105 protein-coding genes (1 of these 105 cut by a window edge) are annotated in these 115,343 nt (G+C 40.2%); 58 read left to right on the plus strand and 47 right to left on the minus strand.

Annotation, left to right across the window (positions count from 1 at the left end):
- Window positions 1-593 carry the 3' portion of an ABC transporter ATP-binding protein gene (locus J2S05_RS12500; protein ID WP_306983272.1) on the plus strand. The gene continues 175 nt to the left of window position 1, outside the view, so 593 of the gene's 768 nt are visible here — the last part of the coding sequence; the start codon falls outside the window, past its left edge; it ends in the stop codon at window positions 591-593.
- Between the two features lie 12 nt (window positions 594-605).
- A complete protein-coding gene (gene srtB / locus J2S05_RS12505; RefSeq protein WP_306983273.1) occupies window positions 606-1,355 on the plus strand; it encodes a class B sortase in 750 nt (249 codons plus the stop codon).
- 476 nt (window positions 1,356-1,831) lie between these two features.
- Here srtB and J2S05_RS12510 read toward each other — a convergent pair whose 3' ends face one another.
- The gene (locus J2S05_RS12510) at window positions 1,832-2,578 is read right to left on the minus strand and encodes an SDR family oxidoreductase (protein ID WP_306983476.1); all 747 of its coding nucleotides are present in this window, start codon (window positions 2,576-2,578) and stop codon (window positions 1,832-1,834) included.
- Window positions 2,579-2,728: 150 nt separating this feature from the next.
- Between J2S05_RS12510 and ltaE the strand changes: the two genes are divergently transcribed.
- Window positions 2,729-3,766, plus strand: a complete 1,038-nt coding sequence (gene ltaE, locus J2S05_RS12515; protein WP_306983275.1) for a low-specificity L-threonine aldolase — start codon at window positions 2,729-2,731, stop codon at window positions 3,764-3,766.
- Window positions 3,767-3,822: 56 nt separating this feature from the next.
- Here the strand turns inward: ltaE and J2S05_RS12520 are convergent, their stop codons facing one another.
- The 3 genes from J2S05_RS12520 to J2S05_RS12530 form a co-directional block, all read right to left on the minus strand.
- A complete protein-coding gene (locus tag J2S05_RS12520; RefSeq protein WP_306983277.1) occupies window positions 3,823-4,536 on the minus strand; it encodes a hypothetical protein in 714 nt (237 codons plus the stop codon).
- Window positions 4,533-5,066 carry a signal peptidase I gene (locus J2S05_RS12525; RefSeq protein ID WP_306983279.1) on the minus strand — a complete coding sequence of 178 codons (534 nt, stop codon included), beginning with the start codon at window positions 5,064-5,066 and terminating at the stop codon, window positions 4,533-4,535. Before J2S05_RS12525 ends, J2S05_RS12520 begins: the two co-directional genes overlap by 4 nt.
- 110 nt (window positions 5,067-5,176) lie before the next feature.
- Complete coding sequence (locus tag J2S05_RS12530; RefSeq protein ID WP_306983281.1) at window positions 5,177-7,492, minus strand: S8 family serine peptidase; 2,316 nt, start codon at window positions 7,490-7,492, stop codon at window positions 5,177-5,179.
- A gap of 387 nt (window positions 7,493-7,879) precedes the next feature.
- Here J2S05_RS12530 and J2S05_RS12535 point away from each other — a divergent pair, with 387 nt between their 5' ends.
- Both J2S05_RS12535 and J2S05_RS12540 read left to right on the plus strand, forming a co-directional pair.
- Complete coding sequence (locus tag J2S05_RS12535; RefSeq protein WP_306983283.1) at window positions 7,880-9,118, plus strand: helix-turn-helix domain-containing protein; 1,239 nt, start codon at window positions 7,880-7,882, stop codon at window positions 9,116-9,118.
- A gap of 277 nt (window positions 9,119-9,395) precedes the next feature.
- A complete protein-coding gene (locus J2S05_RS12540) occupies window positions 9,396-10,385 on the plus strand; it encodes a PTS transporter subunit IIC (protein WP_306983477.1) in 990 nt (329 codons plus the stop codon).
- 41 nt (window positions 10,386-10,426) lie between these two features.
- Here J2S05_RS12540 and J2S05_RS12545 read toward each other — a convergent pair whose 3' ends face one another.
- The 3 genes from J2S05_RS12545 to J2S05_RS12555 are packed head-to-tail and all read right to left on the minus strand — an operon-like array spanning window position 10,427 to window position 14,131.
- Window positions 10,427-11,539: a Ger(x)C family spore germination protein gene (locus J2S05_RS12545; RefSeq protein WP_306983285.1), complete on the minus strand. Its 1,113-nt coding sequence runs from the start codon at window positions 11,537-11,539 to the stop codon at window positions 10,427-10,429.
- Window positions 11,536-12,621, minus strand: coding sequence for a GerAB/ArcD/ProY family transporter (locus J2S05_RS12550; protein ID WP_306983287.1), 1,086 nt, complete (start codon window positions 12,619-12,621; stop codon window positions 11,536-11,538). The genes J2S05_RS12545 and J2S05_RS12550 overlap by 4 nt, the downstream gene beginning before the upstream one ends.
- Window positions 12,605-14,131 (minus strand): spore germination protein, encoded by a 1,527-nt coding sequence (locus J2S05_RS12555; RefSeq protein ID WP_306983289.1) that lies wholly within the window; start codon window positions 14,129-14,131, stop codon window positions 12,605-12,607. Before J2S05_RS12555 ends, J2S05_RS12550 begins: the two co-directional genes overlap by 17 nt.
- 125 nt (window positions 14,132-14,256) lie before the next feature.
- Here J2S05_RS12555 and J2S05_RS12560 point away from each other — a divergent pair, with 125 nt between their 5' ends.
- Complete coding sequence (locus J2S05_RS12560) at window positions 14,257-15,018, plus strand: class I SAM-dependent methyltransferase (RefSeq protein ID WP_306983290.1); 762 nt, start codon at window positions 14,257-14,259, stop codon at window positions 15,016-15,018.
- A 35-nt stretch (window positions 15,019-15,053) separates the two neighbouring features.
- Here J2S05_RS12560 and J2S05_RS12565 read toward each other — a convergent pair whose 3' ends face one another.
- Window positions 15,054-15,857, minus strand: a complete 804-nt coding sequence (locus tag J2S05_RS12565; RefSeq protein WP_306983291.1) for a TerC family protein — start codon at window positions 15,855-15,857, stop codon at window positions 15,054-15,056.
- 361 nt (window positions 15,858-16,218) lie between these two features.
- Here J2S05_RS12565 and J2S05_RS12570 point away from each other — a divergent pair, with 361 nt between their 5' ends.
- The 3 genes from J2S05_RS12570 to J2S05_RS12580 all read left to right on the plus strand — a co-directional run bounded on the left by J2S05_RS12570 (window position 16,219) and on the right by J2S05_RS12580 (window position 18,689).
- Window positions 16,219-16,890 (plus strand): futalosine hydrolase, encoded by a 672-nt coding sequence (locus J2S05_RS12570; RefSeq protein WP_306983292.1) that lies wholly within the window; start codon window positions 16,219-16,221, stop codon window positions 16,888-16,890.
- On the plus strand, window positions 16,887-17,732 hold the full coding sequence (locus J2S05_RS12575) for a 1,4-dihydroxy-6-naphthoate synthase (RefSeq protein ID WP_306983294.1): 846 nt from the start codon (window positions 16,887-16,889) through the stop codon (window positions 17,730-17,732). Before J2S05_RS12570 ends, J2S05_RS12575 begins: the two co-directional genes overlap by 4 nt.
- A gap of 75 nt (window positions 17,733-17,807) precedes the next feature.
- Window positions 17,808-18,689 (plus strand): alpha/beta fold hydrolase, encoded by an 882-nt coding sequence (locus J2S05_RS12580; RefSeq protein ID WP_306983296.1) that lies wholly within the window; start codon window positions 17,808-17,810, stop codon window positions 18,687-18,689.
- Between the two features lie 15 nt (window positions 18,690-18,704).
- On the opposite strand, the gene J2S05_RS12585 is transcribed toward J2S05_RS12580, so the two are convergent.
- The 6 genes from J2S05_RS12585 to J2S05_RS12610 all read right to left on the minus strand — a co-directional run bounded on the left by J2S05_RS12585 (window position 18,705) and on the right by J2S05_RS12610 (window position 26,266).
- Window positions 18,705-19,454, minus strand: a complete 750-nt coding sequence (locus J2S05_RS12585) for a DUF3891 family protein (protein ID WP_306983298.1) — start codon at window positions 19,452-19,454, stop codon at window positions 18,705-18,707.
- A gap of 22 nt (window positions 19,455-19,476) precedes the next feature.
- Window positions 19,477-20,328, minus strand: a complete 852-nt coding sequence (locus tag J2S05_RS12590) for a transglutaminase family protein (RefSeq protein ID WP_306983299.1) — start codon at window positions 20,326-20,328, stop codon at window positions 19,477-19,479.
- A 63-nt stretch (window positions 20,329-20,391) separates the two neighbouring features.
- Window positions 20,392-21,303, minus strand: a complete 912-nt coding sequence (locus J2S05_RS12595) for an alpha-E domain-containing protein (RefSeq protein WP_306983301.1) — start codon at window positions 21,301-21,303, stop codon at window positions 20,392-20,394.
- 14 nt (window positions 21,304-21,317) lie between these two features.
- Entirely contained in the window at window positions 21,318-22,715 is a 1,398-nt protein-coding gene (locus tag J2S05_RS12600) for a circularly permuted type 2 ATP-grasp protein (RefSeq protein WP_306983478.1), read from the minus strand.
- Between the two features lie 593 nt (window positions 22,716-23,308).
- Entirely contained in the window at window positions 23,309-24,649 is a 1,341-nt protein-coding gene (gene aroA, locus J2S05_RS12605) for a 3-phosphoshikimate 1-carboxyvinyltransferase (RefSeq protein WP_306983303.1), read from the minus strand.
- Between the two features lie 105 nt (window positions 24,650-24,754).
- Window positions 24,755-26,266, minus strand: coding sequence for an MDR family MFS transporter (locus tag J2S05_RS12610; RefSeq protein WP_306983305.1), 1,512 nt, complete (start codon window positions 26,264-26,266; stop codon window positions 24,755-24,757).
- Window positions 26,267-26,617: 351 nt separating this feature from the next.
- Between J2S05_RS12610 and J2S05_RS12615 the strand changes: the two genes are divergently transcribed.
- Window positions 26,618-27,733 (plus strand): S8 family peptidase, encoded by a 1,116-nt coding sequence (locus J2S05_RS12615; RefSeq protein WP_306983307.1) that lies wholly within the window; start codon window positions 26,618-26,620, stop codon window positions 27,731-27,733.
- 43 nt (window positions 27,734-27,776) lie between these two features.
- Here the strand turns inward: J2S05_RS12615 and J2S05_RS12620 are convergent, their stop codons facing one another.
- Both J2S05_RS12620 and J2S05_RS12625 read right to left on the minus strand, forming a co-directional pair.
- Complete coding sequence (locus J2S05_RS12620) at window positions 27,777-27,920, minus strand: hypothetical protein (protein ID WP_306983309.1); 144 nt, start codon at window positions 27,918-27,920, stop codon at window positions 27,777-27,779.
- A gap of 19 nt (window positions 27,921-27,939) precedes the next feature.
- Window positions 27,940-29,181 (minus strand): helix-turn-helix domain-containing protein, encoded by a 1,242-nt coding sequence (locus J2S05_RS12625; RefSeq protein WP_306983311.1) that lies wholly within the window; start codon window positions 29,179-29,181, stop codon window positions 27,940-27,942.
- A gap of 427 nt (window positions 29,182-29,608) precedes the next feature.
- On the opposite strand from J2S05_RS12625, the gene J2S05_RS12630 reads away from it, so the two are divergent.
- Complete coding sequence (locus J2S05_RS12630; RefSeq protein WP_306983313.1) at window positions 29,609-30,349, plus strand: NAD-dependent protein deacylase; 741 nt, start codon at window positions 29,609-29,611, stop codon at window positions 30,347-30,349.
- Between the two features lie 12 nt (window positions 30,350-30,361).
- Here J2S05_RS12630 and J2S05_RS12635 read toward each other — a convergent pair whose 3' ends face one another.
- Both J2S05_RS12635 and J2S05_RS12640 read right to left on the minus strand, forming a co-directional pair.
- On the minus strand, window positions 30,362-30,937 hold the full coding sequence (locus tag J2S05_RS12635) for a M15 family metallopeptidase (protein ID WP_306983315.1): 576 nt from the start codon (window positions 30,935-30,937) through the stop codon (window positions 30,362-30,364).
- Window positions 30,938-31,083: 146 nt separating this feature from the next.
- Window positions 31,084-32,415, minus strand: coding sequence for an APC family permease (locus tag J2S05_RS12640; RefSeq protein ID WP_306983318.1), 1,332 nt, complete (start codon window positions 32,413-32,415; stop codon window positions 31,084-31,086).
- 226 nt (window positions 32,416-32,641) lie between these two features.
- On the opposite strand from J2S05_RS12640, the gene J2S05_RS12645 reads away from it, so the two are divergent.
- Both J2S05_RS12645 and J2S05_RS12650 read left to right on the plus strand, forming a co-directional pair.
- Window positions 32,642-34,867, plus strand: a complete 2,226-nt coding sequence (locus J2S05_RS12645) for a glycosyltransferase (protein ID WP_306983320.1) — start codon at window positions 32,642-32,644, stop codon at window positions 34,865-34,867.
- 118 nt (window positions 34,868-34,985) lie between these two features.
- Window positions 34,986-35,831 (plus strand): sulfurtransferase, encoded by an 846-nt coding sequence (locus tag J2S05_RS12650; RefSeq protein WP_306983322.1) that lies wholly within the window; start codon window positions 34,986-34,988, stop codon window positions 35,829-35,831.
- 37 nt (window positions 35,832-35,868) lie between these two features.
- Here the strand turns inward: J2S05_RS12650 and J2S05_RS12655 are convergent, their stop codons facing one another.
- Window positions 35,869-36,504: a protein kinase family protein gene (locus J2S05_RS12655; protein ID WP_306983324.1), complete on the minus strand. Its 636-nt coding sequence runs from the start codon at window positions 36,502-36,504 to the stop codon at window positions 35,869-35,871.
- A 6-nt stretch (window positions 36,505-36,510) separates the two neighbouring features.
- Window positions 36,511-36,636, minus strand: coding sequence for a hypothetical protein (locus J2S05_RS12660; RefSeq protein ID WP_306983325.1), 126 nt, complete (start codon window positions 36,634-36,636; stop codon window positions 36,511-36,513).
- A gap of 603 nt (window positions 36,637-37,239) precedes the next feature.
- Between J2S05_RS12660 and J2S05_RS12665 the strand changes: the two genes are divergently transcribed.
- The 6 genes from J2S05_RS12665 to J2S05_RS12685 all read left to right on the plus strand — a co-directional run bounded on the left by J2S05_RS12665 (window position 37,240) and on the right by J2S05_RS12685 (window position 43,772).
- Window positions 37,240-38,454 (plus strand): threonine synthase, encoded by a 1,215-nt coding sequence (locus J2S05_RS12665; RefSeq protein ID WP_306983327.1) that lies wholly within the window; start codon window positions 37,240-37,242, stop codon window positions 38,452-38,454.
- Between the two features lie 340 nt (window positions 38,455-38,794).
- Window positions 38,795-40,222 carry a cryptochrome/photolyase family protein gene (locus J2S05_RS12670; RefSeq protein ID WP_306983329.1) on the plus strand — a complete coding sequence of 476 codons (1,428 nt, stop codon included), beginning with the start codon at window positions 38,795-38,797 and terminating at the stop codon, window positions 40,220-40,222.
- A gap of 75 nt (window positions 40,223-40,297) precedes the next feature.
- Entirely contained in the window at window positions 40,298-41,494 is a 1,197-nt protein-coding gene (locus tag J2S05_RS12675; RefSeq protein WP_306983331.1) for a PucR family transcriptional regulator, read from the plus strand.
- Window positions 41,495-41,617: 123 nt separating this feature from the next.
- On the plus strand, window positions 41,618-42,733 hold the full coding sequence (gene ald, locus J2S05_RS12680; RefSeq protein ID WP_306983333.1) for an alanine dehydrogenase: 1,116 nt from the start codon (window positions 41,618-41,620) through the stop codon (window positions 42,731-42,733).
- Between the two features lie 196 nt (window positions 42,734-42,929).
- Window positions 42,930-43,193: a PadR family transcriptional regulator gene (locus tag J2S05_RS20485; protein ID WP_370873646.1), complete on the plus strand. Its 264-nt coding sequence runs from the start codon at window positions 42,930-42,932 to the stop codon at window positions 43,191-43,193.
- 9 nt (window positions 43,194-43,202) lie between these two features.
- Window positions 43,203-43,772, plus strand: a complete 570-nt coding sequence (locus J2S05_RS12685) for a DUF2812 domain-containing protein (protein WP_306983335.1) — start codon at window positions 43,203-43,205, stop codon at window positions 43,770-43,772.
- Between the two features lie 83 nt (window positions 43,773-43,855).
- Here J2S05_RS12685 and J2S05_RS12690 read toward each other — a convergent pair whose 3' ends face one another.
- From J2S05_RS12690 to rarD, 3 genes are all read right to left on the minus strand, one after another.
- Entirely contained in the window at window positions 43,856-45,070 is a 1,215-nt protein-coding gene (locus J2S05_RS12690) for a CynX/NimT family MFS transporter (RefSeq protein WP_306983336.1), read from the minus strand.
- 84 nt (window positions 45,071-45,154) lie between these two features.
- A complete protein-coding gene (locus J2S05_RS12695) occupies window positions 45,155-46,192 on the minus strand; it encodes a lactonase family protein (RefSeq protein WP_306983340.1) in 1,038 nt (345 codons plus the stop codon).
- A 25-nt stretch (window positions 46,193-46,217) separates the two neighbouring features.
- Complete coding sequence (gene rarD / locus J2S05_RS12700) at window positions 46,218-47,138, minus strand: EamA family transporter RarD (RefSeq protein ID WP_306983341.1); 921 nt, start codon at window positions 47,136-47,138, stop codon at window positions 46,218-46,220.
- 507 nt (window positions 47,139-47,645) lie between these two features.
- Between rarD and solA the strand changes: the two genes are divergently transcribed.
- The 9 genes from solA (at window position 47,646) to J2S05_RS12745 (ending at window position 57,325) form a co-directional block, all read left to right on the plus strand.
- Window positions 47,646-48,779 (plus strand): N-methyl-L-tryptophan oxidase, encoded by a 1,134-nt coding sequence (solA, locus tag J2S05_RS12705; RefSeq protein ID WP_306983343.1) that lies wholly within the window; start codon window positions 47,646-47,648, stop codon window positions 48,777-48,779.
- 179 nt (window positions 48,780-48,958) lie between these two features.
- Window positions 48,959-49,783, plus strand: coding sequence for a M55 family metallopeptidase (locus tag J2S05_RS12710; protein WP_306983344.1), 825 nt, complete (start codon window positions 48,959-48,961; stop codon window positions 49,781-49,783).
- Window positions 49,784-49,798: 15 nt separating this feature from the next.
- Window positions 49,799-50,728, plus strand: coding sequence for an ABC transporter permease (locus tag J2S05_RS12715; RefSeq protein ID WP_306983345.1), 930 nt, complete (start codon window positions 49,799-49,801; stop codon window positions 50,726-50,728).
- A 4-nt stretch (window positions 50,729-50,732) separates the two neighbouring features.
- A complete protein-coding gene (locus J2S05_RS12720) occupies window positions 50,733-51,665 on the plus strand; it encodes an ABC transporter permease (RefSeq protein ID WP_306983346.1) in 933 nt (310 codons plus the stop codon).
- A 6-nt stretch (window positions 51,666-51,671) separates the two neighbouring features.
- Window positions 51,672-52,703 (plus strand): ABC transporter ATP-binding protein, encoded by a 1,032-nt coding sequence (locus J2S05_RS12725; protein WP_306983348.1) that lies wholly within the window; start codon window positions 51,672-51,674, stop codon window positions 52,701-52,703.
- Window positions 52,704-52,732: 29 nt separating this feature from the next.
- A complete protein-coding gene (locus J2S05_RS12730; RefSeq protein ID WP_306983350.1) occupies window positions 52,733-54,388 on the plus strand; it encodes a peptide ABC transporter substrate-binding protein in 1,656 nt (551 codons plus the stop codon).
- A gap of 63 nt (window positions 54,389-54,451) precedes the next feature.
- Window positions 54,452-55,378, plus strand: a complete 927-nt coding sequence (locus J2S05_RS12735; protein ID WP_306983352.1) for a S66 peptidase family protein — start codon at window positions 54,452-54,454, stop codon at window positions 55,376-55,378.
- 4 nt (window positions 55,379-55,382) lie between these two features.
- Window positions 55,383-56,285, plus strand: a complete 903-nt coding sequence (locus J2S05_RS12740; RefSeq protein ID WP_306983354.1) for a C40 family peptidase — start codon at window positions 55,383-55,385, stop codon at window positions 56,283-56,285.
- Between the two features lie 35 nt (window positions 56,286-56,320).
- The gene (locus tag J2S05_RS12745; protein ID WP_306983356.1) at window positions 56,321-57,325 is read left to right on the plus strand and encodes an ABC transporter ATP-binding protein; all 1,005 of its coding nucleotides are present in this window, start codon (window positions 56,321-56,323) and stop codon (window positions 57,323-57,325) included.
- Here the strand turns inward: J2S05_RS12745 and J2S05_RS12750 are convergent.
- Window positions 57,316-57,954, minus strand: coding sequence for an NUDIX hydrolase (locus tag J2S05_RS12750; protein ID WP_306983358.1), 639 nt, complete (start codon window positions 57,952-57,954; stop codon window positions 57,316-57,318). The two genes, J2S05_RS12745 and J2S05_RS12750, sit on opposite strands and share 10 nt — an antisense overlap.
- A 305-nt stretch (window positions 57,955-58,259) precedes the next feature.
- Between J2S05_RS12750 and rsgA the strand changes: the two genes are divergently transcribed.
- Genes rsgA through J2S05_RS12765 form a run of 3 tightly spaced genes read left to right on the plus strand, consistent with a single transcriptional unit; the run spans window position 58,260 to window position 61,219 of the window.
- Window positions 58,260-59,309, plus strand: a complete 1,050-nt coding sequence (gene rsgA / locus J2S05_RS12755) for a ribosome small subunit-dependent GTPase A (RefSeq protein WP_306983360.1) — start codon at window positions 58,260-58,262, stop codon at window positions 59,307-59,309.
- Window positions 59,310-59,349: 40 nt separating this feature from the next.
- Window positions 59,350-60,822, plus strand: a complete 1,473-nt coding sequence (locus J2S05_RS12760; protein WP_306983363.1) for an MDR family MFS transporter — start codon at window positions 59,350-59,352, stop codon at window positions 60,820-60,822.
- 22 nt (window positions 60,823-60,844) lie between these two features.
- Window positions 60,845-61,219 (plus strand): DoxX family protein, encoded by a 375-nt coding sequence (locus J2S05_RS12765; protein ID WP_306983364.1) that lies wholly within the window; start codon window positions 60,845-60,847, stop codon window positions 61,217-61,219.
- 65 nt (window positions 61,220-61,284) lie between these two features.
- Here J2S05_RS12765 and J2S05_RS12770 read toward each other — a convergent pair whose 3' ends face one another.
- A complete protein-coding gene (locus J2S05_RS12770; protein ID WP_306983366.1) occupies window positions 61,285-62,289 on the minus strand; it encodes a Gfo/Idh/MocA family protein in 1,005 nt (334 codons plus the stop codon).
- Between the two features lie 147 nt (window positions 62,290-62,436).
- Window positions 62,437-62,748, minus strand: coding sequence for a winged helix-turn-helix transcriptional regulator (locus J2S05_RS12775; RefSeq protein WP_306983480.1), 312 nt, complete (start codon window positions 62,746-62,748; stop codon window positions 62,437-62,439).
- Between the two features lie 161 nt (window positions 62,749-62,909).
- Between J2S05_RS12775 and J2S05_RS12780 the strand changes: the two genes are divergently transcribed.
- Both J2S05_RS12780 and J2S05_RS12785 read left to right on the plus strand, forming a co-directional pair.
- Window positions 62,910-63,764, plus strand: a complete 855-nt coding sequence (locus J2S05_RS12780; protein WP_306983368.1) for a VOC family protein — start codon at window positions 62,910-62,912, stop codon at window positions 63,762-63,764.
- 138 nt (window positions 63,765-63,902) lie between these two features.
- A complete protein-coding gene (locus tag J2S05_RS12785) occupies window positions 63,903-64,502 on the plus strand; it encodes a nitroreductase family protein (RefSeq protein WP_306983370.1) in 600 nt (199 codons plus the stop codon).
- Between the two features lie 58 nt (window positions 64,503-64,560).
- On the opposite strand, the gene J2S05_RS12790 is transcribed toward J2S05_RS12785, so the two are convergent.
- Window positions 64,561-65,259, minus strand: a complete 699-nt coding sequence (locus J2S05_RS12790; RefSeq protein ID WP_306983372.1) for a universal stress protein — start codon at window positions 65,257-65,259, stop codon at window positions 64,561-64,563.
- A gap of 652 nt (window positions 65,260-65,911) precedes the next feature.
- Between J2S05_RS12790 and J2S05_RS12795 the strand changes: the two genes are divergently transcribed.
- The 7 genes from J2S05_RS12795 to J2S05_RS12825 are packed head-to-tail and all read left to right on the plus strand — an operon-like array spanning window position 65,912 to window position 71,696.
- Window positions 65,912-68,323: a Na+/H+ antiporter subunit A gene (locus J2S05_RS12795; RefSeq protein WP_306983374.1), complete on the plus strand. Its 2,412-nt coding sequence runs from the start codon at window positions 65,912-65,914 to the stop codon at window positions 68,321-68,323.
- On the plus strand, window positions 68,310-68,735 hold the full coding sequence (locus J2S05_RS12800; protein ID WP_306983376.1) for a Na(+)/H(+) antiporter subunit B: 426 nt from the start codon (window positions 68,310-68,312) through the stop codon (window positions 68,733-68,735). The genes J2S05_RS12795 and J2S05_RS12800 overlap by 14 nt, the downstream gene beginning before the upstream one ends.
- Window positions 68,735-69,073: a Na(+)/H(+) antiporter subunit C gene (locus J2S05_RS12805; RefSeq protein ID WP_306983378.1), complete on the plus strand. Its 339-nt coding sequence runs from the start codon at window positions 68,735-68,737 to the stop codon at window positions 69,071-69,073. The genes J2S05_RS12800 and J2S05_RS12805 overlap by 1 nt, the downstream gene beginning before the upstream one ends.
- Complete coding sequence (locus J2S05_RS12810) at window positions 69,066-70,547, plus strand: Na+/H+ antiporter subunit D (RefSeq protein ID WP_306983380.1); 1,482 nt, start codon at window positions 69,066-69,068, stop codon at window positions 70,545-70,547. Before J2S05_RS12805 ends, J2S05_RS12810 begins: the two co-directional genes overlap by 8 nt.
- Window positions 70,548-70,577: 30 nt before the next feature.
- On the plus strand, window positions 70,578-71,054 hold the full coding sequence (locus J2S05_RS12815; RefSeq protein WP_306983382.1) for a Na+/H+ antiporter subunit E: 477 nt from the start codon (window positions 70,578-70,580) through the stop codon (window positions 71,052-71,054).
- Window positions 71,054-71,338 (plus strand): Na(+)/H(+) antiporter subunit F1, encoded by a 285-nt coding sequence (locus tag J2S05_RS12820; protein ID WP_306983385.1) that lies wholly within the window; start codon window positions 71,054-71,056, stop codon window positions 71,336-71,338. The genes J2S05_RS12815 and J2S05_RS12820 overlap by 1 nt, the downstream gene beginning before the upstream one ends.
- Window positions 71,316-71,696 (plus strand): Na+/H+ antiporter subunit G, encoded by a 381-nt coding sequence (locus J2S05_RS12825; RefSeq protein WP_306983387.1) that lies wholly within the window; start codon window positions 71,316-71,318, stop codon window positions 71,694-71,696. Before J2S05_RS12820 ends, J2S05_RS12825 begins: the two co-directional genes overlap by 23 nt.
- A gap of 45 nt (window positions 71,697-71,741) precedes the next feature.
- On the opposite strand, the gene J2S05_RS12830 is transcribed toward J2S05_RS12825, so the two are convergent.
- Window positions 71,742-72,551 carry a PRC-barrel domain-containing protein gene (locus J2S05_RS12830; protein ID WP_306983388.1) on the minus strand — a complete coding sequence of 270 codons (810 nt, stop codon included), beginning with the start codon at window positions 72,549-72,551 and terminating at the stop codon, window positions 71,742-71,744.
- Between the two features lie 188 nt (window positions 72,552-72,739).
- On the opposite strand from J2S05_RS12830, the gene J2S05_RS12835 reads away from it, so the two are divergent.
- Window positions 72,740-75,538 (plus strand): rhamnogalacturonan lyase family protein, encoded by a 2,799-nt coding sequence (locus tag J2S05_RS12835; RefSeq protein WP_306983390.1) that lies wholly within the window; start codon window positions 72,740-72,742, stop codon window positions 75,536-75,538.
- 344 nt (window positions 75,539-75,882) lie between these two features.
- On the opposite strand, the gene J2S05_RS12840 is transcribed toward J2S05_RS12835, so the two are convergent.
- Genes J2S05_RS12840 through J2S05_RS12860 form a run of 5 tightly spaced genes read right to left on the minus strand, consistent with a single transcriptional unit; the run spans window position 75,883 to window position 81,337 of the window.
- Entirely contained in the window at window positions 75,883-77,631 is a 1,749-nt protein-coding gene (locus J2S05_RS12840) for a glycoside hydrolase family 2 protein (protein ID WP_306983391.1), read from the minus strand.
- A gap of 13 nt (window positions 77,632-77,644) precedes the next feature.
- Window positions 77,645-78,295, minus strand: coding sequence for a YesL family protein (locus J2S05_RS12845; protein WP_306983393.1), 651 nt, complete (start codon window positions 78,293-78,295; stop codon window positions 77,645-77,647).
- Between the two features lie 28 nt (window positions 78,296-78,323).
- Window positions 78,324-79,172, minus strand: coding sequence for a carbohydrate ABC transporter permease (locus tag J2S05_RS12850; RefSeq protein ID WP_306983395.1), 849 nt, complete (start codon window positions 79,170-79,172; stop codon window positions 78,324-78,326).
- A complete protein-coding gene (locus tag J2S05_RS12855) occupies window positions 79,169-80,050 on the minus strand; it encodes a carbohydrate ABC transporter permease (protein ID WP_306983397.1) in 882 nt (293 codons plus the stop codon). The genes J2S05_RS12850 and J2S05_RS12855 overlap by 4 nt, the downstream gene beginning before the upstream one ends.
- Before the next feature lie 27 nt (window positions 80,051-80,077).
- Window positions 80,078-81,337 (minus strand): extracellular solute-binding protein, encoded by a 1,260-nt coding sequence (locus J2S05_RS12860; protein ID WP_306983399.1) that lies wholly within the window; start codon window positions 81,335-81,337, stop codon window positions 80,078-80,080.
- A 265-nt stretch (window positions 81,338-81,602) separates the two neighbouring features.
- Here J2S05_RS12860 and J2S05_RS12865 point away from each other — a divergent pair, with 265 nt between their 5' ends.
- From J2S05_RS12865 to J2S05_RS12895, 7 genes are all read left to right on the plus strand, one after another.
- The gene (locus tag J2S05_RS12865; protein WP_306983401.1) at window positions 81,603-82,445 is read left to right on the plus strand and encodes an SDR family oxidoreductase; all 843 of its coding nucleotides are present in this window, start codon (window positions 81,603-81,605) and stop codon (window positions 82,443-82,445) included.
- Between the two features lie 581 nt (window positions 82,446-83,026).
- A complete protein-coding gene (locus tag J2S05_RS12870) occupies window positions 83,027-83,560 on the plus strand; it encodes a P-loop NTPase family protein (protein ID WP_306983404.1) in 534 nt (177 codons plus the stop codon).
- Complete coding sequence (locus tag J2S05_RS12875) at window positions 83,560-84,309, plus strand: class I SAM-dependent methyltransferase (protein WP_306983406.1); 750 nt, start codon at window positions 83,560-83,562, stop codon at window positions 84,307-84,309. The genes J2S05_RS12870 and J2S05_RS12875 overlap by 1 nt, the downstream gene beginning before the upstream one ends.
- A gap of 625 nt (window positions 84,310-84,934) precedes the next feature.
- The gene (locus J2S05_RS12880) at window positions 84,935-86,008 is read left to right on the plus strand and encodes a Gfo/Idh/MocA family protein (protein ID WP_306983408.1); all 1,074 of its coding nucleotides are present in this window, start codon (window positions 84,935-84,937) and stop codon (window positions 86,006-86,008) included.
- Between the two features lie 27 nt (window positions 86,009-86,035).
- Entirely contained in the window at window positions 86,036-87,004 is a 969-nt protein-coding gene (locus tag J2S05_RS12885) for a sugar phosphate isomerase/epimerase family protein (protein ID WP_306983409.1), read from the plus strand.
- 33 nt (window positions 87,005-87,037) lie between these two features.
- Window positions 87,038-88,063: a Gfo/Idh/MocA family protein gene (locus J2S05_RS12890; RefSeq protein ID WP_306983411.1), complete on the plus strand. Its 1,026-nt coding sequence runs from the start codon at window positions 87,038-87,040 to the stop codon at window positions 88,061-88,063.
- Between the two features lie 21 nt (window positions 88,064-88,084).
- On the plus strand, window positions 88,085-88,843 hold the full coding sequence (locus tag J2S05_RS12895) for a sugar phosphate isomerase/epimerase family protein (RefSeq protein ID WP_306983413.1): 759 nt from the start codon (window positions 88,085-88,087) through the stop codon (window positions 88,841-88,843).
- A 599-nt stretch (window positions 88,844-89,442) separates the two neighbouring features.
- Here the strand turns inward: J2S05_RS12895 and J2S05_RS12900 are convergent.
- Window positions 89,443-90,651 (minus strand): MFS transporter, encoded by a 1,209-nt coding sequence (locus J2S05_RS12900; RefSeq protein ID WP_306983416.1) that lies wholly within the window; start codon window positions 90,649-90,651, stop codon window positions 89,443-89,445.
- A 16-nt stretch (window positions 90,652-90,667) separates the two neighbouring features.
- Window positions 90,668-91,714, minus strand: coding sequence for an ArsR/SmtB family transcription factor (locus tag J2S05_RS12905; protein WP_306983417.1), 1,047 nt, complete (start codon window positions 91,712-91,714; stop codon window positions 90,668-90,670).
- A 223-nt stretch (window positions 91,715-91,937) separates the two neighbouring features.
- Here J2S05_RS12905 and J2S05_RS12910 point away from each other — a divergent pair, with 223 nt between their 5' ends.
- Both J2S05_RS12910 and J2S05_RS12915 read left to right on the plus strand, forming a co-directional pair.
- The gene (locus J2S05_RS12910) at window positions 91,938-92,654 is read left to right on the plus strand and encodes a MerR family transcriptional regulator (RefSeq protein WP_306983419.1); all 717 of its coding nucleotides are present in this window, start codon (window positions 91,938-91,940) and stop codon (window positions 92,652-92,654) included.
- Complete coding sequence (locus J2S05_RS12915; RefSeq protein ID WP_306983420.1) at window positions 92,651-94,417, plus strand: ABC transporter ATP-binding protein; 1,767 nt, start codon at window positions 92,651-92,653, stop codon at window positions 94,415-94,417. Before J2S05_RS12910 ends, J2S05_RS12915 begins: the two co-directional genes overlap by 4 nt.
- 81 nt (window positions 94,418-94,498) lie before the next feature.
- Here the strand turns inward: J2S05_RS12915 and J2S05_RS12920 are convergent, their stop codons facing one another.
- Window positions 94,499-95,671, minus strand: a complete 1,173-nt coding sequence (locus J2S05_RS12920) for a DNA glycosylase AlkZ-like family protein (protein WP_306983422.1) — start codon at window positions 95,669-95,671, stop codon at window positions 94,499-94,501.
- A gap of 235 nt (window positions 95,672-95,906) precedes the next feature.
- On the opposite strand from J2S05_RS12920, the gene J2S05_RS12925 reads away from it, so the two are divergent.
- On the plus strand, window positions 95,907-96,833 hold the full coding sequence (locus J2S05_RS12925) for an LPXTG cell wall anchor domain-containing protein (RefSeq protein WP_306983424.1): 927 nt from the start codon (window positions 95,907-95,909) through the stop codon (window positions 96,831-96,833).
- Window positions 96,834-96,894: 61 nt separating this feature from the next.
- Here J2S05_RS12925 and J2S05_RS12930 read toward each other — a convergent pair whose 3' ends face one another.
- Complete coding sequence (locus J2S05_RS12930; protein WP_306983426.1) at window positions 96,895-98,151, minus strand: YeeE/YedE family protein; 1,257 nt, start codon at window positions 98,149-98,151, stop codon at window positions 96,895-96,897.
- Window positions 98,152-98,562: 411 nt separating this feature from the next.
- Window positions 98,563-99,231: a YesL family protein gene (locus tag J2S05_RS12935; RefSeq protein WP_306983428.1), complete on the minus strand. Its 669-nt coding sequence runs from the start codon at window positions 99,229-99,231 to the stop codon at window positions 98,563-98,565.
- 163 nt (window positions 99,232-99,394) lie between these two features.
- Between J2S05_RS12935 and J2S05_RS12940 the strand changes: the two genes are divergently transcribed.
- Entirely contained in the window at window positions 99,395-100,312 is a 918-nt protein-coding gene (locus J2S05_RS12940; RefSeq protein WP_306983430.1) for an ROK family protein, read from the plus strand.
- A 46-nt stretch (window positions 100,313-100,358) separates the two neighbouring features.
- Here J2S05_RS12940 and J2S05_RS12945 read toward each other — a convergent pair whose 3' ends face one another.
- Window positions 100,359-100,679, minus strand: coding sequence for a hypothetical protein (locus J2S05_RS12945; RefSeq protein WP_306983432.1), 321 nt, complete (start codon window positions 100,677-100,679; stop codon window positions 100,359-100,361).
- A 65-nt stretch (window positions 100,680-100,744) separates the two neighbouring features.
- On the minus strand, window positions 100,745-101,734 hold the full coding sequence (locus tag J2S05_RS12950) for a Gfo/Idh/MocA family protein (RefSeq protein WP_306983434.1): 990 nt from the start codon (window positions 101,732-101,734) through the stop codon (window positions 100,745-100,747).
- A 202-nt stretch (window positions 101,735-101,936) separates the two neighbouring features.
- Between J2S05_RS12950 and J2S05_RS12955 the strand changes: the two genes are divergently transcribed.
- Together J2S05_RS12955 and J2S05_RS12960 are read left to right on the plus strand one after the other, a co-directional pair.
- On the plus strand, window positions 101,937-102,809 hold the full coding sequence (locus tag J2S05_RS12955) for an STAS domain-containing protein (RefSeq protein ID WP_306983436.1): 873 nt from the start codon (window positions 101,937-101,939) through the stop codon (window positions 102,807-102,809).
- A 342-nt stretch (window positions 102,810-103,151) separates the two neighbouring features.
- Complete coding sequence (locus J2S05_RS12960) at window positions 103,152-105,026, plus strand: LTA synthase family protein (protein WP_306983438.1); 1,875 nt, start codon at window positions 103,152-103,154, stop codon at window positions 105,024-105,026.
- A gap of 133 nt (window positions 105,027-105,159) precedes the next feature.
- Here J2S05_RS12960 and J2S05_RS12965 read toward each other — a convergent pair whose 3' ends face one another.
- The 4 genes from J2S05_RS12965 to J2S05_RS12980 all read right to left on the minus strand — a co-directional run bounded on the left by J2S05_RS12965 (window position 105,160) and on the right by J2S05_RS12980 (window position 109,226).
- A complete protein-coding gene (locus J2S05_RS12965) occupies window positions 105,160-106,446 on the minus strand; it encodes a mechanosensitive ion channel (RefSeq protein WP_306983440.1) in 1,287 nt (428 codons plus the stop codon).
- A 343-nt stretch (window positions 106,447-106,789) separates the two neighbouring features.
- Window positions 106,790-107,677: an SDR family oxidoreductase gene (locus J2S05_RS12970; RefSeq protein WP_306983442.1), complete on the minus strand. Its 888-nt coding sequence runs from the start codon at window positions 107,675-107,677 to the stop codon at window positions 106,790-106,792.
- A 171-nt stretch (window positions 107,678-107,848) separates the two neighbouring features.
- A complete protein-coding gene (locus J2S05_RS12975; protein ID WP_306983444.1) occupies window positions 107,849-108,670 on the minus strand; it encodes an anti-sigma factor in 822 nt (273 codons plus the stop codon).
- Window positions 108,663-109,226: an RNA polymerase sigma factor gene (locus J2S05_RS12980; RefSeq protein WP_306983445.1), complete on the minus strand. Its 564-nt coding sequence runs from the start codon at window positions 109,224-109,226 to the stop codon at window positions 108,663-108,665. Before J2S05_RS12980 ends, J2S05_RS12975 begins: the two co-directional genes overlap by 8 nt.
- Before the next feature lie 295 nt (window positions 109,227-109,521).
- Here J2S05_RS12980 and wrbA point away from each other — a divergent pair, with 295 nt between their 5' ends.
- On the plus strand, window positions 109,522-110,151 hold the full coding sequence (wrbA, locus tag J2S05_RS12985; protein ID WP_306983447.1) for an NAD(P)H:quinone oxidoreductase: 630 nt from the start codon (window positions 109,522-109,524) through the stop codon (window positions 110,149-110,151).
- Between the two features lie 251 nt (window positions 110,152-110,402).
- On the opposite strand, the gene J2S05_RS12990 is transcribed toward wrbA, so the two are convergent.
- Window positions 110,403-111,023: a YitT family protein gene (locus tag J2S05_RS12990; protein ID WP_306983449.1), complete on the minus strand. Its 621-nt coding sequence runs from the start codon at window positions 111,021-111,023 to the stop codon at window positions 110,403-110,405.
- Between the two features lie 141 nt (window positions 111,024-111,164).
- Window positions 111,165-112,523: a magnesium transporter gene (gene mgtE, locus J2S05_RS12995; RefSeq protein ID WP_306983451.1), complete on the minus strand. Its 1,359-nt coding sequence runs from the start codon at window positions 112,521-112,523 to the stop codon at window positions 111,165-111,167.
- Between the two features lie 211 nt (window positions 112,524-112,734).
- Between mgtE and J2S05_RS13000 the strand changes: the two genes are divergently transcribed.
- From J2S05_RS13000 to J2S05_RS13010, 3 genes are all read left to right on the plus strand, one after another.
- The gene (locus tag J2S05_RS13000; protein WP_306983453.1) at window positions 112,735-113,040 is read left to right on the plus strand and encodes a DUF2325 domain-containing protein; all 306 of its coding nucleotides are present in this window, start codon (window positions 112,735-112,737) and stop codon (window positions 113,038-113,040) included.
- 101 nt (window positions 113,041-113,141) lie between these two features.
- Complete coding sequence (locus J2S05_RS13005) at window positions 113,142-113,651, plus strand: hypothetical protein (protein ID WP_306983454.1); 510 nt, start codon at window positions 113,142-113,144, stop codon at window positions 113,649-113,651.
- A 25-nt stretch (window positions 113,652-113,676) separates the two neighbouring features.
- A complete protein-coding gene (locus J2S05_RS13010) occupies window positions 113,677-114,528 on the plus strand; it encodes a family 1 encapsulin nanocompartment shell protein (protein WP_306983456.1) in 852 nt (283 codons plus the stop codon).
- A gap of 23 nt (window positions 114,529-114,551) precedes the next feature.
- On the opposite strand, the gene J2S05_RS13015 is transcribed toward J2S05_RS13010, so the two are convergent.
- Complete coding sequence (locus tag J2S05_RS13015) at window positions 114,552-115,046, minus strand: hypothetical protein (protein WP_306983458.1); 495 nt, start codon at window positions 115,044-115,046, stop codon at window positions 114,552-114,554.
- Window positions 115,047-115,343: the final 297 nt, after the last annotated feature.

The raw sequence follows: 115,343 nt of genomic DNA on the forward strand, positions 1-115,343 counted from the left end.
TTGATGGCGAATTATTATCCTCCCTTCAGGCAAAGACATTGGCGAAAAAGCTTGCGGTGGTTTATCAACAAAATGATGCACCGATGGATTTAACGGTAAAAAAATTAACAGCTTATGGTCGTCAGCCGCACCGAAGACTTTTATCTGGATGGACTGATGCAGATGAACAAGCTGTTCAAGAAGCATTAGCGGTTACAAATCTTTTAACAAAAGCCGATGTTAGCCTTGCTGCTTTGTCAGGTGGAGAGAGACAAAGAGTATGGATTGCGATGGCATTAGCTCAACAATCTGAGATGCTGTTGCTTGATGAACCTACTACTTTTCTTGATTTGTATTATCAAGTTGAGACTCTAGAACTTATTCGGCAGCTTAATCACAAAAAGAAACTAACCGTTGTCATGGTTTTGCATGATTTAAATCAGGCTATTCGATACAGTGATACGCTGGTTGTGATGAACAAAGGAGCCATTGTTCAATATGGTTCACCCTTAGATATTATGACAAAACAGCTTGTGAAGGATGTATATGGAATTGATGTGGTCGTTCGTCACGATGAGGATGCTGGAATGGTTATGCTGCCAATGGGTCTTTGAAGGGAGTAGAAGATGAAAAAGCTATTTAATAAAGTGGTCACAACTTTTTTTCTTGCTGTGCTTATGTATTCCCTAGTGAGTCTTGGATCAATCGGATATGATTATGTGTCAAATAGACACGTATTAGCTGAAGCGAAGAATATCTATTACCAAGAAGAGGACGAACGAGAGATTGAGATTCCTGAAGAAGAAGGTGGGATGTTGCCTTCATTCGCAAGCTTACAATCAATTAATCAAGATATTATTGGATGGATTAAAGTAGGAGATACTGCGATTGATTATCCAGTTCTTCAATCTGAAGATAATCAATATTATTTGGATCGAAATTATAAAAAGGAAGAAACGCGAGCCGGAAGTATTTTTCTTGACCATCGAAATGATGTGACAGATCAACCGAAGCACACCATTCTCTATGGACATCGGATGAAAGATGCAAGTATGTTTACCGGATTAACAAATTTTATGGAAAAGGATTTTTTTGAAGATCCCCCTTCCATGTACTATGACACCTTATATGAGCAATACGATATAGAGGTTTTCTCAGCTTATCAGACGCATACAGATTTTTATTATATTGAAACAGAATTTCAAGATGATGATACATACCATCAATTTTTAGAGGAAATTAGATCGAAATCACTGTATGAGTCAGATGTTGAACTCTCATCGGAGGATCAGATTATAACGCTGTCGACCTGTGATTACTCCTTACATCCTACAGAAGGTAGATTGGTTGTTCACGGTAAGTTGGTTAAACGCTAGTGGGGTATTTCATGCAAGAACGCTTATCAAGAAGGACGAGTGTAAAATCAAGATAAACAGGAATTTATCAAGAGGCAAAGGGCGTGGTCAAGAGAGAGGCGTCTGAAATTAAGAAGGATAAGATTTTACCAAGTGGTAGAAGACGTTACCAAGATTGCTTTGGGTTTATCAAGAGGAGTTCGTATCTTATCAAGGTCAATGAGCCTTATCTTGGACATGTAAAGAACCCCAGGCATAAACATGACCTTTTTTATTGACCCTACTCAATTTTTAGGGTTAATCAAGAAGAACCAACTTATAACTAAGACAAATTACGTTTTACCAACTGCCTTAGAAAATGATCAAGAGCGACGTCGCATGCAACAAGAGGACCGCAGACTTTAGCAAGATGCGAAGTCACTCATGTTATGAATAGATTGCAGAACGAAAGGGACAACCATGTATATGTTGTCCCTTTTGTTTGTTACTCTGTCAATTTAAAATTCTTGAGCTGTCGGACGGATGATGATCTCATTTGTCGCTACGTCATCTGGTTCACCAATTGTATGGCGAATAGCACGGGCGATACTGTCAGGTGAGATGGCGACATTATATAGTGCGTCTGCGCCTTGTTTGGCATCTGAATCTGTAATATGATCGACCAATTCAGTTTCTACGGCTCCTGGTGAAATAATGGTTGTTCGAATATTATTTCCTTCGGCTGCTTCTTCTTTACGTAATCCTTCAGTAATTGCACGAACAGCAAATTTTGTTCCACAATAGACCGCTCCCCCTGGCATAACTTCGTGTCCTGCCACCGATGAGATATTTATAATGTGCCCTGATTTGCGCTCTCTCATATGTGGTAATACTGCGCCAATTCCATAGAGAACGCCTTTAATATTCACATCAATCATTGTATTCCACTCGTCCACTTTTTTCTTGCTTAGGTTTGCTAGTGGCATTAAACCAGCGTTGTTGATAATTACATCAATCTGACCGTATTTTTCAAGGGTGAATTGTGCCAATTGCTCCATTTCATCATTAGAGGTTACATCTACTGTTTTGTATGCAACTTCAATGCCTTCTTTTTGTAAATTCTCTTGTAAAGAGTGAAGTCTGTCTTCTCTTCTTGCTGCGAGAACGACCTTTGCTCCGTTTGCCCCAAGTTCTTTGGCAGTTGCCTCACCAATTCCACTTGAAGCACCAGTAATAATTACGACTTTTCCTTCGATACTCATGATTAACACCTCATATTTGTTATCGTAATATATGGTTTTCCCGGTGAACAAAATCTAAAACATTACCATGTCATTCAAGTTAACGAACGTACAGACTCTTTGTTTCAGATGATGGTATACTACAAGTAATTAACAGGTCAGGGGTGTTGTGTAATGATTGATCTTCGAAGTGATACAGTAACAAAGCTGACAGACAGGATGAGACAGAAAATGTTTGAGGCTGAGGTTGGAGATGATGTATATCGAGATGATCCAACCATGCGCAAATTGGAAGAGCTGGCAGCTGAGATGCTAGGAAAAGAAGAGGCCCTTTTTGTAACAAGTGGGACACAAGGGAATCAGATTGCTGTTTTGGTTCATTGTTCCTTAGGTCAGGAAATTATTCTGGAAGAAGGCTCGCATATTCTTCGCTATGAAGGAGGGGCAACCTCGGCTTTTGCAGGGATTCAGCCTTTTCCGATAAAGGGAGAACGTGGATCGATGAGTGCATTAGATATTGAGGCTGCTATTCGAGGATCTGATATCCATGAAGCTGAAACGGGACTAATTTGTTTGGAGAATACTCATAATCGCGCCGGAGGTACGGTCACGTCTCCTGAGAGAATGAAAGAAATATATGCTGTAGCAGAGCGCCACCATCTCCCTATACATTTAGATGGTGCTAGATTAATGAACGCTGCCGTTGCGTTAAAGCGACCGATGACTGATTTCACACAATATGTAACAACCGTGCAAATCTGTTTATCAAAAGGACTTGGGGCACCAGTTGGTTCGATTATTGCAGGGAGCTCTGAATTTATTACAAAAGCAAGAAAGTGGCGAAAACGCTTAGGAGGAGGTCTTCGTCAATCGGGTATACTTGCTGCACCTGGCATCATCGCTCTTACGGAGATGATGGATCGATTAGAGGAGGATCACGAGCATGCTTCGTGGTTAGCAGAGCAAGTAAATACAACTCCACTCTTACGTGTTGTTGGAGAGGTTGAAACAAATATCCTGATGATGGATGTGTCAGAAACGGGGTTAACTTCAAAACAGTTTGTTGATCTCTTAAAAGAAAATGGGATTCTCGCAAATGCATTTGCACCAACCATTGTCCGATTGGTTACTCATTATGATGTATCAAAAGAAGCGATTGAACAAACAGCGAATGTATTAAAGCAGATAACCTCAGAAAAACTAGTTAAATAAAGCGTGGTTCCTATAAAAAAGCAGAAAATCCATTGGATTTTCTGCTTTTGCTATTTTTACTTCTCCGCACCGTCATCTGTTTGTTTAGCAACTACGTCTAATGAAGCTGAGTAAGCTAATCCTTGATATTCATTTCCTGCGTTCTCATCGAGCTTCACGCCGAAATTCAAGTCAATGTATTGAGATTCATCTAGTTGCCAGAACTCATTAGTTGATCCAGACAAAGCGCCATCTCCAAGTACAAAACCACCTGTATTAACAGCTCCATCACTAAATGCTCTAAATGCAGGTGCTTCAACAAATCCACTCACAATTTCTGCATCATCCGTAATCTCGGCAATAGCAGCTTGTGTCTCCACTTCGTTTGTCACACCGTCAAATAATTCTTGGAGCTTTAATTGAGTGGCTTCAAGCACGTCTCTACTTGGTTGAATCGTGTATTTAATCGCTATATAGCCAACTTTGAAAGAAGAAATGTCTACATTTTGGTCAAGCTCATGTGAGAATTCAACTTCTAGGTTCGTGTCCATACTGCCTGTGTTTTCAATTGTTAACCAATCTCCGAACACAAGATTTGATGGAGCAAAGCCACTATAGTTTACAATGTTCTCTTCAATATTGTTTCCATTATTTATTTCAAGTGTTCCCGTTGTTAGTTGTCCAGTTGCTTGAATTTCAGAGGTGAACCAAGAGTATGATCCAAATCCTGCCCCCATAACTAATGCTCCTGCTAATGCTGTTCCAAGTAATGCTTTTTTTGTCTTTTTCATTTAAATGCCTCCTCTTTTTTGGTTGGTCTTGCTAGTCGTTCATAAACAGTAATGCCGACATAAGCTACTAGTGGTAAAACAATAAGGACCATAAATCCAATCGGTTCCGAAACAAAACGAGATACAAGTCCAAGCATCGGAATGGAGAATAGGACTTTGCCAATAACCTGTCCTTCAAAAACAGGTTCAGCATCAGCAACATTATTGTTGTCACCCTTAGTAGTGAAAAAGAAATTTCCATCCTGCTCCGTTGAATCTGTGATCCGGTGCGTGACGCGATGTCCTTCTTTGGTTCCAAACGTAATGATGTCATTAGCAACGAGTTCGTCTGCCTGTGATTGTTTGATCACAATGACATCTCCCTCGCTGAATTCCGGTTGCATACTATTTGATAAGATCGTTAAGGCTGAATAGCCAAATAAATTTGGCGTTTGCTCACTTTGTTGCTGATTCTGAATAAAAAGAAAGGCTACTCCTAAACATAGGAGCCCAATAAAAGACTTAATAACGAACGAAAGGGTTCGCTTCATAACAACCATTACCTCCTGTAGCTAAGGGCTCCATTCGCGTACCTTAGTGTAAAAGGAAGGGAAAGTGTTCGTTTCCAAAACACTTTCCAATCCGACTCTACATGTACTTTTTAATTCGTGAGTCCAGCAGCAAATGGAACACGATATTGCTCATTGCTGTCAGCTTGATTTGTAATATTGATATAGCCTTCATACGTTCCAGCTTCTGCTGTTTTAGGACTAATGAAGAAAATATTTTGGGTAATCGTTTCACCTGCAGGTACAACAACCGTTTGTGGCGCTTGGAAAGCAACGCCGTTTAGTACCGCATCTTTAGAGCCTTGAATACCTACATGATGATCAAATTCGATCGTAAATGTCTTACTTTCCGCACTTACGTTCTTAAAGGTTACGGATTGAAAATCTCTAACGTTTTTGCCGTTTTTAGCAAAAGTGCCATAGTTTAATGCACCTGTTAGATCTTTAATTGCTGTGACTCTGTTTAGAGGGTCAAGTGTAAGAGACTCTCCCTTAACTTGAACAAGCACGTCTGTCTCAATGGCAGCAACTGGATCAATTTGACCAGCGCCAATTTCAAACACACTATAATCTAATGTCATTGGATTAGCCGTGTTCATTAACGTTGTTTTAACATCTGCAGGAGCTAGTTCTGGCTTCACTTCAAGTAAAAGGGCAGCCGTTCCTGCAACGTGTGGTGCCGACATGGAAGTACCTGATTTACGTCCGTACGCATACTCAAAATCACCTATATATTCAGGACCATTCATATACGAAGGAACAGGAGAGAGAGTATTTACGCCTGGTGCACTTACCTCAGGCTTAATTGCGAATGACTCATTAACTGGTCCACGAGAACTGAAGTCTGCTAGTACACCACCTGGAGTCTGTGATTCGCTTCGATCACCAAACGAGAATGTGCTGTCTTCATTAATGGCATCTCGTAAAGCAGTACCATCTTCAAAGGTTAAAGAGAATCCAGCGACAAAGTTCACACCTTCTCCAAAGTAGTTAGGGATGTGTCCGGCACCAGCGATGTTATTATAGATAATAATCGCTTCAGCACCAGCTGCTTTGGCATTAGCAATTTTATCTACAAAAGCTAACTCTCCACGCGCTACAAGAGCGACTTTACCTTCTGCATCTACTTGGTCAAATTCTGAAACAGAACCAAGGCCGGCATAAACAATGCCATATTCACCCGCTTCTAACTCATCAAAGTCTGTATCAAATCCACTTGAGATATTTACTAGACCAGCTGAGAATGATTCATCAAGATAACCAGTAAAGTCAGTGAAAACTAATGGTACATCATTGGCACCCACTGTAATAGCAAGTGGCGAGGCACCAGGAGAACCAAGTGTATACATGCCATCTCTTCCATTGTTACCTGCTGAAACAACAGCAGTTACACCGGCTAAAACAGCGTTATTAACAGCTACACTAGTTGCTGATAATGCATCGTTGTTAGCAGAACCAAGGGAGAGGTTAATAATATCCATTCCATCTTCAACGGAAAGTTCGATTCCTCCAATTACATTAGCGGTACTCCCTGAACCATAAGGTCCTAATACTCGATAAGAATAAAGATCCGCATCTGGTGCGATCCCAGTTGTTGCGAAATCTGATTCGTTGTCACCCTGTCCAGCGATAGTCCCAGCCACATGGGTACCGTGAGAAGTATAATATGAATTTCCATTAACGTTGAATTCAGGCTCGCCTGATGCTAACCAATCGTCATAGGTTGTTTCCTGTGCATCATCATCACCATCAACAAAATCATAGCCACCTTTATATGCTGCAGCTAAGTCAGGATGCGTGTAGTCAATGCCGGTATCGAGAACGCCGACCTTCACGCCATCACCCGTAATTCCATCGATATGAAGTCGATCAACTCCAAGGTAAGGCACACTATCTGCCATATAAGGTTCAATCGCCTCTTCTAGCACACTTTCTTCTAAAACAGGATCAATGAGTTGAACCTCTTCATTTTCCCAAACCGTTTTCACCCCTTCTATTTCAGTAAGGGTTTCTAGTTGATTTGCAGGTAATTCGATGGTAAAACCATTAAACACGGATTGATACGTATGGGTAATTGTATAAGATGAATGAGTAGTCGATAAGTCTTCTTCAAATGAATCCTGAGACGTCTCTACCTTAGCCTTCGCTTGTGATTCTGATAGATTTTCTCCTTTTTCTAATGCTTCTGCAATGGCTAAATGCTCAGGAGCTTCTTCCAGTTCTACAATGACCGAAACGATCTCAGTACTATCTAACTTGATATCCTCGGATACATTAAGTGAACCCGTTTTTGTTTCGGCAGATACCGAAAGAGGGGAATATCCAATCCCTCCAAACACTAGACTTGTTGATAGAGCCGTTAATACCATTACATTCCACGGCTTGCGGTTTTTTTTATCGATTATCATCGCAGCGCTCCTCTCAAAACATTGTATTTTGTTTATTCCTGAGATGAAGTATAGCGAAAATTTAGAGAATATGAATCAATATAGTGCATTAACACAAATCTCATAGAATTAACTCTACTAAAATTATGTCTAAAGATAGAGTGAGTTAGGCATTACTCATGATAGAGCTGATATAGAAGTCTTTTATTAATAAGAACTTTCAGATAGTTGTGAGAATATCGCAAAAATAGTCTTAAATTTTGATATAATCTATAATAATAAGAGAAAAAATAATAAATAATGAAAAAGTCCTTATTTGGATTGAAACAAAAGTCATGTTCAACTGGTCAGTAACGAGGGGATATCCCGATTTTATTTTTGGGAAGTAGAAAGGTGGGTTTTTGACCGATGCATGAAGGGTTAATCATAAAATATTATCGTGAACAACAAAGCCTCACACAACATAAGCTTTGCCATGGCATTTGCTCCGTGGCTCATATGAGTAGAATTGAACGGGGCACAGCACATTACTCAAAAGAAATTACTCAATTATTAAGCAATCGTCTTGGCGTGAATATTGCGAGCGAAGTCAAAAAGTTTGAGAAATTAAAGGAAATGTTACGACTTTGGCATGATGCGATGATTATGCAAGATCTTGAAAAAACAGAGGTATATAAAGAGACCTTAGAAAAAAATGATTTACTTAGTAGGTCCGACTTGGGGCACCTCTATCAACTGTTGCAGGTTCGCTATTATTTAACAAACAGAGATCTAAAAGAAGCTGTGCGATTGTTAAAAAAGACGGAGATAAAAAGACATTTGCTTGGAGATAAAGAACTGCATATGTTTTACCATATGAGTGGCGCGTATTGTTTATATACGGGTGAGTATGCGAAGGCATTAGGATTCTTTAAGCAAATTGATTCAGAGCTCTATCAGAACAATGAATTCTACTATCACCTTGCTATCACCTGCCATCGTTTTGGTCATCATGTGAAGGCGTATGAATACGCAAGAACCAGTCTCCATTTCTTTAAACAAGCCAATCATTTCCGCAAGATTATTGATGCAGAGACATTAATTCTATTAACTCAAGGCGGATATATTATTCAAAATGACATAGAAGAAATAAAGAAAAAATACACAGATTTAATTAGAAGCTGTGATTTGTTTGGGGAGCATGTTAAAAAGGCTGTTCTTTTATGTAACCTAGGTCAAGAGTACTTCTTAATTTTCAATAATAGAGAGGCAAATTCATATTATAAGAGTGCACTGGATCTTTATAAGCAGTGCAACCATCAGAATTATATCTCTGCATTAGTTGGATACATTCACACTAGTTATTTGTTAAAGGATGTGGAGACTCAGCAGACTTTGATGAAACTTGTTCAAGAAGGTATGCAGGTGGCTAAACAAAGCGGAAATATTGGTGATACGAAAAAATTCAAATTATTATCTTATTTAATTAAAGGGCAAACAAAGCAGTATCATGCCTACCTCCATGAAAGCTTTATCCCATATCTTCGTAAAAGCGGAAACGTGACAACAGCCGGTTATTATGAAAAACAATTGTTTCAATATTATGTTGCAGAAAATGAGAATGAAAAAGCATCACAGGTTGCTTATTCTTACATTAAAGGAAGCTGAGGAGAGTCTATTTGCTCTTGTCTGTTTCTACCCTTCATTTATGCAATCGCTTTAATGAAAAATGGAAGCTAAAAAGGATTTACATGGGTAAAGTCTGGTGCTATGATAACTGAATAAACAGACAAAAGAGCCACTCTCCTTACGTTTGTTAGTAAGCGAGAGTGGCTTTTGTACAAGGATGCTTTATTGGTTTAAACCAATTTAGTAAAAAAGATAGAGAGAACGTCTGGTATACAGATATGGGGTGGAGTCGTTGAAGGAATACGTGATTGATCGGATGTACAAGGCTTCTGCGGGAGTAGCAAATGCAGTGTTAGTAACTCTTGCCATCGGCTTATTATTTGAAACCTTTGGAAACTTCCTAGGATGGGAAGCCTTCTTAACCATTGGAGGTATTGCTAAAGTATTGTTAGCGCCTGCTATTGGTGCGGGAGTGGCGTACCAGCTTGGTGGAAATACATTAGTCATTTATAGTGCAATGATATGTAGTACAGTAGGTGGGGGCGCGATGCAGCTTACTGAATCAGGAATGGTTATGGTTACTGGACAACCTGTAAGTGCATTAATTGCAGCTCTTGTGGCTACTTACGTCGGAAAAAGAGTCACAGGGAAAACAAAGTTAGATCTTATGGCCATTCCGTTAGCAGCTACGCTAACAGGAGGCATAGTAGGTGTTGGGGCAGCAGCAGTTGCAACGCCGCTTCTAACAGCAATGAGTGCTGAGATGACAAGCTCTGTACAGGGTTCACCGTTGGTAGCATCAATGGTCATTTCGCTAGCTTGGAGTGTCTTACTAATGACGCCGGCATCCTCGGCAGCTTTGGCTATTGCGTTACAAATGGATCCTGTCTCAAGTGCAGCTGCACTAATAGGATGTACAGCTCAATTCGCCGGATTTACTGCGATGTCACTTAGACAGAATGACTTTGGAGGATTTTTAGCTCAGTCCTTGGTTACACCAAAGGTTCAATTCCCGAATTTGGTCAAGAATCCTCGACTAGTTATTCCATCCTTTGTTGCGGCGATTGTCTGTGCACCTATCGCGACGATGATGTTTAATTTTGAGGCATCGTATGAATTAGCAGGACTCGGAATGAATTCTCTAATTGCGCCACTAAGCATCTTATCGACTCAAGGCTGGACAGGATTAATGATCTTTTTATTAATGGGTGTCATTGTTCCGATTATCATTTCTTTATCACTTTATTATGTCATCAAACGTCTTGGCTGGGTAAAACCGAATGCGTTGCACGTCGAAGTTCAATAAATAGAAAAATCCATTCCCACTCATTTGAGGGAATGGATTTTTTAATTGATAATCCCATGATAGACGATTTCTACTGTCACATTAGCATTCATCTCTATAGTAGGATAGGTGTCTTTCCAATTCATTGACTTCCAATCTTTAGGGTGAAAAGCTTGTATTCGTCTGCCAATAGAAAGATAGTCACAATTGGCTTCTTTTAATTTATTCAGAATCTCATTTGCTTCCTTCGTTAATTGGTTGGAGAGTGTTGTATTTAATTTTTTGACGACATCAGTTTTGTATAAATGATCAGCAGGATATTCATTGGCATCTACTTTTAAGACCAAATCTATATTCACTTCAAAATCACCCATGCTATTTTTTTGTACCTGTAAGTTTCTTTTCATTTGTTCCACATCAATCGTAATGTAATTATAGGTTTTGATTTTGTCATTAGAGTGAACTTGACGGGTCATGCGGTGCTCGCCTTTATGACTTCCAGCAAGAATGAGAAGTAGGTTGGTTTCATCTGTATTCAATTCCCCAGACATTTTGCGATCACTAAATAATGCAGTCCCTGTTAGTTCTACTCCCTTATTTTTATCTAGTACCTTTATAATAGGCAGCACAATATCCTGTCCATCATCATATAAGATAGCTAGAGTGTTCTGCATACTGGCTGTTGGAATAACACCAATGTCTTCTGCACTTATAAGTAGGTCTCGTATGTAATCACTAATAAGTGGTTTATTTTCTGTTTGTACATGAAGCGCAGGTTGGGCTTCACCATCTACAACGGCAAGCCTAGCAGTTAAGGCACTTAAAGGAGATCTGAAATTGCCATCGATTACGGAATAAATGTCTTGTTCGGCAAGTTTTTTACTGAATAACGTAACTTGGTTTTTAGATGCATAAATTTCACTTCCAAGTTTAGTATCAAGTTCTGTACGTGCATCTCGTGATGAAAGTCCTTCTGCTGAGATAATGGATGTTGTAGTTGGGATTTTTTCATTGGATGTGCCACTGACGATAGCGATGGTCATATCGATTTTATCTGATTCCGGATCAAGGTCAAATGCTTGGACGTAAATGAGAGCAACGTCCTTTAGAAGCTGTTCATCCCAACATCCTGATAAACTAAGCAAGAGGAGCACATAGATTATTGATCTTTTCACGAAGTATCACTCCTTTTAAACAAAAGAGAAAAAGTGAGAAGAAGGATAGGAATGATCACTATGAATGCGATTCCTATGTACTCGATATAGCCTAAAATTCGTCTGACGGTAAGAATGTTTTGTGGAATTAAAGCTAATACCGAAATAATCACTCCAGATAACAATGAAAACCATAGTCTTTTTGGTTGATTAAAGACAGTGGTCATTCCAATGGATGCCATATACAAATAACTAACAATCGTAGCTAAAACCACAACAGACCAAAATGCGAGAAAAACGAGATCAATTCGTTCAATTAAAACGAGAGAAATGGTTTTAATCATATAAAGCAGTGGCTCTGGAAGAATCCTAAATTGACCAGGGCTAAAATAGACAAATGAGGCAATCACAATAAAGGTGTAGATAGCTGTAACCATAATATTGGCATAGGTTGAGGCAAGAAATATCTCTTTTTTTGTTCCTTTAATAAATGGATATACAATAGAGATAATGAGAAACCCTTGCATAGACATCGAAGAGACCCATATTCCTTTACCAATTCCTAACCAATCCGAATCTAGGATGGGCAGGAGGTATAGGGGCTCTGAATCAAAGAATGCATAAGTTGCGCAGATTGGAGCCAATAAAATAATGGGTCCAGCAATGGCCATAAACCGACCAATGATCCGAAGGTCGCTGCATAATAAATATAGAGAGGCAATGACAAATAAAGGGATGGCCACAATATCGGGGGTTTTATTTAGAACCCACACATGAATAAGGAAATTAAAAACAAGTAAAACAATCGTTGCAATGAATAAAAAATAAACGATATAAAGTATGGACAAAATTTTACCGAATGTTTTTCCTAGAAGTGACTCAAGCATCCCAAAAAATGTTTGATTCGGAAAACGGCTAGATAGGTACCAAAAAATAACAATAAGAATCTGAACAACGACACCTGATAAGATAATCGAAATCCACCCATCTGTTTTCGCACTATGGTAAATGTTATACGGCAATGTCATAATACTAATGCCGATTTGAGTTTGGACAAAAAACCAAAAATATTGAACCAAGTTAATACTATTTGTCTTTTCCATTCTTTCTCCACCACCAGGAATAGCCTTGTTGTTTGAGTTTTTGTGGATGTATACTAGAAGGTCTTGTGTTAAGAAACCACACAGGCATTCGAATGATCGTGTCCTTTGTATCCTTTAAATCAAAAGGTGAAATGGGTGATAGATAAGGCTTGCCAAAGGATGTGAGCTTACACAAATGAATGAGTAGAAGCATAGAGGCAAGTGTTACTCCTAAAATGCCAAATATTGATGCTAAGAACATAAAAGGAAAACGTAAAACCCTTACAACAGAGTTCATCTCTGGTGAAGGAATAACAAACGAGGCAATGGCCGTTAAGGCGACAACAATAATCATCATATTAGACACAAGGCCTGCACTCACGACGGCTTCGCCAATAACCAACCCACCTACAATTCCGATTGTTTGACCAATAGGAGATGGAAGACGTACCCCGGCTTCTCTAATTAACTCAATGGTGAATTCCATAATGAGCGCTTCTATTAAAGGGGGATAGGGGATATTAGCTAAGGAATTTTTAATTGGCAATATCAAAGGATTGGGCAAAATTTCGTAATTAAACGCGACGATGGATATATATAAAGCTGGTAATGTCACGGCAAGCGTTAAACTTAGAAAACGGATTAATCGATAGAATGATCCCAGAATAAAATGAACATTATAATCATCTGGTGATTGAAAGAAAGCAAAGGCTGATACAGGGGCGATCAAAGCAGTGGGGCTTCCATCCATAATGATTACGACCCGACCTTCCAAAAGATGAGAGATAATCCGATCAGGTCTTTCTGTGTAGAGAATCTGTGGAAACGGAGTGTATGCATTGTCTTGAATATACTCGCCTACAAATCCAGGAGAAACCACAAGATCTGAATCAATCGCATCAATACGAGTCTTAATCGTGTTAACGATTTCAGGGTCAGCTATATCGTTCATATAGAGAATGGCCGTTTCTCTCTGTAATTTGCTCCCGACTTTTGTTTTTTTGACGGTGAGTTCTTTTGATTGAGCCCGCCTTCTCAATATATTTAGATTGACATACAAACTTTCAATAAGACCCTCGTGAGAACCTCGAACAATTTTCTCGTTAGAGGGTTCATCGATACTTCGATCAAAAAACAAACCAACACTCACATAAATGATGTTTGGCTCGCCTTCTAATAAGATGGCTGCAAAACCTCTGGTTAACATCGTCGATTCTTTCGTGAGATTACTGCCTTTTTTCCAATCAGTAGAAACAATCAGATCTTCAATAGAATAACGATCATCAAATTTCTCTTCTGAAAGTGGGATGAAAAACGTTTGTTCAAGTAAGTCTGTATCAATCATTGCTTCAAGATAAAGAACGGTTCCTTTTTTGTTGTGGAACCAGAATTCACGAGTAGCAAGGTCACCAGATTCATGATAAATATTTTTGAAAGCTGCAATGTCGTCTTCTACTATTCCAGTTGAGCGAACAATTTTTTGTTCATCAGACTCTAGCTTACTCTGCAACTTTCTCGGATGTTTTCTCATGATTCTTAGCCCCCTTTACTCAAACATTTTCTCGTTTTAACCTTCCCGACGATGCATTGAATCATACATAAATTATTAGATAAAAAAGACAAATTGATGTAGCCTGTAGAAAAGGAGGGTTTCAAATGTCTCAATCAAAAAAAGTAAAAGACTTCTTCGGTAAAAATGCAGCTGCGTATGTAACAAGCTCTCTTCATGCAAAGGGAGATGACTTAGCTTATTTAGTAGCTGAGCAGAAAAAAGTAGGCGCATTCATTGACATTGCGACAGGTGGAGGTCATGTTGCTAATGCATTCGCCACGATTGCAGACGAGGTCACTGTCTTTGATCTGACACCAGAAATCATTCAAACAGCAAAGAATTATTTGGAGCAGAATGGTCATTTTGAGATTCAATATGTTGAAGGTGATGCAACAAAGATGCCATTTAAACCAGAATCGTTTGATACGGCAGTCTGTAGAATTGCCGCTCATCATTTTCCTGAGGTAAGGGCATTTGTTGAGGAGACGTTTAACATATTAAAACAGGAAGGATCATTTTGGTTGCTGGATAATGTAGCACCCGAAGCAGAAGATCTAGATCTTTTTTATAATGAAGTGGAGAGGCAGAGAGATCCTAGTCATGTACGTGCCTACAAAAAAACAGAATGGATACGTTTCATTGAACAAGCTGGATTTAGAGTAGATAGCATAAAAGTTTTTAAGAAAACATTTATCTTTAATGACTGGTGCAACCGCGCAACAATTTCAGAAGCTGACAAACTGGATCTTGAGAAAAAGTTCCTGGAATCACCAGCACCTATAAAGGAAGCGTTAGATATAAGAGAGGAAAAAGGAAGACTTCTTTCCTTCCAAGGGCAGTCTATTGCGTTAAAGGCATTAAAATAAAAAAAGCTGTTCCCAATGAGGGAACAGCTTTTGTGTTATAAATTCTCTTTAATTTCCTTTTTCTTTTCGGCAAGTTCTTCTGGATCTTTTTCCTTAGAAAGGAACCAACCAGCAAGTACGATAAGAACTAATACGCTATAGAAGAAGACTTTCCAACCAGTCGAGTGAGGGAAGTGGGAATCAATAAGTGCTAGCTCTGGGTGAGCTAGAACAGTCACAACTAACTTAACTCCTACCCAACCGACAATAATAAAGGCTGCACTTTCAAGACCTGGACGTTTTTCAAGCAGTACAACAAATTTTGTTGCCGCAAAACGCATAATCAAAAGTCCAACTAAGCCACCAATAAAGACAACCGCAAATTGACCAACATCAAGACTTCCAACCATACCTAATCCAGTTGGTGTCAATGCCATTGCCAAAGCAACAGCTGCAAGAATTGAATCAACAGCAAAAGCGATATCAGCTAATTCTACTTTAATAACTGTAGGCCAAAATCCACTTTTTTTACGATCTTTTTTCTTATCCTTATCAGGCCCGCCATGCTTATTCACTACATGTTTTCGGAAGAGATGATTCAGGGCGATGAATAAGAGATAAAGGGCTCCGATGGCTTGAATCTGCCAAACGTCCACAAGAAACGAGATAAGAAATAATGAAGCAAAACGGAAAACAAAGGCACCAGCTAATCCGTAAAGTAAGGCTTTCTTGCGTTCTTCTTCAGGAAGATGTTTAACCATGATGGCAAGTACAAGTGCATTATCGGCTGAAAGAACACCCTCTAAAGCAATGAGTACTAATAACACCCAACTGTATTCTAAAATTAAAGCTACATCCATAATGTATTTCCCCTCTCTGATGTGCTTCTGCCGAGCCAATACATGAGAAGGAATCAATCAATAGAAAAAAGACCCCTGCCATGTAATTGGCAAAGGTCTTGCTGAGCACTATGTATATCATGCCAACAAAGCCGGCGGACGCAATGTCCACGAAATGACGACTTTGTTTCAAGTTTATCGTATAAACTTGACGCTACTCCCCTTTGGAAGAAACCGTATTAAGTTAATATGATCATATACTCGTTCAAGTTGGTTGTCAACTGTTTCTTGATGAATAAAAATCTAAATAGTAGCGAATCAGACCTGAATCAAGATACACTAAGAAAGAACATAGTAGGTATGAATAAAGGAGTTATAAAAAATGAAGCAAGAACAATTTGCATCAGCTTCTCCATCTATTCTAATAATGACTAGTGTTGCAGCTGAAAAAGAGGCTATTGAGCGTGGATTAAATGGTTCAAAGCAATTTCAAGTGGCTCTGACAGGTGTTGGACCAACAAAGGCAGCAGCAAGAACAGCTACAGAGCTTGCAACTCATTCGTATACGTTTGTCATCAATGCAGGAGTGGCCGGTGGATTCAAAGGCAAAGCAGATATTGCATCGACTGTAGTGGCAAGTAGCATCGTGGCTGCGGATTTGGGATCAGAATCTGAAGAAGGGTTCCTACCTGTTGATCAACTTGGTTTAGGGAGTCCAGAGGTTCTTCCTGATCTGAATAAAGCCCAAAAATTAACGAAGAAGCTCGAAGGATTGGGTGCTTCAGTTACATTAGCCCCTATTCTTACTTTAGCAACGGTAACAGGCACAAATGAAACGACAACACAATTAATGAATCGATTTCCAACTGCTGCTGCTGAAGCGATGGAGGGACATGGTGTGGCTGTAGCGGCCGAACTTGCTAACGTTCCAGTCCTAGAGGTTCGCACTATATCAAATCAAGTTGGACCGCGTGATCGAGATGCGTGGAGAATAAAAGATGCATTGCAGGAACTTGAACGCGTAGGATCTGCATTAACGGAGGTATGGTCATGAATATAGCATTTTCCCCTTGTCCAAATGATACATTTGTTTTTCATGCTTTAGCACACGGATTGATTCCTGGTGCACCGGAATTGAATGTAACATTTGCAGATATTAATATTACAAATACTCTAGCAGCGGATCAAACGGGTCCAGAGGTGTTAAAGATTTCATTTGCTGCGTTGCCGTGGGTTCTGGATCACTATGAACTAATTCCATGTGGAGGAGCTCTTGGTCGTGGATGTGGTCCGCTCGTTTTAACGAAAGAAGGTGGACAGAGCCCTAGCAATTTAAGCGGAAAGCGTATTGCTGTTCCAAGTGAACGTTCTACTGCTTATTTGTTATTTAGACTTTGGGCTGCACAAAAAGTGCCAGAAGGTGTTGGAGAGATTGTAGTCATGCCGTTTGATGAGATCATGCCAGCTGTTCAAGAAGGTACAATTGATGCTGGTTTGGTTATTCATGAAGCAAGATTCACATATCAAAATTATGGTCTAAGTGTCATTGCAGATATGGGTGAATGGTGGGAAGAAGACACCGGCTTGCCGATTCCTCTTGGCGCGATTATTGCTCGAAAAACAGAAAATACCTCGCAAATTACAGAGTGGATTCGTGAATCGGTTGAATACGCTTTTGCTCATCCAAACGAATCAAAACAATATGTTATGGACCACGCTCAGGAAATGTCAGAAGAGGTTGCTAACCAGCACATTGAACTTTATGTAAATGAATTTTCAAGAGATCTTGGAGATGAAGGGTATCACGCAATTGAGGCGTTGTTAACTAGGGCCGCTGATGAAGGTTTGGTTCCGAAAATTTCCAAGGATCAACTCTACTCTCTAAAAAAAGACTAACGTAACGTTTTGCTTGAGAAGTGTAAGGGAACGGCAAGAAGTAATTGGACAAGCCTAGAGAAGGAGAGGTTCAGGATGACTGAATTAGAATTTCAATTGGTTAGGACAAATGGGATTACGCTCCACGTCGTATCGGCAGGTCCAAGAGACGGGCCACTTGTTGTTTTGCTACACGGTTTCCCTGAATTTTGGTATGGATGGCGTCATCAAATTAAGCCCTTGGCAGAAGCCGGCTATCGTGTACTTGTTCCAGACCAACGAGGATTCAACAAAAGCCAAAAGCCTGAATCGATTGATCAGTACACACTCGATGTTCTTAGAGATGACATTGTTGGATTAATTAAAGTCTATAATCGAGAAAAGGCGCATGTGATTGGTCACGATTGGGGTGGAGCAGTTGCTTGGCATCTTGCTTCAACAAGACCTGAGTATGTAAAGTCTCTTATCCCAATTAATATTCCACATCCAGCGATTATGCCAAAAGCTATGCTGACCTTACCTCTTCAATGGCTTCGAAGCTCTTACATGGCTTTCTTTCAGTTGCCTGAATGGCCTGAAAAATTGCTCTCAGTTGATCATTATGATGGGATGGCAAGAGGAATTAAGTTTTCAGCAAGTAAAAGTGAGGCCTTTAAAGAAGAAGATTTGAAGAAATACAAAGAAGCGTGGGCGCAACCTGGTGCGATGACAGCAATGCTAAATTGGTATCGTGCCATTCGGTCGGGAATTCCTGAAGGGTTTGCAAGTCCGGAAAAAGTTCAAGTGCCAACCCAAATTATCTGGGGTGTAGACGATCCTTTTTTATCAAAAAAGCTAGCTAAAAAAAGCATCGAGCATTGTGAAAATGGTAGACTGACTTTTGTTGGAGAAGCCACGCACTGGGTAAACCATGAGCAGCCTCACATAGTGAACCAGATCATAGCTCAGACATTGAAAGAAGAAGAGGGCATCCGTTGATGTCCTCTTCTTTTCTTATGAGATAAAAGTAATGGTTTGAAGATGTGAAGACAGTTGATCTGTTGGGAATGTCTCCTGTATCTTATTCAGCTTTGTGTCAGGTAGCTCATATACAGGAAACGAAACAGATAACGGTTCCTTAAAAGGGAATGGATCTAATTTGATTTCATGAGCATTCATCCATTCTGCCTTTATCCCAGTGGGGGCAAAAGAGAAGGGCTGTGTAAATCCATCTTTAAACCATGATACTTCTTCTGATTTAGGTGTGCCTGGACTGTTCATGCAGATATATAATGATAAGTCATCACAAAATTGAAGCAGGTTAAAATGCTCAACAAGATCTGTGGAGGTTGGTTTTACCTCAAGCTGTTCAATCAATATCTTCTGTCTTTTTTGTTCTTCTTCTAGAAAGGACTGAATGGCAGGCTCTGATACGGTTCCCGAAAAAAAGGAGCAAAAGTGTTTGCTGCATAATACGGCAGCATATGCGGATTGTTCTTGAACTTCATCTACACCTTTTGTATAGGCTGAGAGCTTAGGTGGAAGGGGATAAGAGATAAAGTCTAACGGAAGTTTCTTATTTGTTTCCTTCTCAATAAAGGAGTCTAATGGAATCCACGCGCGATCATGTTCATAGATTGCATACTCGACATCCTCACGAAATGTAAGTTGTTCTCTCCAATGTTTAGATATTTCGCCTGAAATATATGCATGATCATGTTGCTTGATACACTCAATCTGGTGTGTAGTTTGTCTAATAATCATGATTAATCCCCCATTGCTACGCTTATGATTCTAATAAGGTCACACTGACAGAGACCGTTAGTTTTTGATTGCCTCCCTTATATACTCCTTGTACAGGACTAACATCAGCATAATCACGACCCGTACAGACACGAACATGATTCTCAAGGGCTTCCACATTATTGGTAGGGTCTAAGCCAATCCAACCTATTCCTGGTGCCATTATTTCTACCCACGCATGACTAGCTGCATCACCTATAAGCGCAGAGTCTTGCCCGACATATAAATAACCACTTATATACCTAGCAGGAATCTGATGGGCTCTTAAGATTCCAATCATGACATGAGTGATATCTTGGCATACACCATTCTTTTGGTTAAAGGCATCGGAAGCGGTTGTATTCACATCCGTTGAACCCGGTTGGTAGTGAAACGTTCGGAATAAATAATCCATTAAGTCTAAAGAAAATTGAATTGGATTATTCATCGGTCCGATATCTTGGGTTACTTGATTGATTTGGTCATAACTTAGAAAGGTATAATTGGTTTGAGTGAGGAAGGCTAAATACTGATCTTGAAAAATAGATGATATGAATATTTTTTGCATCTCTAATGAATAGTCTAGCTTATTAATAAACGGACTTCGTTGAATACTGACAATGGATGTCGTTTTGACTTCCAAAGATTGATGCTGTTCAGCTATAAAAAACGTCTCTACATGATTCCCCCATAAATCAATATGTGAAGAAGTAAGAGAAGATGGTGTAATATCGGCTCGGTAGGAAATTAAGCGCTGACACTCATCCATTCTTGGTTTTAATCTGATCGTATTAAGACTTTGCTCAACAGATGAATCATAGGTGAATAAATTTGTATGAACAATCTCAAACTTCAAATGTAGCACTCCTTAATCTCGTCTCTTTTTACGGAGGCAGGTTGTTATATTAGAATCACTTGGTTAAGGAACTTTTATTCCCGCATATTGATTTTCAAAAAACTCTACGATGTAATCGATATCGAAATTAGCCACAGGAAGTGATTGAATATCACCTGTCATTTGAAGTAACGTGTCTTTTAGCTGTTTAGCGTAACCCAATCCTTGGTCACCTTCTATTTGCTTAATCGCATACCACGCATGATCCATACAATATCGAAGCGATCGTGGAAAATCAGGGTTAAGCATTAAGAATGAAAAAACCTGCTCTGGTCTCATGTAGGGTAACTGTCCCTTAAGGTAGGCATCAGAACCTTTAGAAAGCTGTAGAGCTAAATTTAAGTAATACGTCGTGTGCTGGGGCTGCTCCTGCAATTTTGTACAGATAGAGCGAAGGATTCTTAGCATATGATCAGCACGTTCCACCCAAACCCCAATCTTAAGCAAACGATAGTCTACACCGCGACTAGCAGTGGTTTCAATAACACCTTGCACGGATAGTGATGTCATTTTAACACGCTGTAATGTTCCCTGTATATGATACTTAGACCAGTGCGCATCTTTCCATTTGGTTAAATATAGATAAAACTCATTCATTATCATCCATAGATCGTTGGATAAATGGTCGCGACTTTGCCTAGCATTTTCTCGTGCAATCTTCATACATTGATAAGTTGAACTGGGGTTGTTGGAAGAGAAGGTTAGAAAGTGAATGATTTTCTCAAGGTCAGGATGCCCACTTGTTAGAAAGGTTTCTCTCTTATCTTCTGCTCCGCATATATCTAAGATAAGATCCCACTCTTCGTTCATCAAGAGGTCTTCATCTGAAGCTTCGAGTGCTTGGATTAATTCAACCGATAAAACATGCGCATGATTTTCAGCTCGCTCAATATTTCGTGCCATCCAATAAAGTGAATCAGCTACCCGTAAAAGCATTCATCTACCTCCTTTTATTTTTTGAGTACCCACGTATCTTTCCCACCGCCACCTTGAGACGAGTTCACAACAAGTGATCCTTTTTTTAATGCAACGCGTGATAATCCACCTGGAATGACATGAGTGCTTTCTCCTGACATGACAAACACCCGAAGATCAATGTGACAAGGGTAAAACTGATCATTTTGATAAGAAGGTGCTCGAGATAGCTTAATAGTCGGTTGAGCAATATATTGGTGAGGCTTGGCCAGGATCTTTTCTCTAAATAATTGGATGTCTGACTTAGTGGCATGTGGTCCAATCAACATGTCATATCCGCCAGAGGCACCGACATTCTTTATGACTAACTGCTCAAGACGTTCAAGTACCCAATCTCTTTGCTTTTTATCACTAAGAAAATAAGTTGTGACATTTGGGATAATAGGGTCTTCATTTAAGTAGTAACGAATCATATCCGGTACATAGGCATACATGGCTTTGTCATCAGCCACGCCATTACCTATGGCATTGAGGATAGAGACATTTCCAGCTCGAAAAGCATCAAACAATCCTGAAACGCCTAGAAGGGAGTCCTTATTAAATGTAAGGGGGTCTAGGTAATCATCGTCAATTCTGCGATAAATGATATCAACTTTTTCTAGTCCGTAGATGGTTTCCATATAGACTAACTCATTTTTCACAAGTAGATCTGAACCCTCAACTAATTCTATGCCCATCTTTTGTGCCAAAAAGACATGATCATAATAGGCTGAATTGTAGATGCCAGGTGTAAGTAAAACTGAATTTGTCTTTGTCCCAGAGTGGTTACGAGGCTTATAGTCCATGATAGCTTCTCTAAGATAGAGCAGTTGATTCTCTAATGTATGCAAAGAATGAGATTGAAAAAACTCAGGATATACTTGGCGCATCACAAAGCGATTTTGGTACACATAAGACAGTCCAGATGGATTACGGAGATTATCCTCTAATACACAATACTGGCCGTTTTCATCACGGATTAAATCAATGCCAGCTAAAAAAATATGATTTTTGATTGGAAATGGTAGATCGCGTAAAAGGTCATAGTAATGAGGATTTTGATAGACAAGCTCTTTTGGAATAATGCCGTCATGTAAAATATTCTGTTGATGATAAATGTCTTCGAGGAATAGATTTAGCGCAGTGGTTCGTTGAATCATACCCTTTTCGATTCGGGACCATTCTTTAGGAGGAATAATGATTGGTATAAAGTCAAAGGGCATCGTTCGTTCTGTTCCTGTATCATCTTGATAAACGGTAAATGTAATGCCTTGTCGTAAAAAGGATTGTTGAGCCAGTTCATGTTTTTCCTTTAAATCATTTGTAGAGAAAACATTAAGCGTATTATGAAAGTGAACGTAGTGATTCATTAGTGATCCATCTGGCCGAAACATCTCATCATAGTAAGGGGCGATGGAATAAGGTTTTAATAAGGTCAATCAGCTCTCATCCTCTCATTTGGTTTGAAAATACTAAATGATCTGAAAATTATTATCACTTCTATTTTGTCAACTCTACTTCTTTATACACCGTGGATACCCTGATTTCCTCCACATAAACAAAATGTTGAGTCATTTTACATGATTTCTTTTCATTAGAAGTGTTGGAAAAAAGTATAAGAGGGAGGGGAGATAGGGGCTGGAACACATCGGATGTAGCAATGTAAAAACCCGAATCATTATGTGTAACTCACATAATGATTCGGGTTTGTGTCATTTAAAAATAAGAAAGAGGGGCTGCTACCGCTCCGGACATACACTCCGCTTTCCATGGGCGGCTGGTGAGCCTTCTTATGCTGACGCACTACGAAGTCTCACCCAGGCCTTTGCTCCCATGGGAGTCTCCGTGTATGTCCTACGCTGGATTTAGCTCATTTGTGAGAGATTAAGTTACTGACAAAATGAACGAGTTGCTTTAGCTGTGCAATATTCAGATTGTTCGTCGTTTTATATCATTAGTAAGGTTATGTCTCAGTCTGTTTAAAGAATCATTCCTTATTATACTGAACCGTAACACCCATACTTTCTAGTAGTTCAAAGTAGGTAGGGCAGGTCTTCGATACACAACCTGGATCATTCACTGTAATGCCAGGAACCTTTAGACCAATTAAAGCAAGGGACATGGCGACTCGATGGTCATCATACGAATCAAGGACAGCTGGACTTGGTGTACCAGGGTAGACGGTAAGACCATCAGCGAACTCCTCAACTTTAATGCCTAACTTAGTAAGCTCTTTACAGATAGCAGAAATTCGGTCTGATTCATGATGGCGGATATGCTCAACATCTCGAAGAGTAATCGGACCTGATGCGAATGGAGCTAACGCAGCAAGAGTAAGTGTCTGATCGGACATCTCTTTCATGCTAATATCAAACCCGCCTTTAAGCTGGTCTGTTCCAATTACTTCTATAAAGCTATCTCCACGAGTGACAGTACAACCCATTTTTTCATAAATATCAACCATATAGATATCAGGTTGGTTTGTGTTCATATTCAGATTGGTTACTTTGATGCGGCTATTCGTTAAAGCGGCTAATGCAAAAAAATAACTCGCTGTCGAAGCATCCGCTTCTAATTCAAGTTCCTGTCCTTTGTAGACAGAAGGTGGAATCACCATTGTAGTGAGTTCATCATTTGATTCGACTTTTACACCAAATCGTTCCATCAAATCGATGGTTATTTTTACATAAGCGTGCTGAACAATATAATCAGGAATGGTGACGGTCACTTCCTGTTCAGCATATGGACTAGCAATTAACAACCCACTTATAAATTGACTTGACTGCTTACCTGAGATTGTAACGGGACCACCCTTTAACCCATGGCCTTTGATCTTTAAGGGGTAATAGCCTGCTGACTCAATTGACGCTCCAAGAGTACGTAACCCTTCTAGTAGGAGTTCGACTGGACGCTGACTCATGCGTTCGCTTGCTTCTACAAGCCATTCGCCTTCATGAGATGCAGCAAGCGCTCCGGGTAAAAATCGTGCGGTTGTTCCAGCAGCTCCGATATACAAATCAGCTTCTTTTGTTGGCCAATTTCCATTACAGCCATTAATTTTGATTGTATCTCCGTCCACTTTGGTTTCAATACCAAGTTTGTTTAATGTATCAATACACCAAAAAGAATCATCACTTCTGAGGATACCTGAAAGAGTGGATGGCCCCTCAGCCATAGCAGCAATAATTAATGCTCTATTTGTGAAGCTTTTGCTACCAGGGATACGGACGTCTGTATGTATCGTTTTTTGTAAGGGGCTCAGAGTAACGGTTTTAACATCGTTTAATGATGACCAATCTGAACGTGCCCTCGAATCTGGAGTATGCACAACATCACCTCTATATAAGTTATTGTACTACTATATCACGAAATCCGTACTTGATTTAAGTACGGATCATAACCTTACGTATTTATATATAGAAGCTATGCAACATTAAGTAGCTCTTTTCTCCATCTCTTTTGTGGTTAAGACCCTTTCATTCCCCATAAAACAGACCGTGATGACTGCCATGAAAATAGGGATAAGAGCAAGAGTAAAGATAAATGTAATCGAGTCCGACATTGCTAACGTTAACTCCGACAAAAGCTCGGGTGGAATATTCACTCGTGATTCTGGCTGGAAAATTTGCTGAATGTCTCCCGTGTCACTAATGTTACCTGGCTGGCCAGTCGTAGCTTGACTGAGGCGAGAGGAAAAGATACTCGTTTGAATGGTACCAAATATCGTTACGCCTACGGTCATACCAAAAGAACGTAAGAAGGAATTGGTCGAGTTGGCTGATCCACGAAACCTTGGTGAGATACCGTTTATCGATGCAGCTGGTAGTAAAGAAAATGAGAACCCAACTCCAAATCCTGTTAATGCCATATATAGGCTTAACATGACTCTTGACGTTTCAGCAGAGATTCCTGATAACATGAACATTCCAACAAAAAAACACCCAACCGATATTGCCATTAACGATCGGAAAGAAACTTTAGTCTGCAAGAGTCCGCCCACCATACTACCCGCAACGGAACCAAGCATCATTGGCATGAGAATAAATCCTGCACTTGTGGCAGAGCCTCCATACACCGCTTGAACAAAGATAGGAATAAAAACAGCCAATAGGATAAATGTTCCTCCATATAAAAAGGCTAAAATTTGCGATGTGGCAAATAAGCGATTTTTGAACATCCAAAACGAGATAATGGGTTCAGAAGCTTTTCGCTCAACGATAAAGAATGCAGAAAATGCTATGCCAGAAATAGTGAATAGAAAAAGGATAAGCCCTGAATCCCAAGCATATGCCTTGCCGCCTAATTCAAGGGCGATCATCAAGCAAATAATTGCTGTGACTAACGTAGAGGCTCCAAGCCAGTCAATTTTCTGTTTAGCTGGATTTCTTTCCTCATGATAATGCCTAAGAATAAAGAAGAAGGCCACAGCTCCTATCGGGATATTAATATAAAACACCCAATTCCAGCTGAGCGTGTCAGTAATAAATGCACCAAGCAAAGGCCCAAGCACGCTAGATAGTCCAAATACAGCTCCAAAAAGGCCGGTCATTTTCCCTCTTTTTTCGGGTGGGAACAGATCAAATATAATTGTAAAAGCAATTGGCATCAAAGCCCCTCCGCCAATCCCTTGAATGACTCGATAGGTGATTAGCTGATTCATACTTTGTGCCGTACCACATAAAACAGAACCAATTAAAAAAGCAAGAAGACCAAAAAGAAAAAAAAGTTTGCGTCCATACATGTCAGATAACTTTCCATAGATCGGCATACCAGCCATGACGGCAACCATATAACCTGCCGTAACCCAAACAAACTTCTCATAACTTCCGAGGTCAGAGACGATGGTACCCATAGCCGTAGCAACAATCGTATTATCAATTGCAGCCATAAAAATGCCTAGTAACAAACCAGCAACAACAAACTTACTTCCGGATGACTCTGTCATAATCCATCTCCCAATGATCGCTATCTATATTGAACCAATCCTTCGTAGTTTATCACACAAAAGACACATTATGAATCATGTAAAGTGCGATAATGACGAGATTTTAAAAGGACAAAGACTACGTTTAGTAGAAGACCTGAAACGTTTTATATGGAGAAAAGTCTTAAGTAAGAAGAACCATAAGAATTGATTATCAAGAGTGGTTGATAGAAATAAATAAGCGAAGTGAGAGACCATTTGTTCTACTTTAGTAGAGGTTCATTTGAATTTTCCCAATACTCAGTGAAGAATATTTTTGCTAGGGTTGGTAACAAGCCAGAAAATGACTGGCAAACTACTAGGAGGGGTTTCATGAAATTTCAAGCAGGCAAATGGACAGTGGGCTTATCTGTACTGGTAACACTATCAGCAGTTCCGGCACTTGCTGGAGCCGAAGAAGATAAGGAAAGGTATCTGATAGGATTCAAAGAAGAAGCGGATGCCGCTACTTTTTCTACTCAGGCAGAAACACTTGAAAGCCAAGTAGATGCAGAAATATTACGAGAGTACGAGAATATACCAGTTATTAATGCTGAACTGTCTGAAGAAGAGGCAAAGGCATTAGAAGCTCAGGCTTCGGTTGAATATGTAGAAAAAGATGTGAAGATGAGTACATTACAAGAAGTTCCTTATGGAATCCCACAAGTGAATGCGCCTGCTGTACATGAAGCTGGTAATTTTGGTGGAGGCGTATCAGTAGCCGTTATTGACACAGGTATTGCTGAGCATGAGGATCTAAATATAGTAGGTGGGGAAAGCTTTGTAAGCTCGGAACCAACATATGAGGATTTAAATGGACATGGTACTCATGTAGCTGGTACGGTGGCCGCACTAGATAATTCAGTAGGAGTGATTGGTGTAGCACCGGATGCCGAGCTCTATGCAGTAAAAGTACTAGATAGCTTCGGTAGCGGTTATACAAGTGATATCGCAGCAGGAATTGAATGGGCAGCCGATCAAGGCATCGATATTGCGAATTTGAGTTTGGGAGGTCCAACTGGCTCGACTGTACTTGAACAAGCAGCTGATTACGCAGAAGAACAAGGAACGCTGCTCATAGCCGCAGCAGGTAACTCAGGTACAAGAGGTATTGGTTTCCCAGCAGCCTATGACAATGTCATTTCCGTTGCAGCGGTTGACTCTGCTAACAACAAAGCCAACTTCTCAAGCTTTGGACCTGAAAATGACATTGCTGCACCAGGAGTCGATACACTCAGCACATATCCTGGAGGTAGTTACACAGAACTAAGTGGAACATCCATGGCTTCTCCACACGTAGCTGGAGTTGCAGCACTAGTACAAGCGACAAACCCATCAGCATCCGCACAAGAAATTGGACAGATCCTGCAAGAAACAGCCACACCACTTGGCAATGAAGAATTCTTTGGTAGTGGATTGGTAAATGCAGAGGCGGCAGTTGGTAGGTAAGTAAGGAAATAAAAAAACTCTCCATAAAGGAGAGTTTTTTTATTTAGTTTGGAGGTAGCATTACAGATGGACTTCCACCTAGAATAGTAAATTCATATGCGATAGAAGAAAACGTTACATCATTAAAAGAGAAAGCAAGCACCCCAACAATTGTAAAAGTCAATCCCATTTTCACTAAGCTTTTCATAAAATTTTCCTCCTTTTTATTAGTAAAGACTATAAAGTTTATAATAACGGTGAGCCATAGTAATATCATTTTTTGAGTCATACCATTTTGCTAAGCTAAGTGTGTAATGACGGAAATATATTTCATCTTTTGATTTTTCTATGAAAGGAATAAGTTCTTTTTCATAGAAAGAATAAATTTTCTCTGAATCTTTCTCATAATTTAAAATTTGTTCTTTTATTAGAAGCTTAGTTCTTTTTGTGATATTTTCTGTTTCTTTATATTTCTTTAATTGTTCGATATAATTTTCTAATTCATTGTTTTTAATATCAGCCTTTATTAATACTTTCGCTAACTCAATTATTGCAATAATCTGACCTTCACTTTGATCCTTAAAATAGTTGATACACATCTTGAAATACTTAATGGCTTTAGTATGTTCGTTTGTTTCACTAAGTAATAGTGAATAATTGAAAAGGCATTTAAAATATAAATCTTCTAAGTTTAGAAGTTTTGTGTTTCTTAGAATAGCATTATAGTTGTTTTTAGCTTCTTCATAAAGTTTGATACTTTCATAATTAATCGCTTGAAGCATCTGAGTATGAATAATTCGTATGAAATTATCCTTTTCCTTATAAAAATAAAGAGCTTCTTGAGCATATGGTATTGAATTTTCACTTTGACCTAAAGCACTATAGCATAAGGCGATTTGGTAAGAGATTTCTTTCATACTTATAGAGGTATTACTAGAGATGTTATTAGTTTTTAATTTCAAGTAATAGTCTAAAGCTTCTCTATATTTTCCTTTTTGGTAAAAGGTGCTACCCGAGATGTATCCGAACAAAAGCTCTTCAATCGGAGATAAATTAGAACGATTTCTCTCAAGAATTTGTAAATGGATTTGAGCAGAGTTTATATCTAACTTAGTAAAGAAATATCTACCCATGTAAATATGATAGAGATTAACAAGGTTTGTTTTACTATAATATTCTTCATCAACTTCGAGTTCTAGTCTTAATTCATCTGCTTTATCTAACTCGAAATAGAATAAAGCATCAATAAATTCTTCAAGTCTTTCTTCTAAAACCCCATACCGCTCAACCTCATCATTAATATCCAAACCAAGTCTTTCCATCAGCAATGCTGCTGTTTCTTTGTTCACGCTGTATGCATTGTTCTCGATCTTTGATAGGTGAGGGATGGAGCAAATTCCGTCTGCTAATTCTGCTTGGGTGATCCCACTTTTTAGTCGATAGTATTTGATAATAGGTCCAAATTCCATGATTCACCAACCTGTGTCTATAGATTTCATTATAAAGCAAAATCAGTTAATTTGGTGAAGATTATGGCGTTTTTCTGTTGGGAAAAACACGGTCAACTACTAGGCCTAATCTCTTATGTAAGGCGATTGTAGCAAGCAATTACTCTATTATCAAGAAATATATTGGAATAATTAGGGGAATGAAGCCCATTGGTATAGAATAATGGAAATATACGATAAGGCAGATATCATATGGAGATTTGGTAGGTCATATATCCTTTTATGTTAGGCAATGTGTGTGATTGCATATGGATGGGTAGGGGTTGGGAAATATACGATTAGTTTAGCATAAAGCCTGCTGTATTAGGGTATACAAACGATTATTTAGTGAAACCTTTTGATTTGATATACTTAGGAAACGAATACTTTTGGCGAAGGAGAATACATGATGAAGTCGCTAATACAACTAACAGAAATGATTGAGTCAGCTTCGACGATAACGGTTCTAACGGGTGCGGGTGTTTCTACAGCTAGTGGTATCCCCGATTTTAGATCAGCAAATGGATTATGGTCGGAGGACCGTTCCAGAGAATATTATATGTCTAATCGGTATTTTTCAGAGGATCCGGTGGATTTTTGGAAAAAGTATAAAGAGATCTTTCGCATTAAGTTGTTGAAGGATTTTGAACCAAATCCTGTTCATTATTTTTTGAGAGACCTTGAAAAGTTGGAGAAGAGAATCTATGTTATTACACAAAATGTTGACGGGCTTCATAAAGCAGCGTTTAGCAGTGACATTATTGAGTATCATGGTTCTTTAGATACCGCGACATGTCCTAGTTGTGGTACAAGCATGACATTAGAGAGGATTTTGGCAGAAGAGACACCGCGCTGTTTCCGTGATGAGTGTAGAGTCATAGTGAGACCAGACGTCGTTCTTTTTGGTGATCCGATTACTAAGCATGGGCAGGCAGAAGTGTGTGTTCAATCAAGTGAGCTTTTACTTACGATGGGTACTTCGTTACAAGTGAGCCCTTTTAACCTTCTGCCTGAATATGCTGTATATGATGTACACATTCCTACAGCAATCATAAATCGTGAAGAAACGGTTATGGATTCTTTATTTGACTGTAAAGTGTTTGGTGACTTAAGTGAAACGGTGCAGTTGTTAAATCACAAGCTCTTCTAATAGAGGGTGAAGTTATTCATCATGATGAGGATAGGCACCTCGTTGCAAGTCATTAATGCTATATCCAAAGTCCATCTGTAGATGTGGATAGTCCTTGAACCGTGTCCAATCACCACCCCATGTGAAACCAAGGTCCTTTGCTATGGCGACGACTTCCATCCAGTCAGCTTCACCATTATTGTTTCCGTCATAGTCGAGATCCCAAATGACATCCCCATTATCCGTTTTGAGTGCAAAGTCTATAGCCAATCCATAATTGTGGTAAGACTCGCCACCTTTAGCATGAGTAACAACTCTTCCGCTTGACTCTCTTCCTTTATCATAAAGTGAATCCTGATCTTCTGATGTTCGAAAGTCGTCTGTAATGACAACTTGAATATTCTTTTTTTCAGCCTCTTCTATCAATTGATCTGATTTCTCAGCAACTACAGGATGAAGATCTGATGGGGGGGCCATGTCCTCATTTTCTTTCGCAAAGGCTTCATGTGGACCTTCCAGCTTTTTCTCCTGATAGAGAATCACTAGAAAGAGACATAAGGTAAGGAGAATGAATCCCCATGAAATAGCTATCCCTATTTTTGCTTTCATACTATGAAACTCCTTTTTCTGAGTTTTGTCGAAACTCCACCTATTGTAACGTAGATTAGCAGATTTTTGTACTGAACATTCTATGAAAATAATGTAAGGCAACACAAAAAAGCGACCCCTAAGGATCACTTTTTTACTGTATACTTCTATTTCTCTTGCAAGTTTAAGACAAAGTCAGGATTACGACGGATCTTTATAATGAAGTAAATCAATCCAAGTAATAACCAAGCTACGCCAATGATTAATGCGTTCGTACTAATACTTCCTAGCAGCCAAATACAGAACGCGGCACCTGCACCAGGGATTAATAGATATCTAAGGCTTTGGGTGAAGCTACGTTGTTTGCCTCTTATATAATAGTGGGCTATAACGGAAGCATTTACACTTGTAAATCCAATTAATGCACCGAAACTAATGAAGGAATAGATAATTTCTAATTCACCAAAAATCGCCGTTAATGAGATCGCACCAATAAAAAGTACATTAAATATTGGTGTTTTTAATGTTGGGTGAATGTAACCAAAGTATCGTTTGGGTAGTGAATCATCTCGTCCCATCGCAAACAGCAATCTTGATGCACTTGCATGTGAAGAGAGGGAGGAGGATATAACGGCTACCATAGTTCCTGCTAAGAATAAGGCATGCAAAAAGCTTCCACCTACATAAAATGCTATCTCAAGTGATATGGCTTCTGCATTTACGTAATTCTGAAAGTTTGGATAGACCTGATGTAAAAAATAAGATGTGACGGTGAAGAGAACCCCGCCGATCAACACCACTAGAAAGATGGCTCGCGGGATGTTTTTCTTCGGATTAATCGTTTCTTCTGACATGGTCGAAATAGCATCGAATCCAAGGAATGAAAAGCATAGAATCGAAGCGCCTGTGAAGATGAGCGACATATCAAGGGATGAATTATAAAAAGGGGCTGGTGAGAAAACGTCGCCAGTTCCTAGTCCTGTTGTTAAGCCTTTAATAATAAATCCTACAAACACTAAAGCGACAATGACTTGAAATGTAACCAAAATGGCAGATATATTAGCTGTTAATTTAATTCCAAAAACGTTAATGGTCGTGATAGCTAATGCTAGAACTACCACCCATAAGAAAGGAGGAATCGAAGGGAAAGCTGCTTCTAGATAAGCTGCACCAATAGCGAAATTGACCATCGGTAAAAATAAATAATCTAGTAATAACGTCCATCCTGCTAAAAAGCCAGCATGGGGGTGAATACTTTTTTGCGCATACGTATACGCTGAGCCCGCATTAGGATAGGCCTGCACCATTTTTCCGTAGCTAAAAGCTGTAAGTAAAAGAGCTACGATTGTAAAAATATAGGCAGCTGCCACGTGTCCCTGTGTTAATTGAGCAACGATCCCGTAGGAATCAAATACAACAAGCGGATCCATATAGGCTAGTCCGATAACGATTAGCGGAACCAGCGTAAGCGTACGCTTTAATTTCTGTTCTTTCTCCAAGTTAACCACATCCTTTAATTTGACTGAGATTTATTTTAGTCAAAAAGAGAGTACACCGCAACTGTTTTTTTGATGGTATTTCTAATGAAAACGGTAACAGGAGAAAAAAGGAGAATATCTGTAGTTATTGTCTAAAATTCTATTGCTTTTTAAGCGTTAGAATTATAGTATGAATCCATAAATCTAGTTATATAGACACATGTCTATTTGAGGAGGATTGCTAGATATGGAAAATGGTTTGTTTGAATGGTTAGTCCTTTCCAGTGTTGGTTTATTACTTTTTTATCTCTTATCTAAAAAATTCCATTGGTCTAAGCAAGTTTTAATTATTCTATTCTTATCTATTAATGCTATTTATCTTGGATGGCGTGCAGTGTATACACTACCTACAATGAACACAATTAGTATTATCGCGGGTGTTCTACTTCTATTAACGGAAGTCGCTGGTTTTCTGCAATCGATCGTTTTCAGTATTATTTCCTGGAGGCCTTTTAAGAGGAAGCACGTGCCTCTGTCGAAATTAGAAACGTTACCAACAGTAGATATTTTTATAGCAACGTATAATGAATCAGAGGATTTACTTAAACGAACCATTGCCGCGTGTACGTTAATTCGTTATCCGAAAAACTTGGTGACCATTTATGTATGTGATGATGGCAGACGTTCAAGTGTAAGAGAGCTTTGTGAAGAGTTCGGTATTTCCTATATAGATCGTAAAGATAATAGTCATGCTAAAGCTGGGAACTTAAACCATGCTTTAACGAAATCATCTGGGGAAATTGTTGTTACAATGGATGCCGATATGGTTCCGCAAGCCAATTTTCTTGAGAGAACAGTTGGTCATTTTTCAGATGAAGAGATGGTTTTTGTTCAAGCTCCACAGGTATTCTATAATGATGATCCATTCCAATATAACTTGTTCTTTGAAGATCGAATAACAAATGAACAGGATTTCTTTATGCGTCAGTTGGAACAAGGTAAGGACCGGTTTAATGCAACGATGTATGTTGGCAGTAACGCCTTATTTCGAAGAACCGCTTTAGATGAAGTTGGAGGATTTGCCACAGGTGTAATTACGGAAGATATGGCGACAGGAATGTTGCTTCAATCCGATAATCGAAAATCAGCCTTTGTCAATGAAACCTTAGCTGTAGGCTTATCTCCGGAGACGTATGCGGATCTGTTAAAGCAACGTGATCGCTGGTGTCGAGGGAATATTCAGGTTGTGCGTAAGTGGAATCCTCTAAAGATGAAGGGGCTAAGCTTCATGCAGAAGCTTCTTTATATGGATGGCATTCATTACTGGTTCTTCGGAATTTATAAAATGGTATTTCTTCTTGCACCATTGCTGTTTCTCGTCTTTAATATTTACAGCTTAGACGTAGCTTTTGATCAATTACTTTGGTTCTGGATTCCTGCGTTTATCTCTTCTCAGCTCATGTTTAAGGCTGTGGCAGATAAGAAACGAACGGTCATGTGGAGTCATGTTTATGAAGTGGCGATGGCTCCTTATATGGCAATGTCTGTTCTATCAGAGGTTTTCTTAAAGAAGAAATTCAAATTTAATGTGACACGTAAAGGTGTACAAAATGATAGACGGCGTTTCCTATGGGTAACAAGTTTACCTTATCTATTTTTGGCTGGATTAACAGCATTTGCTTTAGTGAAGGTGGGCCTCTATTATGTCTATCCTGAACGGTATAATGTGAATCTAGATGTCCTATATATTAATATCTTCTGGGTTTTGTATAATGCTATGGCCATTATTCTAGCTGTGTTTCTATCATTTGAGCGACCAAGACATCGCAATTCTGAGCGGTTTTCTGTTGACCTGCAGGGTGTCTTAAATGGTCCAGAAGCATCTGTATCCTTTGAGATAGTAAATATTAGTGAAAGCGGAGCAAGAATTGAACTAGATGCTCTTACGCTTCAAAGCTACTTGTCCAACGAAACAGAGTTTACAGTGTCGTTTGCAGGAGTGAAAGATTTAAAGGTAGAAAAGAAATGGATCAATCAGAGAGATGGAAAGCTTCAGATGGGTCTAACATTCACTCACCCAACTCAAGTACAATATGCAGAAATTATTCGTGTGTTGTTTAGTGAACCAGTTAATGCTGGGATTGAGAAGTACTATGAAAAAGCTTATTTAACTACAGCAATGTATCGATTCTTAAAACGCACTAAAAAGGCCGATCCAACCTTTAATCGTCAAGTAATCCGTGAGAATGTCACTCTATCTGGACAATTGCATGTAGATGGACAAACTGTTGATGCAACGGTATTGGATTATAGTGAAGCAGGCTGTAGTGTTCGATTGAATCGAACGCTACGAGTCGATCAGATTGTTAAAGTAACGACGGACGAAAGAGAATTGTCTGAACGAAGCGCTAAAATATGCTGGGTTCGTCGAAAGGGAAGAAGCCGGGTCATTGGGTTGAAGTTTGTCGCATAATAGCTGGAGCTCAGTGAGGAAATCTCACTGAGCCCTTTTTGTACTAAGCGTTTTTCTCCAGACTGTAATGGATGTATGCTACGATGAAGAAAATAAGGATTTAAGGGGTTGAGTATTCATGAATACGTTGATAAAGACGCATGAGCTTCAGCATTTACTTGAGACAGATCCGAATTCTGTTGTAGTGATTGATGTTCGATATGTACTTACGGAACCCGAAAAGGGAAGAGAACTCTATCACGCAGCCCACATACCGGGTGCCATTTATCTTAGTTTAGGAAAAGATTTATCATCTACAGGCGGAGAACATGGCGGACGACATCCTATTCCCGAGACAGAAACCATATCAAAGCTGCTTGGTGAGCTGGGGATTGATCAGGACACAACAGTGATTGCGTATGATCAAAAAAATGGCTCATTTGCAAGCCGACTTTGGTGGCAACTTGATTATTTAGGTCATAACAAAACTCATATCTTGGAAGGTGGGTTTGAAGCCTGGCAAGAGGCAGGTCTTCCAACGTCTACTGAAAATCCAACAACTGAGCCAAGCTCTTTTGTTCCCAATCTAAAACAAGGTCAGCGTCTCACACGTGATGAGGTTCTACAACGGATTGGCAGGGAGGATTCAGTCATTATTGATGCGCGTGCCCCAAAGAGATACTCAGGTGCAACAGAACCACTGGATGCAAAGGGTGGGCATATTCCCGGAGCTATTAATTATTTTTGGGAAGATCTTCTTGATGATTCTGGAAACTGGAAAAAGGGCGAGGCACTTGCTGAACATTTTCACGGGTTGCCTCGAGACAAAGAGCTAATTGTGTATTGTGGATCAGGTGTCACCGCTTGTCCGAATGTACTTGCACTAAAAGAAGCTGGATTTGAGGATGTGAAGCTATACTCTGGTAGCTGGAGTGATTGGGTGAGCTACGAGGATAGTCCAATTGAAGTAGGGGAACAAAAATAAGATGGCCACGGCCATCTTATTTTTGTTGAAAAGATATTTATTCGTGAGCATTTCTCGTTTTTTTATAACAGGTTGAAATACTATTCAAAACAAATGCAGGTAATCGTTTCGGGAAAAATCGTTTGGAATAATAACGTGTAAAAGCCTGCTTCAAATCAAACCATTGGGTACACTGCTTTGTTTGCTTAAACCTGGCTACATCTATGACTTTAACAGAACCATCATTTGTTAAAATCAAGTTATGCAGATGGATATCTGAGGGATTAAGACCTGCTGAATAGGCTTCCTCAATGGCTAAATCAACTTGTTCTATCTGTTTCGAATCAACCACTTTACCTTGAACTAAACATTGAAAAAAGGTACTGCCCTCAATGTAGTCAATTACTAGATAACCATCGCCTGACTCATGGAAAATGGGATAATGAGATGTACCAGATAACTGTTGATAGATATCTGCTTCCTGCACGGCAAGCTGTTCATAAGGCGGATAAAAAACCTTAAGTGCTTTATTTTCTCCCGGTAGCTTAAAAACATAGGCACTTCTGCCACTACCTACTAACGTAAGACTAGGGTCAAAGGCTATAACTCGAGTATGTTTGCCTTGTTTGGCAAAGCGAACACTCTGAACAAGGCGCTTAACAGGGATACTTCGACAGTGCGCCTTTTTTTGCATGTGTATCTACCCCTTTTTAGGCTGTTTTCGTTTAGCTAGTTCTTGTTTTATACGAGGTAATACATGCTTTTCAGCCTCACGTATCCCCTTTTTGACCATTGGATGTCGCAGCAGCTTGATTAATTTAGACATTCTTCCACTCTCCTCTCTTTAATCAAAAGAAGACCTTAGCCACTGAGGCTAAGGTCTTCTGAATATAAAAAGAGACCTTTGCCACACGCTAGTGACAAAGGTCTCGCAAACAACAAATTTCTGTTGCCAGCAGTGCCGAGGGTGATATCCCTGTAATGACGACAGATGCTGAACTGCTACTCCCCTTTGGGGTATTTGATTAGTATCGTTAGTATAGATCGATCCTAACGAGTCGTCAATCATTTCTAGTGTTTTACACGATATCTTACAATTCCATCATGAAATCATGCTCTCTAGTAGGACGATGAGGAATGGTGAGTCGGTGTATGAATATAAGCATGGAAGAAGTCAAATGAACTAGAAGACATAGGTCTGAAGATCCGAATTAAAGAGAAAGACATTAAAAAGGTTGAAGAAGATGATGATTTAGACGATGATGAGAAGAAGGATGAAATTGATAAAATAAATGATGATATGAATGATCTTAGAGATCAACAGGATTAATACGATCATTTTGATTTACCTGCTGTACCTAGTGTCCTTGTGACTGGTACAGCTTTTTTTGAAGGGGAAAAGTAGACGAGTATTAGGGGAGGATTGGGTATGAGATACAGCTATGTTTCGCATCTAGAATGTCCAAAGTGTGATTTGATTTATCGTAAAGATGAGGTGCATCACCTATGTGAGTGCGGATCCCCTTTATTAGTTCGGTATGATTTAGAGGCACTGGGACGCGATATTAAGCCAGATGCTCTAGTTGAACGCGAACAAAACCTATGGAGATACCACGAATGGCTACCTGTAGAGGATACGGCTAATGTAGTCAGTCTTGGAGAAGGTATGACTCCACTCGTGCCTATGGCGAAGCTTGGAAAAGAGATAGGTTTGTTTCATTTATATATGAAGGATGAGGGCATGGTGCCAAGCGGTTCATTTAAAGCTAGGGGAGCGGCCGTGGGTATCTCAAAAGCGAAGGAATTAGGCGTGGAAGAGATTGCGATGCCGACGAATGGTAATGCAGGTGCTGCCTGGTCTTTATATGCCGCACGTGCAGGAATTAAGGCAACGATTGTGATGCCTGTAGATGCACCAGAAATTACGCGTAGAGAGTGTGTAGTGGCTGGGGCTAACCTTCATTTAATTGATGGATTAATTAGTGATGCTGGAAAAACTGTAGCCCAAGCTGTAAAAGATTTTGGTCTATATGATGCGTCCACATTAAAAGAGCCATATCGTATAGAAGGAAAAAAAACAATGGGCCTTGAACTGGCTGAGCAAATGAATTGGGCGATGCCTAATGTCATTCTGTATCCTACTGGTGGTGGGGTTGGTTTAATTGGTATTTATAAAGCGTTATTAGAACTAAAAGAAATGGGCTGGATTGAAGGCAACCTGCCACGTTTAGTTGCTGTACAATCCACAGGATGTGCGCCTATTGTACAAGCTTGGCAGGATAAGAAATCTTCATCCGACTATTGGGAGAACTCAGAGACTCAAGCGTTTGGTATTAATGTACCAAAAGCTATTGGTGACTTTTTAGTCCTTGATGCAATTTATCAAACAAACGGCTGTGCGGTTGCGATTGACGATCAAACAATGCTCAAGGAGCTTCACACGATTGCGCAGATCGAAGGCGCTTTTATTTGCCCGGAGGGAGCAGCGGCGTTTGCTGCAGCTAGAGAGCTGAAGAATAAAGCGTGGATTGGCGAAGAAGAGACGGTGGTAGTCTTAAATACAGGTCAGGGGATTAAATATCCTGATACTGTTGAATCACATCCACCTGTTTTAAAAAAGGGAGAGCCTTTAACACGACCTTAATGGATGGACGAACCGGTACAAAATTAACCTGTACCGGTTTTTGATGTTTACACAAAAAAAAAGCTGCCCGCACTGGGTCAGCTTCTTAATATATGATTGCGATAAAACGTTTTAAAATACAAAGGATAGAACTGCACTAATTACTACAATAGCACCAATAATCATTAGAATTGTACGAAACATTTTTCATCATCCTTTCGCTTTTCTTACTCCTACAATTCCTTAATTCACAAAAATGAAACATGTAAATTAATCCCACTGATAAAATCAAGGCCATTCTGTTTATATTATGTAAAAGAAGGAAATAGAAAAGAACTGATAGATGAAGGCAGGCGAAAAGATGGGAACAACCGTTGTTTGGTTTAGAAGAGATTTGCGAATACATGATCACACTGCCCTTTCAAAGGCATTACAATCTTTGACGAAGGGTGATCGAATTGTAGGATTATTTTTTATTCAACCGAATTTAAATGAGTCATTTACAGCAAGACATGATTATTATTATGAGACATTAATGAAACATGTGGATCATTGTGAAGAGAACGGATTTCCGATCCATTTTGTAACGGGATCCCTTGAGGACGCATTTAGTCAGCTCAAAAATCAACTGACTGATCTAGATCAGCTCTATTTTAACGCGGACGAAACAGGCGGTGGGGCAGAAAGAGATCAGAAAGTAATCGATTTCTTTGATTCAACATCAGTTGCCGTTTACCCGTGTCTTGATCATACGATTCACGCAGCGGAAGAAGTAAAGAAGCAAGATGGAGATCTCTATAAAGTGTTTTCTTCTTACTATAAGCAGTGGCGTCAGTTAAATAAACCGTCGATCCAGCACGTTGATCTTGCGAAGTTGAAAGAGTACGCAACGGATCAAAGGGGAAAATTTAGCAGTGGTGCTGAAGCCTACAAGAACTTGATGGAAAGAAAAACGGGAAAATGGAAGTATGCCGGCGAGCAAGAAGGTCTTAAGCGGTTGGAGGACTTTACGCACTCGAAAATGTACGATTATCATAATAAGAGAGATTTTCCAGCCATATCAGGTACAAGTCTCCTATCCCCATACTTACGCACAGGAGCCGTTTCGACTCGTACTGTTTACCACACGATTGTGGATGAATTAGGTGAGCAAAACAATAGCGAAGGACCCGATACCTACATTCAAGAGCTAGCTTGGCGTGACTTTTATAATATGATTTATTTCCAATATCCTGAAAGTAAAGATATGGAGCTGATTGAGAAGTATCGAGGAATGGATTGGAATGTTGATGAAGAGCTGTTACAGGCATGGAAAGAAGGAGTAACCGGGTATCCGCTTATTGATGCGGCGATGAAGCAACTAAATCAGATCGGATGGATGCACAATCGCTTACGAATGGCTGTCGCTTCATTTTTAACGAAGGATCTATTAATTGATTGGAGAGAAGGAGAGCGATATTTTGAGGAGCAGCTGATTGATTATGAACCGGCTTCCAATATTGGAGGGTGGCAATGGGCGTCTTCTACTGGAACAGATGCAGCTCCATATTTTCGAATCTTTAACCCCACTCGTCAATCAGAACGATTTGATGCAGAGGGAAATTTTATTAGAAAATACCTACCGCAACTGAAGGATGTACCTAAAAAATATATCCATACGCCTTGGAAGATGCCAAGCGAGATGCAGGAAGAGGTGGGATGCAGGATCGGTGAGGATTATCCAAACCCAATTGTCGATCATGATACGATGCGCAAGCGTGCACTTGAGCTATATAAGGAGAAGGGCTAATGTCTATAGTCAAATCGTTCGCTCACTTGCTATAATTAGGTAAAAGTCTCAACACGTAAGATTGAGAGGAATGCTATGACACATACGACATCTCATGTTTTTCGCCAGCCTTTTCGTTCACTTGAGGAATTTGCAGAGATGATTAGTTACCACCTTCATTGTCCCGTGACGATTGAAGATGCGAATCATCAACTGCTTGCTTATAGCACGCATGGAGATGGCGCAGATGAAGCAAGAATCTCTACGATTATTTCTCGTCGTGTTCCAGAAAAGCTAATCAATCGATTTTGGAAAGACGGGATTATTCCAACGTTAAATCAAACCCGACAGCCAGTTCGTGTCCCCGAGATACCCGAATTTGGGTTGGGTAGTCGGGTAGCCGTTTCCATCTGGAAGCATGAAGAGGTGCTTGGCTATATCTGGGTGTCAGATGATCAGCAAAGGCTTTTGGATGCCGAACTCGAGCTGCTAAAAGATGCAGCGGCAACAGCAAAAAAAGAATTACTTAAACGGAGCAGACAGCGTAAGAAAACGCATCAAAGCCGTCAAGAATTGTTGTGGCAGCTATTACTTGGTGAGCATACAGAAAAGATTAAATCGGAACAGCACCTCGCCCAAGTTCAAGCAGATGAGACCGTATATATTAGTTTATTGGTCTTTGATGAACAGAACGAGGAATCGAAAAGACAGATTGACTATATGGTGCAAGCTTCTTATCCAGACACGATTCCATTGTTCTTGTGGGATGATCGACAGTTGGTATGTTTGGTAAAGGCTGAGAAGGATGTAGATCGTCATCAGTTTTTGAGAAAGCTAACAGGGAAACTACAAGAACGGTTTGTCATAAAGCAGAAGGAAAGTTGTTGTGGTTCTTATGTGCAGGGTTTTGATAGCATCTCTAAAAGCTATCAAGAAGCACTTCGTATCCTTGCCTTAAAGAAACGTTTTCCTGAAGAGTTGGATACGGCTCACGTGTATCAAGATCTAGGTGTATTTAAATATGTGGAGCAATTAGACCGTTCAAATCATGTACACCCCGGAATCGGATTGATTCAGCAATACGATGCTAAACAAGGAACTCAGCTGTATGAGACACTTGTTGTCTTCTTGAAAAGAGATGGGAATATGAATGAAGTGGCTAAACTACTTCATGTACATGCAAATACCTTAACCTATAGAGTCAAACGTCTTGAGAGTATAGGTTCTTTTTCGTTAAAGGATCCACTGCAGCGCATGGGTCTATATCTTGATATTATTATGATGGAACCGTAAGTCATTTTGTTCGTTAAAATAAACAACGTAATCCATGGATCTTTTGGAATTCTCACGATGCCAAATTGTCTTGCTTTTTCTATACTATAATTGGGAATAGTAGAGAGTGTAGGAGGAATGGACATGATTATTGCGATACCAAAAGAAATTAAAAACAATGAAAACCGTGTAGCCATTACACCTGCGGGAATTACAACCTTAGTAAATGGAGGACATCAGCTTTTTATTGAGGCTGGGGCTGGAGAGGGAAGTGGCTTCTCAGACGCCGAGTATGAATCGGCTGGTGCGACCGTTGCGGCAACTGCTAAGGAGACATGGCAGGTTGCTGAGATGATCATAAAGGTGAAAGAACCGCTAGAGTCGGAATATGAGTATTTCCGCACGGGGCTCATTCTGTTTACCTATTTGCATCTTGCAGCTGAACCAAAGCTTGCAAAAGCATTGGCAGATACAGGTGTCACAGCCATCGCGTATGAAACAGTGGAAGTGAATCGTACGCTTCCGTTGTTAACACCAATGAGCGAAGTCGCTGGACGTATGGCCACACAAATTGGTGCTCAATTTCTTGAGAAACCAAAAGGAGGCAAGGGCATCCTTTTAGGTGGTGTACCAGGAGTAAAACGGGGAAAAGTAGCCATTATCGGTGGCGGAGTTGTCGGGACAAATGCGGCTAAAATTGCTGTAGGGCTCGGAGCAGACGTTACAATGCTTGATCTGAGCGCGGAACGATTAAGACAAATTGACGATCAGTTTGGTAGAGATGTTCATACGATTATGTCGAATCCGTTAAATATTGCTGCTGCTGTCCAAGAGGCAGATCTTGTCATTGGTGCGGTACTGATCCCCGGAGCTAAGGCACCAAAGCTTGTCTCAGAAGAGATGATCAAATCAATGAAAACAGGCAGTGTTGTTGTGGATGTGGCGATAGATCAAGGCGGTATTATTGAGACGGCTGATACAATCACGACACATGATGACCCAACTTACACGAAACATGACATCATTCATTACGCCGTAGCCAACATGCCAGGTGCAGTGCCTCGTACATCTACGATTGCCTTAACTAATGTTACAATTCCATATGCAAAGTTGATTGCTGATAAAGGGCCAAAACAAGCTCTTTTAGACAATCCATCCTTAGCCCTTGGTTTGAATGTTGCGAATGGTAAAATCACGTACGAAGCAGTCGCGCGTGATCTTGGTTATACCTATGCTACGTTAGATGAAGCATTCAGGTAGGGGAGAAAGTAGACCACATCTTAGATGTGGTCTTTTTTTGTTGCAAGCATTAGGAGGTTAATTAAATAAAAAACAAATATTGACAAATGTAATTTATAATTGTATAGTTCGAGTATTGATATATCGACACTCGAACTATGGGGAGGAATCTTGAATTAATCCATTATCAGAGCAAACCTATTTAATATTACTGGCACTGTACAAGGAACCGCTTCATGGTTATGGGATTATAAAAGAAGTACTTTCACTAACCAATGAGATGGTTGAATTAGCTCCGGGAACCTTATATGGCGTATTAAAAAAACTAGAAAAACAGTCGTATATTGTTACCTTAAAAGAGGAAGCAATGCGAAATAAAAAGACATATGCAATCACTGAGAATGGCATAAAAATATTGGAGTTGGAGTATTTGCGCTATAAAAATTTAATAGAGTTTTCAAAAATGGTTATAAAAGATTAGGGGGCAATCATGAAGAATAAAAATAAGAAGACAGTGAGCAAACGATTCTCTTCATTCGAAAAAGAAGAAGAATGGTTACTGGAGATGTTCAAGAAGGGCTGGAAACTTAGTAAATATGACTCTGAAGAGTTTGATGAATCTACATATTCTTTTCAATTAACTAGCGAAACAGATGAAAGCATCATATATAGAATTGACTATAGGGAATTAAAAAATAAAGAAGAATATGATGAATATAAAGAGTTATTTAATGAGACAGGATGGACGATTCTTTCAAAAGGAAAAAACTATACTAAACATATATTCTATACTACATCTACTAATAAGAAAGATCATATTTTTTCTGATTCACTCTCCCTTGCAGGAAGGGAAAAGCGAAAGATGACTCACTCTCTCTTATATTTTATTATTACCTTATCATTGTGCTTCATCTTAATTCTTTTATACTTCATCTTTAGACAGTCTGTTTTTATGGGAGTAGGCTTTATGACGTTTTTTGGTAGCTTCAAGTACTTACTTGATTATTTAAAATGTAGAAAAACATTTAACGCCTATTCTAAAGCTGCAACGTTAGATTAATAGTCCCTTATCATTACCTTCTGATGGTATTTTGATTATAGAAAGAAAGAGACACAAATTCTTTGTGTCTCTTTTTCATATGCTTATTCAGTTGGTTCAAGGTCACGAGTGGCATATTGGTTTCGTCCTGCACCAAGTCCTGTAATGACCATAGCGATCAGAATAATGATAAATAGGAGGAGTGGCGCGGTCCAGGTATGAAAAAAGTCGAATAGGAGTCCAACCGCAATCGGTCCTGCTGCAGCCAATAAGTACCCGAGTGATTGCGCCATACCTGAAAGTTTTGAAGCTTGTTTTGCCGTGGCACTACGTAAACCAATCAGCGTAAGGGCTAAGCTAATACTCGAGCCCGAGGCTAAGCCCATAAGAATAATGGATACAATGAGAAAAGCAGTGCTTCCCCCGATGAGTAGTCCGGATATTCCAAGCGTATAGAGGATACTAATTCCTATGATGAGTGCTCGTTGATCTGTCATTCTCCCGGCAAGTATAGGAGCCAAGAAATTCCCTGGTAGTCCGGCAAATTGCATGAGTGAAAGCATCCAGCCCGCAGTGGCTACTTCCATACCGTGACTTTGCATGATTTCAGGGAGCCATGCTACAGATGAGTAAAAAAGGAATGACTGTAATCCCATAAAAAGAGTTACCTGCCAAGCGATAGCAGACCGCCATAGAGAACTGGATAATGGTTGTACCTGTGCTGCGCTTGGTTCGCTATTTTTACCGCGTAATTGTGGTACCCAAACGGCTAGTCCAACTAGAACAAGCGCGGCCCATAAGAGTAATGTCGTATTCCAGCCAAGACCAACTCCTTCTGCAAGAGGCACGGTAATTCCTGATGCTAATGCTGCAAAAACTGACATGAGCGTGGAATAGACGCTGGTAATTAATCCAACTTTTAACGGAAAATGAAGCTTTGCAAGCCCTGGTAAGAGTACATTACATATCGCAATTCCAATACCAATTAAGGCTGTACCGATAAATAAAAACGAAAGTAGACCGGTTGCCCGAAGAAGAATACCGATAAAAAGAACAAATAATCCTGCGACGATCGCCCCTTCAAACCCTAACTTCTGTCCAATTTTAGGTGCAAGGGGAGAAAGTAGTGCGAACGAAAGTAACGGAAGTGTTGTGATCAATCCCGCTGTCCCATTCGATAAGCCAAAATCAGTGCGGATAGAAGCAATGACTGGACCAACAGACGTAATTGCAGGTCGCAGATTAAACGCAATAACTGCGATGCCTAGGATAAGCAGCCATTGTTTTTTATTTGAAAAGAAAGATTGATGTTGAGACATGATGGTGTGACTCCTTTAGTTTGAACGAACCCAAAAAATGGGCCCCTGCACAGAAAAAGCTGTACAGAAGCCTTTTTTACTCGTTTACTTTAAAAATTTGATACATACTGGCTTAGAAACCTCAATTGAAGAGGAGAGCTGCTTTAAGGTTCCGTCTTCTTGATTGCGTTCAAATAGAACAAGGTTTCCAGTTTCTTCATTAGATACAACGACAAACGCCTCTGTTGGATCGAGCACAAAATCGCGTGGCCAGTTACCCGCTGAAGGAACTCGTTGGATCAACGTTAATTCACCTGAGTAAGGATTAACTTCGTAGACAACAATGCTGTCATGCCCTCTGTTGGCGGCATAGACAAAACGTCCATCTGAAGAAACATGAATGGCACTACCTTGGCTGTTCTCAAGAAAGTCATCAGGAAGTGTGGAAACAACTTGTACCTCAGTAAATGCATTAGGCACGTCGTCATAAGCCAGTGTGACAATCTCATTGCTCAGCTCAGTAAAGACATATACATATTTCTCTTTAGGATGGAAAGCTAAATGTCTCGGACCAGAACCAGGATTAAAAGAATAGCTGCCAGCCTCCGTCAGCTTTTCGTTATCATACGTATAGGTCACAAGTTGATCTGTTCCAAGATCAACAGCTACAACATATTGGTTATCCGGTGTAAATCCAGCAAAATGCGCATGTGGTTTTTCCTGGCGATCATGTGGCCCAGTACCTTCATGCTGTGCAAATGAGGCAGCTGGTGTGACGCCTCCATCCGCTTGCAGTGGAAAGAGTGTAATGCGTCCACTATGGTAGTTGGCTGTAACAGCTATTGAATCACTTACACTAACGTGACAAGGCGAACCATCGTCTGTTAATTCAGTAGTGAGATGAGTCAGTTTACCTGTGTCTGAGTCGATTTTATAAGAAGCTACACCGCCTTCTGATCCATCCTTTATAACAGAATAAAGGTGCGTCTGATCCTCATCTAAATTGACGTATGTAGGATTTCCTAGCTCCGCTGCAACCTCAGGCGAACTCAGTGTTTTACTTTCAGTATCAAGTGTAAATGTATAAATTCCTTTACTATCCTCTTTTGTATACGTTCCAATATAACCTCTAAATAAACTCATTGGTCTGTCTCCCTTCAGTTGGTCGTTATGCTGGCATTTGAGTCTTAGCTAACTTTTTTAAACGACGTCTTGTGTTTAGCTTTGAATACGTAAATAAACTTAATGCTGTCCAGATACAGATGAACGCTGCCAATTGAACATTTGAGAATGGCTCATGATAGATGAACACTCCGATAATTAGCATAAATGTTGGAGCAATATACTGCAAGAAACCAATCACGGTGAAGCTCAGTTTTTGGGCAGCCGCTGCAAAAAGAAGCAGTGGCACAGCTGTAATGATACCAGTTCCCGCAAGAACAAGCATGGTAGTCGTCGATTCAGAAAAATACGAAGCCTCAGGTAAAAAGTAAAGAAAAACTAAAGCAAAAGGTGCCATTAAGAGCGTTTCAACGGTTAATCCAGTCCACGGTCGAATAGGGACAGACCGTTTGATAAACCCATATGTGCAAAAAGTCGTAGCCAATAAAAGTGAAGCCCAAGGCACATGCCCATAATAAAGAGTCAAGATGACGACACCAACAAATGCTAAGGCGACAGCTGATTTTTCAAGCTTTGTTAACTGTTCTTTTAAAATAATCGTTGCTAAAAGCACATTCATTAGTGGATTTATATAATAACCAAGACTTGCATCAATAATGCGATCACTATTAACCGCAAAAATAAAGATAAACCAATTAGCAGTGATCAAGACAGACGCTGCAGTGATCGCAATCAGGCTTTTTTTATTTTGCCAGACAACTTTCATTTCACGTAGAACCTCTGTCAGCTTACCCATTAAGACAAGGGCCAGCACCATAAAAACAAACGCCCATATGATCCGATAAGCCAATACCTCAGCAGACGACACATCCCCTGCCATTTTCCAATAAAGAGGCATCACACCCCATAATACATACGCTCCGGCCCCCAATAAAACAGCCAAAACAGACTCATTTTGCTTTTGCATTCGTTCACCTGATTTACTCGAATTTTCAATACATTATGTACCCTCATCATACCTCAACTAATTGGAGAAAAGAAAGAATTGAAGCTTGGAGTGGGGGATATTGAATGAAAAGGAAAGGAATGTGGGGGAGTGAGCTGGGAAGTGCGTAAAAAAAGTGGAGGATGCGCGGAAAGCGTGCGCCGGTGCGCGGAAAAAATGGAGGATGCGCGGAAAGCGTGAGCCAGTGCGCGAAAAAATGTAGAATGCGCGAAAAGCGTGAGTCGGTGCGCGAAAAACGTAAGCTAGTGCTCAAAAAAGGTGAGAATGCGCGAAAAATGTGAGCAGGTGCTCAAAAAAATGTAGAATGCGCAAAAAACATAAGCTAGTGTTCAAAAAAGGTCAGAATGCGCAAAAAACGTAAGCAAGTGCTCAAAAATGCTTTAAGCACTCCCAATCCCCCCTCCAAAGCCCAGGTATTCATCTCCTCTCATTTCCGCTACACTATGCTAAAAGGATGTGGACGACGTTATGGAGAAAGTATTTGATGTCATTGTTGTAGGTGGAGGCTCGATGGGGGCTGCGGCAGCGTATTATTTAGCGAAGGCAAATCAAAGAGTAGCTGTCATTGATCGTGAAACGGTTCCGAACGATCAAGGTAGTCATCATGGTCAAACGCGTATGCTTCGGTTTGGGTACAGTGAGGGGGAAAGTTATGTTCCGCTTGTTCAGAGTGCCTATCGTTTATGGAGAGAATTGGAGCGAGAATCTGGTCAGACGCTTTACATTCATACGGGTGCTTTGTTGATGGGCGAAGAGGGGTCTGACTTTATTGATAAAGTGATGTTCAGTTCTACGACTCATGATTTACCTCATGAATGGATGTCAGCTAATGAGATCATGACTCGCTGGCCAGGGCTTAATCTTCCGGAGAATTATGTTGGGGTACTGGATACGATGGCAGGTTTTCTATTGAGTGAGGAGTGTGTTCGGGTTTATAAGGAATTAGCAGAGAATCATGGAGCGATTTTTTATGAACAAGAGCAAGTGATGGAAATAAATGCAGATGAGAACCAGGTACAGGTAACGACTGCTCATCACACGTTACAAGCAAGTAGGTTGGTTGTGACAGCTGGTGCGTGGACACATGAGTTACTTCCTACTGCTCAACTACCTATCAAGCCAGTGCGGAAAACATTTGGATGGTTTCAGCCAAAGCAAGAGGGGTTATACGAGAGCACTCATTTTCCTTGTGTGGTGTTTGATACGACGTTTGGGCTTTATTATGGATTTCCCGATTATCAAGGTAAAGGATTTAAACTTGGTCGGCATGATGGTGGTCAGAAAACGACTCCAGATCAGCTTAATCGAACATTCGGCGCACATATTGAAGATGAGAGGGAGTTAAGACAATTACTAAATGAGTTTGTGCCAGAAGCGGCAGGGTCACTTGTAAAAGGTGGTGTGTGTATTTACGATCAATCACCAGATGAAGACTTTATCCTAGATCGACATCCAACACATTCTCATATTATCTTTGCGGGCGGGTTTTCTGGACATGGATTTAAGTTTGCTAGTGTAGTTGGAAAAATTCTTAGTGAGATGGCCCTTGATCAGCCTCTTAGTCACTCAATTGATTCGTTTAAACTAAGCCGTTTTAAGTAACGGCTTAGAAATAGGTTGATAGACAAATAAAGGAAGGGTTATACTAATTAAAGAAAGCGCTTTCTTTTAAATGGTTACTTCTAGAATATGTAAAGTTTTCTCACGAAAGTCTTTTATATTTGTCTGATTTCTTTGATAATGGGGTCATGTACCGGAAGTAATTTAACAGGGAGGGTGTTATGAAGCTCTATCTATCAGTTGATATGGAAGGTATTTCTGGATTTGCTGATCATCAGTTTGTTGACTCATCTAAGCGGCATTATAGAAGAGGTCAATCATTAATGACGGCAGAAGTGAATCATGTTATAGAGGAGGCCCTGCAATGGGGCGGCAAAGAAATGATTGTGAATGATAGTCATTCAAAGATGAACAATATACTTATTGAAGAGTTACATACAGAAGCAAAGCTAATTTCAGGTGATGTGAAGCTTTATTCGATGGTACAGGGGTTAAACGAAGACTATAATGGAGCTTTTTTTCTTGGGTATCATGCAAGAGCTTCGCAAAAAGGAGTTATGAGCCATACGATGATTTTTGGTGTTCGCACCGTGTATATTAATGATCATGAGGTAGGTGAGATGGGTTTTAACGCCTATGTTGCGGGTTATTATGGAGTGCCCATTCTAATGGTGAGTGGGGATGATGAGACAGCAAAGGAAGCTGAAGCATTAATACCACATGTAACGACAGCTATAGTGAAGGAACAGCAGTCAAGATCATCTGCTTTGTGCTTAACTCCACAAAAGGCAGGAGAATTGCTTAAGCAAAAGACAAAAGAAGCGTTGAACAAACGAAATAAAGTAAAACCACTAACCCCACCTGATCGTCCGATACTTCGGATTGAATTTGCTAATTATGGTCAGGCAGAATGGGCGGCATTAATGCCAGGAGCAGAGATTGAGGAAGGGACCACAACGGTTCGTTTTCAAGCGAGTGATATCCTCGAAGCTTATCGGGCCATGTTAGTTATGACGGAGCTTGCGATGAGGACGGCCTTCTGCTAGAAAGGTGGATGATTCATGCTCAAATATATCGGAAAAAGAGTCATGGGTATGCTGGTAACCATGTGGGTGATTATTACTCTAACCTTTCTTCTAATGCACGCAGTACCGGGATCTCCTCTTAATACAGAACAGACAACAAATGACGCAGTCCGAGCCAATATGGAAGAACACTTCGGCTTAAACGACCCACTATACATAAGATATTTTGATTATTTGAAATCATTAGCACAATTCGATTTTGGACCATCAATTAAACAACACCCGACGTCGGTAAATGAGTTAATCTCACGTGGTTTTCCGGTATCGTTAGAACTCGGAATAACGGCACTAGTCGTGGCAATTATCTCGGGTATTACCTTAGGAATATTTGCGGCGCTGCGACGAAATGGTGTTATTGATTATGGCATGATGACTTTTGCGGTAATTGGAATCTCCGTTCCAAACTTTATTTTAGCCACTCTATTGATCTATCAAGTGGCTGGCCAGTGGAGATTACTTCCTGTCGGGACCTGGGCAAGCTGGAAGCATATGATTCTGCCAGCTTTGGCGTTAGGGACAACTCCTATGGCTATTATTGCTCGTCTGACTCGCTCCAGCATGGTTGAGGTACTGACTCAAGATTACATTCGGACAGCAAAGGCAAAGGGGCTTTCTCCTTTCAAAATTGTCATCAAACATGCCTTACGTAATTCGTTGCTTCCGGTCGTGACCATTTTGGGCACATTAGTCGCATCTATCTTAACAGGTAGCTTTGTCATTGAGAGGATTTTTGCCATTCCAGGTATGGGTAGATATTTTGTTGAGAGTATTAATAGCCGGGACTATCCCGTTATTATGGGTACGACTATTTTTTATAGTGGTATCTTGATGATTATGTTGTTAATTGTGGATGTTTTGTACGGTATTCTGGATCCGCGGATCAAGCTCCACAAGAAGGAGGAGTGAGCAGATGAGTCGTACCGAACCTACCATCTCTGATGAGTTATTTACGAGAAGAAAAGTCGACAAGAGCCAGGCAGAGAGAGTCGTTCGTCCATCCATTAGCTATTGGCAAGCTGCCTGGATGAGTCTAAGGAAGAACAAACTTGCGATGGCTGGATTGATTGTGATGGTTTTGCTCGTTGTCATGGCCATTATTGGCCCAATCATAACTCCTCACAGTGTCACAACACAATTACGCACAAATGCCAACCAACCTCCTTCTATGGATCATTGGTTTGGAACAGATAGTCTTGGCCGAGATATGTTTGCTAGAACGTGGTATGGGGCTAGGATTAGTTTGTTTGTTGGATTCATGGCTGCATTAATTGATTGTGTGATCGGTATTATCTATGGAGGGGTTTCAGCGTATAAGGGTGGTCGAACAGACAATGTGATGATGAGAATTGTCGAGGTACTCTATGGTCTCCCTTACTTATTAGTAGTGATTCTTCTTATGGTTGTGATGGGACCTGGGCTATTCACTATCATCGTCGCCTTAACCGTAACAGGATGGGTTGGGATGGCACGAATTGTTCGAGGCCAGGTCCTTCAATTAAAAACCAATGAATATGTCTTAGCTTCAAGAACATTAGGAGGAAAGGCCAGTCACATCATCCGAAAAGCTCTGCTACCTAATGCGGTAGGAGCTATTATTGTCCAAATGACCTTAACCGTTCCAACCGCTATTTTTGCTGAAGCCTTTCTTAGTTTTTTAGGGCTAGGTGTTCAAGCTCCATTTGCTAGCTGGGGTGTAATGGCAGAGGATGCTTTAGGAACACTCACTTCAGGTGCATGGTGGCGCTTGTTCTTCCCAGCATTCTTTATTTCCATCACAATGTTTGCATTTAATGTGCTTGGAGACGGACTTCAAGATGCTCTTGATCCTAAGTTAAGGAGGTAAAGACCAATGAGCGAAGACAAACTGCTTGATGTAGTTGATCTTCATGTTTCATTTGATACATATGGAGGTCGGGTTCATGCGGTAAGAGGGGTGAACGTAAGCGTTAAGAAAGGTGAAACGCTTGCCATCGTTGGAGAAAGTGGTTGTGGGAAAAGTGTAACCGCACAAAGTATTATGCGCCTGATTGCTGAACCACCCGGAAAAATCACAAACGGTGAGGTTTTATTTAAAGGCCAGGATATCTTATCGTTTTCGGAGAAGAAAATGAGGTCTATACGAGGCAGAGAGATCTCCATGATTTTTCAGGACCCGATGACGTCGCTGAACCCAACCTTAACGATTGGAGATCAGCTGACGGAAGGGTTGATAAAGCATCAAAAGCTTTCATTGAAAGAAGCAGGAAAGAGAGCACTATCTATGCTTAAGCTGGTTGGAATCTCTAATGCGAAAGAGCGGCTAAAACAGTTTCCCCATCAATTTAGCGGGGGAATGAGGCAGAGAATAATGATTGCAATGGCACTGATGTGTGATCCAGAGATCCTTATTGCGGATGAACCAACAACCGCACTTGATGTGACGATCCAAGCGCAAATCTTAGATTTATTCAAAGATATTCAGAAAAAGATGGGTGTGGCCATTATTATGATTACCCACGACCTTGGTGTTGTGGCGCAGTTAGCAGACCGAATTCAAGTCATGTACGCGGGCCGTGTGGTTGAGGAAGGGAATCGTCGAGATCTTTTTTATCGCCCTCAACATCCGTATACACGGGGACTGTTACATTCTGTTCCTAGAATGGATGCGGATCGTAATGTTCCGCTTGTGCCAATAGCTGGGACCCCGCCAGATCTATTCTCACCTCCAATAGGCTGTGCGTTTGCAGACCGATGTGCGTATGCGATGGAGGTGTGTGCGCTACACGATCCGCCTAAAACAGAAGTTGCCTCGGGTCATCGAGTGGCCTGTTGGCTGCAAGATGTGCGGGCACAGCAGGCATTTGAAGCAGGGGAATTACCGATGCTTAAGAAATTAGTGTAGATTACCACAAACTAAAAGGAGGTAGTTATATGAAGAAATGGCTTCTTATGCTGATGGTGATGGTTGGGCTAATGGTGATGCTAGCTGCATGTACAACAACAGGTGGAACGGACTCAGACAATGGCACAGACGATGAAGAGACTACGGATGAAGGAACGAGTGATGGTGGTGGATCTGGAGATCATATCTTACGTTTAAATAATGAAAATGAACCAACATCACTCGATTCAACAAAAGCGTTTGACAATGTTTCTTATTACATCTTAAACAATTTGATGGAAGGCTTAACGAGATTAGGTGATACACATGAACCAGAAGAGGCTACAGCAGAGAGCTGGGAAGTATCTGATGATGGGCTAACGTACACATTTACGATTCGTGAAAACGCGAATTGGTCTAATGGTGAGCCAGTCATTGCTAGAGATTTTGAATATGCATGGAAGAGACTAGCGAACCCTGAGACAGCCGCCGACGCAGCATTTTTAACGGACTTAATCGAGGGGGCTAGTGAATATAATAGTGGAGAAGGCTCCGCAGATGATATGGCGGTCACGGCCCTAGATGAGAAGACACTAGAGGTCACCCTTAACAGTCCGCAAGCTTATTTCTTAAGTATCATCTCAAATCCAGCTTTTTTCCCAGTACATTTCGAGACGGTTGAAGAGGATGATAATTGGGCAGCAGAAGCAGACACCTTTGTCGGAAATGGGCCATTTGCTTTAACAAGCTGGAATCACAATTCAAATCTAACCATGGATAAAAATGAAGAGTACTGGGATGTCGATTCGGTTCAATTAGATGGTGTTGTCTGGGAAATGGTGAGTGACCGCAACACTGAATATCAGCTGTTCCAAACGGGCGAGCTTCATACATCATCTATACCAACTGAACTGGCTGAGCAACTAATTGCCGATGGAGAGGTCGAATTTGAAGACCAATCAGGCACGTATTTCTATCGCTTTAATGTAGAGATGGAGCCTTTTCAAAATGAGAAGATTCGTAAAGCCTTCTCGATGGCTGTAGATCAACAAGAAATTGTGGATTATGTTACAAAACGAAACGAAAATGCAGCACATGGATTTGTTGCAAATGGATTCCCTGAACCATCAGGAGAAGATTTCCGTGATGTGGGAGGAGACTTACTTAGCTTTGATCCAGAAGAGGCGCAATCCTTACTAGAAGAGGGCATGGAAGAAGAGGGATATTCAGAGCTTCCTGAGATCACATTGTCTTACAACACCAGTGATGAACATAAGCTCATTGCAGAGGTTCTTCAAGATATGTTTAAAACACATCTTGATGTGGATGTCACACTTGCCAATACGGAGTGGAACGTGTTTCTTGAAGCTCAACAAAATTTAGAAATGCAGTTTTCAAGATCTTCCTTTATTGCGGACTTTGCCGATCCAATTAACTATCTGGAGAGTTTTATTACGGGTAGTTCTATGAATCGAACAGGCTGGAGCAATGAAGAGTATGATGACCTCATTGCCGCTGCCAAAACAGAGGCAGATGAGGAAACAAGATTTGAGCTAATGCATCAGGCTGAAGAAATCTTAATGGAAGAAGCACCAATTTTTCCGATCTACTTTTATAATCAGCCTTTATTACAAGCTGATGAAGTCAGTGGAATCGTCCGTCACCCTGTTGGTTACATTGAATTAAAATGGGCAAGTATCCAATAGGTTATAAATGCGAGGGTCTAGGAAACTGGACCCTTTTGTTTTTCTAAACAGGAGGCATCGTGAATGAAACCAGAGCGGCTAAAACCTGGAGATACGATTGGTATTGTTGCTCCTTCAAGTCCACCAGATCTCGTTCGATTAAAGAAAGGGATCAAGCAGTATAAGCAGTATGGGCTAAATGTTCAGATCGGTACGTCTGTGACGAATGTAAATGGTTATTTGGCCGGGACTGATCTAGATCGAGCACAAGATCTTCAACAGATGTTTCAAGATGATCGAATAAAAGGCATCTTTAGTGCATATGGAGGGTATGGAGCAGCAAGAATCGTTGAACATCTCGATTTTAATAGAATTCAGCAGAACCCTAAGATTTTCTGGGGATATAGTGATTCAACCTTTTTGCATCAAGCAATCTATCAAAAAACAGGATTAGTGACGTTTCACGGACCGATGATGAGCAGCGATTTAGGAGATGAAATTCATCCTTTAACAGAGAGTTATTTGCGACAGGTATTTCAGCCAACAACGATTACGTATGATGAAAGCATATCTACGCTTGACGTAATTGGGCAAGGAAAGGGGATGATTTCTGCTCCAGTAATAGGAGGCAATCTCACCTTGTTGACTAGTTCTCTTGGGACCGAATTTGAGGTCAATACAACAAACACCATTTTATTTATTGAAGATGTGGATGAGGAGCCGTATCGGTTGGATCGGATGCTGAATCAGTTACGAATGGCAGGAAAGTTACAAGAAGCAGTGGCGATTCTAGTAGGTGATTTCCACCGATGCACTCCGGTTAAAAGAACAGAGTCTCTCTCCATTTCAGAAGTGTTGACTCATCATATTGAACTAGCCGGAACACCGGCCATGACTGGATTTCAGATGGGACATTGCTCACCAACGGTTTCTATCCCATTAGGGGCCATTGCGAAATTAGATTTTGATAAAAAAACAATAGAGATTGAACCAGGTGTAAAAGGAGAGTGAAAAGATGGAACGATGTGCCGTTCGAACGGCTGTAGCCACCGTATGGACAAAACCAGAATCCATCCGAGAAGTAGATAAGCTAGTAGTCGGTTATCCAGATGCCATTCAAGAATGGTTAACTACTCTAACGTTTGAAGAAAGGCTAGATTTATGCACATCAAATCGAACGCAGACACAAGCCTTGTTTGGGCAGGAAGTAATGAAGCTTAGAGAAGTAGGGGGTTGGGCAGAAGTATGTGTAACAGATCAACCTACAGCCAAATCAGAATTAGGCTATCCGGGATGGATACCACTTGATCAGCTTGAAGCAGTGCCACAAATATATGGAGACGTATCTCAAGCATTTGTTCAATCGAATACAGCATGGTTATACCATATGGACGATGAGAAATTCATAGAAGTTAGTTTTCAAACGCGACTACCTATTATAGAGATCGAAGCGATGTGGGTGGTGGTTCAGACCCCACTTGGTAAAGGTAAATTGCTGTCAAAAGATATAAGGATAGTCGGTCCGAATGAACATATACACCCGTATTCTGGTGAAGATCTTGTCCAAACAGGTCGGCAATTTCTTCAGTTGCCTTATCTTTGGGCGGGAATGAGTGGTTTTGGTTTTGACTGCTCAGGGTTTGTTTATCAAATACATCGAGCTTATGGTCTGACTATTCCAAGAGATGCCTCTGAACAAGCAAGGGCTGGAAGGTTCATTGAACGAGAAGATCTAGCACCAGGGGATTTGCTTTACTTTGCTTATGAAGAAGGAATGGGTAGGGTTCACCACGTAGCCATGTATACAGGCAATGGACGAATGATCCATGCTCCTAAAACAGGAAAATGTGTTGAGGAAGTTGAGATTAGCGGGATCTATGAGAAGGAGCACTGTATCTCAAGAAGATACTGGTCGTGATGAGTGATAAATGGACCTAGGTGGAGGTGGATGAAGTGAAGTTGGAGGACTTATTAGTCGTATCTCACTTAAAAAAGCATTTTGACGTGGGAAAAGGACAAACATTAAAAGCAGTGAATGATGTATCCTTTACCATTAAAAAGGGTGAAACCTTTGGATTAGTTGGGGAATCAGGCTGTGGAAAATCAACACTCGGACGTACATTAATCCGTCTATATCAAAAAACAGCAGGTGAAGTGAGCTTTAATGGTGTGGATGTCTTTCGTGCGACAGAAAAACAAAAGGATCAATTAACACGGCACATGCAGATGATTTTCCAAGATCCCTATGCGTCCTTGAATCCGCGGGCTACAGTAATGGATAGTATTGCAGAAGGGATGGACATTCAAGGTTTGAATAAGGGAAAGAAAAGAAAAGAACGTGTTCATGAACTTTTACGCACGGTGGGGTTAAATGAAGAACATGCACAACGTTATCCACATGAATTTAGTGGTGGACAGCGACAGCGAATTGGCATTGCACGTGCACTCGCGTTGGAGCCGCAATTGATCATTGCAGATGAGCCAATTTCTGCCCTCGATGTATCCATTCAAGCCCAGGTCGTCAATTTATTAAAGCAACTTCAAAAAGAAAGAGGATTAACCTACTTATTTATTGCCCACGATCTGTCTATGGTTAAGCATATTAGTGACCGCATTGCTGTGATGTATTTAGGTCAGATTGTGGAGCTGACAGATAGTGATTCACTTTATGCCAATCCACTGCATCCTTATACACAGGCGTTGCTTTCAGCTATTCCAATTCCTGATCCAGACATAGAGGATAAGCGTGAACGCATCATTTTAAAGGGAGAGCTACCAAGCCCAATTGATCCTCCAAGTGGCTGTGTGTTCCGAACTCGCTGTGCGTATGCCATGGAAGTGTGTGCAGAATCGACGCCGTCGTTAAAAGAGTGGAAGGAGGGTCATTTTGCAGCATGTCATTTGTTAGAAGAAACAGGTGCGGCAAAAGAGACCGCGGCTAGTCGTGTTCATTCATAAGCCTGATCAAAATGTGAATCAACGGCTTTTATCAATGCTTGAAAGTATGAGTCACTATGAGGCACGAGGTCATGTTTTGAAATAGGAAGAGTCACAGATTTCGTTGACTGCTTAGATTCTAATAAAAAGCCATCTGCTGTGGCAGAAACAGTAGGGTCAAGGATCACTTTCTTAAAATCAGACCAAAGCATGCGGAAGATGCCACCAACTTCTTCGACTTGTATCTGATAGTCTTTTATCTGTTGTGGAAGCTCTGTGTATAGATAAAGGTGACAAAATTCATTATCCACAATCGTTGTGGTCTCAAGCTCATCTGCTACCGTTCCTAAGTGTATTAAGTCTTTGAAGTCTACGTCTATTCCTATTTCTTCATTTAGTTCACGAACACCATCTTCTTTTGATTCGTGACTAAGAAGGTGCCCGGCCGCGGATATATCAAATTTGGCAGGGAAATCTTTTTTAGTAGGGCTTCTAAATTGTAGGTCTACATAACAGGTATCATGAATCAAACCAATCATCCAACAATGGAACGTTTCATGCCAAAAACCTTGCTCGTGAACAGAAGATCTTGATTTAATTCCAATGGGTTCACCCTGCTCATTAAATACACGTAATAATTCGGTCTCCATCGTATGAGACCTCCTTTCATTATTTAAATTAGTATAATTTTGTTTTTTCTTCTTGTCGAGTGAATATAAATACAGTATGATAAGAAAAACAACTGAGGAGGGATGCTTTATGACAAACAGTATGGTAATTAATCAGAACTTCATAAGGCAGCCCATATAACCATCAGGAAAAATCGGACTTTTTTATTATGTTGATTATTCATGTGTGGATGGGCTGCAATCTGTCCGTACGCACACTTTCAGGAAGACTGCGGCGAACCGCGGTCTTTTTTTGATTCATCAACTTATAAAAGGGGACGATTTATTTGAATAATAATCAATTTGGATGGACGAACGAGAGACAAGAGGAGTGGAAACAATATCAAACGACAGAATGGATACCTGGTAGGGTCATTCTAGAACATAAACGGATGTACCGAGTGATGACTTCTGCTGGGGAACTGCTTAGTGAGGTATCTGGGAAGCTAGATTTTGAAGCAATTGATCGAGTGGATTATCCAGCAGTTGGTGATTGGGTAGCGGTTTCTGCCAGAGTGGATGAAGGCAAGGCGATCATTCATAAGGTTCTTAATAGAACAAGTCAATTCAGTCGCAAGGCAGCTGGTGGCACCTATGAAGAGCAATTAGTAGCTGTAAATGTAGACACTCTTATAATTGTTACGGCATTAACGAAGGATTTTAACCCCCGTAGAATTGAAAGATATGTCTTATTAGCCTATGAAAGTGGGACAAGTCCGGTAGTGGTATTAAGCAAGCTGGACTTGTGTTCAGATCCGGAGTCTTCTGTTCAAGAAGTCACTGCTGCATGTCCTGGCGTTCCTATCCATGCGTTGAGTTCCGTTACTGGAGAAGGAATGGATCAGCTCTCAGTGTATCTAACAGAAGGTAGAACAGTTGCACTACTAGGCTCTTCCGGAGCAGGGAAATCAAGCATAACTAATGCATTAATGGATGAACAAGTGCAAAAGGTAAATGAAACAAGAGTGACTGATGACCGTGGCAAGCATACGACTACACATCGCGAACTCTTTTGGCTACCAAACGGAGCGGGTATTATCGACACTCCAGGAATGCGTGAGATACAGCTTTTAGGAGCGGATGTCGGAATTGAACAAAGTTATGAAGACATCTACAAGCTGGCTGAAGCGTGCAGGTTTAATGATTGTCAGCACAAGCAAGAGCCGGGTTGCCGCGTTCAAGAAGCAATAGAGACTGGTGAATTGAGTGAACAACGCTTTCGTGGCTATCTAAAGCTTTTACGGGAACAGGCTTACGCGCAACGGCAAGTAGATAAGAGAGCAATGATTCAAGAAAAAAAACGGTGGAAGAAAATAACGAAAAGCTCTAGAAGATAAAGCAACTTTCGTTGGAATGAAATAGGAGTGAGAGAAAGATATGGATTTATCATCAACTACAGATACACAAACAACAAATGAAGCGGCAAATGTAAAAGTGATTCCCCTTATAGCTGTATTACTTTCAGGGGCCTTTGTGGCTATCTTGAATGAAACGGTTCTGAACGTAGCCTTGCAAGCGATTATGGGTGACCTTGGTGTAGCAGCAAGCCATGCCCAATGGCTAGTGACCGGTTATATGCTGATCATTGGAACGTTGATTCCGATCTCAGCTTTCTTTATTCAACGATTCTCAACACGACAGCTTTTTATCACGGCCATGGGATTGTTTACACTAGGTACGCTAGTAGCGGGTTTTAGTCCGAGTTTTTCAGTCCTCCTCATTGGGAGGATGATACAAGCAGTTGGAACGGCCATCATGATTCCTCTATTAATGAACGTCATATTGGTTATTATTCCAATTGATCGTAGAGGGGCTGCTATGGGTATGATTGGGCTGGTTATTATGTTTGCGCCAGCTATCGGCCCTACTGTTTCAGGACTCATCGTACAAAACTTGTCGTGGAGATGGTTGTTCTTCATCGTGCTACCCATTTCTCTTGCGTCACTAATGTTCGGCCTATATTTCCTAAAGAATGTAACCAAGCTAACAAAACCAAAGCTTGATATCTTATCATTTATTCTCTCTACGCTCGGTTTTGGTGGAATTGTTCTTGGATTTAGTATGGCAGGTGAAGGGGAAGCAACGTGGATGGACCCTGAAGTCATAGGATCACTCACTATTGGGGTTATTTCTCTGATATTATTTGCCTGGAGACAGGTAAAGATGGATACACCTCAACTTGATGTAAGAGTATTCCGTTACCCGATGTTCACGCTTGGACTGGTTATGATTATCACGGTCATGATGACGTTATTTGCCATGATGCTCGTGCTACCGATTTATATGCAAACAGTTCTTGCTTTTACAGCAGTTACCACAGGATTAGTGATGCTTCCTGGAGGCATTATTAATGGAGCAATGTCACCTATTATGGGTAAATTCTTTGATAAATATGGACCTAGAGCCCTACTTATTCCTGGTGCGACTTTGATGGTTATTAGTGTGTTCTCCTATCGCTTTATTGATGCCAGCACACCTATTACATTCGTTGTGATTCAGCACACTTTATTAATGATTTCGGTTGCTATGATTATGATGCCATCTCAAACAAATGGATTAAATCAATTACCTGCGCATTTGTATCCTCATGGAGCGGCTATTGCCAATACGCTTATGCAAGTATCTGGTGCGATTGGTGCAGCATTGTTTATCTCAATCATGGAAAATGGTCAGCATCGCACGCTTGAAGGCATACAGAATCCAACTCCTGCCCAACAAGTTGATGCATTGGCCGTAGGGGCTCAGCAGAGCTTCTCAACCGGATTCATTTTGGCATGTATCGTCTTATTTGTCTCATTATTTATCAAATCAAGTTTGAAACATAGTAAGAAAGAGGAATCCTTTCAATAGAGAAGATGAGAGGAGCCAAAAGATGGTCAAGCGAATAGCACGATACGCTTTTGTTTTATTATTTATTATTGCAGGTATTGGCCACTTTACGATGGCTGATGGCTTTGTACAAATGTTCCCTGATTGGGTCCCTTTTAAATATCCGATCGTATATATCACAGGAGTTATGGAATGGATCCTCGCTATATTACTTTTGATTAAAAGGACTCGTCGTATGGCGGGAATATGGACAGCTATCTATTTGGTATTAATATTCCCAGCAAATATATATATGGCCATTGCAGAGATTCCTGCCCCATGGGATGATCAGACGGATCCGGTTATTTTGTGGGTAAGGCTCTTATTCCAGCCTCTCCTTATTTGGTGGGTTTTGGTTGTATCAAGAGATAAAAAATAATAAAAAAAGAGCACATTCATGTGATGTGCTCTTTTTTACGAACTTATTAATTTAAAATGTATATCTTACTCAAATGGGTATTTTAAGCCCCACTCAGCACGTACTTGGTCAAGTAAACGAATAATGTCCAAGGATTCTTCTAACGTAATTACAGAGCTTTCTTTCTTGCCTTCAAGTAGGGCGCGTCCTACTTCTTCAGCTTCAAATTTGTAGCCTGATACGCCTTGTTCTGCACGTGAATCAGTGAAAGTGACTGGCTCTTCACCATTGATATGCAACGTTGCCTGATCAGCAAATAAAAATTGCGGGATGTGAATATAGCCTTTTGTTCCGTGAATATAGGCATCATTCGGTAAGTGTAATCTGACTCCACCATGAAGAGAGGCTGTTTTTCCTTCGCCGTAATCAAGCATAATTGAAAAATGTTCATCCACACCTGTTTCGCCGATATGAGCCGTTGTCCAGACGCGCTCAGGCTTTGGACCAAAGACCATAGATGCAAACGATACTGGATAAATACCAGCATCTAATAAAGCTCCTCCTCCTAGAGCAGGATTAAGTAGACGTCCCTCTGGATCCCATCCGATGTGGAAGCCAAATTCTGCTTTGACGATTTTTACCTCACCAATTTTTCCTTCATCTAACCACTCACGTACTTTGACAAGTGAAGGTAGGAAGCGAGACCACATTGCTTCCATAAGGAATAGATTTTTTTCGCGTGCTGTGGCAACTAATTCTTCAAGCTCCCCAGCATTCACAGTCATAGGCTTCTCACATAATACAGCTTTTCCAGCATGAAGAGCCGCTAAGACATTCTCTTTATGGAAAGGGTGTGGTGTTGCCACATATATGGCGTCTACATCTGGATTATTAACCAGATCATCGTAGCTTCCATGAATGGAAGGGATCGAGTACTTGTCCGCAAACTTGGTTGCGCTTTCTTTTGTACGTGAACCGACAGCATACAATTCACCATTTTCTGCATGTGTTAAGTCTGCTGCAAACTTCTCAGCAATTCCGCCTGTTCCAAGTATTCCCCATTTAATTTTTCCTGTTGATGCATTTGCCAATTACTCCGCCTCCTTTTAAGTTATCCATACAAGTTAGTGTAAACGCTTTATCCATTTATAGTTTAGCAGATTGCGAGTCTGAACGTATATAAAAAATAAAAAAAAGACTACATCTGTCAAAATGACGAGAATGCAGTCGGTCATGATTTATGCGTTATTTTGTTCAAGTGCAGCATTTTTCTCTATCTGCTTCAGGTGCTCAGCATGTTTACTGCCCCAATCGTGCATTGCGGCAAGTAAAGGCTGCAAACTATTTCCGTATTCCGTCATAGAGTATTCGACCTTCGGAGGGATTTGCGCATATACTTTCCGAATAACAATGTCATGATGCTCAAGCTCACGAAGTTGTGCGGTTAGCATCTTTTGTGTAATACCAGGAATAGAACGTTTTAATTCATTAAAGCGCATTACATCGTTAGTAGTAAGTTCAAATAATATTCTATGTTTCCATTTACCCATTAAAATTTCAAGCGCGGTATCTACTTTGCATATCTCCAATCGTCTAACCTCCTATAGTATCCATAATGACACTATACTACTTTTAAGTGCCTACTTCCATAAAAAAGTTCCATAGGGCATACTACGTTTAACATACTACGAATTAGTTGGAGGGGTTTTTCATGACGATTCATGCAAACACAAGTCTAGGGCAAGTAAGGCTAAAGGTATCAAATCTTGAGCAATCTATTACTTTTTATAAGGATATAATTGGATTCGATGTAGTCCGTCAAGTAGGAGCAGAGGCACATATAGGCGTTGAAGAAGACACACTAATTGTATTAGAAGAAATTCCTGATGCGATACGACTACCTGAACGTTCGGCAGCAGGACTTTACCATGTAGCGATATTGCTTCCAAACCGAGCGTCACTTGCGAGTATTCTCTATCATTTTGCAGATAAACAAGTGCCTATTGGTCAGGCGGATCACCTTGTGAGTGAAGCGATATACTTGTCAGATCCAGACGGAAATGGACTAGAAATTTATCGGGACCGTGATCGAACGGAATGGAATGTTGAGTCAAATGGTGATTATGTGATGGCATCAAATCCAATTGATATGAATCAGTTACTGATGGAAGCGGAAGAAGGGTCATGGTCAGGTATGCCACAAGGTACGGTCATTGGTCATGTTCATATGCATGTCGCAGACTTAGAGGAAACCGAAACCTACTATCGAGATGTTATTGGATTTGAAACAGTAGGAAATTACCGCGCAATGCATGCCAAATTCATGGCTGCAGGTCGTTACCATCACCATTTAGGCTTTAATATTTGGGCAGGAAAAGGAGTTCCACCAACTCCGGAGAATGCGATAGGCATGACTTATTACACAATTAAGCTTGTAAATGAAGAGGAAATCAAAAGCTTAATTCAAAGGTTAGAACAGGCCAATAGAAGCTACAAGCAAGAAGAATCAACCCTATGGACAGTCGATCCATCAGGCATGACTGTTCGTTTTGTGTATCAAAGGTAAGCACCTTCAGTATCGTTCAAGAAACTATACCACTTTATAGTGCGTACTTATTTCTTGAAAAGGGATAGGATACAATAATTTCAAGGCAAGTTGCCCATACTAGTATTGATTAAATTACAATTGATGGAGGAAAAGATTATGAGTAAAGATTTTTACCAAGCTATTGAAGATCGTCGTTCATATTATGCAGTGAGTAAGGAGCAAGTTGTTTCGGATGATCGTATTGTTGAGGTTGTTCATCACGCTGTGAAGCATGTGCCATCAGCATTTAACTCTCAGTCAACGCGTGTGATTGTTCTTTTAGGGGCAGAGCACGATAAGTTTTGGAACCTTACAACGGAAACGCTTCGTAAAGTCGTCCCTGCGGAGAATTTTGGCGCGACTCAAGAAAAGATGGACCTATTTAGTAATGGATACGGTACGGTTCTTTTCTTTGAAGACGAAGAAGTGGTTAAAGGACTTCAAGAGCAATTTGCATTATATGCTGATAACTTCCCGGTTTGGTCAGAACAAACATCCGGTATGCATCAATTTGCCGTTTGGACAGGATTAGAGATCGAAGGATTTGGCGCTACACTGCAGCATTATAATCCATTGGTTGATGAGGATGTAAAAAAAGAGTGGCATGTTCCTGCATCATGGAAGCTGAGAGCTCAAATGCCATTTGGTAAACCAGCTGCACCTGCTGGAGAAAAAGAATTTAGCTCTCTTGAAGAAAGAGTAAAGGTATACAAATAAGGAATATAGCAAAAAGGGGCCAAGTCACAATGACTGGGCCCCTTTATTAGTTTTATCGTTATTTTTTAAGCATTTCTTCTTTAATCTTCAATGAACAGGAAGTAACAACTTCTGGTTCGGTAACATCATCATCTGTAATATGAACCTGCATCATTTGGTTATCATTCATAAATTTGAAGACGCCATTGTTAAAGTCTGTACCTTGTTCTTTAAAGAAGATACCTTCAAACAATGCATCTTTTGGATGAGAGAAGGATAGGCGATACGCATCATCTTTATCTTTTGTTAGATAAGCACGGCAGCCCTTTTCGTAATGACCTTCTTCGCCTTTAAGTGATCGGTCGACAGAGACAACATGAAAGTCAACAAATGGAATTTCACGTAGCAATACATTCATAAATGAACCTTTTGTAATCTCTTCCCAGCGGCTCTTGGCTGTTTGACCAATAATAATTTGAGTAATGTGTTTCTCGCGTGCTACTTCAGCAATAACTTTTACAGCTGGACGCTTCTCATTATCACGAATCATAAATTCTTCAACGTTGTGTTCTTCAGCAAGTTGCTTCCAACGATCAATGTAGTCAGATTTCTCTGCATCCAATTCATCGTATGGGAGTGCATCAATTGTTAATATATATAGTGGACAATCCAGCATGCTAGCAATTTTACAGCCACGTTTAATTAATCGTTCACCATTTGGACCATAATATACACATACAAGAATACTTTCATCCATTCTTCCTTTAACTTTCTTCATTAATATTCACCTCTTATACTTCCAGTTATTAATTTATTTGATTCGCCTTTAAGCGATTTGGCCTGTGTAATTAAGCAATATCTTACTAAAACCAATTCAGTATATAATGAAACAAATAATATTTCAATTCAAATATGAATTTATTTTCAAATTTGAAGATACTAAAAATAAGTTAATCAAAATTAGATCGATTTACCTAATAATAGGAACGTAAATGTTACGATTTTGAGACATGGTCCAAAATGAAGTCCCTATTAAGTGCAATCAATCGTCTTTTATTATATACTTTTTAAGGAGAGTAACGGTTAAGTGTCATGATAATGAGTTAACATTAACCCAAGTTATGCAAGTGACTCACTCACTTGTATAGGTATTGTTAGGATGCTCCTACTTCCTAAGAGCAGAGCCCTGCTCCTTCAAGATACCGTGTTACAACAGACTGCGCATACTTTTTGCACAGTCCTATTGGGATGGCCAAAATTAAAGCTCCTAAGTGAATTCCATTATTTGCTTACATCATACACCTATACAACATTCAATTCAAGGACTACTTCAATGATAAATTTATTTCTATTTTTGAAGAACTTGCTTAATAAAAACGTCAGTATCTGAACATTCAGGTGTCCTGGTCGAAAATCTAGGAGGTCATGCTTTGAGCTGGTTAAATTTCGCCATATTTTTACCGATTCTGTACGCTATTTTCATCCCTTTTTTCTATAAGAAAGTCCCAACAATACATACAGGTTGGTTTGTCTTTCCGATTCCACTTGTGCTATTCATTTATCTCACAACATCGATTCCAGGGATAGCAAATGGAGAGACATTTATGCACACGGTTTCGTGGATTCCGTCATTAGGTATAAACTTCACGACGTATCTCGATGGACTCAGTTTGATTTTGGCCTTACTGATTACCGGTGTAGGAACTCTTGTTATTTTTTATTCCGTTTTTTATCTCTCGATGAAGAGAGAGGCCCTTCATAACTTCTATATCTACTTGCTTTTATTTATGGGTGCGATGTTAGGTGTTGTATTGTCAGATAACTTAATGGTGCTCTATCTATTTTGGGAGCTAACAAGTGTATCTTCCTTCTTATTAATTGCGTTCTGGTATCAGCGTGACAAATCACGTTACGGTGCCCAAAAGTCAATGTTAATCACCGTGTTTGGTGGAATCTCGATGCTTGCGGGCTTTATTATGCTTCAGTCTATGACTGGAACATGGAGTGTGCGAGAGATTATCGGACAGGCGGGTACGCTTTCTGATTCATCGTTATTTATCCCCGCTATGCTTTTAGTTTTATTAGGTGCGTTTACGAAATCAGCACAATTCCCGTTCCACATTTGGTTACCGGACGCGATGGAAGCTCCAACTCCTGTTAGTGCGTATTTACACTCGGCGACGATGGTTAAAGCAGGTATTTATCTTGTTGCTCGATTCACGCCTGTGTTTGGTGGAGACGCAACTTGGTTCTGGGTGGTAAGTTCAGTTGGTTTGATCACCTTATTCTGGGGATCCTTTACTGCGGTGAGACAGACTGACTTAAAAGCATTACTTGCCTATTCAACGATTAGTCAACTCGGAATGATTATGAGTATGCTTGGAATTGGTTCAGCCGCTTTGTATTTTACTGAGGGCGGAGACAACTTTGAGATGTATTCAGTTGCTGTTTTAGCAGCTTTGTTTCATCTAATTAACCACTCTACCTTTAAGGGTGCACTCTTTATGGTAGTAGGAATAGTGGATCATGAGACAGGTACACGTGATATTCGAAAACTTGGTGGATTAATGACGATTATGCCGATTACGTTTACGTTTGCTGCGATTGGAAGCTTTGCAATGGCCGGTCTGCCTCCTTTTAATGGCTTCATAAGTAAGGAGATGTTCTTTACTGCGGTTCTTAATGCGTCAGAGCTTGGAATCTTTAATATGCAAACCCTAGGTGTTTTGTTCCCAGTTGTCGCATGGGTCGCTAGTGTATTCACATTTGTTTATTGTATGATTCTTGTCTTCCGAACGTTTACCGGAAAATACAAACCAGAGAAACTTGAGAAAAGTGCACATGAAGCGCCACTAGGTATGTTAATCCCACCTGGTATTCTCGTTTCGTTTGTTGTGGTTATCTTTTTCTTCCCACAAACGCTGGCAGATTACATTTTAAATCCAGCCGTGCAAGCGGTGATACCATTAGAAAATGGCAGTTATTACACGAGTATTTACGCGTGGCATGGTTGGGAACTAGAACTGTATATGACCATTGGGGTAGTTGTATTAGGTGGACTATTGTTCCTTTACTTGAAGAAGTGGGAGGGTGTGTATTCGCTCTTTCCGAAAGAATGGTCTTTCAACACGGTTTATAATGGGATTCTTTCAGGATCTGAAAAAGGTGCTGATAAAATCACTGGCACATATATGACAGGTTACCTACGTCATTATCTTGTTTACATTTTTATGTTCATGATAGTGGCTATTGGAGGGACAATCTTTGTTACCAACGGTTTTGTGATTGACATGTCAAATGATGCGCCAGTCAATGCGTATGAAATGATCTTACTCGGAATCATTGCAGTTGCTGCTGTATCCATCATTTTTGCAAAGTCCAGATTAACCGCAATTATTTTAAATGGTGTTCTGGGTTACATGATAGCGATCTTCTTTGTCATCTTTCGAGCACCTGACCTAGCTTTAACACAGCTAGTTATTGAAACGGTATCTGCGGCTCTGTTTTTACTGTGTTTCTTCTTCCTTCCTGAATGGAAGAAGGAGAACTCTACGAATAAGGTCAAAGGGTTCAACCTTGTCATTTCAATTGGTGTGGGTACGGTCATTACCCTCGTCACATTATCAATACAAGGTAATCGATTCTTTGACAGCATATCTAGTTATTTTGAGGATGCGTACGATTTGGCTGGAGGAAAGAATATTGTAAATGCCATTTTGGCTGACTTCCGTTCATTTGATACCATGCTTGAGATTCTAGTGTTATGTATTGCAGGTCTAGGAGTATACACACTTGTTAAATTAAAATCGTCAGAAGGAGATGATGAACGTGAAGGTGAATGATGTTATTTTACAAACAGTTAGTAAAGTCGCTACGTTTATCATCCTGACTTTCGGTGTGTATCTGTTTTTGGCTGGGCACCATGAGCCAGGAGGAGGATTCATAGGCGGGTTGGTCCTTGCATCCGCCTTGGTGCTCTTATACCTTGCATTTGATATTGAAACGGTAGCGAAGGGTATTCCAATTAACTATCGATTAATGGCTGGCATTGGCGTTTTAATCTCTGTTTGTACAGGGATCGGTGCACTGTTTTTTGGAACTAATTATTTGAATCAAGAGTTTGCATATTTTGATCTTCCGATATTTGGTGAGACAGAGCTAACGACAGTCACCATCTTTGAAATTGGCGTTTCATTAGCTGTAATCGGAACAGCATTAACAATTATTCTAAGCATAAGTGAGGATGTTGATTAATGGAGACACTTATGGCGTTATTGATTGGTTTATTATTTACGGTAGGAACATACATGGTGTTATCAAAAAACATCGTCCGGATTATTCTTGGCACAGCCATTTATTCACACGGCGCACATCTGTTGTTAATCACAATGGGTGGTTTAAAAGGGGGAGCAGCTCCTCTTCTTGATCAGGGGAATGACGTGTTTGTTGATTCACTTCCCCAAGCGTTGATTCTAACAGCCATTGTTATTAACTTTGGTGTAACAGCGTTTTTCTTAGTTCTGGCCTATAGAGGGTATAAGGAACTCGGAACGGACGATCTTTACAAGTTAAGGGGGAATAAAGATGAATAATCTTGTCATATTCCCGATGCTCATTCCAGTAGTTGCGGGACTTATCATGATTGTCTTTAGACATCAAATTACATTCCAGAGAGTATTAAGTATTATCTCTTCTATTGGGATAGCAGGTGTAACGGGGGCTCTCATTCATCAGGTATCAAATCACGGTATACAAACGATTCATCTTGGAGGCTGGGAGCCGCCATTTGGTATTGTATTTGTAGGCGATATGTTTGCACTTATCCTTGTATTTACAACAGCCCTAGTATCCATTGCTTGTCTCTTTTATGCATTTTCTTCAATTGGAAGTAAACGAGAGTCCTTTTACTTCTATGCATTTGTTCAATTCTTAATTGCAGGTGTCATTGGCTCATTTATGACAGGAGACTTGTTTAACTTATTTGTTTGTTTTGAGGTTATGTTACTTGCATCTTATGTATTAATCTCGCTTGGTGGAGAAAAAATTCAGTTACGAGAATCACTTAAGTACGTGCTTATTAATGTACTTTCTTCACTACTTTTCCTTGTTTCTGCAGGTTTCCTTTATGGAACGGTTGGAACACTAAATATGGCTCAGCTTGCTGAAAGAGTGGCAAGTGTAGAGCAAACAGGTATCCTTACGACCATTGCCATCCTATTCCTAATCGTGTTTGGCTTGAAGTCAGCTCTATTCTTATTCTTCTGGCTTCCAGGTTCTTACGGTGCCCCACCAACCGCAGTTGCGGCTTTGTTTGGAGCCTTGTTAACGAAAGTAGGAATCTACGCGTTGTTTAGAACCTTCACGCTTATATTCCCGCACGAACCAGGCATTACTCATACACTGCTTGGGATTATGGCAGGAGCGACCATGCTTCTCGGTGGGATTGGTGCGATTGCGTATCAAGATATAAAAAGGATTGTATCTTATAATGTCGTTGTGGCCGTAGGGTTCATCATTGCAGGTCTTGCTATCTTTTCGGCACCTGCTATTGAAGGGGCGATCTATTACTTGATTCACGATATGATCGCAAAAGCTTCGTTGTTCTTATTAGCAGGCACAGTGATCTATTTAACTGGGAATGCTTGGTTGAAGAATATCGGAGGATTAATTAGACATTTTCCAGTACTCGGCTGGACCTTCTTTCTTGTTGTACTAGCTTTAGCTGGAATTCCGCCACTAAGTGGATTTATCGGTAAAGTACTGGTGACTCAAGGAGCGATAATGGAAGGCTCTTACGTCTTAGCTGCTATCGCATTAGGTTCAAGTATTCTTGTTCTCTATTCTCTTCTTAAGATCTTTAAGAACTCATTCTGGGGTGAAACGGTGATGGGGAAAGAAGAGATGATGCCGCTCAAAAAAGGTATGTTGTTACCTTGCGTCTATCTTGCAGTACTCAGTATTGCACTGGGTCTTGGAATCGAAGGGATTTCGGGATATGTCACACAGGCTGCTGAGACACTGATGAATCCTTCTATCTATATTGATGCCGTACTTCATAATCAGTAAGCTAACATCTTAAAGAAAGAAGGTGAAGAATTGTCTGTTCAGTTGTTATTAAATATTCTTATTGCGTTGTTATGGGTATTTCTACAAGACTCATTTGAAATAACAAACTTTATTACAGGGTTCATTGTTGGGCTTAGTTTAATTTATATTATGAGACGGTTTTTTCCGACAGAATTTTATCTGAAAAAAGTTGTTTCGATTATCCATCTGCTCTACTTGTTTATTATGGAGTTGATCTTATCAAGTGTGCTCATGATCAAACAAATTCTTCGTCCAAGCCTGAATATTACTCCAGGAATATTCAGTTTTGAAACGGAGCTTGAAGGCGACCTAGAAATTACGGTTCTTGCCTTGTTATTGACACTGACACCAGGATCAGTCGTACTTGAAATTACAAAGGATAATAACACTTTTTATATTCACGCGATGGATATACCAGAATCACGAGATGCCGTAATGAAGGCAAAATCTACTTTTGAAAAAGCGATCATGGAGGTGACTAGGTAATGTTAGAGATTGTCGGATATATTGCTCTAATCTTTCTCTCCATATCGATCGTTATTGGGCTTTACAGAGTTGTGAAGGGTCCATCCATGCCAGATCGAGTCATTGCGCTTGATACAATTGGGATTAATCTCATCTCAGCTGTAGCAGTGATTTCAATCACACTTGATACAGGCGCATTCCTAGAAGTTATTTTGTTGCTTGGAATCTTATCCTTTATTACAACCGTAGCCTTTTCAAAATTTTTGGAGAGGGGTGTAGTCATTGAGCGTAAGCGGAACAGGTGAAATCATTGCAGCGGTTCTAATCTTAATTGGAACCTTAATGAGTGTCATCAGCGCATATGGATTAATTCGACTTCCTGATGTATACACTCGGTCTCACGCAGGGACAAAAAGTGCGACTCTTGGGGTGTTAAGTACATTAACCGGGACTTTTATCTTTTTCTGGTTAGTCAATGATTTTATTAGTGTGAGATTACTACTAGGTATTGTTTTTGTATTCTTAACCGCTCCTGTAGCGGGTCACCTCATTAGCCGTGCTGCGTATCATTCAGGTGTTCCGATGACGGAGACGAGTGTTCAGGATCAATTGAAGGAAGATCTCGAAGCAGAAGAAAAAAAACAATCAGGTGAAAAAGACTAAAAAAATAGACGATGAGAGCATGCTCTCATCGTCTATTTTTTAATTTTATGATGGATTTTCCCAATAAGTTTTACGATTATAATGGGAATAGAGCTCGGCTTCATGTTCTCTTGTGAAAGGCTCATGAAGTTCATAGTTAGGAGCTCGCTCTATCAGCTCTTTTTCAACATTGACGGTGATCGTTTTGTCCTGCCAAGAGATATCCGTGATCCATTCCGCTGCCAGTGGAACCGGTTCTCTTGTAAATACTCCGCCTACGTCAACAATAATATAGTTAATCGACCAATCATGTTCATTAAGCATAAAGTCGAGAACCTTACCTACCTCACCATTCTTTGCATGGATGGTATACCCACGTAAATCATTAATGCTTTGAAGGAAATTATGATTCGTCTGGTGGCTTAGAGCCTCACTTTCATACTCTCCTTGATCGGATTGAGGATTTGAAACAGGTGGAGGTATGATTAAGCCGGGTGCAGCTGGGTACGCTCCTGGTGTTCCCATGCCTGCTCCAACACCTCCGATGGGGGCTCCCCAATAATGTTTCCAGCCATAGTGATCACGTAACTCTGCTTCATACTGCCGTGATACAGGTTCATGTTCTGATGGTTTTGGACTATTTTTAATCTGCTCTTTTGTTTCATTTACATTGATGTGCTCTTTCTCCGCATCAATGGATGTGACAGCTTCGGGACTTAAAAGGACCTTGCCTCCGAAGAACCATGTACGAGTATCTCCTACAAAATAGCGAAGTGTAAATGTATTGGACTCAAAGTAGAGATCTGCAATTGAACCAAGCTCGCCGTCTGTCGCATTCATTGAAAAGCTCTCTAGCGTTTTTGCTTGTATGAACATTTTAATCTCCCTCTCGGTTTATGATTTATCTGTTTGTAGAGTATATAACCATTTTTTCGAGAAACGAAACACCTAACTTTATTTTCCAACTATATATTGGGAAAATTATATCCAACGTTTTCAAGGGACAAGCTGTGTTAAACTGAAAGATAATGTAAGCGCTTTATAAAATGAATGGGAGGGTTTTTATGCGAAAAATGAAAGGGAGAAGACTTCTCTGTGGCTTAATTGTTGCAGTATTGGTTTGTAGTAACATATCCGGACAAGCTGTGGCTGAGCAAGATCATAAGGAGTTAAGTATTTCTGAACTAACAGACACAAGCATTACAATTTCATGGGAAGAAATGAAAGACGCAGATTCTTATAATGTATATTGGGCAGACAAAGATACGGAACATATGGAATACAGATTACTTGATAATGTCTCAAGCACTACGTTCACCTACGATCGATCCACCCATATTCCTCATTACTTTAAGGTCGCTCCAGTCATTAATGGAGAAGAAGGAGAGTACTCAAATACGGTTCAGTCAGACATAAAGAAAGTGTTTGATACACAATTGGAAGACTTAGATCGAGGAGTGGTAGCTGTCTCAACTTCTGAAGGTGTGTTTTTAAGTTGGAGGTTGCTGAAGCAAGAGGTTGATGGGCATTCTGAATCTGGATTAACTGGAGTTGACTTTAATGTCTATCGTGATGGTAGCAAGATAGCTGAAGTGACAGACAGTACAAATTACTTAGATGAAGAAGGCACAGGTGACTCGGAATATACCATAAAAGCAGTGGATGAAGGAAAAGAGATAGATGAAAGTTCTTCTGTCACGCCATGGGCAGATGGCTATTATGATCTACCACTTCAAAAACCAGAAGATGGAGTAACGCCAGCTGGAGAAGCTTATACGTATCATGCGAATGATATGAGTGTAGGTGATGTTGATGGGGACGGACAATATGAGTATATCGTCAAATGGGATCCTTCTAACTCAAAAGATGTCTCTCAAAAAGGATATACAGGTAACACATATATTGATACGTACACATTTGAAGGGGAGTTACTGTATCGAATTGATCTAGGCGTAAATGTCCGTTCCGGAGCACACTATACTCAATTTCTAGTGTATGACTTTGATGGCGATGGCAAAGCTGAGATGATGTTCAAAACCGCGCCTGGTACAAAGATCATGACTTTTGATGAAAATGGAGAGGTGGAATCTGAAGACTATATCACGATGCCTGAAGAAGATGTTTCAAAAGGCTATAGTCATGAGGATGACTATCGGATGAGTTCTGATGATTATTATCAACATGTTGTTCAGATGTTTAAGGGATGGCATGAACATGAGGAAGTACTAGCAGGAAATTGGCCTGAAACGCTTGAAGAAAGCTTTGGAATAGAACCGCAGTATGAGTATCCACTGTCGAATGAGGATGCTGAAGCTTTGACGGATTATTTTATGGACGAATATGCTCCTTCACGTAGTGATCGAAATGATTTGAGGGATTTTGAAGGATTTATCGTGGATGGACCTGAGTACTTGACTGTGTTTGAAGGAGAGACAGGAAAAGAACTCGAAACCATCGATTATAAGCCAGGTAGAACAGATGATGGATTAATGTGGGGAGATTACGCTATGTCTCGCATTGAGCCAGGAAATCGAGTGGATCGCTTCTTGGGCGGGGTCGCTTATCTAGATGGTGAGAATCCTTACGCTGTTTTTGCCAGAGGTTATTACACACGCACAACACTTGTTTCGTATGATTGGGACGGGGAGAACTTGAATGAACATTGGTATGTCGACAGTGGCTGGACACCAATGACTAATCCTTTTAATGATGGACCACACGGGCGAGATGGAACCGATGAAGAGTTTGGTACGATTACAACACAAGGGGCACACTCCTTAAGTGTCGCAGATGTAGATGGGGATGGGAAACACGAGATCATCTATGGAGGTGCGACCATTGATCATGATGGTTCGTTACTTTATAGCTCATTTGATACGATGCCACCTGGAAGTGGTAACCCAGGAGAAGAAGCAAGATTAGGTCATGGAGATGCTTTGCACGTGGCTGATGTGAATCCAGATCGACCGGGTCTAGAAAGCTTTATGGTCTTTGAGGGTGGTCAATGGGCCCCTTATGGGTACGCCTTACGTGATGCTGAATCTGGAGACGTACTTTACGGAGGCTACACAGGTAGAGATACAGGTCGTGGCATGATCGGGGATGTGAATCCTGATCAACGTGGTTTAGAGACTTGGGCTGTAGGACTATGGACAGCAGATGGCGATAAACTAAGTGATCAAATGCCAGGAACCAACTTCAACATAAAGTGGTCAGGCGACTTAACAACGCAGATTGTAAACGGATCTAGAGATCAGACGCCATCGATTGATGACTGGCAGAATGGTCGCCTCCTAACGGCTGAGGGGACGAGAACAAACAACTATACAAAAGGAACCCCATCATTAGTAGCCGATATTTTTGGAGACTTTAGAGAAGAACTGTTAGTTCGAACAACAGATAGCTCAGCCATTCGAATCTATACAAGCACAGACATAACAGAGCATAAGCTTTATACGCTGATGCATGATACACAGTATCGTACAGGAATAGCGTGGCAGAATGTCACATACAATCAGCCATCCTATCCAAGCTTTTACTACGCATCAGATATGGACTTTGAATATGTACCAGTTCCAGTTGAGCAACTCAAAGAAGAAGAGCCATTAGTTCAGTTAGAATCCAGTTTAACAACCTACATGGAGTCTGGTGATGTAGTGGAGCCTCTAACTAAAGCATTGTTTAAAGACATTGATCGAGCTAAGATTCACGCCGAGAGTGGATCAGCGAAACAAGTGGTGAAGCTGATGGAGTCATTCAAGAAAGAACTGAATAAAGAGGAAAATGAGGCATATAGTACTCCAGAAGCAAGAGATCGCCTCAATTCTTTTGCAGATGACGTGAGTAAGAAGTATTCTGAGTAGATATGAGGCTGGGAGAGAATATTATAAAAACCGAAGCATTATGCTGTTTAACGAGCATGGTGCTTCGGTTTTTTTATCCAATCATAGTAAGAGAGTAGCTACCGCTCCGGACAGACACTCCGCACCCGCAGGGCGGCTGGTGAGCCTCCTTGTGCTGCCGCACTGCGATGTCTCACCCAGGCTTTTACTCCCATTGAAGTCTCCATGTATGTCCTACGCTAGTTTAAGCTGATCAGTAAGATGCGTTGAGTATCTTACAGGTTAGCAAAGCTTTACTGTAGATCTACCTTGATTTTGATTTTTTACTTTTTTATTGACTTAACTTAGTCCCAAACCCAATATGATTAGTTGATTTTCTGACCTTCAGTAATAAGCTTTAGTTGATCTATACTTGCTTTTGGTTTGCGATCATAGGTTAGAAGACCATTGATTTCTTGTTCAACATCCGTCAACTGAGTGTAGCAGAAACCTTTGATAAGTGGTGAGGTATAAAGGGCATCCACAACACTTTTGTAGGCGTTTAAGAACTCTTCCTCTGAATTCGCATTTGAATATCCCCAACCATCCCACTCACTTTGCTTATACGAAATTCCACCAAACTCACTAATAAGAATCGGCTCGTCCTGATAGGAATGTCCAGGTGCATAGATCGTTTTTCCAGCAGGTAAGAATGCAAGCGCAGAATCTATGGTTTCATACCTTTTTTCTAATATCTCTTGTGAGGATTCATAATCATGAATGGTGCATAAGTCAGATTGTGTATGCTCCCAGCCGTCATTCGAAAGAACAAGCCTGCTTTGATCCAAAGACTTGGTTAAATGGTACATTGTGAGGCTATGATTTCTTTGCTTAGTACTCGTTAAGAGGTCAGGAACTCCCCAGCTCTCATTAATCGGAACCCACGCAACGATGGATGGGTGATTGTAGTCTCTCTGTATGACTTCTTGCCACTCCTGTGTTATACGTTGGACGGCTTGGTCAGAGTAGGCATAACTATTAGCCATTTCTCCCCATACAAGTAAGCCTAATTGGTCTGCCCAATAATAATAAAGTGGATCTTCAACTTTTTGGTGCTTTCTCGCACCATTAAAGCCAAGCTCTTTTGTGTATTCGATGTCCTTTTTTAAATCGAGTTCAGATGGGGCTGTGAGAATGCCCTCAGGAAAATATCCTTGATCCAGAACTAATCTCATGTAATATGGCTTATTATTCAAGAAGATTTGTCCATTATGAACCGCTATCTTACGCATGCCAAAATAACTCTGAACACGATCGATCCTCTTTCCGTTCTCAAGTAGATCAATAGTTACATCAAAAAGATTAGGGTCCTCTGGGCTCCAGAGCCAGTTCTCATGGTTAATTCCTGAATGATTAAGATAGAATAGACGAGTTCCATGACCGTCAATTAAAGAAAGAGTATCCCTCGTAATGATGTTACCTTTAAAAGATATTTCTACATTAAGCTTTTGATCCAATTGTAAGGAGTCCACTCTGTAATCGAATTTGATCCGTTTATTGTCTATATCCGGTGTGAAGAAAATCTCTGAAAGAAAACTGCTTGAGACGGTTTCTAGCCACACCGTCTGCCAAATTCCAGTGGTTCTGGTGTAAAAGATATTCTCTGATTGTTCCTTCCAGTATTGCTTTCCACGAGGCTGATCAAGAGCGGTTGACGAATCAGAAGCATGAACAACAATTGTATTTTGACCAGACTGAAGGAAAGAAGTAATCTCACATTTAAACGGCGTGTGACCACCTCTATGATAAACAGCTCGTTCACCATTTACCCAAACCCAAGCTTCATAATCGACGGCTCCAAAATGAAGAATATAGCGAGAGTGGGTATCTAGCTTTAGCTCGAAGTGGCGTCTATACCATACAAAATCATGAAAGTCTGTCTCGCCAATACCACTTAATGAACTCTGATAACAGAAGGGAACGATAATGCGTTTGGAGAAGGTGTGGTCTTTATACCATTTTTCATTCAATCCGCGTGCGTCATCGTCATATTCAAATTCCCATTCACCATTTAGATTCAACCACTGATCTCTTTTGAAGTGAGGACGGGGATACTCTGGCCTAAGGTTAGTCATAATCAAACACTCCTTATGATTTAGCTTGAAGAGTTAGTGTGTTTATGTGCATTTTCCGACTCTCCAAACGCTTGATTGCGGTATTAAAAAGCTTCAAATTTGCATAAGCGAAAAGACTGCCTGAGAAAAAGATGCCTGCAGCTGGAATGAAAATCAAACCAACTCCTAGTAAGGTTGAAAGCACAAGAAATAGCAAAGAAAATGGAAGAAGCGGAATGGCAAGGGTCAACGCTTTTTTTAGAATGCCTAAGGTATTTCCCTTAAAATGCACAAAGACTGGTAGACAAAAAAGGATCATGAATGTGTACACAAATAGAAGGGTAGTCAATAAGGCAGAGATTATATACCCAATTGTTGTGCCTAGGTTTGAGAAGATCATTAAATCAATGATTAAAACGAATCCAATTATTAAGAGAAGGAACCCAAACTTATTTGCTGGGAAAAAAGAATTCTTATACTCATTCCAAAACATTGAGAATAGAGACATTTCCTGATCGGGCTCTTGAATCCACTTGCGGACAATTGAATACAAAGCTACAGTAGCTGGGAAAAACCCAACTATCCCTAGACCGATGAGGGTGAAAAAGATCCAGAGCACGTTAAGGTAAGCAAGCTTAGAGATATGGTCAAAAGATTGAAGAAGTGTACCTCTTACCCCATCCATAGTCATCACCTCGACTTATTTTTGAAATTCAGCCTTTAATTCCAGTGAAGCTAATTCCTTTGACAATATGTTTCTCAAAAAAGAGGAACGCAATAATTACAGGTATAGATGCAAGGGCATTTACAGTCATTGGAAGGATATAGCTCTCTGAATAATTGGAGTTATACATAGGAATCCCTACAGGTAAGGTATAGAGAGATTCAGAGATCGTAGCTAGATAGGGCCAAAGAAAGTTATTCCATGAGCCAATGAAGGTTAGGATACCAATAGCTGCTAAAGCAGGTCTGGCTAAAGGCAACACAATATTCCAGAACAACCTGACATCACTGCAACCATCAATTTGAGCGCTTTCTATTAATTCATTGGGAACTCCATCGAAGAAACTTTTTAAAATAATTACACCCAGAGGGGCTGCAATCATCGGTAGAATCAATCCACTATACGTATCTAATAGATTTAAGTCTCCAATAATCTCAAACAGGGGAATGATCATGGCTTCTCCCGGAACCATTAATCCAGCAATAAAGAATACAAATAAAGCACGGCGATACCGAAATTCCATTTTTGAAAGAGCAAAAGCAGCTAGAGATGTAAGCACTAGAGTCAGTATGGTGGTAATAATACCGATAATAAAGCTGTTCCATACCCAAAGAAAGATATCGCTTCCACCAATGATATCAAGGTAATTGACAAAGGTGTAAGGTGGCAAGAACCATTCAAAAGGAGTGGTAGCAGGCATACTCTCAGGCTTTAATGAAACAAAAAACATCCAAACAATTGGGAAGAGAAAAAGCAGAGCGACAGCAACAGCAAGTATAAGCTTTGGCACCTTCATTGGATCACGTTTTCTAGTTAATAGCGTCTCCTGCTGGCTCATATCATTCGTCCTCCTTTTCCACCTAATCTCAATTGAATGAGTGAAAGAATTAATAACACGATAAATAATAGATAGGACATAGCTGCGGCATAGCCTAGGTCATAACGCTCAAAGCCCATCTCATAGATATAGAGAATGATTGGGCGTGTGGATGTACCTGGTCCTCCACCGGTAATGAGGAGAATTTGACCAAAGACTTTAAAGGATGCAAGCACTTGAAGTAAAAGAATTACTCTTGTAATAGGTAAGAGTTGAGGAATTGTAATTTTCCAGAACATCATTGAACGAGTTGCACCATCTACCTCGGCAGCTTCATATAAGTCATCTGGTATATTCTGCAGGGAGGTCAGAAAGAGTATCATGTTAAAACCAACCGTCCACCAAAGAGTGACACCGATGATGCTAACCCATGCAAGAGAAGGCTCCGCCAGCCAGAATGGCTCAATGGTAAGACCAGTCGCTTGTAAAATGTTATTCACAACCCCTGTATAGGGTTGAAGCATAAAAATCGCTACGTAGGAAATGACAGAAACAGAAAGAATACTTGGAATAAAAAACGCCCCACGTATTAATGTTCGTAAGCGTGTGTTTAAGTTCGCAAGTAGTGCTAGGAATAGTGCTAGGATAACCATTGTTGGAGTCGAGAATAAAACAAATAATGAGGTGTTCCCGAATGCTTCCCAGAAATTCGGATCACTTAGTACATTTTTATAATGGGTTAAACCAACAAAGTCCTGCTTCTCAATTAACGTCCAATTAAAGAAACTCATTTGCATGCCTTTAAAAATGGGGTAAATCGTAAAAGCGAGATACGCTATAAGAAAAGGCAAAATAAATGGGATCGGACGAAGTTCATTTTTCCAAGAATTCTTATTCACCAAAGCACCTCCCGATATTGGATTGATTTAACGGATTGTCACTTCAAGATCATGGACCATCTTCTTAATCCCTTCTTCAGCTGTTAATCGGCCAGCCATAATTTCATCCAGACTTCTTGTCATGTCTGTTTCCGCGGCACTTTGATAGATGGTAGAGTCGGTAAAGACAATATAAGGTGAGATTGAAGAATAATCTGAACGATAAGGAAGCTCTTGAAAAGGCTCAGATTCAACTATTTCAGGTTTAGAAGGGATATGGCCTGCTTCTGCCCATTTAAGCCCGCTATCACTTACATATTTAATAAATTCCATCTTTGCTTGTTGTCTAGCATCAGTGGATTCTTCTTTGATTGGCATAATTAACGTGTGTGAACCACCTTGAGCAGCTTCAACATCAAACAGTTGAGGATAAGGTACAGCTGTAAAAGGAAGGTCTGCGTTTTCCCAAATTCCTGTTCCCCATACACCTGTCATCAGGCTAAAGGCATTTCCAGATTGAAATGTTTCATAGGGATCACTTAAGTGCATGGGAATAATATCTCCGAAAAAGCTATGAACATATTCAGCGGCCTCCACGGCTATGTCTTGATCAAGAGTAATTTCAGGATCAGTCAGATCATCAGAGAATATCGGCGTACCACCCATTTGAAAGTAAGTTGTCCACCACCAACGGTATACATCTAGTCCGCCAGTTGTAATTGCAATGCCTGTCTTATCAGGTAAGGCTTGCCTTGCTTTCATAAAGAAGTCTTTAAAACCTTCAGGAGTTTCTTCGATAATAGGTTGACCATTCTCATCTAACAAGTCAGCTTCTTCAGCAAGGTCGGTGTTCACATAGAGGATAAAAGGGTGGGAGTCAATGGGGACGGCATGATATTCTCCTTCGACTTCCATCGCATCCTTTAGGTTGTCATAGAAATCATTAAAGTCCATATCAACGTGGCCTGCCAAATCATTAAGAGGGGTTGTTAGACCTTGGTTTACAAGTTCGGGTACCGTTGCGGCGTGTGAGACAGCTACATCGGGTCCACGATTAGCTGCTACACTTGTTACCAGTTTTGTATAGTAATCATCAAAGTCTTGTAGAATAATATTTACATAGATTTCATCCTGACTTTCATTAAACTCTGAAACAATGTCTTGCATGTAACCAAGATCGCCACCACCGAATAAAACCCAGTAATCAAGATTGATCCGCCCATCACTAGTCGTTTGTGACGTCTTACTACAAGCTGCTAAGGTAATCAGAAACAAGCACAGAAGGAATAGCATAGCTTTTTTAACCATTATTCGGGCAACTCCTCTCAAATATCATCTAGGAAAGCGCTTACAAAAATAGTGTTAAAAAAACATTCATAAATATATTCGTATGAATTGGATATTATGCATAAGAAATCGTAATTTATACGTACCACTTTATCATTGGAAAATTCTGAAGTCAAACTGAAAAATAAATGAGATTAGATATTTTTTCATAAGAGATGTTCATGTTCTTTTTACCCTATTCACTATATTATAGACAGACAAGCAATAAGAGGGGGTTCGTTTTTATATGAGTCAAAAAGTAGCTATTGTAACAGGTGCTAATTCAGGGATGGGCCTAGCCACATCAGTCGACATCGCTAATACAGGCGTTCATGTGATTATGCTTTGTCGGAATGAACAACGAGGGAAAGAAGCAGTTGAGAAAGCTGAGAAACAACTAACAAACGGATCTGTAGAATTGCAGCTATGTGATTTAGCCTCTTTAGAGGATATTCGTTCCTACGCAGAAGGCTTCAACCATTCACAGCAGCAGTTAGATATTATTGTCGCTAATGCCGGAGTGGTAGCCACAAAACGACAAGAGACTAAAGATGGCTATGAATCGATGCTAGGAGTTAATCATCTTGGCCATTTTCTTCTTATTAACTTATTACTTGAACGACTCATTCATTCCTCAGATGGTCGAATCGTCATTGTATCCTCAGGTGCACATAAGTGGGGCAAGCTTGATTTTAATAATCTTCAATTAACATCTGGATATAATGTCATGAAAGGATATGGACAATCCAAGCTTGCAAATGTCCTATTCGCAAGAAAGCTTGCTAAACAACTAAAAGGTACAAATGTATCGGTGAACTCACTTCATCCTGGCGCAGTAGCTACTAACTTGGGTGTTGATAGAGATACAGGCTTTGGCAAAGCTATTCATCGAGTTCTTAAACCATTTTTCCTCACACCAGAGCAAGGTTCTAGAACAGCTGTTTACCTTGCAACGAACCCTAATTTGAAGGGAAAGTCAGGGGAGTATTACATCAAAGAAAAACCAGCAGCTATTTCTAAGAGAGCAGCGGACGATGCACTTGCTGAGAAGCTATGGAATTGGAGTAGAGAAGAAACCGGCATTAAGTGAGTATGAACCATCAAGAGAAATGGGTGCGGAAGCAAGGCGGAACGATATAGGTCAAGAAGTTGAGGACGTTATCAAGAAAGAATGAGATGAAACCAAGAAAGGTCAAGAAAGACCAAGAGCTGAAGGACATGACCAAGACCTAAGCTGGTTTTATTAAAGAAAAGCGGACTTATTGACCTTATTTTGTTTCGAGGTTTTATCAAGAGAGATGAAGATTTAACAAGACGAAAAGGATGTTACCAAGAGAGACCAACGTAACACCAACACCGGTTAGAGGTTAACCAAAAGGAAGAACATGTTACTAAGAAAGATCAGCACCACTGCGAGACGGTTCAATGCATGTCCAAGAGCTGAAAGGCGTTACAAAGACCTAAGCTATGTTAATCAAGAGGAGAGCATATTTTAGCAAGATGATGAATGATAAAACGATAATAAAGGCGAAATAGACAGGGAGCTGCACCTGACTCATTTCGTCTTTTTTGTATAGATTTTTCGCTATTTAATTAACATAAATTCACTAATTTATTTATTTTTGAGATATAATGGGTGGCGTAGAACGTGTTAAAAAGGGTGTGAGTTTTTTGCGAAGGATTATGGTGGTAGGTGCATCGGCTGGAGCTGGGAAATCAACGTTTGCAAGAAGTCTATCAAAGCAACTAAACATTCCTGTCTATCATTTGGATACATTCTATTGGAAACCAGGCTGGGAAGAGGAAGACACCCAGATTTTTCGAGAGAAACAGCAGAAAATTGTTGGAGATGAATACTGGATTATTGAAGGGAATTATAGCTCTACTTTTGATATAAGACTAGAGAAAGCAGATACGATCATATTTTTAGATCAGCCGTTATGGGTTTGTCTGTACAGAGTGTTTAAAAGAAGAGTTATGTATCGTAAAAAATCCAGACCAGATTTGACTGAGGGTTGTCCTGAGAAGATAGATTTTGCGTTTCTTTCTTTTATTGTACGAACCTATTATCCAAGAAAGAAGAAAATGCGAGAGAAGTTGCAAACATTTAAAGATAAAAGTTCTTCTCATCAGGTTTATTTACTCTCAGGAGACACGGACACTGAAAAGTTTTTAGATAAGGTACATAAAGGGGATGTTGAGTAATGGATCAAGAATTTTTGAACCAGTTAAAGACACAAGATGAGGTATTTTCAGGGTGGGATTTTTCTTTTGTATCTGAAACGGGTAGGATGAGTTCCTCTCTATTAACGTGGTCATTTGGAAGCCTAGCGATGAAAAAGCTGGCGCACGCTAAGAGTGCGTTAGACATGGGAACAGGAGGCGGAGAGCATCTAAGTTATTTGCGCCCATTCCCTCCAGTTATGAAAGCAACGGAAGGCTATATGCCAAATGTGAGTATTGCCAAAAATAGACTAGAGGCGCTTGGTGTCAAAGTGTATGAAGTAACCAATGATCAGAACCTCCCATTTAAGGAGAATGAGTTTGATCTTATTCTGAATAAACATGATTCATTTGATGCAAATGAAGTCCGTAGACTCATTTCTGACGGCGGTACATTTATAACTCAGCAGGTGGGTGGAACCGACTGTGCAGAGATAAATGAATGGTTTAATCAACCACTCAATCCAGAGTTTGCACAGTGGAACCTAGAAACAGCAAGGCAACAGGTAGAAGCGGCAGGATTTCATGTAACCGATGCTAAAGAAGAATTTCCTACCCAGAGATTTTATGATCTAGGGGCTGTATTGTATTACTTAAAAGCGATCCCGTGGCAGTTAGAAGATTGGCGAGCAGCAGATTATATACCTGAATTGTACAAGCTTTACGAGCGGATCAATAAAGATGGGTTTGTAGAAGTAACACAGCATCGTTTTATACTAATAGCACAATAAAAATAACAAAGGTCTGATGCTCATTAATGAATTTCAAGATATCTTCTTTGAAAAAGAATTCAATCATAGATACAAAATAAGATGCGTAGAATAAATGTGGTTTCAGGATACATTTTTAGTAAGCCTCTAACATAGACATTTTGCCTAAAGTAGAGAGGATGATTGTATGCAACTCTTGAAAAAGCTCATTCTAAAATTCCTATTTATTTATATTACGTATATAGGGGTTAGATTACTAATGGGACTCTTTTTCTCCTCAACATCGCCAGATCCTTTATACGCGGACGCTTTAATCTTTACAACAGTTTTTTTAACTTTATCCTCTTTATTCTCGTCATCCCATAAGAGTGAGGACACAGAAAATCCTAGGTAGGTTTGTGTTATCCGAAGTACATTTGGGCCCATTCCCACCCTAAGGTACCAGCCACGCCAATCACTTTCTTGGGGTTTAGTAGATAATGGGTAGATGGATAACGGAAGAGACCAGAAATAAAATAAAAGATGTTGGTGAAAGTATTATACATTCTCTTAAAAAAAAGGTAGAATGAGAGCGTATACACAGAGAGTCTATTTTTTTAAAAAAAGTATTTTGAAAGCGGTTTACAAATGGTGAGGAGCGTGGAATATGCAGCAAGCGAGAGTTGGAATCGTTGGATGTGGAACAATTAGCGATATTTATTTACAAAATTGTGCTGATGACCAATATGTTGAAATTGTGGCTTGTAGTGATCTGAATCAGGCAGCAGCCATGGAAAAAGCGAAGGCTTATAACATTGCTAAAGTACTTACCCCGGATGAGTTATATCAGGATCCTGATATTGATATTGTCTTAAATCTGACCATCCCGGCGGCTCATGCAGAGGTATCGCTAAAAGCCTTACAAAATGGAAAACACGTTTTTCTTGAAAAACCACTGTCTATTTCATTACAAGATGCTGAGCAGATTCTTGAGGTTGCAAAAGAGAAAGGACTTCAAGTTGGTGTAGCTCCTGATACGTTTCTTGGTGGGGGTCTGCAAACCTGCCGTAAGTTAATTGATGATGGATCAATCGGCAAACCTGTTGCAGCGACGGCTTTTATGATGTCGCATGGTCCTGAAAGCTGGCATCCAAATCCTTATTTTTATTATCAAGAGGGAGCCGGTCCGCTTTTTGATATGGGGCCTTATTATCTTACTGCCTTAATTCACCTGATTGGTCCATTCCGTCGAGTGACTGGTTCTGCTCAGTCGGCTTTGCAGGAAAGGATTGCAACAAGCCCCGAGAGAAATGGGGAGGTTATCCCAGTCAATACTCCTACCCATGTTACTGGAGTGATTGATTTTGAAAATGGAGCGGTTGGTACTTTGATTATGAGCTTTGATGTGTGGGGAGCCACGTTACCTTGGATCGAAATTTACGGCACAGAAGGCACTCTACGTGTACCAGATCCAAATACCTTTGGTGGACCTGTCTATGTCAAAAAAGCAGGAGAATTAGAATGGACAGAACTAGCTTTAACTCATGACCACATTGAAAATGAACGAGGTCTTGGATTAAAGGATATGGCTAGAGCGGTTGTTACTGGTAGTCCAACTCGTGCATCTGGAGAGATGGGATATCATGTGCTGGAAGCGATGCATGGTTTTTATACTGCTTCTGCGACTAATCAGCATTATGCGATGCAGAGTAACTGCGATCGACCAGCACCTGTGGAATAAGATTTTACTATTTTAGGAGGAGATTATATGAAACTAGGAGTATTCGCCGTATTGTTTGCCGATAAGCCATTTGAAGAAATGCTCGATCATATTAAGAGCTTAGGATTAGAAACAGTTGAGATTGGAACAGGAGGATATCCTGGAAATGCTCATTGTAATCCAGCGGAATTATTAGCTGATGAGTCCAAGTTGAAGGCTTTTCAGCACGCTGTTGAGAGCAGAGGATTAACGATCAGTAGCTTAAGCTGCCACGGCAATGCACTGACTCCAGATCGTGAGTTTGCGGAGCGTTGCCACCAAGACTTTCTTGATACCGTTCGTTTAGCGGAAAAGTTAGGTGTCGAAGTGGTTACAACGTTCTCAGGAACTCCTGGTGCGTATGAAGGAGCTAAAGCACCAAGCTGGCCGGTAGCACCATGGCCAAATGAGCATGCTGAAATTTTAAAATGGCAGTGGGAAGAAAAGCTCATTCCTTATTGGAAGGAAGCGGGGAAATTCGCGAGTGATCATAATGTGAAAATTGCACTTGAGTTACACGGTGGGTTTTTAGTACATACCCCAGCGACACTATTAAAACTACGTGAAGCTGTAGGCGACGTCATTGGAGCGAACGTGGATCCAAGCCATCTATGGTGGCAAGGGATCGATCCCGTAGCGGCGATCAAAATCCTTGGAAAGCGCAATGCGATACACTTTTTCCATGCAAAGGACACGTACATTGATCAAGAAAATGTGAACATGCATGGCTTGCTAGATATGCAGTCATATGCCAACATGCAAGATCGCGCGTGGATCTTCCGCTCAGTTGGATACGGACATGATCTAAAGGTTTGGTCCGACATTATTAGTGCACTTCGCACAGTTGGTTATGATGGGGCGGTTAGTATTGAACATGAAGATGGATTAATGTCCATTGACGAAGGATTCAGCCGTGCAGTATCAAATCTTCAGCAAGTATTAATCAAAGATCCAGTTCCAGACATGTGGTGGCTATAAAAGAAAGTGTAGTTCAAGAGAGGGGAAAAAATTATGAACAAATTAAAAGTAGCTGTAATAGGTAATGGGAGTATTGCGAAGTACCGTCATATCCCAGAATATGCGAGTAGGGAAGATGTTGAATTCGTTGCATTTTGTGATTTTACAATCGAGCTTGCACAAGCAAACGTAGAACAATTTGGTGGGAAAGCCTATACAAGTTATGAAGAGCTATTAGCTAGTGAAGACGTTGACGTAGTGAGTGTCTGCACACAAAACGTTGATCACGCAAAGGTATCCATTGCGGCAGCGAATGCAGGGGCGCACGTTCTTTGCGAAAAGCCAATGGCGACATCTTTAGAAGATGCACAAGCAATGATTAAAGCAGCAAAAGAAAATAATGTTCAATTAATGATTGGTCATAACCAACGTCTGATGCCTCCTCACGTGAAAGCGAAGGAAGTGCTCGAATCAGGCCGTCTAGGTAAAGTCCTTACGTTCAAAACAACCTTTGGTCACGGTGGACCAGATGCTTGGAGTGTCCAAGGGGATGAGAGCTGGTTCTTTGATAAGTCAAAAGCATTTGTTGGTGCTATGGGTGACTTAGGCGTACACAAAATCGATCTCATTCGCTGGCTTTTTGATGAAGAGATCTCAGAGGTTGCTGCATTTGTCGAAACCCTTGACAAGCAGGGTGATGTGGACGATAACGCGACATGCCTGCTCCGTATGCAAGGTGGAGCAATTGGTACAATGGCAGCAAGCTGGACTTACTACAAAGGTGAGGACAACACAACAAGCGTCTATTGTGAAAATGGTGTGCTTGAAATTAAGGATAACGCTGATGAGCAAGTGGTTGTGCGTTTAAATAATGGTACAGTTGAGCGCTATCAAGTTGGAGCTATTGCGACAAATGATGCAGGAGGTCAATCCTCTAGTGGTGTAATTGATGCCTTTTTAACAGGGATTATAGAAGGTACAGAACCTGTCATTACTGGCGAAGAAGGAATGAAATCGTTGAATGTAGTACTTGCAGCACTTGAGTCAGCAGAGACTCGAGCTTTTGTAAAAGTAAACTAGTCTTGAAAGGATGAATGTATAATGGCACAACTACCAATCGCTCTTCAGTTATATACACTTCGAAATGAAACAAAGGAAGATTTTCTAGGAACACTTAAAAAAGTAAAAGAGCTTGGATATGATGGAGTTGAATTTGCTGGATTTGGTGGGTACGAAGCATCTGAACTCAAAGCCATTCTAGAAGATCTTGACCTAAAACCGTTCTCTAGTCACGTAGGTCTTGAACTACTTGAAGACAATGCAGAAGAAATTATTGCGTATCACAAAGAGCTTGGAGTCGAAACAATGGTTATTCCATATCTTGTGCCAGAGCGAAGAACAGCAAAAGAAGATTATCTAAAGCTTGCTGAGAGTTTGAATCAGTATGGTGAGAAGATTAAGGAAGCTGGATTGCAACTATGCTATCATAATCATGACTTTGAATTTGAGAAATATGATGGAGAGTATGGCCTTGATTTGATCTTCTCAAATACAAATCCAGAATTCGTACAAGTTGAACTAGATACGTATTGGGCTGAATTTGCAGGAATCTCTGCAGTAGACTACGCAGCTAAGTATAAAGGAAGACTTCCACTTGCTCACATTAAAGATATGGTGACAAGTCCGGAGAAAACATTTGCCGAAGTTGGAGAAGGCGTATTAGATATTAAATCAATAGTAGCAGCAGTAGAACAAGCTGGTGCCAAACGATTAATCGTGGAACAAGACGTCTGCCAAAGACCAGCACTTGAAAGTGTAGAAATCAGTATTCGTAACTTAAAAGAAATTTTAGGACGATAATATGTAAAAAAAGCCGGACCTCTTGGTTCGGCTTTTTTATATTTTTGCTCTTACTAAGCATGTGAAGTTCTTGGTAAGTGGCATTTTATCTTGGAGAGAGGGCAAAAGGTCTTGGTAACCCGCGCCTCATCTTGAAGAGAGGGCAACCGATCTTGGAAATGAGCCCAGCATCTTAGAGAGAGGGTAACCGGTCTTGGAAATGAGCCCAGCATCTTGGAGAGAGGACAACCGGTCTTGGTAACGAGCCCAGCATCTTGGAGAGAGGGCAACCGGTCTTGGAAATGAGCTCAGCATCATGGAAAGAGGACAACCGGTCTTGGTAACTGGCCCAGCATCTTGGAGAGAGGGCAACCGGTCTTGGAAATGAGCTCAGCATCTTGGAAAGAGGACAACCGGTCTTGGTAACTGGCCCAGCATCTTGGAGAGAGGGCAACCGGTCTTGGAAATGAGCTCAGCATCTTGGAAAGAACCCAACCGGTCTTGGTAACCCGCCCGCCATCTTGGAGAGAACCCAACCAATCCTACTAACCCGCTTCCCAACTTGGAAAACATCCCCCCTCTCTTCCTAAGAATTTTACACACAATCACGAACTACAACCTCAGCCCAAATTCCCCATATCCGAATGAAGGAAAATTAGAATAGAACAGCTTGCTATGATCCCCCCAATCGCTATAGTGAGGTGGGTACCAATGCTATCTCCAAGCAAACCAGCTATTAGTGCAGCTAATGGGATTAAGGCCATAGTGATAAATCGACTACTGGCTTGAACTCTACCAAGCATATGATCTGGCGTAACTTTTTGTCTTAATGTTTTTATGACAGGATTGAAGGATGCAGCACAAAAGGTCCCGATTGCATTGGCAATTAGTAAAGCTGTGTACGAGTGTGCTAGACCTAACCAAATCAAGGAAAGTCCTCCGCCAAGATAACCGCAAAAAAGTATACTGCGATTACTCGCTACTTTTCTAATAAATACGGATAAAAACGATCCGACAATCGCTGCGGCTCCACCAATCGATAGGAGCCACCCGATCTCAATGGCTGTTAATCCGATGGTCGCCTGAAGATGAAAAACTAATAGAGTCAAGGAAATCGTAATGCCAAAGCTGATAAATGCACTGCTAAGATTGGTTAAAAGAAGAATTTTCTTTTGATAAATGAAGCTAAATCCTTTCCCAACATCACGAAAAAATCCGCCGCTACTTTTTATATTTGACTCTTTATGTAGAGGGACTTGGATAAAAAGTACTGCTATAAAAGCGAAGAAAAAACCAATACTATTTGCGATTAATCCTATACCAGGATGAATAAATGCGATGAAGAGGCCACCAAGTGTAGGACCAACCAAAATGGCAGTGTGAAACATACTAGATTCTATTGTATTAGCAAGTTGGAGGTCTTCTTTTTTTACGATCGAAGGAATGACAGCAAATTGAGCTGTGTTATAAAGCTGAGTACAAGCGCCAATCAATAAAGCTGCGATAAAGAGGTAGAAGATGTGAAGCTCATCAACTAGATAGAGTACACTCAAAATCATTAAAACAAAAGCTCTTACAGCATCACATAATAGCAACAGTGTTTTTCTTGAATATCGATCGACTACTGGGCCAACAAAAGGCTGAAGCCAAACAGTCGCTTGACCGATTGCAGCTACGGTACCCATTGCAATCGCAGATCCTGTAAGAGATAAAACGATGAGTGGTAGGGCAACCAAATAAACTTGAGCTCCAGCAAAAGAGGCTAAGTTGCCCCCCATAAGCCAATAAAATGCACGGTTTTTACGTAATGGATGAAAGCCCTCGTCCATGTAAGAACCTCCTTTTTTAGTTTGATAGGTAGTCAGTAAGGCTTTGACCTAATTCTTGTAGCCTCATCTCATGTAAGCTATATCTTGATTTGTTTGTTGAAATAAGTCTGGCTGATCGTAGCTGTGTGAGGTGATGGTGAAGAGTTGATTTTGGCATATCTAATGTGATGGCCAGCTCCTGTAAGCTTTTTGTTCCTTCAAAAAGGAGCTTAACCATTTTTAGTCGGGCCTCATCACCAAGCGCTTTATAGGCAAGAGGAAGCATTCGATCTGGAACAAGTGGGTCACCTGGGTGAATGCTTGCGTTAGATATAGGATAATAGAAAACTTTGGTTCCTTTTAAGTCCGCAACAATGGTCCATGGTCGATAGGAGAAATGTGGGATAAGAAGCACGTTTGGTACAGAAGGTTCAGGGAGGTAGTCAATGCCATCCGTAACATAATGAACAAAAGCTATTGGATCAGATATGGTTTTATGTTTCTCTTTTTTTGTAGAAAGATCTCGGCAAATCATTCCTTCTAGCTGTACTTCTTGATCCGTAATCATCTGCTGAACCCACCCTGTCATAACAGAGATAAGATGTGATTTGAGCGATGTGATGTCTGTATGACAAATATACCGGACGTAGTCAGGTAAAAAGACAATGTGTTTGGAAGCAGTCGCATACTCCTCAACGGCCTGTGCGTTTCCAGTGGCCGCTTCATCTAATAGCGGCTCTAGATAGGTATTCAAGTAAGGTAAGCAGATACGTCTCAACTCAACTGTGTCTAAAGAACGTATAAATGTACAATACCCTTCTAACGAATGATCTTCTAATGAATGAAGAAGCTGAAGTAAGGCTTTCCAAGTGTTGTGCGTATATACTTCCTCTAGTTCTGCTTTAAGGTCAATTGTAATGTCGCCATTAATTACAGGTTGGTAGAATTCCGTCTCTGTTAGAGTGTCTCGTAGTTTATCATGTGTGATAGCAGCGATTCCAAGTGCACTTTCCCACAGTAAAGAATGACTGAATCGAATCGTATAATGTTCTCGTTCGGGGTTTGAGTAATCAAGAACTTTCATTGCTCATTCTCCTTTTCTATTAAATTATCTATAACTATATACGATAGATGATTTACATTCAATATAATTAGAATATTTAATTCTATAAAAATAGAATTTAATAAAATGGATTAACACCGTAGAGTTTAGCTCCTTGTAAAGAGTTAGGCTTTTTTTCTATTGTGTCTTGTGCATGACGTTACGTCAGGGGATATACTTAGCTTAGTAGAAAGGGGATAGAGAGTTGAAGCAGCTGTATACCATTGGTGAATTCGCGAAACTGACCGGTACGACGGTTCGTACGTTGAGATTTTATCATAAGAAAAAGTTACTCGAGCCATCATCCTTTAACGAAAATGGACATCGGCTGTATAGCCAACAAGATTTGTTTCTTTTTCAGAAAATCATAACGTTTAAGTATCTAGATTTTTCATTAGATCAGATAGCGAATTTTCTTCATAGCCCTGAACTTAATTTAACTGAAACGATTTCTTTTCAGAAACGTATGCTTGTTGATAAACAAAAAAGTCTTCAGAAAGTGATTGATTCACTAGAGACAGTGGAGTTAGTTCTGAATGACACAGGGGAGGCAGAGCCTTCGTTAATCCTTTCTTTTATTCAGACATTTCAGCAAGGGGAAGAGCGCAAGCAATGGTTATCCTCATTTCTAACTAAGGAGCTTGTGGAGGTGCTCTTCTCTTTAGAAACACAAAAAAAGTATTGGGTGTTACTATTAGAATTAACGAGAGTAGTGAAGAACTATTCTCCATCAAGTATGGAAGCACAGGAGAAAATAATAGCTCTTTCTACTTCTATTCAATCTCTGTTCACACCGGAAATGGTGGAGGAACTTGAAGCGAATGCCTCCATGATTCAAAAAGTCCCGCCCTTACTAATGGATCAAGTAAGCACTGAATTAGAGCATTTTTTAATCGAGATGCAAAAGGAGATGCAAGAATGAAAGCTGATGATCAATCAAAAAGCCAGCCACCTAAATGGCGAGAATTTTGGCAGTTACTAATAGGTTATAGACCGTCTATGTGGTTAATGGGTGGTGCAGTTGTGCTTGGCTTGGGAGAGACCATTCTTTCTCTGTTAGTACCATTGTTAACGATGCAATTAGTCGATATCTTATCGGTTACAACGATATCCACGAGCTTAATCGTTCTTTTGATCGCGGTATTTTTAGCTCAAGCCACTATGTCTGGCTTTTCCATTTATATGATGACAAGGGTTGGCCAGCATATGATCGCCAAACTCAGGGAAGATCTTTGGAAACATGTTATCAAGTTACCGATTCCTTTTTTTGATAAACGTAATTCAGGTGAAACGATGAGTCGTATTACCAATGATACGAACGTGATTAAAGAATTTGTTGTGATGCAAATCATTCCGTTCTTTTCAGGTTTGGTCTCTATCATTGGGTCAGTCATCTTATTGTTTATCATTGATTGGAAAATCACATTAATGATGCTTGTTATCATTCCAGTTGCATTTGCCATTTTAATGCCGCTAGGACGTAAGATGTATAAAGTATCAAAGGCTACTCAGGATGAGACCGCAGAATTTCAAGGAGATCTTGGTCGAGTCCTATCTGATATACGGTTAGTGAAATCATCTCTTGCTGAACCGAAAGAAGAACAGCAAGGTAAGCGTCGGATTACCAAACTATTTGGCTATGGTCTAAGAGAAGCAAAAATTAATGCATTTGTTACGCCTCTTATGATGACTGTAAACTTGGTTATGTTAGTCTTTTTAATTGGATATGGTGGATTTCGTGTATCTGAGGGGACTCTAAGTGCAGGTTCACTTGTAGCCATTATTCTTTATATGTTTCAGATTATTGTTCCATTTAGTCAAATGGCCACATTTTTTACCCAATCACAAAAGGCCATGGGTGCAACAGAACGTATTCGTGAAATTATGGATGAAAAGCCTGAATTGGAACCAGCTACTTCATCATCAACAGGAGAGAAAACGAGTCAGGAAGGTCTTATTTTTAAGAACGTAAACTTTGGCTATTCTGAGGATCAGTCTATTTTACACGACCTATCCTTTTCAGTTGGGAAGGGAAAGGTAACCGCTTTTGTTGGGCCAAGTGGCGCAGGGAAAACCACAATCTTCTCTCTTATTGAACGTTTTTACCAACCAAAAAACGGATCGATACACTTTGAAGGAGTGGAATTGAAGAACTATCAACTTAGAGAATGGCGCAGCAAAATCGCGTATGTATCTCAGGAAAGTCCAATGATGGCAGGAACGATTCGTGATAATTTAACCTACGGGCTTGAAGGTGTGACAGATTCACAAATAGATAAGGCAGTTGATCAAGCTAATCTAAGAGAATTTATTAATAAGCTTCCAGATCTATATGACACTCAGGTAGGGGAGCGAGGAGTCAAGGTATCGGGTGGTCAACGCCAGCGGTTAGCGATTGCTAGAGCGATCATTCGAGATCCTGAACTTTTGTTGCTCGATGAAGCAACGGCCCACTTAGACAGTACGTCTGAGAGTTTAGTTCAAGAGGCGTTACAAGGATTAATGGAGGGTCGAACAACACTTGTGATTGCGCATAGACTCTCAACAGTTCGTCATGCGGATCGCTTGATTGTATTAGAGCAAGGACAAGCAACAGGGATTGGCACACATGAAGAACTTATCCGTACTCATGACGTGTATCGAGAAATGGTTGAACAGCAGTTTGATACAGAACCACATTCATAAAGAATAAGCAGCTGGAGCAACGTTTTATAACAAAAAGGGAAGAACACTGACATGTCAGTGTTCTTCCCTTTTATGCCTTAGTTAAATACGCCATTCGACCGTAACCGCTCCAATTTGTTTAGCCAAGTGATCTAGGCCTTTTTCTATTCGATGTACTCTCTCATTTGATAAAGTAAATGCCTCACTTAATTCTAATTTCTTCACAATAAGAGTTCCGCTCTTGCGATCAAATAAAGGATCCATCTGTCCTATTAACTGATCTTGATCTAATATTGGCATGGCATACGCCCCAAATTTCCTTTTTTCTTTTGGGATATAAATCTCCCATCGATAGTAAAAAGAAAACAAATCAACTAGTCGTTCGCGCCTCCATAAAAGATTATCGAGTGGTGGGAGAAACTGTACGATGTCACTTGGTTGAATTTCGTGATTTATTTCTAATTTTGGGATGTCCTCAGCTAATACTGCATAGCTTCGATCTACTCCTTCAATTTCAATGGGGACAATCATCCCACGTTCGATCATCTTAGCGTGTAGTTGACGCCTAGTGGCTGCTTTGAATTTTTGCCATCCATATCGTACGTCCGTTGGATCAAATAAGCGATACGCACGATAGTATTTCTCAAGCATTTGTTGGCTTGCTTCTTCATAAGTGATTTCAGCGGCACGATGTAACAGTTTGTCAGGAATTACGTTCTCAGTTAAATCAAAGAATCTGGTTGCACCATCACGCTTCACAACCTGGATATCACCTGTTCGGTGTAGGAGAGAAAGGACATGGGATGATTCCTTAGTGGTTGCTTTTTCTAAGTCCCAGCCGCCATGCACTTTGCCTGAAGAACGGAATTCACGGGACTGAAGTGGACCATTCTCTTTGAACATTTGTTTTACCTGGTGAACGGTTGACGCATAACGAATCAGTTCTGAATCTAACGTTTCTTTCCGGTGATTCCTTGTGAATGCAAAGAGAGGATAATCTTCTATAGGTAGAATACACGCTTCATTTGCCCAATATTCAAAGGCAAGTCCATCCTCTAATAATTGACTGAAGCTCTGTGTTTGGTAGGAGGTCGTTCTGTTCATCAAAACTAGGTGATGGTTTCTTTCAATGGTCGCAACGGGATCAAGTTGGACTGCCTCAAGCTGTCTCCACATCCTTTCTGTCGATGCGACTTTTTGTGTTGAGAGCAGACCAAGAGAGTGGAGGAGAAATTGTCTGGCTGCTTGTTTGCTAATACGAATGGGGGTTCTCATATGTATATCTCCTAACTATAAAGGAATTGAGAAAATGATACGAATAGGGATACACATATCCTACCATATAAATGAAACGACTATATTTTGTAAAGAAAGCGGTTTATATTTGTGGTTCTAAGGGTACAGAATTTAGGAGAGACGAGTAACATATTCAATATACTAGAAAATACTTCATACATACTATGCTCTTACGAACACTTATCTCTCTATAAAATTGAGAAGGGGTTTTGTTATGTTAAGGAAAACGATTGCACCACTCTGTTTAGTTACACTATTATCAATCTCTGTACCATCATTGGCGTTGGCGGATGAGGATTCAAATGCCGTTGATATTCTTAATCAATCCAATGAAGCGATGCTTGAGCTGGACAGTTATTCAAGTGAGACTGTTATGGAGATGACGATGGAAGGTATAGATGGAGAAGAAGTAACGATTACGACCACGTCTGAAGAAGATGTGACGATGAATCCTTTTGCGCTTCATCAAATTGTGACAACATCAATTCCTGGCGAAGCAGAAACAACCTTGGAATCGTATTGGACAGAGGATGGTTTCTATCAAGAAACAGCTGATGGAGAGTGGACAAAGCTTCCAGATGAACTCTCAGAAGAACTTAATGAGCTAATGGGAATGGCGATGGCTGGAGATCAAGTAGAGCAAGCTGAAGCCTTTGGAGATGACATGAGTGTGGAGGATACTGGTGACTCATACATACTAACGTATGATGGTGATGGAGAAGCGATTGAAGAAGCCATGCAAGAATGGATGGACATGTCCATGGGTGATGATGAAGCAATGATGCTCGAAGAGTTGTTGAATCAGATTACGTATAACGAAATTAACTATGAAATGACCATCGAAAAAGATACTTACTATATGACAGATTTAACAATGTATGCGGATATGGATATTGAGTTTGAAGGCGAGAGTACAAATATGACTCAATCGATTGATATGAACGTTCACAATTTTAATGGTGTAGGTTCGATTGAAGTTCCTGAGGATGTAAAAAACAACGCAACTCCACTTGAAGATGAAGTTGGCGGGGAGCTTCCTGATACAAGTACAAATAACCCAATGTTTGCACTTCTTGGAGGGGCTATGACTCTTGCTGGTGCGGCACTTTGGTTTAGAAGAAGACACGTTCAACATTCGTAAAAATGTAAAAAAAGGAACCAGCTGATTAAAAAGCTGGTTCCTTTTTATCTATTATTTTGATTTAACAGAGCGAATCCTTTGGCTTAGGATTGGCTAATCCGAATAATGGACGAATGAATAAGGCAAGTCCTGTTCCAAGGATAGCCATCACAGCCCAAACCCAGCCATGAAGACTAAAGGATGCAATGCCACCGAAGTAAGCACCGATATTACATCCATAAGCTAAGCGTGCGCCGTAACCCATAAGCAGTCCGCCAATGATTGATGCGCCAGCTACTCCTGGTTTCACTCTTTTAGGATTAAAGGTACCTTGAAGAGCGGCAGAGACAAACGCGCCTAGAATAATACCAAAATTTAAGACACTTGTTGAATCGGCTAAAACAGAACTAGAAAGGGCTTCAGCATTAGCACCTGTGAAGTAATCCCAAGATGCCACATCAACCCCAATAAAGTTAAGGAACTTTCCACCCCAAAGTGCAAAGGCAGACGTAATGCCCCAAGGTGTCCCGCGAACTGCAAGGACCAAAGCATTTAATACGGCAAGCACAATAGCAGCTGAGAAGAGTGGCCATGAACCACGAAGAATCTTTTTAAACCCACTTGTCGTAGATAGTGGTTTCATCTGAGGTGGATTCTTCCACTTTGCAAATAGTACGGTTCCAAAGTAAATAGCCGCAAACAAGGCCATCTGAACCGCCCAGCCACCAAAGTAACCAAAGTTTGTAGACTCAGCAAGTGAAAAAGGCTCCATATGAGGGGTACCTTCCCAAAAGGAAATATGATAAGCACCAGCTACAGATCCCACGATAAAGAAAAAGAGTGTGAGAATCATTGAAGAGGAGCCACCCCCTACAGAATAGAGAGTTCCAGACGCACACCCACTGCCAAGCTGCATGCCAATTCCAAACATAAAGGCCCCAACGAGTACACTTACACCAACAGGAGAAACAAAACCAGTTGGCTCTGCTCCAGTAAAACTAAAACCAGTTGCAAAGATAATAGCAAATAAAGTGGTAGCAGCAGCTAGCATAAGCATATGAGCTTGCAAGCCCTGAACATTTCCAACCGATACAAGTCTACGGAAGGCTGAAGTAAATCCAAACCGGGCATAGAGTAAGGCCATGCCTAACCCGAGTCCAATCAGGAATAAGAATCCCTGCACAAATCCTGCAACAGATACAGTTGCAATGTATAAAGCAATGATGCCTAAAAGACCAGCAAAAACATACGGTTTCTGAACCGGTTTAATGGGGCCCTTGAACGTAGTAGAACGCTGATTCCAACCCTTTGGAATATCTGAAGAAGAAGCCTGAGCCATCTAAAAGTCCTCCGATCTCTTAATTAAATAAATGCACGGTTCAATATATACCCTTAGAAATTGTATGTAAACCAATAAGGGTTATAGGGAATTGCGGCACTTAGGCGTGACCACTAAAAAGTTAGCTAGAAATAAGCTCATGTTCACCGCTCCAGGAGAAACCTACGCACCCACAAGAACGAGTCTTCGGTTTCTCCTTCCGCTACTGTTCTGATCAACCCAATGTCGAACGATCCTTTTCAGTGGCCCCTCGTTTTAGAGCTGGGTAAACCACCCATGAAAAACGGAGTGTTTCTCCGGAGCAATAGCTGCTCTCATGCTACGGTTGGACAAAAAAAGAAGCATGATACTCGTTAAACGGCATCATGCTTCGGTTCTTATAATAAAACTGTTCATTTATTGATACAGCATTTACATGCCTGATGCTTGAGTGGCTGTTTTTGCTTTCTCTTCACGTGCTTGCTGTTTCGCTAATGCCATTTGAATGATAGCGTAAGAGATTCGCATAATGATATAAGCGGGTACACTAGCTCCAAAGAAGATGACTGTTGCTGGGAATGAGAACATGGCATAAAGTGCTACGCCTAATGCAACCAGCATCAGAATAGAAAGCGCAGGGTTAACAGCCATTAAGAAAAAGGCAGTTTTGAAAACCTGGACGTTTTTTAATTGATAATGAACAAACACAGGGAAAACAAATATTGTCCCAAGTGCAACGATTAGTGTGACAAAAAGAACAGGGTAATAGAAATAAGCAACAATGCCTTCACCAGCAAATGTTAGTAAAAATTGAAAATCAACATAGAGTACAAAACCGATTAAGACCAAAAACAGCCCAATTATATTTCCACGAATAAAGTCTTTTTTTAGATAGGAGAAAAAAGTCTTGAAAACAGGAACATCGTCTTCGCCCATAATCCATTTTCTTATAACGGCATACATTGCAAATGTTGCCGGGAATATAGTAAAAACAACAAGTCCAGCTAAAGTGAATCCAACCCATAAAATATTAATATAGGCCATACGCATAATCCATTCTGCTATTTTGTGCAGACCGCCCATGGGACCACGGATATCCATAAGTTTGACCTCCGATTTCATTTGATAGTAAGCGATTTCATATATCTTTACAAATAATATCACATAGCCATACAATGGAAAGAGAATTATTTTGTAACTTAAGTATAGCACGATTATGCGTATTGGTGAACGCTTACATTTTAATCGGATTAAGGGGAGAGCTATGACAAAGTATGCTGTAGGAGTCGACATTGGCGGAACGAAGATTGCAATAGGCTTAGTTGATGAACGTGGAGAATTATTGAAGCAGGTTATTATTAAAACAGAGCATACTATTGTAGAGCCAATAGTGAAAATAAAAGAAGTGATCGAACAAGTGAACGAGATCATAACTGAATTCAAGATACAGAGTGATGACTTACAAGGGATTGGTATAGGAGCGCCCGGTCCTCTTAATGGGAAGGATGGAATCTTAACTGAACCTCCTAATCTTCGTTCATGGTGGGGGGCACCTGTAAAGAAATGGTTCGAACAAGCTTTTACATGTCCTGTTGTTCTAGAAAACGATGCAAATGCGGCTACTCTTGCGGAAAAATGGCTTGGATCAGGACAAGGGAGTGACCACTTTGTTTTTATGACGATCAGTACAGGTGTTGGAGCAGGCATCTATAGTCACGGAAGACTAATTACAGGAGCATATGGAAATGCGGGAGAAATTGGTCATGTTGTGATTGACCCTTCATATGGAACTTCAGCATGCGGTCAAAAGGGGACCCTTGAATGGATTGCTTCCGGAACTGGGATTGAAAGGCAAGCACATCTAAAAACGGGTGAGAACTTGACGGCAAGAGAGATATTTAAGCGAGCAGAGACAGGAGATACTGAGCTTCAGAATCTTGTTCAAACGGTCTATGAAAAAATAGGAGTAGGCTGTGTCACACTGATTAATTTACTTGAGCCAGAGAAGATTATCTTAGGCGGTGGTGTCACAAAAGTAGGAGAGCCACTGTTTGCTGGAGTAAGAAACTATGTGAAGCAATATGCCATTAGTTCGGCTGGTAGGGGAACTGAGATTGTTCCTGCTGGTTTGGAGCAGGATGCAGGGTTACTTGGCGCAGCTGCCTTAATACTTAAACAATAAAAGGATCAGGTCATCGAAGCTATAGACGATGGCCTGACCTTTTTTATTAAGGCATGATATCCCCAACAATTTCTTTTGTTTCAAGCGTACCAAGGTCATAAATCATTTGATAGACGTTTTTTAGGTCTTTTTGTGTTTGGCTTTTTTCTTCATCAGCTTTGCCTTCATCAAAAGGTCTTTGGAGGATTTGTTGCTGTTCAAAATCCTCGGATTTTACTCGTTCAAGTAATGAAGCAAGTTGATCCTTTTCCTTTGTTGTTGCATAGATTTGGTATTGAATCGTATTGTCTGGTGTTTTTGTTTTACTAATGGCCATTAACGCCATATCTAAAGTGACATAATAGGATTCTCTTTTAAATGTGGACATATAACATCGGCTCCTTTTTGATAGGTGTTATATAATCCATACCCTCAATGATCCATACCTACACGTTATTGATCACTTGGAAACACGAGTCCAATTTGGCGACGAGCTTCGTCCAGCACTTGTAGCGTTAAAGCTGTGTTCTTATGACTGTTATTTACTGATTCTAATGTCCGTTCGTTAATTAGCTTTGCAAATTCAATTGCTTCATAATACATCGGGTTTTCATGTTGTTGTTCAGAGAGTGTGCTTACATTCTTTGATATGCGATCATTAAACGATAATGAGTTGAAGTCATTCCAATTCTCAATCACAAAGCTTCCAAACTCTCCTTGAATTTCAGAGGGAAGTGTAGAGTCTGTTATCTTTGAATGATTAATGATGATTTGTGATTCAGCGTATTTTAGTAGCAGGCTACCTGCCCCATCCACTCCTGATTTCAGCATGTGTCCTTGGGCTTTCACTTCATCAGGACGACCAAATAGTGCGATGATAGGATAAATACCATACACGCCAATATCCATTAGTGAGCCGTTAGAATATGTCGGATCAAAAGCATTTAGAATCTCACCATTTTTGTAGGCATCGTAACGAGAGGAATACTGACAGTAGTTTGCAAAGCCTGAACGGATTGGACCAAGCTTGTCCAGGTTATCTTTTAGAATAGAGAAGTTCGGGAGCTGGGTGGTTTTCATTGCCTCCATTAGTACAACGTTATTAGAGTGTGCAATTTCAGACATGCTCTCCCATTCTTTGTAGTTCGAGGCCGCTGGTTTTTCAACAAGAACATGCTTTCCATGCTTAAGCATGAGCTCTGATTGTTCTGCATGAAAAGAAGTTGGGCTAGCAATATAGACAGCATCAATATGTGGACTAAGTGCAAGTTCTTCCAATGACGTATACGTATGCTCTATCCCATGTGAATGAGCAAAGTCATTAGCTCGATCGGAAGTTCTTGAGTAAACCGCTGCTAATTGATAATCCGTCAACGAACTTATGGCGTCGAGAAAACGATCTGTAATGACATTTGTACCGATAATACCTAAGCGAATGGTCATGCTGATACCCCCTTCTATTTAAACGACATCATCGTACCATTCTTTTAAAAACTCTGCATCTATCATGAATGCAATGTTTTCATGTCTGGATTATCATTTGCATTTTTTGGGATAAAGTATAAAGTAGGACTTGAAGACTATAAAAACATCATTCATGATAAGATAAGAAATAAATGAATAGAGGTAGGAGGGAAAGAGATAAATGGCAGTTAAAACTTCTAATGAAGTTAAGAAATTAAACATAAAAACCTTTTCTGATTTCGAAGAGGTAGCGGCACAAGTCCTTCTTTTGTTGAGTCATCACATAAATGTTAACACTTTATTTATTGCAAAAAATGATCTACAAACAAATCGTATTGTACAGGCGATTAATAGAGATCGTATTCTCCTTAATGAAGGAGATGAGATTGATTATAATCAGACCTTTTGCAAGCTTAGTGTAGACCATGGTCAGCAGGTTCTCATCATCCCAAGTATAAATAAGGATGCAACGGCAAATAAATTAGCACCTGCACAAACGCTTGGCGGAGGAAGTTTCATTGGTATTCCTATCTATAATGGTTGCGGAGATGTGTATGGTACGATTTGTGGCCTAGATGATCAGGAGATCAATTTCTCGGATCATGATGTTGAGCTGTTTCGAACAATGGCTTCGCTGCTTACATATGTCCTAGATTTGGATAATGCATATCGACAGCTATCTGATTTGTCTGCTCCTATGGTTCCTATTGCAAAAGGAGTAGGCGTACTTCCTGTAGTTGGAGATATTAATTCTCAACGAATGAATGAAATCCTTGATTCCGTGATTACAAAATGTAGTCAGCTAGAACTACACTATCTACTAATTGATGTTTCTGGGATTCTCAGCATAGATGAAAACTTAGGAGAACATTTTCTCCGACTGGCTCAGATGCTTCAATTAATTGGAGTGAAGTCGATCTTCACGGGTATACGTCCTGATCTAGCCATTAAGATGAACGGATTAAGTACCAGTTTAACAAAACTGACCACGTATGGAACGATGGCACAGGCAATGACTAGTATTGGATTTATACCTCCAGATTTATCGAATTAGAATGAAATATGTCAAGAGCCAATGGAAACTTTCTATTGGTTCTTTTTTTATTTTAACGTAATCTTATTTATTTTTACATAATCGTAACTTTTGTGGGTCACATACCGTATACTTCTTAACAGTATGTTTACACAGGCTAGGTGTGTCATTTGTGTGTTCACTTTAAAAATAGGTTTAGTTTGGACTTGAAATTTGGTATAATCACTTTTCGGATATTGGTTGTTTTGGTTTGAACTCTTTTTTTTTGTGGAATAGAGTGTTAAATGTGTCTGGAAACGCGCTGCCATTGCAAATACTGAAAACGCTAATTTCTTGAACTGGAAGAGAGGAGCACCATACATTATGGAAAGAATAAAATCTGCGATTAGTCGACTGAAACTATATTGGTTGGCCGTTCTTTTTTTAACAATAAAATCGTACATTCTTTACAAAGTAGGCTTTAATATCTCATCAGATAATATGCTGCAAGAGTTTATCTTGATCATTAATCCATTAAGCTCAGCAGTGTTGTTCTTTGCGATTGCATTACTTTTTAAGCATCGACTTCGAAACATTATGATCGTTGCGTTTAGTTTAATTGCAACCATGTTGTTGTATTTCAATTTACTTTATTATCGTTTTTTTACCGATTTCCTTACGTTACCGGTTTTATTTCAAACTAGTAATCTAAATGACTTAGGTAGTAGTATCGTTGGTTTAACACATGCTGCAGATTTATTGCTTCTAGTAGATCTAATCTTTTTAACTGTTTTAATTGCAACGAAAAGAGTACCAGCTGTTCATCGTCTGAAAAGAGAACCAATTATTTTGGTTTCACTTGCGGTAGTTATGTTTCTAGCGAATTTATCCATTGCTCAAGCCGAACGCCCACAGCTGTTGTCTAGATCGTTCGACCGTGAGTTGCTTGTAAAAAATATCGGGATATTAAATTATCACGTGTACGATGGTTATATTCAATCTCAATCGAGAGCTCAAAGGGTCTTTGCTGACAGCTCTGATATTGTAGAAGTGAAAAATTACGCACAGGCGAATCATAAAGATCCTGATCCGGAGCTTTTTGGTATTGCTGAAGGTAAAAACGTGGTAATGATTTCACTTGAGTCTCTACAGACTTTCGTCATCAATAATACAGTGAACGGAGAAGAAGTAACACCGTTCCTAAACGAGCTCATTGAGGATAGTTATTACTTCGAGAACTTCTATCATCAAACAGCACAAGGTAAAACATCAGATTCTGAGTTTATTGTAGATAACTCAATGTTTGGTCGTGATAGTGGCTCTGTATTCTTTACCCATGGTGGAAACGACTACAATGCGCTACCAGAATTCTTGAGTAATGAAGGAATGTATACTTCTGTTATGCATTCGAATAATAAGAGTTTTTGGAATCGTGATATCATGTATCAATCCCTTGGGTATGATCAGTTTTTTGATGTGAACAGCTATGATGTAACGGAAGAAAACTCAGTAGGTTGGGGTCTTAAAGATGTAGATTTCTTTGAGCAGTCTATTGATTTGTTACAGTCACAACCAGAACCTTTCTACACGAAGTTCATCACTCTAACCAACCATTTCCCTTTTGAGTTGGATGAAGAGGACAAGATGATCGATGAATATGATTCAAATAGTGGTACATTAAACCGCTTTTTCCCGACCGTACGTTATATGGATCATGCGGTAGAGAGATTCTTTGAAGAAATGAAAGAATCAGGTATGTATGAAGACACAATCTTTATTCTATATGGTGATCATTATGGAATCTCTGAGAATCATAACAGAGCAATGAGTCAGTATTTGGATAAGGATGAGATTACGCCATTTGACTCAACACAGCTTCAACGTGTACCGATGATTGTCCATATTCCTGGACATGATAAGAGTGAAACGATCAGTACAGTCGGTGGACAAATTGATGTCAAACCAACACTTATGCATCTATTAGGTCATAGTACTCGCAACGAGATTCATTTTGGAACAGATTTATTTGCTCCAGAAAATGAATCAAGAGCTGTACTACGAAATGGTAGTGTCATTACAGACGATATTGTCTATACAAACAATACGTGTTATGACAAGCAAGGTGAAGAGATTGAGATGGAAAGCTGCGATCCTGATATCGAAAAAGGATTGAGTGATCTTGAGCATTCAGATCGTATCATTTATGGAGATCTACTTAGATTCCTTGATTCAGAAGAAGTGGAAGAGCAAGAAGAATAGATGAGCACCCTAATAAGAACCTCAGCAAAGCGCTGAGGTTCTTATTTTTATGTTCAGTAATGAGATGCTCGTGTACGGAAAAATAGCGTAGAGGTGGCTCTAGGCCACTTCTACGCTATAAGTTGTTATGAACTTATTCAAATGGTTTAGTTGGTCCATTTGTATCGTTCGTATCATTTGGTTTAATTGATTTGTTTGTCTGATCTTGCTTCTCTATTTTAGCCTCAAACTTAGCAAGCTGACGTTTTGCGAAATCGCGACCACCAATACCAAAAGCAATGGCAAAGGCAACAGCTAAGCTTCCAAGAATAAGTAGGAATGCAATGTTCACAATAGATGATGCAAATCCTAATTGATCGAGAGTCATAAAGACAGCGAACAAAATGACAATATGCTTAACAATGTTAGCCGAGAACGAGCTTCCTGTGTAACGGGTAATCACTTGTTGAAGTAGATTTCCTGCGACAAGACCTAGACCAAGAATGAGTAATGCGCTCACGAGCATTGGCAGGTATAATATAGCCGCATTTCCAATCTGATTCAGTACATTCAACTGAAGAACATTTAACGCTTCTACAGTAAAGAAAACGATGATAATGACTTTTACAATCTGTCCAAGAATCTCCGATAAGTTAAAGCGAGCGGTGTCTGCTGATTGAAAGCCAAGGTATCTATAGATTGAATTAATACCAGTGCGGTTTAATAGACCAATTAGCAGTCCTGAGACAAATCGTGCTAAGTAATATCCTACAATGATAAGAACAATCGCAACAAATAGATTTGGAATCATTCCTAGAACACTATCAAGAACAGAAACGATAGGTTGCGAAATCATTTGGATGTTAAGTGCTTCAAGTGCAATTGTAATGATTGGAACTAGGATAACAAAGAAAACAATGTTCGATAAAATCGTCGAAAGTGTTTCTTTAGGTGGTTGTTCTTTTTCTGCTACGTAGATCTTGTCAAAGAAACGATCCACACGTAGGCTGTTTAATAGATTAAAGACAAGATTTCGAATGAAACGAGCAATAATAATTCCTATGGTAAGAATAATAGCTGCTGCAAACAAGTTCGGTAGGAAAGCCAATAACTTTTGCATCATGCTTGAGATTGGCTGAGACACAGAGTTCATGTTCAACGCATCTAAGATACTTGGAATAAACAAGATGAACACAAGATAGTAAGCAATGCTTGCTAATGACTTTAATGCCTCTATTCCTTTTTCTTCTGTTGGTACAACACGTCCTTTAGACAAAAGGCGTTGGAATCCAACTTTCTTTAATCCTTTTTCTAGAATTCCTCGTACAATCGTTGCTACTCCCCATGCAAGAAGTAAAAGTAATAATGCATAAACAAGATTGGGAATAGAAGAAACGACCTGATCAAACGCATTTCTGATAGAATTTGCTACATCGTTCAAAATATCATCTCCTTTAAAATATAGACACACAAACTACACATTCCTTTAAATGGATGGCATTAAACGTACGATTTTAAAGAATTTCATAAAATGAGATAGATAAGTGATGTATGAAAGGCAGCCTATTCATGGCTTAGGTTTTTTTGTTTTCGATCATAGTCCATAAAAAAACCTACATCAGTTAATGAAGTAGGTGGAAGAAAAGGTGATGCTGTGTTTATTCAGATTGGACAGGTAAGTACTTCTAATAATGAATATTATTATGATTCTGTTTTCAGCATAAAAAAAACAGTTTTGGGCCAGCCTTTTCACTTACAATTGTTCAACGGTTAGGAAACCTATTCTACCCATTGATAACACTTCCACCGTTTACATGCATCATTTGACCTGATACATACGAGGAGTCATCAGAAGCGAGATAGACATAGGCAGGAGCAAGCTCTGCTGGTTGGCCGGCACGTTTCATTGGTGCATTATTACCAAAGTTGGCGACATCCTCAGCAGGGAAGGAAGCAGGGATGAGCGGGGTCCAAATGGGTCCTGGAGCTACTCCATTCACCCGGATTCCTTTTTCAATGAGATTGACAGCTAGAGATCTTGTTAATGCAACGATGGCACCTTTTGTTGCTGCATAGTCCATGAGAACAGGATTTCCTTTATAAGCGACAATAGAAGCAGAATTAATGATAGAGCTTCCTTTTTTGAGGTGAGGCATGGCGGCTTGAATGATATAGAAGTAAGAGAATATATTTGTTTGGAAGGTGCGATGAAGCTGTGCGGATGAGATATCCTCAATGTTCTCCTGATAATGTTGTTCAGCAGCATTATTTACAAGTATATCGATTGTATTGTACGCTTCAACCGTTTTGCTGATCGCGTGTTTACAGAAAGATTCCTCCCCGACATCTCCGCTTAAGATCATACAAGAAACGCCTTTTTCTTCAACTAATTCTTTTGTCTTCTCCGCATCACTATGTTCATTTAAATAAGCGATACTAACATTCGCTCCTTCTTTTGCAAACGCAATGGCGACAGCTCGTCCTATCCCGCTATCCCCTCCAGTAATGAAAGCCGTTTTTCCCTTTAACTTACCACTTCCGATATAGCTAGAGTCATCAAATAAAGGTTCAGGCGTCATATCACTTTCAAAGCCTGGTTGCATCTTTTGTGTTTGGGCAGGCCTTTGTTTCATTTGTTCCTCTTTGTTTTGAATATCTTCTAACCCAGCCATAATATCGCTCCTCTCAATAGTTAGTATTATTTGTTACCTAATCTATCGAGATGTAAACCTGATACTATCTATAAAAAAGCCAGTGAGAACAAACGTCTCACTGGCTAGGGTTCATTTTAAAAGGTAGGTTCAAAAAAATGCATGGCGAATAAATTTCGCCATGTGTTTGCTTTAATAAAGTTCAGAAAGCGTTAATACGGTTCCTTCAGGGGCCTGGTTATCAGGCTGTGGTTCCAATGATATAGCAATCGCTTCAAATAGATCTTCAATATTTGTATCAGAATCTAGATCATAAACGATGGCTCCTTCACCTGCGGCATTTGTAACAAATGAGCCGGCTGGCAGTGGAGTTTCCTCTTGGAATAACCAAACTTGATAGACCTCTGAATCAGTTGGTTCTGGCATTTGTTCTACTTGAACAATCAATTTAAATCCATCATCTTGTTGAACGATAGATGCTTGACCCAGATGTTCATTTTCGTCTTCAAGTGATAATAGAGAAGTAGACGTGATCACTTGTTCAATTTGTGAAGATCCAGGTGGCTGAGCAGCGATTCCCTCAAGCTCACTATTTAGCATATCCCGTTCTGATTCAACAAAAGCCAATTGTGATTGAGTTTCATTTAATTGATTTACGGTATAAAGGTTGGTTCCAATGGCAGCTAAAAATACGGCTGCTGCTGCAATTAACCACTGCGATCTCTTTTTTTGTTTAGGCTGAAACGGGATCGGAGCTGGTTTTTGTTTTTCTGGTGTAGTAGCTTTAGTCTCAGTCGTTTCAAATACTGATTGGAGAATACGCTCCTTCATTCCCTCGGGTGGGATAGCATCAGATGGAAGCTCAGCTACTTGGTCATTTAATTCATATAATTCCTGTAGCTGTTCCTGGCACTCTTCACAATCAATAAGATGAAGCTCAAACTCTTCTTCCTGTGAGCTGGTAAGGTGTCCATTATAATAATCTAATAATTGATTGCATGATTTATCATTCATGTATATCGCCTCTTCCGTCTTGCGAACTTAAGGTCTTGCGCAGATGTTTCAGCGCGAGACGTAATCTTCCTTTAACTGTGCCAAGGGGAATTTGACATCGTTTAGCAATGCTTTTTTGAGGCTCCCCATCAAAATAAAACAACCGGACCACTTGCTGTTGTTCATGCGGCAATGTTGAAACAGCTTCTTGTATAATGGAGTTCTCCTCTTGCATAACAATCGTCTGTTCTACAGATTCTGGGTCCGGTTCGGAGTCTCGATCATCAAATTCAACCTCAGTGACCTTTTGCTTCCTAATTCGGTCAATAGCTGCATTCCTCGCAATTGTTAAAATCCAAGATGAAAACTTTCCTTTACCTTCCTGGTAAGTAGCTTTCCCTTGCCAAAGCTTCATGAACAGGTCCTGCATAACTTCCTCAGATACCCCATTATCTCTTGTAAATCGATGGATAAAGGAAAATAAGATTCGTTCATAACGAGAGTAAAGTTCTTCAAGCGCCTCTTTATCTTGTTGAACAATGAGATGGTACAATTGTTCGTCATTAAGGTGTGGCATGTATAACTCCTTTGTACGCTGCCCCTTGATCATTAGAGTGCATCAAATTAAGTTTTCTAAAAACGTAATCAACAGCGGGTAAATAATAAGAGCACTTCTAATTAAGCATACGTAAAAAACGGTAACTAAGATCACTTGACTTTATAAAATATAATATAAACCGCTATCACCTTTTTATTGTAAAGGTTTAACGAGGAAACTTCCATTAAAAAGAGAGAAAGGATGTTTAGTAAAGTATTGATTAAAGGAATAGGGACAAATAGAGGTCGTAATAAAAACAAGGAGGATTTACTTTATGACAAACATTCTTATTCCTTACTATTCTTCATATGGACATGTACATACCTTAGCTAAAGCAGTTGAGGAAGGTGCAAGTAAAGTAGGCGGGGCAGATGTTCGTCTCGTTAGAATTCCTGAATCTGAAGCAGTCAAAGAGGCGATGTCAGCTCAGGATGCCTATGTACAGGCTCAAAAAGACCAAGAGCATATTCCTGAGGCAACCCATGATGATCTTATTTGGGCTGATGGGATTATTTGGGGTTTTCCAACACGTTACGGAAATATGCCTGCGCAAGTTAAACAGTTTTTGGATTCAGCAGGAGGTCTTTGGGCGAATGGCTCGCTTGAGGGAAGAGCAACCTCTATATTTACAAGCACAGGATCCATTCACGGTGGTCAGGAAACGACAATCTTAACCTCGTTAGTGCCGTTGTTACACTTTGGATTAATATATGTTGGACTACCATATGGTGAGAATCCTGAACAATTAACGACAGATGGAATTGGTGGGACGCCATACGGAGCATCAACGCTTGCTGGCTCAGATGGTTCTAGAACACCAGATGAAAGAGAGCTAGTTATGGCCTCGCGTTTAGGAGAGAGAGTAGCGAAGGTAGCATCCAAACTTTCTAATGAGGAATCTTAATAAGAAAAGAACCCAGAATCAGGTATATGGACCTGTGTTCTGGGTTCTTTTATGCCCTCCTAGTGTTCTACGCTAAATCGTCGTATACTAAAGGAAATTAAGAAGAGGAAGGAAGGAAGGACGATATGAAAAAAAGACTTTCAAATAAAGCATTGTTTATTATTATTGCAAGCGTTGCCTTTGTGTACGGCATATCCTACTGGTTTATTACTGGAGATGCCGTTATTCAGTGAAAATATGACAGATTGCGCTTATTCACTTTTCCATTTCCCGGGGAATTTGTCGCTTGGATAGAGAATGGCAGGTAGCTTGCAGCTTGTGATGATAATTGTAGCGATACCGGTAGAAATAACAGCAATTGTAGACAATACAATCTCTTCAGTTGTAACAACCGAAATGCCAGCAACGACGGCTAACATATCAAAGATGACAATGATCACTCCTACATTCCAAGGGCTCTTCGTAGCAATCATTTGTGCTAACAAGTCAAATCCGCCCGTACTGATTTCCATTCGGAACATCATACCTGCTCCTATTCCAAGCATACAACCACCTGTAATAGCACTTGCTAGAGGACCTAGAACAGCTAGATCAGGAGAATAGAGGGAGACCCAATCGATAAAAAAGGAAGACACAATGACTCCTGCTAAACTGTTATAGAAAAAGGGTCGATAGTAAAACCATGCCATAATATAGATGGGGATACTGACAACAATGATCGTTAATCCAACAGGTGTATTCCAAAGATAATGAGCAATTAATCCAATGCCAATGATGCCTCCATCAAGCAAGTGATACATAGTGAAAAAGAAGTTAATCCCAATACTGATTAATAAACACCCAACAACTAATGTTAATGTGTAACGCCACATATATTATCACACCCAACCTAGAGATCCAGATGACAAGCTCTTTTCAACATATATGCAAACCGAAGAGGCTATATGTATAGAGTTGGACAAATTAATGCACAAAAAAAGACAGGCTAAAATAATTAGCCTGTCTTTTTGACGTTACATCAAATGAGATAAAAATGCTGTTGCTATTCCAAAGTAAATTAAAAGAGAGAAGATGTCATTTAAGGTTGTAATTAAAGGTCCGGATGCAACCGCGGGATCAATACCAATTCGATGAAGAATCAGAGGGATCACCGTTCCTGCAAGAGTACCAATAATTAATGTAGAGAATAATGAAGTACCTACTACAAAACCTAGGATTGGACTACCCATCCAAACGTACGCTATGAGGGTAATCAAGCTTCCACAGGTAACTCCAATAATTAAGCTCACACGAAATTCTCGAAAGATTAAACTGGTCACTACTTTTTTGTTTATGGAATTTTGAGAGACACCGCGAACAACAACGGCTAATGATTGAGTTCCTGTATTACCAGTCATGCCAGCAATCATTGGCATAAAGAAAACCAAGGCAACAACTTGTGCTAATGTAGCTTCAAAATAATTCATGATACTACCGGAAATTAACCCGATAAAGAGTAAAAGTATGAGCCAAGGTAGTCTTCTCATTGAAGCAGTCCAGGCTCTCGTAGTGAAATCAATATCTTTACCGGAAGCCGAGAGCTTCTCAATATCTTCATTTGCTTCTCTTATCACTACGTCCATCGCGTCATCTACGGTAATAATACCGAGTAGGGTTTGTTCGTCGTCAACAACTGGTACGGCGATGAAATCGTACCGTTCAATAATATGGGCGACTTGTTCCTGGTCATCAGTTACTTTGACAGCAACCGTTCGAGTAAACATAATATCTTCAATAACTTCATGGATATCTGCAATTAAGAGATCACGGTAGGAAACGACACCAACTAATTTTTTGGACTCATTAATAACATATAAATAATAGATGTTTTCTGAAAAACTGGCGTAATCCTTTAGTTTGTCTACTGCTTGCCTTACCGTTTGATTGGCATGAATCCAAATAAACTCATTTGTCATGAGTCCACCAGCTGTTTCAGCAGGGTAACTCATAAGAGAACGAATTTTAATGGAGTCTTCTTTTTTCATAACATCCAAAAATTCTTGAATTCGCTCAACGGAAAGTTCATTTAATAAATCGGCTAAGTCATCATTCTCCATTAAATCCATAACCTTTGAAGATTCCTCGATACCGAGTTTTTGAAGGATCTCCACTTGATATTCTGTTTCAAGCTCTTCAATTAAGTCAGCCACTTGATCAGGCTCTAGAAAGGTGAGGAACTTATGATGATGCTTTTCAGGGAGAGACCGATAGATGGCCGCAACATCGTATGGGTGTAGTTCGTCTAATAATTCCTGCAAGGATTTTCGTTTGGCTTCACGAATATATTTAATAACCAAAACGAGAAGCTGGTCTTCTGTCATATTGGCGATCATGCTGGGCACCTCCATTCTCATCCTATCCACTTTACATAAAAAAAACCGGCAAGTAAACCGAATCATGACAAAGCGTCTACTAGTATCTATTCCCCAACTTACGCACAGTCTAACCTGAAACAGAATATTCTATAAAATACAGTTGACAATGAGAATCGATTTCATTTACAATGATATTGAGAATTATTATCAAAGGAAGTGAGGGAAAGATATGACATCATTAATGATTGTAGGTGCTGACCACCTTGGATCTATTCCAAAGAAGTTGGAAGAGATGGGGTATGCGAATATTCTACATATTAGCGGAAGAAAAACACAAATGGTGAAACGAGACATCCCAGCTGGCGTTGATATGATTCTGGTTCTTACTGACTTTATTAACCACAACCTAACAAGTGTTCTAAAGAAAAAAGCCATGGAACAAGATGTACCTGTCTGTTACGCCAAAAGATCGTGGTGTTCAATCTATAAAGCAATTGGCCAGTGCCAGCCTAACTGTCCACTGTCAACAAAATAGTTCAATTGAGAAACCTTCTTTATAATTATTATAAAAAGGTTTCTTTTTAATTGAGAATTATGATATTATGAACGTAGCTAGAAGGAAAGAGGTGAAGACCCATGAAGGAAATATTGTCTGAGCTTCATGATCTTTTAACCACTCTAAGAAAAGACAGTAAGACATACATTAAGCTGCTTGAACCACGTCTCACGAACCCAAATAATGATTTCGAACGAATGTTGATTCGAAAAGCCTTAGGTTCAGAGAAAAATCGTATCATTAGCTTAAAGGTTTTACGAAACCAAATAAAGGAATGGATAGGTGAAGAGCCTTATAAAAATCCTTCCACTATAGCGTGTGTACAGTTGTATGCCGATAGTCATGTTGAACACGTTCAATTGCAGTCATTTATTGCACATCTAGATGAAGCGATCATTTTGCTAGCTGATTCACAAAGAGATGAGTTAAATGATCTGTATACGAGATCTCAAGCGAATCAAGACGAGTTACAAGCATTAATCTCAAAGCTAAAGAGCTTTATGACCGATGAAACACAAGATGAAATACAACCCACACATTCAGACGAGAATGAGATACGAACGTTCTCTGTCGGGAGTCTATTAGAGTAATAAGAAAATAAGGAGAGTGAGTTTGATGAGCAAAGCTTCAAGATACCCAGACGCACCATTAAACGAAAGTGAATTTGATCATTTAGATAAAGTAGTTGCAGATATGGCTAAAAGCCAATTAGTTGGACGTAAGTTTCTTAGTCTACATGGTCCTCTAGGTCGTGGAGTTCAAACCATTCATACAGATGTTTATTTGGACGACCATGAAGCAGTTATGGATCACCAAGGTCTAAATGAAGAAATTGCTGAATCAACAAAACGTGTCAGTCACACAATTCCACTAATTTATAAGGATTTTGTTTTGTACTGGAGAGATGTTGAGCAGGCTAAAACATTAGATATTCCAGTTGATTTCTCAGGTGCTGCGAATGCAGCGAGACAAGTCGCTTATTTAGAAGATCAAATGATTTTCCACGGTTCAAAGGAATTTGATATTCCAGGATTAATGAATGTCAAAGGACGTTTATCTCATGTAACCGAAAGCTGGTATGAATCTGGACATGCGTTCCAAGACATCGTTGAGGCTCGCAGTAAGTTAATGGCATTAGGTCATCATGGTCCGTATGCATTAGTCTTATCACCAGAACTGTATGCTATTCTTCATAGAGTTCATAAAGAGACAAATGTTCTCGAAATTGAACATGTTCGTGAAATTGCTACAGCAGGTGTATTCCAGTCACCAGTCCTTAAAGGCAAAACAGGGGTTATTGTTAACGTGGGTCCACATAACTTTGACTTAGCTGTGTCAGAGGATTTTGAAACAGCTTACCTTGGCGAAGAAGGAATGAACCATCCGTTCCGCGTGTATGAAACATTAGCTCTTCGTATCAAACGCCCATCAGCTATTTGCACACTTGAAAGCCAAGATAAAGAATAATAAACAAAAAAAGCATGCGGCGATTAAGCCAGCATGCTTTTTTGATTAATAGAGACAATTTTTTGTTCTGTATCAGCAAAGGCAACAAAATCTGTGTACCCATGATCCTCAAGATGTTTGGCTCCGATATCACAAGCCAATCCTTCCACCTCACGTTGAAATGGTGAGCTGAGACATCCTTCATTGACCTCACAAAGTCGTTGTAAATAGTTAAGTGTATCTGTAAGTAAGTATGTTTTAGCATGTGTGTTCTCTAATTGGCAAATCAGTTTGTGTTCAAGATCTTTCATGAGTGCAATTTCATCCACATTCACAATGAGTCTTTCTCCTTCAGAGGTCATAAATCCAATGGATTGATACACACCTCTTGTTGACTCCAAACTGGTAAAGACAGGGTAAAGAAATTCTTCTCCTGAACGCAGACGAATGGACTTAGCTTCAATAGCTCCTCCAACCTTACGTTTATTCATAAGCACCGTGTTTATATCCTTTAACGCATGAACAGACATTTTCTTCACGAAAGCTCCCCCTTCGCCGTGTATTTCTAGCATCAGTATACTAGAGGATGATAATCATTGTCAATTCGATTTGTTAAGGAATGGTGAGAATTTTCTTATTAGTATGGATGAATTGGGGAGATTTATACGGGTTGATGGGGATTTTTTTGATGTTGTTGGAGTTAGCAAGATGGAAGTTCGAGCAATCAAGACGGATGGAGGTTTATCAAGAGGAAGAGGTCGATAGCAAGACCGCGGAGCTCCGGATCAAGAGAGAACGGGATTTATCAAGAAGTAGGGCGCGATATCAAGAGCATA

Origin of the sequence: Alkalicoccobacillus murimartini, assembly GCF_030813245.1 — a bacterium.
In the GTDB taxonomy this organism is placed as follows: domain Bacteria; phylum Bacillota; class Bacilli; order Bacillales; family Bacillaceae_D; genus Alkalicoccobacillus; species Alkalicoccobacillus murimartini.

Bases quoted from the DNA above. Each gene is read 5' to 3' on its own strand.
- J2S05_RS12980 (WP_306983445.1), bottom strand. From the start codon at position 109,226: ATGCCACACCTTAATGACGAACAATTGTACCATCTCATTGTTCAACAA.
- J2S05_RS12840 (WP_306983391.1), bottom strand. From the start codon at position 77,631: ATGACTAACCTTAGGCCAGAGTATCCCCGTCCTCACTTCAAAAGAGAT.
- J2S05_RS13010 (WP_306983456.1), top strand. From the start codon at position 113,677: ATGAGCAAAGCTTCAAGATACCCAGACGCACCATTAAACGAAAGTGAA.
- J2S05_RS12630 (WP_306983313.1), top strand. From the start codon at position 29,609: ATGAAGTCGCTAATACAACTAACAGAAATGATTGAGTCAGCTTCGACG.
- J2S05_RS12885 (WP_306983409.1), top strand. From the start codon at position 86,036: ATGAAACTAGGAGTATTCGCCGTATTGTTTGCCGATAAGCCATTTGAA.
- J2S05_RS12565 (WP_306983291.1), bottom strand. From the start codon at position 15,857: ATGGATGTAGCTTTAATTTTAGAATACAGTTGGGTGTTATTAGTACTC.
- J2S05_RS12950 (WP_306983434.1), bottom strand. From the start codon at position 101,734: ATGACCATTCGCTTAGGTATTATCGGTACAAATGTCATTACAGATCGT.
- J2S05_RS12830 (WP_306983388.1), bottom strand. From the start codon at position 72,551: ATGTTCATACAAGCAAAAACGCTAGAGAGCTTTTCAATGAATGCGACA.
- J2S05_RS12725 (WP_306983348.1), top strand. From the start codon at position 51,672: ATGAGCGAAGACAAACTGCTTGATGTAGTTGATCTTCATGTTTCATTT.
- J2S05_RS12650 (WP_306983322.1), top strand. From the start codon at position 34,986: ATGAATACGTTGATAAAGACGCATGAGCTTCAGCATTTACTTGAGACA.
- J2S05_RS12645 (WP_306983320.1), top strand. From the start codon at position 32,642: ATGGAAAATGGTTTGTTTGAATGGTTAGTCCTTTCCAGTGTTGGTTTA.
- J2S05_RS12820 (WP_306983385.1), top strand. From the start codon at position 71,054: ATGTTAGAGATTGTCGGATATATTGCTCTAATCTTTCTCTCCATATCG.
- J2S05_RS12900 (WP_306983416.1), bottom strand. From the start codon at position 90,651: ATGGACGAGGGCTTTCATCCATTACGTAAAAACCGTGCATTTTATTGG.
- J2S05_RS12785 (WP_306983370.1), top strand. From the start codon at position 63,903: ATGAGTAAAGATTTTTACCAAGCTATTGAAGATCGTCGTTCATATTAT.
- J2S05_RS12990 (WP_306983449.1), bottom strand. From the start codon at position 111,023: ATGTGGCGTTACACATTAACATTAGTTGTTGGGTGTTTATTAATCAGT.
- J2S05_RS12930 (WP_306983426.1), bottom strand. From the start codon at position 98,151: ATGGCTCAGGCTTCTTCTTCAGATATTCCAAAGGGTTGGAATCAGCGT.
- J2S05_RS12540 (WP_306983477.1), top strand. From the start codon at position 9,396: ATGTACAAGGCTTCTGCGGGAGTAGCAAATGCAGTGTTAGTAACTCTT.
- J2S05_RS12915 (WP_306983420.1), top strand. From the start codon at position 92,651: ATGAAAGCTGATGATCAATCAAAAAGCCAGCCACCTAAATGGCGAGAA.
- J2S05_RS12535 (WP_306983283.1), top strand. From the start codon at position 7,880: ATGCATGAAGGGTTAATCATAAAATATTATCGTGAACAACAAAGCCTC.
- J2S05_RS12920 (WP_306983422.1), bottom strand. From the start codon at position 95,671: ATGAGAACCCCCATTCGTATTAGCAAACAAGCAGCCAGACAATTTCTC.
- J2S05_RS12735 (WP_306983352.1), top strand. From the start codon at position 54,452: ATGAAACCAGAGCGGCTAAAACCTGGAGATACGATTGGTATTGTTGCT.
- J2S05_RS12685 (WP_306983335.1), top strand. From the start codon at position 43,203: ATGAAGAATAAAAATAAGAAGACAGTGAGCAAACGATTCTCTTCATTC.
- J2S05_RS12695 (WP_306983340.1), bottom strand. From the start codon at position 46,192: ATGAGTTTATTTAGAGGTTATATTGGAACGTATACAAAAGAGGATAGT.
- J2S05_RS12760 (WP_306983363.1), top strand. From the start codon at position 59,350: ATGGATTTATCATCAACTACAGATACACAAACAACAAATGAAGCGGCA.
- J2S05_RS12865 (WP_306983401.1), top strand. From the start codon at position 81,603: ATGAGTCAAAAAGTAGCTATTGTAACAGGTGCTAATTCAGGGATGGGC.
- J2S05_RS12750 (WP_306983358.1), bottom strand. From the start codon at position 57,954: ATGGAGACCGAATTATTACGTGTATTTAATGAGCAGGGTGAACCCATT.
- J2S05_RS12875 (WP_306983406.1), top strand. From the start codon at position 83,560: ATGGATCAAGAATTTTTGAACCAGTTAAAGACACAAGATGAGGTATTT.
- J2S05_RS12675 (WP_306983331.1), top strand. From the start codon at position 40,298: ATGACACATACGACATCTCATGTTTTTCGCCAGCCTTTTCGTTCACTT.
- J2S05_RS12790 (WP_306983372.1), bottom strand. From the start codon at position 65,259: ATGAAGAAAGTTAAAGGAAGAATGGATGAAAGTATTCTTGTATGTGTA.
- J2S05_RS12635 (WP_306983315.1), bottom strand. From the start codon at position 30,937: ATGAAAGCAAAAATAGGGATAGCTATTTCATGGGGATTCATTCTCCTT.
- J2S05_RS12580 (WP_306983296.1), top strand. From the start codon at position 17,808: ATGACTGAATTAGAATTTCAATTGGTTAGGACAAATGGGATTACGCTC.
- J2S05_RS12715 (WP_306983345.1), top strand. From the start codon at position 49,799: ATGCTCAAATATATCGGAAAAAGAGTCATGGGTATGCTGGTAACCATG.
- solA (WP_306983343.1), top strand. From the start codon at position 47,646: ATGGAGAAAGTATTTGATGTCATTGTTGTAGGTGGAGGCTCGATGGGG.
- J2S05_RS12610 (WP_306983305.1), bottom strand. From the start codon at position 26,266: ATGACAGAGTCATCCGGAAGTAAGTTTGTTGTTGCTGGTTTGTTACTA.
- J2S05_RS13000 (WP_306983453.1), top strand. From the start codon at position 112,735: ATGACATCATTAATGATTGTAGGTGCTGACCACCTTGGATCTATTCCA.
- J2S05_RS12560 (WP_306983290.1), top strand. From the start codon at position 14,257: ATGTCTCAATCAAAAAAAGTAAAAGACTTCTTCGGTAAAAATGCAGCT.
- J2S05_RS12550 (WP_306983287.1), bottom strand. From the start codon at position 12,621: ATGGAAAAGACAAATAGTATTAACTTGGTTCAATATTTTTGGTTTTTT.
- J2S05_RS12835 (WP_306983390.1), top strand. From the start codon at position 72,740: ATGCGAAAAATGAAAGGGAGAAGACTTCTCTGTGGCTTAATTGTTGCA.
- J2S05_RS12625 (WP_306983311.1), bottom strand. From the start codon at position 29,181: ATGGAATTTGGACCTATTATCAAATACTATCGACTAAAAAGTGGGATC.
- J2S05_RS12860 (WP_306983399.1), bottom strand. From the start codon at position 81,337: ATGGTTAAAAAAGCTATGCTATTCCTTCTGTGCTTGTTTCTGATTACC.
- ltaE (WP_306983275.1), top strand. From the start codon at position 2,729: ATGATTGATCTTCGAAGTGATACAGTAACAAAGCTGACAGACAGGATG.
- J2S05_RS12805 (WP_306983378.1), top strand. From the start codon at position 68,735: ATGGAGACACTTATGGCGTTATTGATTGGTTTATTATTTACGGTAGGA.
- J2S05_RS12890 (WP_306983411.1), top strand. From the start codon at position 87,038: ATGAACAAATTAAAAGTAGCTGTAATAGGTAATGGGAGTATTGCGAAG.
- J2S05_RS12960 (WP_306983438.1), top strand. From the start codon at position 103,152: ATGGAAAGAATAAAATCTGCGATTAGTCGACTGAAACTATATTGGTTG.
- J2S05_RS12905 (WP_306983417.1), bottom strand. From the start codon at position 91,714: ATGAAAGTTCTTGATTACTCAAACCCCGAACGAGAACATTATACGATT.
- J2S05_RS12690 (WP_306983336.1), bottom strand. From the start codon at position 45,070: ATGTCTCAACATCAATCTTTCTTTTCAAATAAAAAACAATGGCTGCTT.
- J2S05_RS12850 (WP_306983395.1), bottom strand. From the start codon at position 79,172: ATGAGCCAGCAGGAGACGCTATTAACTAGAAAACGTGATCCAATGAAG.
- J2S05_RS12615 (WP_306983307.1), top strand. From the start codon at position 26,618: ATGAAATTTCAAGCAGGCAAATGGACAGTGGGCTTATCTGTACTGGTA.
- mgtE (WP_306983451.1), bottom strand. From the start codon at position 112,523: ATGATCGCCAATATGACAGAAGACCAGCTTCTCGTTTTGGTTATTAAA.
- J2S05_RS12880 (WP_306983408.1), top strand. From the start codon at position 84,935: ATGCAGCAAGCGAGAGTTGGAATCGTTGGATGTGGAACAATTAGCGAT.
- J2S05_RS12895 (WP_306983413.1), top strand. From the start codon at position 88,085: ATGGCACAACTACCAATCGCTCTTCAGTTATATACACTTCGAAATGAA.
- J2S05_RS12955 (WP_306983436.1), top strand. From the start codon at position 101,937: ATGGCAGTTAAAACTTCTAATGAAGTTAAGAAATTAAACATAAAAACC.
- J2S05_RS12585 (WP_306983298.1), bottom strand. From the start codon at position 19,454: ATGATTATTAGACAAACTACACACCAGATTGAGTGTATCAAGCAACAT.
- J2S05_RS12620 (WP_306983309.1), bottom strand. From the start codon at position 27,920: ATGAAAAGCTTAGTGAAAATGGGATTGACTTTTACAATTGTTGGGGTG.
- J2S05_RS12530 (WP_306983281.1), bottom strand. From the start codon at position 7,492: ATGATAATCGATAAAAAAAACCGCAAGCCGTGGAATGTAATGGTATTA.
- J2S05_RS12810 (WP_306983380.1), top strand. From the start codon at position 69,066: ATGAATAATCTTGTCATATTCCCGATGCTCATTCCAGTAGTTGCGGGA.
- J2S05_RS12555 (WP_306983289.1), bottom strand. From the start codon at position 14,131: ATGAGAAAACATCCGAGAAAGTTGCAGAGTAAGCTAGAGTCTGATGAA.
- J2S05_RS12780 (WP_306983368.1), top strand. From the start codon at position 62,910: ATGACGATTCATGCAAACACAAGTCTAGGGCAAGTAAGGCTAAAGGTA.
- J2S05_RS13005 (WP_306983454.1), top strand. From the start codon at position 113,142: ATGAAGGAAATATTGTCTGAGCTTCATGATCTTTTAACCACTCTAAGA.
- J2S05_RS12740 (WP_306983354.1), top strand. From the start codon at position 55,383: ATGGAACGATGTGCCGTTCGAACGGCTGTAGCCACCGTATGGACAAAA.
- rarD (WP_306983341.1), bottom strand. From the start codon at position 47,138: ATGCAAAAGCAAAATGAGTCTGTTTTGGCTGTTTTATTGGGGGCCGGA.
- J2S05_RS12595 (WP_306983301.1), bottom strand. From the start codon at position 21,303: ATGCTTTTACGGGTAGCTGATTCACTTTATTGGATGGCACGAAATATT.
- wrbA (WP_306983447.1), top strand. From the start codon at position 109,522: ATGACAAACATTCTTATTCCTTACTATTCTTCATATGGACATGTACAT.
- srtB (WP_306983273.1), top strand. From the start codon at position 606: ATGAAAAAGCTATTTAATAAAGTGGTCACAACTTTTTTTCTTGCTGTG.
- J2S05_RS12670 (WP_306983329.1), top strand. From the start codon at position 38,795: ATGGGAACAACCGTTGTTTGGTTTAGAAGAGATTTGCGAATACATGAT.
- J2S05_RS12720 (WP_306983346.1), top strand. From the start codon at position 50,733: ATGAGTCGTACCGAACCTACCATCTCTGATGAGTTATTTACGAGAAGA.
- J2S05_RS12775 (WP_306983480.1), bottom strand. From the start codon at position 62,748: ATGGGTAAATGGAAACATAGAATATTATTTGAACTTACTACTAACGAT.
- J2S05_RS12730 (WP_306983350.1), top strand. From the start codon at position 52,733: ATGAAGAAATGGCTTCTTATGCTGATGGTGATGGTTGGGCTAATGGTG.
- J2S05_RS12600 (WP_306983478.1), bottom strand. From the start codon at position 22,715: ATGTTTCGGCCAGATGGATCACTAATGAATCACTACGTTCACTTTCAT.
- J2S05_RS12935 (WP_306983428.1), bottom strand. From the start codon at position 99,231: ATGGATATCCGTGGTCCCATGGGCGGTCTGCACAAAATAGCAGAATGG.
- J2S05_RS12665 (WP_306983327.1), top strand. From the start codon at position 37,240: ATGAGATACAGCTATGTTTCGCATCTAGAATGTCCAAAGTGTGATTTG.
- J2S05_RS12525 (WP_306983279.1), bottom strand. From the start codon at position 5,066: ATGAAGCGAACCCTTTCGTTCGTTATTAAGTCTTTTATTGGGCTCCTA.
- J2S05_RS12570 (WP_306983292.1), top strand. From the start codon at position 16,219: ATGAAGCAAGAACAATTTGCATCAGCTTCTCCATCTATTCTAATAATG.
- J2S05_RS12575 (WP_306983294.1), top strand. From the start codon at position 16,887: ATGAATATAGCATTTTCCCCTTGTCCAAATGATACATTTGTTTTTCAT.
- J2S05_RS12845 (WP_306983393.1), bottom strand. From the start codon at position 78,295: ATGGATGGGGTAAGAGGTACACTTCTTCAATCTTTTGACCATATCTCT.
- J2S05_RS12925 (WP_306983424.1), top strand. From the start codon at position 95,907: ATGTTAAGGAAAACGATTGCACCACTCTGTTTAGTTACACTATTATCA.
- ald (WP_306983333.1), top strand. From the start codon at position 41,618: ATGATTATTGCGATACCAAAAGAAATTAAAAACAATGAAAACCGTGTA.
- J2S05_RS12710 (WP_306983344.1), top strand. From the start codon at position 48,959: ATGAAGCTCTATCTATCAGTTGATATGGAAGGTATTTCTGGATTTGCT.
- J2S05_RS12765 (WP_306983364.1), top strand. From the start codon at position 60,845: ATGGTCAAGCGAATAGCACGATACGCTTTTGTTTTATTATTTATTATT.
- J2S05_RS12940 (WP_306983430.1), top strand. From the start codon at position 99,395: ATGACAAAGTATGCTGTAGGAGTCGACATTGGCGGAACGAAGATTGCA.
- J2S05_RS12975 (WP_306983444.1), bottom strand. From the start codon at position 108,670: ATGAATGATAAATCATGCAATCAATTATTAGATTATTATAATGGACAC.
- J2S05_RS12945 (WP_306983432.1), bottom strand. From the start codon at position 100,679: ATGTCCACATTTAAAAGAGAATCCTATTATGTCACTTTAGATATGGCG.
- J2S05_RS12660 (WP_306983325.1), bottom strand. From the start codon at position 36,636: ATGTCTAAATTAATCAAGCTGCTGCGACATCCAATGGTCAAAAAGGGG.
- J2S05_RS12655 (WP_306983324.1), bottom strand. From the start codon at position 36,504: ATGCAAAAAAAGGCGCACTGTCGAAGTATCCCTGTTAAGCGCCTTGTT.
- J2S05_RS12520 (WP_306983277.1), bottom strand. From the start codon at position 4,536: ATGAAAAAGACAAAAAAAGCATTACTTGGAACAGCATTAGCAGGAGCA.
- J2S05_RS12970 (WP_306983442.1), bottom strand. From the start codon at position 107,677: ATGGCTGGGTTAGAAGATATTCAAAACAAAGAGGAACAAATGAAACAA.